Origin of the sequence: Streptomyces sp. NPDC090499, from assembly GCF_044769305.1 — a bacterium.
In the GTDB taxonomy this organism is placed as follows: Bacteria; Actinomycetota; Actinomycetes; order Streptomycetales; family Streptomycetaceae; genus Streptomyces.
Genome location: NZ_JBIVXP010000030.1, coordinates 1 through 90,002, shown reverse-complemented (window position 1 = coordinate 90,002; position 90,002 = coordinate 1). Strand labels below are relative to the sequence as shown.

Sequence of the window (90,002 nt, the reverse complement as noted above, 5' to 3'; positions counted from 1 at the left end):
GGGGGGTGTGGGCTTCGTCGAGGATGACGCGGACCCAGGGGCGGGTGGGGGTGGCGATGAAGTTCTTCATTTTGAGGCGGGCGGATTCTTCGATCCGCCACTGCATGAGGGCGTAGGCGACGCGGAGGGCGCCCATGCAGCCGTCTTCGCCGAGGCCTGAGTAGCAGGCCATGGTTTCGACGTCGGGGTTGGAGGAGCCCTTGGGGTCGGAGTAGATGATGGCGTGGCCGTTGACGTGGTCGGCGAGGGCGACGATCTGGACGGTTCCGCCTTTGCCGCTGCCGGTGACGCCGGCGATGAAGAGGTGCTTGGCGCCGAGCTTGGGGTCGGTGAACTGGATGCGTGCGGGGAATCCGGAGACGTGCTGGCCGATCTGGACGTACCCGCCTTCGCTGATCTTGAGGACGTGGGTGCCGGGGAAGGGGACGCCTTCTTCGAGGGGGTTGTGGGTCATGAGGCGGACGGTGCCGCGGCGGGGGTCGCCGGGGACGGGGGCGTAGGAGCAGAGGAGGGTGGTGGTGCGCATGGCGCCGGCGAGTTGGGCGCGGTCGGGGACGGGGAGTTTGTCGAGGGTGTCGCCGGCGACGACGTAGGCGACTTCGCCGCCTGTGTTGGGGTCGGTCTGGACGTCTTCGAGGTGGGTGCCGGCCATGACGCCGCCGGTGCGGGCGGCCCATTTGGCCCAGGCGCCTTGGAGGGTGCTGGTGTCGAGTTCGGTGGGCGGGGTGAGGTTGACGGTGAGGTGTTTTTCGCCGGCGTGGGCGCCGGGCTTGAGGGTGATCCATTCGGCGGGGATGCCGTAGACGCTGGAGATGGTGTCGCGGGTGACGGTGACGGAGGAGCCGGTGGCGGCGGTGATGGTGCCTTGCCAGCGGTGGTCGTTGTAGGTGCGGACGGTGAGTTCCTGCTGCTTGTTGGTTCCGTTGACGGTGTTGGAGATGTAGGTGTGCCAGCGGGCGGCGACGTGCTGTGCGCGGGTGACGGGGGCGGCCGGGCCCGTGGCCTGTGCGGGCTGCTGGGCCGGTCCGGGGCTGGTTTTGGGGGCGCGGACGGTGCCGAGGACCCGGCGGAGTTTGAGGGGGACGAGGGCGACGGCGGCCCACCAGCCGAGGGAGACGATGCCGGGGATCGGGTTGTCGGCGATACCGAGGACGCCGGCCATGAGGGCGTCGGAGCCGTTGGCGCCTTGGAGGGCGCCGAGGGCGAGGGCGATGCCGGTGGTGAGGGTGGAGATCGCGAGGGGGGTGCGGTGGGCGCGGAGGATGTCGGTGCCGGGGAGGTGGTGTTCGAGGCCGGGTGGGAGCCGGTTCATGTAGTTGGCGGTGGTGAGGGCGGCGGTGGCGCCGTAGGCGATGGTGGTGAGGAAGGCGGCGCTGCCGTCGAGCATGGGGATGGTCATGCCGGTGATGACGGGGGCGGCGGAGGTGGCGAGTGCGATGCCGCGTTCGATGCTGGTGGCGGCCGGCTGGGTGGTGGTGTTGCTGCTCATGGCGGGTCTCCTCGAGGGATGGTTATTCCTGGGTGAACCAGTCGTTGTGGACGTCGTGGATGCCTTCGACGGGGGAGGCGTTGACGTGTTCGTGGATGCCCTGGTGGCTGTCGACGGCCTGCTGGCGGCTGTTGTGGGCTATCCGTGAGGTGGTGTTGGCGCGGGCCGCGTACTGGATGGCGTCTTCGGAGACGTCGCGCATGATCCGGGAGAGCTGGTGGGTTTCTGCGGTGGTGTCGCGGTCGACGTTCTTGGCGCCGATGAGGTCGGCGATGTGGGCGGTGTCGGTGGATTCGCGGTCGATGAACTCGGCCCACCGGTTGATGGCGTCGGCGTTGACGACGACTTGCTGGGCGAAGGCGTTGACCGAGTTCAGGAACTGCTCGTAGGTGAGTTCGGCAGACATGAGGCAGGGTCCTACTTCCGGTACCAGGCGAGTTCGGCGGGCTTGGTGAGGTCGCTGTCGCAGACGGCCTGGTAGATGGAGCCGTAGCGGGTTTCCACGTTGGCGAGGAGGACCTGGGTGCTTTCGGCGGCGCGGACGACCTTCTTGTGGAGTTCCTCGGCGGCCCCGGCCTGGACGGTCGCGGAGTCGTGGAGGCGGGTGAGGATCGCGGTGAGTTTGTCGCCGCCTTCGATGGTCTTGGACATCTCGAGGAACCTCAGGGCCTGTTCGGCCTGGGCGGTGGCCTGGTTCTGGAGCTGGCGGGTGCCGTCGGCGGCGGTGGCCATGGTTTGCGCTTTGTCGTTCATGCGGCGTTCGTACTGCTTGAGGGTGCGGATCTCGCCGCGGGTGAAGGACTGGCCGCCGTCGAGGACGACGTGGCTGTCGGTGACTTCCTTGACCTGGACGGGCTGGGGGTACTGGGGCCGGTAGTCGGTGCTGGAGGCGGTCACCTGCTGGTCCTCTCCTCGTGCTGTCTTGCGGTCGGCGTGCGCTTGGTCGAGGCGCGTTTTCTCGAGCTGCGCGGCTTCGGTGGTGTCGCGGTGGCCGTCCTTGAAGCCGTCGCGGTAGGCCAGTACGTGCGCGGTGAGGGTGGCGGTGCGGGCGCCGTCGCGGTAGCCGGCTTCCCGGGAGGGCTGGGTGTTGGGGCGTGGCCCGGTCGCTGGCGCGGTGGATGCGGGGGTTCGGGTGTGGTCCTTGCCGGTCTTGGTGGGGGTGCTGGTGGTGTCCGGGCCGTTCTTGGTTTGGTCGGTCGTCCTGGTGGTGCTGGTGGGGGTCTTCTTCAGGCTGACCTTGCTGGTGCTGCTGCCGTCGGTGCCCGCCGGGTTGACCTGGCCTGTGCTGGAGGGGCTGTTCTTGCGGTCCTTGCGTGACGGCTTCTTGTCCAGGGCGAGGCCTTCGGGGGAACAGTGGGACGCGCTGGTGCCGGCCGGCGTCTTGCCGCTGTTGCTGGGAGAACCGGCGGATCCGTTCTTGCCGGGTGCGCCGTCCTTGCCTGCGGAGCCGGTGCTGCCGTTGCCGCCGGATGCACCGTTGTGCTTGCTGCCGGCCGACCCGCCGCCGCGGGCGCTGTCCTGCTTGGCGCGGTTGTTCCCGCCGGTGTCGCGTGACCTGCGTGAGCTGTTCTTGTGGCTGTCCTTCTGATCGGATGCCTTGTGACTGCCGCCGCTGCTCGATCCGGATCCGCCCGGCGCCGAGCCTCCGCCGCCGCTTCGTCCCGCACCCGATCCGCCGGACCTGTTACGGGATCCGTTACTGCGAGTGCTTCCGGTGTTTCCGCTTTTACTGGATTTGCTGTTGGTGTGCTTGCCCGATCCGAGTCCGGAACTCCCGGAGCCGTTCGCCATGTTCTCGGTTCGGTTTACTGTGCGTGATTCCTTGACGCGGTGCGCGAGAGCGTTCGCTTTCTTGATGTCGAGGGCTTTGTTTCGTGCGTCGGCGCCTTTCTTCCAGCGTTCTATCGCGGCGAACGCGAAAGCCCTGAGGACGCTGGTGTTCTGCGTTTTGGTGCTGGAATTCGTGGTGTCGTCGGTGCGGTAGGAGGCGCTGCTGGCGCCCTCCTGGGGGATGGCGGTGCCGGCCTGCGGGCCGGTGTCGGGCAGGACGGTGTCGGGGTCGATGTTGAATGCTGCGGAGGTGGGTCGGGCGGGCTCGACGGGGGCGAGCAGGCTGGTGAGCGGCCCGGTCAGCGGGCCGCTCGCGGGGGTGGGGTTGGCCGGGTCGGGTACGGCGGCCGGTGCGGTGTCGCTGGCCATCACTCTCCTCACTGTGCGTAGTTCCTCCCGGGTTCCTCCCGGCGGGAGACCCGGATCTTGCGGCCTGTCAGCGGATCATGGGCGCGGATTTTTTGGCTTGGGAAACCCCGGGAGTAACTACGCTGCGTTACCTCGGGTGCCCTTGCGGACAGCGACCACGAACCCGATCGCGAGGACACTCCCACCGATCAGGAGACCGTTGTTGATGCCGCCGCCACTGCTGGTGGACGACGCGGCGGTCTGCAGGTCCGGGCTCGCGCCGGCGGACGTGTACTGGGCCTGGCAGGCCTCCACGATGTCCCGGTAGGTCGAGTTCATCGACTTCCCCACCAGGTCCTTGTTGTCCTTCACGCAGGCGTCGATCTGCTTCTGCCGGGCCTGGTCCGTGCTGTTCTGGGCCTTGTTGGTCTCGTTGAGGACTTTCAGCTTTTCCAGCTCGAGCTGGTCCTGCTTGTAGGAGATTTCCGCTGCCTTTGCCTGGCTGGCGGCCTGGTCGGCGGAGTAGACCTGGTATCCGACGAGTCCGCTGGTGGCGATCGCTGCGGCCCCGACGGCCAGGGCAATCTTTCCGCGCGGGGTGAGACCCGGCTTTACGGGGATGGAATTCGCGGGAATTCCGTACGGGTTGGGGTCGACGGTGTAGGCGGTCTGCTGGAATCCGCCGTTGATGACTTCGTCGAAGCCGTCGTTGTGCTGCTGGGACATGATCACTCTCCGTTGGTTCGGGCGAGGTAGGCGGCCCTGTTCAGGCGTTTCTCGATGTCGGGGAAGGTGCGTTCGGGCAGGTCGTTCCAGGCGAAGAACGGCATCTGGACGCCGATCTCGTTGAGGGACAGCTGCAGGTAGGCGACCGCGCGGGCCCGGCCGGCGGGGGTGACGTGGCCGGTGTGCGCAAGGAACGTCTGGGCGCCGCGGATGCACATCCGGCCGGTCGGGGAGAAGTCCACGCTGCGGCCCCAGCCGTACCGGTCGAGTACGGCGAGGGTCTGGGCGAGGTGGTCGGAGGGGATGAGCGGGGTGGGGTTCTGCCACAGGCCGAGGACTTCCATCTGGTTGCGGAAGCCGGCGGGGATGAGCAGGTGCCAGCGCGACGGCCAGTCCGGGGCGGCGGGGGGCGCCTGGGCGGGCTTGCTCCGCGGGCCGAGGGGGGCGCGGCCGGGGGCCGCGGGCGGGGGTGCCGTCCGCGGCCTGGCGGTGGGGCGGGTCTGCTGCACGGAGGCTCCTCAGGCGCTCTGCTCGGACTTCGGGTTCTGGGCTGCCTCGTACAGTCGCTGGGCGGTGACGAGGCGGTCGTACGCGGTTGTCTGGCTCAACCCGAAGTCCGCGATCACTTCGGAAAGCGGGTAGGCCTTCGGGTCGTTCGCTTCGACGAGGCGGGCGAGGACGGCTTCGACTTCGGCTTGCTTCTTCGCGCCGCGGCCGCCGATGGCGGAGACCGAACCCGAAGTCGAACCGGAAGTGCCGGCGGTCTTGGGGGCAGAACCGGAAGTGCTTCCCGAAGCCGAAGCGGAAGTGGTGGTGGCCTGGGCGGCGATGCGCTGGGCGCGCTCACGGATCTCCTGCTGGCGTCGCTGCTCGTTCTCCTCGGCCTGCTGCTCCCGGCTGCGACGTGCTGTTTCGGCCTGGAGGCGGGCCTGCTCAGCGGCGCGGCGCTGCCGGTTCAGTTCGGCTTCGGCTTCGGCGTCTCGCTGTGCTCGGGCGATCTCGGCGAGCTTCGCTTCGGTTTCGGCTACGAGGAGTCGGGCTGCTTCAGCTTCGGCTACGCGCTTCGCTTCGACTTCGAGTCGGGCTGCTTCGACTGCCGCTTCGGCTTCGGCTCGGGCACGGGCTTCGGCTGCTTCGGCTTCGGCTACTTCGGCCCGGCGCTTCGCTTCGGCTTCGGCCTGGCGCAGTTCGGTTTGGTGCTTCGCTTCGGCTTCGGCTTCGGACTTCGCCTGGGCTTCGGCTGCTCGCTTCGCTTCGGCTTCGGCCTGCTTCGCGGCTTCCCGCTTGGGGAGGTCGATGGCTTCCTGGATGCTCATGCCGTCCTTAGCGAGGGAGAGGACGAGCATCTGCTCGGCGGTCGCCTTGCGGCGCCATCCCCAGCGGCCGTAGTCCTTACGGAGCTGCGCCACGTAGATGCGCCGCTCCCGCTCGAGGCCGAGGACGGTGTCCCAGGTGCGGATCTGCCACAGACGCTGACGGCGCCACAGGACGAAGGTGCCGACCGGGTTGAGGAACCAGCGGGAGGGGTTGGGGCCCTCGAGGTGCTTGTCGGCGACGATCTCGGCGATGCGGCCGATGGCGTGGCGGGCGGCTTCGACGGCGATGACGAACAGGATCGGGATGGTCGCGTGCATGCCGACGCCGAGCGGGTCGGGCCAGGAGACGGCGGCGTTGAAGGCGATGGTGGCCAGGGTGAGGCCCCAGGCACCGTATCGGATGAGGGGGAAGGCGATGCGGAGCCATGTGAGGAGAAGGTCGAGGGCGAGGAAGGCGACGATGCCGGCGTCGACTCCGATAGGGAAGAGGCGGGCGAAGGCGCCGAAGCCTTTCAGCTCGGCCAGATGTGCGACGGCCCGGTAGGAGCCGGCGAAGCCGATGCCGGAGATGATGAGGACCGCGGTGACGACGATGGCGATGAGGAGTTTGTGTGTGCGGGTGAGGGGCTGCCGGTCGTTCCCCGGCGCGGTGGGCGCGAGGGGTCCGCTGGTGCGGTTCGGCTCGTTGCCGGGGGCCGGGGTGGTGGTCACGGGGATCGGTGTCCTTCCGGGAGTGGCGGTGCGGTGGTCAGGCGGTGACGGCTGCGGGCTGCTGCTCACGGGTGTCGAAGCCGAGGACGGCTGCGACGACGTCGAACGGGCGCTTCGGGAGGAGCCCCTCGCGCCAGGCGTCGGCGTACAGGTCGTGCAGGACGCGGTAGGCGATGGCAGCCCGGGTGGTCTCGCCAGTCTCGGTGTCGGCGGCGGCGTCGCGCAGTCGTGTGAAGTCCTCGCGGAGCTCGGCAAGCTGCCGGTCGGTCTCCTTCTTGTCCTGCTGTCGGTCGAGGCGGGCCTGGCGGGCGTCGCGTTCGGCCTGGATGCGGTCGGCGAGGGCCTGGCCGAGCTGCTTGAGGAGGTCCTCGACGGTGGTCTCGGCGCGGATCGCGGAGTCCGTTGCGGCGGCGGCCTCGGTCTTCGCCTGGGCGAGTTCCTGGCTAGCGCGCGCCAGTTCGGCCCGGTCGGCGTGGAGGGCATCCAGGGTGGTCTTGCGGACGACACGCAGCATGGTGGTTCCTCTCTGGTGGTCAGGCGGCGGGGTGAGTGCTGTGTGCTGCGCGGATGCGGCCGGCGGCGGCGTCAAGGCTGTTGGCCATGGCCATCCACGCCTTCACGGGTTCGGGCAGGGCGTCGGCCTCGGCGAGGTTCATCTCGGTTTCGAAGTCGGCCGAGCTCCAGGTGCTGGAGTCGTTGCCGTGGTTGGCGGCGAACTCGGGTCCGGTCATGTCGGTGTCCTTTCGGCTGGTCGCGGTCGGTTGAGCTGGTCTGGCTTGGGGCCGCCCCACCGTTCGGGGGCGTTCGGGTGGGGCGGCCTCGAGCCGGGCCAGAGGCCCGGTGAGGTGGTCAGACCTCGTCGATGGGGATGGAGAACGGCTTCTCCTCTTCGTCGTTCTCGTTCTCGTCGTTGCGGAGGATGGTGGGGTTCAGCACGGTTGGTGTCCTTTCAGTGGTTGGTTGGTGTGCGAGGTGGTGGTCAGGTGGCGCCCTGCTGGCGGCGGTCGGTATCGGTCATCGCCTGGATGGTGTCCTCCCAGGTGAGGCCGCTTTCGGCGGTGGTCTCGGTGAGGATCTGGGCGACGCGGGTGGCGTTGTCGGAGCGGACGGCGTCCCGGAGTTCGCGGGTCTTGTCGGCGATGAAGTCCATCGGCTGGGTTTCCTTCGGGGTCGGCGGTCAGGTGGCGTTGGGGAGGTTCTTACAGGCGTCGCAGGTGCCGCCGTTCCAGTCGGGGAAGATGCCGCCGCAGCGGTTGCACTGGCCGGAGGCGGAGCACTGGCCGGCGTGGGCGATGTAGGCCCGTAGCCGGGCCAGTGAACGCTTCATGGTCGAGGGGCCTTTCAGTGGTCGAGGGCGGCGTTGGCGGTGGCGGCGCTGTTCCTGAGCTCGGAGTCTCCGAGGTGGAAGCTGGTCAGGAAGCCCTGGTGGGCTGCGTCCTTCTGTACGTCGAGGGGGAGGTGACGGAGGGCGGGGTTGGTGTCCGCGTTGGTGAGGCGTGCGACCAGTTGTCCGATGGCGGCGAGGACGTCGGTGCCGTCCGCGGAGCCGGCCAGGGCGGCGATCAGAACCTGCGTGGTGTTGACGTCGAGGCGGTCGTGGGCGAGGAGCCGGACGCCGTCGCGGATCAGGTCGATGCCAGGGTGGATGCCGTCCAGGTCGGTCAGGGTGTCGCCGAGGTCGGTGCCGTCGACGGACGGGACGGCGTTGCCTTCGGTGCTGGGGAATGGACCCGACATCACAGCTCTCCGTCCCACTGGCTCGTGATCTCGTCGAACGCAGCGACGGCACTGTTCGGGTCCTGCCCGGCCAGGTCCATCAGGAACTCCGGGTCCAGGCCGATGCAGTGCTCTTCCAGCTCGTTCTCCAGGGCCGGGTCCAGCGGGACGTCGCCGGGGACCTGCAGGTCGCGGGTGACGTCGGTGAGGGCCTTGGCCGCGGCCAGTGCCTTGATGGCGATCTGCATGTCGCGGGTGGACAGGGATGCGTCGCCGACGAACGCGCCGGTCGGGCCGAGGAGCATGAGCCGGCAGTCGTTGGCGGTGTCCTCGGACAAGCCGAGGAACGCGTTCAGGAGGTCGAGGATGAGGGGCTTCTGCTCATTGGCGGGTCGGTCCTCGCCCGGCATCGGGTTCTGCATTACGCCACCGCCTTGAGGACGCGGTCGGATCCGGTCCAGACGGCGCCGGTGTAGTGCTCGGTGCCGGCGTGGAGGTCGCGGACGAGGACGGCGAAGCGGGCGGCGTTGCGGCGGAGGATGCGGCGGGCCTCGGACGGGTCGGTGACGACCTCGAGCACCCGGAACATCCCGGACGCGTTGTCGTACACCGTGCCCGGCGTGCGCGGGCCGAGTTGGTCGGCAGTAGGCACCTGGGTGACGTTGTCCACGGGGTGGGATGTGCGGGTAGCCATATGGCGGATACGATCCATAGCGGATCGGCCTCCCTGAATGCGCAGGTGGGCGGGTTCATGTCCGTGGCGGTGTAGGAGCCGCTTCGGGACACGCGGCCCTGGTCCGGCATTTGCTGGTCCGGGGCCGTTGTGCTGTGCCAGGAAAGACACTACGCCGTGGGTTGCGTTATGGCAACCCAGTGAGACAGACTGGAGGACATCGCCATCGACGAGACCGAAGGAGGACCAGACTTGGTGACCTTCCGAGAGGCCGCGCTGCGCGTTGTCGAGGAAGGCATCTTGCCGACGATGAGCCACCAGCGAATCTCGCAACTGCACCTGAAGGACCCGGAGAACTTTCCGGAGGTCCGGACGATCGGCCGCGCCAAGGTCATCGACTGGGTGAAGGCGAGACCGTACTTCGTGGCTCACGCCCAGAAGGCAGCCGCGCGTGACCGCCGGCGCCGAGTGGAGGGTGAGTCGAAGTGATGCCACGGCAGTTTCCCCTGCGGTCGTCGTTCAGTGCTGACTCCATGCCAGCACCGGGCAGGACCTGCGGAGTTGAAGCTGCTGTTGGCAATCAGCCAGATCACGAATTGCCAACAGACAAAGGCGGCGAAGAGGGCGGGAAGCCCTCCCTGCGAGGTGTGAGAGGAGGAAGACTCCAGGCATGACGACCTTCCCGGAACTGCTCCGCGAGTGGCGCCTGGCTGCCCACATGTCGCTGGCCGACCTCGCCCAGCGAGCCCGCTACGACCGGACATCTCTCCACAACTTCGAGACAGGCCGCCGGCCGACTCCGCTGTGCGTTGCCGAGGCCGCCGACGAGGCGACGGGCGCGAACGGGGCCCTCGTAGAGCAGTGGCATCGGGATGACCGGGTCCGGCAGGAGGCTGCGGCCACGCACCGCGTACGGGCGGCTGCGTTGGCGATGTCCCGGGACCTGACCGCCCTGGCGGATCTGGACATCTCCGAGTTGCAGGACGGGGTGTTGGTGACTGCGGTCGACTATCTGGCGTCGCCGCCGGGACCGATGATGGACCGGGCGCACACGCTGCGCGGGGAGGCCTTCGAGCGGCTTCGCTCTGGGCATCACCGGCTGCAGGACCGGTCCGATCTGTACGTGGCGGCCGGCCGATTGTCTGGGGTGCTGTCGTACGCATTGCTGGACATGGGCGACGCTGATGAGGCGCTGGAGCACGCCACCGCGGCGGGCCGGTGCGCCGAGTTCGCGGGTGACGCCGAGCTGGCCGCGTGGGCGGCTGGCACGAAGTCGCTGATCGCCCGGTTCCAGGGCGACTACGGGCGCGCCCTGGAGTATGTCCGGGACGGCTACCAGTGGGTGGGGCACGGGCAGGGCACCGGGGAGGCGCGGCTGCGCTGCGGCGAAGCGCAGTGTCTGGCGAACCTCGGCGACTCGAGGGCGGCGAACAGCGCTCTGGACGCGGCCGAGCAGGCGAGGGAGCGGATCCGGCGTCCGGACTCCGTCTCTGGGCTGTTCGGGTTCTCAAGGGCGAAGCAGTCGTACTACGCCGGATCGTCACTGATCTGGCTACAGGGCGGCCATGACGCCGAGCGCGCGGCGCGGGAGGCGGTCACAGCGATCCAGCTGTGGCAGGCCGGCCCGGCCGATGAGAGGTCACTGGACGATGAGCGCCTGGCGCACATCTACCTGGCCACGGCCCGGGTCCAACTCGATGACGTGGAGGGTGCGGCTGATGCCATCCAGCCGGTGCTGTCGTTGCCTCTGGAGGAACAGATTTCGTGGATCGTGAAGCGCGCTGACCGGCTCGCGGGGATGCTCAGTGCCCCTCGGTACGCCGGGAACCGGACGGCGGAGGAGACCGTCGAGGCGATCAACGCCTTGGCGGCGTGAGAGAGGTGTGGAGCGTGATGATGAACCCGCCGTAACCGGCGGGAGGCCGACCGGGCACCATCCCGACCGACCTCCCTTTTGGCCGCTGTCCTGCGAAGACGTGCGGCCTTGACCGTCCAACCCGTGCAAGGAAGGCAGTCACCGACGATGCTACTTGTTGGCGATACTCTCGCGCTGCCCCCGGCTTTGATCATCGGCCGGGGTGACAGTTGAAACAGACCGATCCAAGAACCATTGAGGCGATCCCGCCCGCCGTCACCTTTGCCACTGGAGCCGACCTCCTGGTCCGCCTCGGACTGGCAAAGAACATGACCCGCGAGGGCGTACGCCGGCTCTCCAAGCATCCCGAATGGCCGTTCGGCCCTGACCGCCCGTACCCGTACTGGCCCATGGCGAACGCCGACCTGATGGAGACCGGCCCCTTCCTGTCGTTCTTCCGGGAGCACCCGATCGTGGGACGCGGCCCGGACAAGGAACCGGGAAGCCGGCGGCCCTCGAGCAAGCAGTAACGGTCGCGTCTCCGACCGCCGTGATCGCAGCCACGGCCCCGGAAACGCAAGACGGCCCAGCAGAGAGAGTTCGCAGCTCACTCAAGTGCCAGGCCGTCCAAGCAGCACCAGCGGATGCGATCCGCTGGCGATCGAAGCACCATTCAGATGGATCGAGGCTTCATGCCCATGCTAGCCGGACTTCGAACCGTGCGAAGTACTCCCCCGGCCAATTCGGCGCGCGTCCAGGAGCGTGGCTGGTGAGCGAGCAGGACTTCGGCGACGAGATCGTCCCTGAGGACTGGCCCACAGTCTTCACGCAGATCCCGGTCTGGCTGCTCCTATCCGGCAGCACCGCGCAGGCTTATCGCATGTACGCCTTCCTGGCCGAGCACATCAACAGCCGGCGCACTGGCAGGGACCGGATCGCGTTCCCGTCCATGAAGGCCATCGCCCGAGCGCTCGGGTTGAAGGACCACCGGGATGTGAAGAGGTACCGGGAGGAGTTGGAGCAGCTGGGTGCGGTCCGTGCCGAGCTGGCCACATATGCGGGCGGTCTCAGGCGCCGCTACAGGTACTGGGTCCGTTTCAACCCGCCTCCCGGGTATGCAGGCCCAACGTCCCTGTCCGAGTTCTACGAGATCAACGATGACGTGCGGTCGACGAAGAGCACCGCAGGTCAGTCCCAGGGTGGGAAAAAACCCACCCTGCAAGGTGGGGAATCTCCCACCACGCGAAAGCGGGAAAATCCCACCCTCAAGAAACGAGACCAAGAGCAACAAGACCAAGATGAACGAGACGACGCGCCTGCGGCGCGTAGCGCCTCGGACGGCCGTAGGCCTACTACCGGTAGTAGTGGTTCGCGTGGTGGCGGCTCCGCCGCGTCCGGCAAGACGAAGCCCCCATCTCTTACCCAAGAACAACGCCAGCAGGTTGACGCCTTCGTCCAGGCGCTGCCCAAGCAGCTGGCCGACCTCCTGCCGGTAAGGATGCCGAGCAACCTGAGCACGGCCGTCCTTGAGGCGCTGGCTGCTGGCCAGCCGCACGAACGGACCCCGCAGCAGCTGATCGAGTACAGGCTGGTGCCGAAGTGGGATGGGCACTACGCGTCTCGGGACGCGGCCGGCCCGCTGGAGCGTCCGGTGGGCGTGCTGATCGCGATGCTTCGAAGGGATCGCGAGTGCGGTGACGCTCGGTGCGATGAGCGGACGAACGTGGATACCGGGAACCCCTGCGTCTCCTGCGGTCAACGCCGCGTGGACGAGCGCGCAGACCGGGCCTCAGCAGCCCCTCCAGCCGCCTCTGGGCCGATGGCGCCGTCGGGCGTACGTAGGGCACCTGCTGGACGTCCTGGCGGTCCGGTACCGCCACCGCGAGAGGCACCGATGACGGAAGTATCCGATCAGCAAAGGCAGTTGGCGAGAGATCTGCTCCGGAACAGGGTCCGCGTACCCAAGTAGCCTTATGGCATTGCGCGACAATGCTTTGACGGATACGGTGTGATGCATCGGGGGCACCGCCCGAACTACCAGGAACGACCGGTGCCCCCAGGCAGCCTCACCCCTCCCGGGTGCGGGGATCGGCGTCCGAAGTCTGCACCACCACCCGAAGCCGACCTTCCCAACGGGGGACCCCATGGCCGAATTGGCCAGCAACAACGACTGGAACCCGATCGACCCACGCACCCTGATCCTCACAGTGCTCACCTGCCTGACCATCGCGGCCACCATGCCGCCCGACCGACTGCAGTCCTTCACAGGACTGCTCGGCCTCGTCTTACAGATCGCAGGAAGGAGGTGAACAGCACCGCCGGCCCGGCTGCGCCCCCATGGCAGCCGGGCTCTCACGTACGGGGGGACCGTTGTCAGTGCTGTCCCCCACCATGGATCCCAGACCGCCCAACACCGGCTTGGAGGCCAGTAGTGGACGCACCCGACCTGCTCAACCTCACCGACGCCCAGTACGAGGAGCTCCTGTCCGCGAACATCAACCCCAAGATGCGCGACACACGCGTGTGGGAGTTGCTCACCGGGCCCGAGCACCTTCCCCGCACCCGCGAACTGCTCGCCCGCATCCACCAGCGGACCGCGAACAGCATGCGTCGTAAGAAGGCCGAGCGGGAGGAATTCCATCAGCAGTGCCACGCCCGCGGCATCGAAGGCAAGGCCGAGTGGTTCGCGACGCTTCCCGAGTACGAGGCGTGGCGCCGGCGGGCCGCCTACTTCCACCAGACCGCCCAGGCCGCCCTGTCCGAGCTCGGCAAGATCCAGCGGTCACAGAACCGGGCAGTCACCAGCCAGAGCAGTCAGCAGGCCCGGGAAACCCTGCGCAAGCTGGCCATCGCCGTACAACGGCACCAGGCCCTGCATGCCAAGGCGGGCTCGATCGCCGGGCAGGAGGACTACGAGCTGTGGCAGTTGCTGGACCGGCTGACCGTTCCGTGTGGGCCCGGTCAGGAACAGACGACGTTGCGGACGATGCTGGACTTCTACTGGACCGACGTTGATGTGGTGGACGATCGGGAAGAGGCGCGGGCGGCGGCAGAGAAGGCGATGCGGCGCGCTCCTGGCGGCCGGTCGAACGAGTTCACGGGAATGCCGCGGGCCCGCCACGTGGGCAGCGACAAGCCCCTCGCTGGGTAAGGAGCGGCCTGTGAGCGAGCAGACCACCGAAACCAGCATCGTGGCGTGGACCGAACAGGCCATCAACCGGCGCGAAGCACTCGCCCTGGCCACGCTGGACATCAACGTGAAGGCCGACCTTCGCGCGGGCGGCCAGGCGCCCGCGTGGTCGTTCCGGGATGACGGATCGATCTGGGACGCCAACAACGTCCTGCGCGTCAGGTTCACGTGGCAGGGCGAGGCGCAGCACATCGTCGCGAACGATCCGCAGGACGTCCTGCGGAGTTGCGCCCGGAACCGGAAGTTGCTCGATCTGCACGGTGGCCGCGGGCATTCCTGCCCGGCCTACGACTACGACGGCGACCTGGACGAGAACGCCCGCTTCTACAACCACGAGATCTGCCCCGTCGTGCAGAACCTGGCCGAGGCGTACGGATGGACGGGAGAATCCACCACGTGAACATCACCGAGAAGCAGGCCGCCGACCACGCCGCGCTGGCCGGCATGTGGAAGGCCGACCGGGGGAAGGCCCCGCACTACACGGCGAAGGGCTTCCTCAGCGCCGGGTGGACGTGTATCGCGTGCCCGCTGGACGACTGCGACTGGCACCACGACGACCCAACCGGCCGGCCGGCCGCGCCCGAGGCCCTGGAGGCGAAGGTTCGGGAGCATCTCGCCGGCCACGACCTGGTCGACTTCCTCCGCTCCCTCCAGGCCGCCCGGGACAGCATTGTGGCCGTACGCGAGTCGAACAACCGGGCCTGGGACATCGTCAACCTCCACCGCCTCCAGGCCGTCCACCGCGGCGAGCACCCCGCCAGCGACCCGTTCGCGCAAATGCTGTCCGCGGCCCTCGTGGGCACCGCGGAGCACGAAGACGTCCGCCGGCAGGTGACGGAGCTCAGCGAGGACGTGGTCGGCGCGCATAACATCGCCTCCGTACCGGCAGCAGAGCGACAAGGGAAGTAGCTATGGGCCAGCAGATCATCAAGCAGCCCGACGGCAAACTGGCTGTGTTCTCCACCGTCGTGGACGCGTTCATCGTCATCGACGCCACCCCCGAGGAGATCCTCGACTGGAGGGCCGAGGAAGCAGCGAACGAAGCCCGCCGGACCGCGCAGCGGCATCTGGACCACGTCCTGGCCGACGAGCCCGAGCGGTCGTACTTCCAGTTCACGATGACGTGGGAAGAGGCCTCCCAGAAGGACCGGGAGAACGGGTACCAGCACTCCGAGCAGCCAAGCGAGCAGTCGTGACGGACATGCTGCCCGAGCTCCCTGAGGGCCATCCGCTGCCGTGGGATGAGCTCGTCCCGTACGAGAAGGACCAGGGCGGCTACTGGCTGTACCCGAAGGGCGGGGACGTCTACGGCAACGACAAGATCTGGGTCCGCGTCCCCAACCCCGAACGGGCTGTCGAGCAGCCGAGTGAACTGGACCGTTACCGGAATCAGGTGCGGTCTCTCGCCCAGCAGATCAGCAGCCGGGCCCAGGAAACCGGCAGCGAGAACATGGCCGCGCTGGCACGTGAGGTGGAACGAGCGGCCGGCAACGCGAGGGCCAGCTAGTCAGCCGGCTCCATCGGCGGGAGTTCGCGGTGCCCCTGCGACCAGTGGTTCACCCAACCGCACGGGCACGCGTACCGGCCGTTGATTCCGTGGACCTCGGCCCCGCATCCGCCGCAGTCCGCGCGGGTGATCTCCTGCCCGGCCAGGAACTCGGCCGCGGCCGCCGCCCGCTCCGGGTCCAGCGGCTGCTGCACGGGCGTGCTGGCGGTCTTCGGTTTCCTGCTCACGCCGTCGACCTTATCCGCGTGCACGCTCCGCCCGCTGGGCTCGGGCTGGTCCTGGAGATCGGCCCGCAGTTCGCGCAAGCCCACGATCCGTCAGAGCCCTGCTGCGCGGTGGCTCCGCACGTCGGACAGTTCATCCACGCCACCCCTTCCATGCCATCCCGGGTACAGCATGAGGCGCCGGCGGAACCGGCGGTAGAGGACCTGCCAGGCTGAAAGACTGCCGAGGTCGATGCCCCCGCCCCTCCTGGAGTACATCCGTATGGACCTGGACCGCACCCCGTCCCAGATCGCCAACGCAGCCGCCGAGGAGATCCGCGCCCTCAACCACCGAACACTTAAGACCGACGCTTTCCCCTTCCCCGCCGACGTGTCCGATACAACCACCGCAGTCACGTCACTGGTACAGCGTCTTCCCCAGACGCTGAAGCAACTGGAGGCCGGCCTCCAGGCCCTCCACGACGACAACCGGATCCGGCTCGCCGACAGGCACCCGAGCGAGGTATCTCAGGCCGACATCGTGCGCGCCGTCTCTGACGCGCTGTTCGGCCTTCGGGAGGCCCGGCAGGAGTTGGGCAGGGTGGAGGAGCATCTCCGGTCCGCGGCGGGCGTGCTGGGGAGTCTGGGGGCTCCCTGGGAGGACGGGGACTGACCCTCGGGTGGTGTGGTGAAAGGACAGCTGGTTGATCGCCCCGGACCGTCATGGTCCGGGGTGACTTTCATGCCCTCAGGCGGTCCGGTTCGGATCCAGCACGGCCACATGCGCCAGCCATGCCGTCAAAGCGGCCTTGTCCACGGCCTCCAACGCGGCGAGAAGCCCGGCCAGGGACTGCCGGTACGTGGCGTGCAGCGCGGTCGTCCCAGGTGGCGTCACCGTCATGTCCAGGCTCTCGGCGATCTCCCTGGCGGTCGGTGGCTTCACACCGTTGGCGCGGTCGACCCACGCCTGCCCGTTCGTCGCACCCCAGTAGCCGCGGGCCAGGCCCGTGCCCATGTGGCCGGCCTCGGCACGGATCCGGGACAGGTACTCCAGGAACTCGCTGGGGCTGCGGATCTCTTGGCCGGTCTCGGTCCAGTCGTCGCTCATGGTGGGGACGGTAGCGGCTTGCTGTGACAGTCCGGGCGGAAACGCGGGCGTGGGCCCATCCACCAGCTTCACCCTCACCACATCTAGCATTGCTTGACAATGCCTAGAGCGATACAATGGGCGGGCCCAGTCCACCCTCCCCAACCGGGGGAACGCCCCGCGGCAACAGCGGGACGCTGGACCACCACACCCCGAACCCCGGGAGCCCGCCCCATGCGCCGCGAAGACCGGTTCCTCATCAGCCGCAAGCAGTTCGCCATCGACCTCACCACCATCACCGGCAAGCAGCACCCCCGCGGCGACCTGCACGCCTACAGCGGTCGCGCCAACGCCGTCTGGTACCGGCGCAAGGACGGGACCACCCGAGCCTGCATCGGAACGCTCATGCTGTTTAGCCACTACCTGCCCAAGCCCCTCGACCTGAACGACCCGCACGCGGTCCTGACGGCCAACCTGGACGGACGGTACGGCGGTGACTGCGACGGCCGGTGGGACGGCGAACGCTACTGGGGCGCCCAGGAGCCGGCCGTGATGGAGCAGCACCTGGCGATCCTCCGCCCGATGCTCGACAACTACCCGACCGTCCCGGCCTCGTACGACGGCTGGTGGACCTTCCAGGAGGCACGATGACCGTCACCGTGCAGGCCCTCGTCACCGAAGCCGAACTCGCCAACTGGCTGGCCGAGACCGTCGGCCCGAAGGTTGTTGACGACTACGGCGCCACCACCACCCAGCTGCTCGCCGTGTTCGACCTCGCGGAGAAGGACGGGTGCAGCCTCAACAACCCGTCCAAGATCGGCTCCGTCATCAGCCCCACCCCGGCCCTCACCAGCGAACCCTTCGCCCCCTACGTGCCGCTGACCGCGCAGGCTGCCGCCCGGCACCTGACCTCAGCGTTCTACATCACGCGGAAGCCGGCCGACTACGAACGCCTCCTGGTCGACCTGCCGATGCCGGTCATCGTGTCCAGGCACCAGTGCCCGTTCTGCCGCCGCTACACCCGCGCCAGCCTCACTCAGGTCCAAGACCACATGACCCGCTGCTGGCAAAACCCCGCCCTGCGCTGCTGCAAGACCTGCACCCACCACCAGACCGCCTCCGGCACCCCCGGCAGCCCCGACGAATGGCTGGAGGCCTGCACCAGCCAGGACGGCCCCGAGTACGAGGACTACCAGTTCCCCGTCCTCCACTGCCCGCTCTGGCAGCCCAAGGAGACCTGAGTGCCGCTGTCGACGACACCCGGGCTCCTCGCCATGGCCGGCCTGCTCTGCGCCGCCGTGGCAGGCGTGTGCTTCGTCGGCTTTGCCATCACCGCCGTCCACACCCTCACCCGACACCGGAACACGGAGCAGCCATGACCGAACCCGACACCCACGAAGGCAACGACCAGGCCGGCGCCCTCACCACACACCGCGGGCTCCTCGAGGACTGTCCCGCGCCCGAGTGCCAGGACCGCAACGCCGAGCAGCAGGACACCACCTGCCACTGTCCTAACGCGGACGACCAGTACGTCCTGGAGATCGACGCCAGCAGCATCTACCTCACCCACGCGGCCTGCGGTAAGCCGGTCGGCGACTGGGCTACCGACGCCCTCCAGCTTCCTAAGACCCCGGTCACCCTGAAGTGGACCGAGGACAAGGACAACTGGACCGGGGAGGTCGAAGACGCTTGGGCCGACCTCACCGTCAATGGCGTCCAGCAGCCCGCAGACCAGACCGCGCTCCGCGACCGCATCGCCGACACCCTCGCCACCGCCGACGGCTGGAAGTGGGCTCCTGGCTTCAAGGAGTTCAGCCCGACCTGGCGCGGCTACCAGGAGCGCGCCGACGCGGTCCTGGCCGTGATGCCCGCGACCGGCCGGGCCACCACACTGAACGAAGCCGCCGACAAGGCCGAGGACGTGGCGATCCGGCTGCGTGACGAGCACGACATCGGCGCGGCCACGGGCGCCTACGAGGTGATGACCGAGCTGCGTCGTCTGGCTGGCGAGGCTCAGGATCAGAGCGGTCCGGAACCGTGCTCGGCGTGCCGGTACGTGCCGTGCGAGACGTGCCCGCACAAGGCGCGGCAGGATCCGACACTGGCCAGCGATGACCCCGCGCGCATCGACCGGATACGACCCGAGTTCACCGAGCACGCCAGCATCGAATCCATCGATGCCCAACTGAAGCGGGCCCGCGCGCAGGAACGCCGGTGGCATCTGCGGACCGAGTGGCTGGTCAGCCTGCGAGACAACCGGATCGCGCAGAAGGAGCGCGGCGAGTGGCCCGCCGCCGTCGAGTCTGCTGCCGGGACGCAGCCGGAGGAGGCCGACGATGACCGCGTCGTCGCCTACCGATCTGCCCTTCCCGGCGCCCTCTCCGTGTACTGCACCCGCCACACCGACGAACTCGGCGCTTTCACGCCGCTCCGCTCGGACGACCTGCCCGACGGCGGCATGTGCGCCCAGTGCGGCGCCGACGTCCTGATCCCGCAGCAGCCGAAGGAGGCCTGACCGATGCCCACCACGACCGGCGGAGGCTTCACCGGGATCAGCCTCGCAGGCCGCTGGGAATGCGGGAACTGCGGCGCGACCGGCGACGGCTGGTACGACGAGGACAACGGCCTCACCCTGCACGACGAGAACGGTCAGCCGATGCACCCCGACGACCACGTCTGCGGGGAGGACTGACCGTGTCCGACCTCCTGCCCGAGGCCCTCGCCGACTACCTGATCAAGCGGGACAACCAGCGCGCCCAACGCGTCCAGGAGTTCCTTACCAAACTCACCCCACGCGAACGTGGCCTGGTCCACGACGCCGCCGTCATGGGCTTCTTCCAAGGCCTGCAACGCGATCGAGACGACAGCATGCCGAAGGACGCGCAGACCGTGGCCCTGGTCATCGACGCCTGCTTCGCGTACGAGGACCTGTACCCGCACGTCAACGCCGACCTCGCACCCCACCCCGCGACCAGCACCTACACCGTCGAAACCCCACGCCACGAAGACTGGGGACGGTGGAGCCCCGTCATGGACGACACCGACTGGGCCCGCGAACGCTGGCAGACGGCGATCGAGCACTCGCCCGGACGCCGGTTCCGGATGGTCCGCGCGGACACCGTGTACACCGTCACCGCCGAACACAACCCCAACGAGGAGACGTGATGCCGAAGCGAATCCAGCGCAAGCGCACCCGGGGATGGCGCAAGCCCGAAGGGACCGTCTCCGTTGCCCGACCCACCCGCTTCGGCAACCCGTTCATGCTGGCCCCGGCAGCATCCCGACGCGGCGGCGACCTGGACATGTGGGCCGTCGAATACAAGGGCCGCAAACTCAGCCGCTTCGACGACATCGCCCGCGCGCGCTGACGCCGTCGACCGGTACGCCCGGTGGATTCGCGAGCCCGAGCAGGCCGACACCCTGCGCCTGTTCCGGGCGCTGCTCGCTGGCCGCGACCTCATGTGCTGGTGCCCGCTCGATCAGGCCTGCCACGCGGACGTGCTTCTGGAGCTGGTCAACACCCCCGAGGCCACCGAGTGACCGGCCCCGACGACCCGGCCTGGCGGTGGGAGTTCCGGTGCGAGGACTTCGTGTACGCCCGCCTCGCCGACGCCCAGACCGCAGCCGAACACCTCCCGCCCGGACCCGCCCGCGACACCGAACTCAACCGCGTCGACACCCTCTACCTGATCGCCAACGAGCACAACATCTGGATCGACGCCCGCGGCCGCTCCCACGCCGTCTGCATCACCTGCCCCGGCGCCGCCGGCGTCCCCTGCACCACCATGCGCGGCCTCGCCCGCCTCTGGCGCACCCACCCCCGCTACCAGCCAGCGTGGAACGAGACCATCGACAACCCGCGAGCCCGGGTCAACACGTACGAGGACTACAAGCGGCGCACCACCATCTACCAGGAACGCAAGGCCGAACTGGACGCCTTCTACGCCCGGTTCGACCTCGAGGAAGCCGACGGCGGCGAACGCTGGCGGTGCAAGGCCTGTGGCGCCCACGGAGAGACGTGGAAGCGGATCCTCGGCGCCTACGACTACCCGCACGCCATCGGCACCGCCAACCTCCGACACCCCACCTGCACACCTGTTCCCGAAAGGACGACTACGTGAGGGCCCTGACCGTCAAGCAGCCGTGGGCCGCGGCCATCGCCCACGGGCCGAAGCGGATCGAGAACCGCAGCAAGCCCATCCCGCCCGCGCACCTCGGCAGCACGATCCTCATCCACGCCGGCGCCGCCGAAGACGAGAACGCGCTCCCCGCCGACATGGTCCACGCCTGGCCACGGCACTTCTCAGCGATCATCGCCGTCGCCACCCTTGCGTCCTGCCATGAGGCGACCAAGCCGCGCTGCTGCGCGCCGTGGGGATTCCCCGCGACGTGGCACTGGGTCCTTGAGGACGTCCACGCCCTGCCTCATCCGCCGCGGCCGGTACGCGGCCAGCTCGAGCTGTGGACCGTCGACGACGACGTCCTGGCCGCCGTGGAGCGGAACTGCCACGACCTGCCCTACGAGCACGCCCGCCGCATCATCGCCGCCCTCGACACCCAGGAGCCCACCCGGTGACCGTCACCCACCACCCCGAGCCGATCGTCGACGAGCACTGGCAAGGTGAAGAACTCGCCCGCGACGACACCCACCGCTACGTGTGGATCTGGCAAGGCTTCAACATCCGTCTCATCGCCATCCCCCACGGCGAAGCCGGCCAGTGGGGCTACGACTGGGCCTGGTGCTACCCCCGCGACCCGGAGGCCGTGCGGGAAGCGGTCGACGAGTGGGATCCGGACATCGAGGACGAGCCGTCCGGCTGGCACAAGCGGCCCACCTACGACAAGGTCCGCCGCGCGCCGCGCCGTGACGAGGCCCCCAGCTACAACCGGCCGCGCTGCCTGCATGGCTGCTACCTGCACGACGGCTGCCGCACCATCAACTGCCCGGACCTGGAGAGGACCAGCGCATGACCGACAAGATCATCACAGGGAATGAACTCATCGGCAGCGACTTCACCGTCAGCGCAGCCCAGGTCGAGGCCCACACGATCAGCATCTCGTTCAACGGGCGCCCGATGATCACCATCCACAACAACGGAACCCTGGAGTTCGGCCCCGACTACACGCCGGACGAGGCAGCACGCCAGTTCTGGGAGGCCGTGCAGCGCCTCCGGCCGGATCCGATGACCCGCGAGTTCGGTGCCCCGCTGAAGGCCCGTATCAACGCCGAACTGGCCGCCGGCGAGCGCGCGCAGAAGCAGGTCAAGCGCCTGGATCAGATGGCGGCCGCCTGGGCTGAGCGGCTCCCGGAGACCATCAACCGTGACACGGTGGTCAAGGCTGTGCATCAGGTGACGCGGACTGGGGAGGCCTGAGTGGGGGCGTTGAATCTCGTCACCGACCAGGGGCCGCGCCCTTACCCGGCGTGGAAGACCAAGGGCGGCGGAGGTGGAGGCGAGTCCTTCGCCGAGCTAGCCCACCAGATCTACCAGGACGACCGAGCCGACGCCGACTCCCGCCGCCTCCTCCTCGCGTTCGCCTACGTCATCACCACTAGGGACTTCGATACCCCGAAGGAGATGTGGCGGCAGATCCGCAAGGCTCTCGGCAGAGACGACCGACACCGCTACACCGATCCGGTGCGCACCCTGATCGAGCACGACCGCCCCCGCTACGTTCCCCCGGACGAACGCCCCGGCGGCTACGACCCGTCCACACGGCGCTGCGACGGTCCACGGCTCCGCCCGTACAAGGAACGCCCCTACAAGGCGGAGCAGATGAGCCTGCTCGCCCGGGTTGAGCAGAACAAGCGAGACGCCGAGGACTTCCGTAACACCGACAACGTGTGCGGCGCCCCTGGCAAGCACCGCGTCCTGGAAAAGCAGCCCAGCACCGGCTGGTACCGCTACCACTGGTTCTGCCCCCGCCACCGCGACCATGCCGTACGCGTACAGGAACAGGTGAAGGCGCAGAACGCGGGCGCCCCGGAGCCGATACCCAACGCTGGCGGTCTGCTGCCCTGCTACTTCGAGGCGGACTGGGTGCGCCTGTACCGGCACTACACCTGGGACAGTTGGGAGCCGCCCGTGTACGGCGTCCGGGCCGACGACTGGCCCATCCCGGGTAAGCAGCCCGTCCCGCAGCGGGCCCGGCTCAGCCTGGTCATCGGCGGCGCGGAGACGGAGCAGGAGTGACCGATCCGGCGGTGTACGCGCGCCTGGACGGGTTACAGGCGGCCCTGTCCCGGCCCACCCCAGCCCCGTTGGACGGGCAGGAGGTCATCGACCTGGACGACCCGGAGGATGCAGCTGAGGAGGCTACTCAGCCGCCTCTGTGGTGACCGCGCTGGTCACTGGCAGGGTGTCGCTGTCGTCGACGAGCCGGTCCGGGGACAACGCATACTGGTAGATCAACTCGTTCAACGTCCGCACCCCCCACAGGGCTTTCAGGGAGGCGATCGTCTCCTCCAGTTTCCGCTTCGACACCCCCACCTTCTTCGCCGTCGACGACTGCGGGACACCGGCGCACAGCATCCGCATCACCTCCCGCTCCTCCCGGCTCGTCCGCACCCCGTCCGGGCGTACCGTTCCAGCGCTACGGGCCTGGCTGCGGCGGGACGGCCGCACCTCACCCGTCCACGGCTGAGCACGCCGCCACGTCGCGTCGAACACCGCGGCAAGCACGGACACGGCCGCAGGATCAGTGATCAGCCACGCCGAGTGCGGCGGGGAGTCGTCGACGATGTGGTCGGAGGTGAACGCCACCTCCCGATCCACAATGATCATCCGTTCGAAGTCGCCGACCAGCGTCCGGTACTGGGCAGGCCGGCCACCAGCCCGCGTAGACATCGTCCGCGCGTACTCGGCGGTCACCGGATGGTCCCGGACCGTGTCCCGGTAGATGGTCCGCAACACCACCCCGCGGTCCAACGCTGCACGGTCCCGGGTGACAGCGTCCTCGAGGACCTCCCGTTTCCGGGGGCCGCCGGGCTGCGCGGCGAGGATCTCCCGGCGGGCATCACCCACCACATCCCGCAGCCGTGCGTTCACCTCGGCCTGATCGGCCAGGTACACGCTCGCCTCGGAAGCCCTCAGCTGGACCTGCCGGTACTCGCGGATCAGGTCCCGGGACAGGTCCGGCATGGTCGCGACCAGCTCTATGTGGCGGAGTGCCGCGGCGAGTTCCTGGGTGACCAGTGTCCGGATGGCCTGCTGGGGGTCGCGGGCTATCGGGGTTTCCTCGTCGCTGATCAGCCCCCAGGCCTGCAATTCCTGACGGGCATTCGGATCCGCGGCTTGGAGTGTGTCGACAAGTTCCCATTCTTGTCCGGCGATTGCCCCATACAACCGGGTTGCTTGTTCGGACAAATGCCCGGCACGTCTGTCACCCTCACCAAAAACCATGGCCAACGCTTTCCCCCGAGATCGCACCCTAGATCATCTGCGGGTTTCCGCACCGCGACCACCCGCACACCCAAACGATTGATACCGCAACGAGCCTACGGCACATTCATTCCCGGGCGTCCCCCGACGCTCGTACACCAGGTCCTCCCCCACGCCACACACGTCTAACTGCCAGGAACACGGTTTGGCACAGGGGAAATCGCAGCGGACCCAGTACACGAGAATCGGGCCAGACGCCCCATTTTCATGCCCGAACACAAACGGAAGAAAGGACCCACCCTGTGAAGAAACGAATCACACGCACCCTGATCGCCCTCACCATCGCCGCTCTCGCCACCACCGGCACCTTCCTCGCCACCGACCTGACACCCGTCACCTACGCCGACACCGGCTGGGGCGCCCCCGCCACCACCGTCCCGGCCGACACCGGCTGGGGCACGACGCCCACCGACACCACCCCTGTCGTACAGGGCGACACCGGCTGGGGCTGACCCCCACCATGTGAGCAGCCCGGCAGCCGTGCCCCCAGCACGCTGCCGGGCCCAAGCCTGCCCAGTCTGAGCGCTGGGAACACGGCGGGGAAACGTGTCCAGACTGAATGGCATGCCCGCACACAAACCCGCACGAATCCGCCGCACCCTCGCAGCCGTCATCGCAGGCCTGCTCACCGTCGCCGCGCTGCTCCTCGCCTCCAGCACCGACGCCCACGGCGCCACCACCACACCCGTCTACTCGGGCACCGGGTGGAAGGCGGAGACCGGCGCCGGCATCTACAGCCTGTCCCCCGACCCGTACGTCGTGGTCTTCGCCAACGCGACCGCCCGCACCAAGCTACGCAGCTACTTCACCGGGCCCGCCGCCCAGGTCACCACCACCGTCGGCGTGCCCATCACCGTGTCCACCACCCTCGACACCACACCCATCACCACCTGCCCCACCCGGCACCGCATCATCGTCCACTACACCTACCGGCCCATGGGCACCAAGGGCATGTCCCAGACCAGACCCTGCCACAGCACCGCCGACGGCTCCGCATGGAGCGCGCACATCTCCCTCGACACCGAATACTGGACCACCAGCGCATGGTTCTCGACGAACCCGACCGTCAACGACGGCTACCGCAAGGACACCGCCACTCACGAACTCGGGCACGCCCTCGGCCTGGACCACCCGAACACCGACCTGAACAAGAACGGCATCGTGGCGTCCGGGGAGTGCGTCAAGTCGACGGCGGGCCGGGAACCGGTCATGTGCTCAACGAACCGCGGCCCGGCTGCTACGGCGGACGCGGGCCGGTTCACCACCGAGTACGACCTGCCGGGCCTGCGGCAGCTGCACACCAACTACTACCTCCGCCAGACCTGACCGTCGGCGCCGGGAGCGCTGTCAGTGGGACGTGCCATGCTGGACCCCAGGCCCGTTTTCCTCGCGTGAGCGAGTCCGACGGCACGTGACTGCCATGGCTGACACTGGGATCGGACATATCACCGAGGCGGGGCCCCTGCTCGCCGACGGCGTCACGGCCAACGGAGGACAGTCCCGCCACCTACGGGTGCAGACGGGCCAGGGGCCCACAGACTGCCGCCCGCCTCGCATCCCCCGTCGAGGCGGGCGGTTTTAGCTGTGGGCACAACGAAAGCGGCCCACCGGTCCGTCAAGGACCAGCGGGCCGCTACGGGTGCCCCCCAGGGACGCTCACCGTACGCCTCACCCCCGATACGGCGGCAAGACCCCAGCCACCCTGCGCCGCAACACCGCCGCACGCCGCACACTCCACCCAGACGGCGCCGCCACCAGCGCAGCCACCAACCGGTCCGCCCCCAACACCCACACCGGCCCATCCCAGCCGGCCACCCGCGCGTCCAGCACACCACCAGCAACCGGTGAGCCGTGGACGACCAGCATCGGCCACACCGCACCCGCATGCAGTCCCAGCAGCCGGCCTACCGTGCCCGTGTACCGGGCCACCTTCTCCACCTCGCCGTGCCGGTCCTCGCTGCCGCAGTGCACCCTCCCGGCCAGCAGATCCGTCGACCACGACCTGTGCCACGCCTTCGTGTCCAGGACTACTACCGCCGTCCCGCACGGGGAGACGAGGACGTGATCGATGTTGGCGCGGCCGTGGCCCGGTAAGCGTCGGTCGTGAAGGATCCGCCATCCCCGCCATCGCAGCCCGTGCAGCAGCCGGGCGGTGGCTCGTTCCGCGTCTGCGCCGCGCTGCCAGCGGGCCGCTACAGCGTCCGCGCGGGCCGCCTCCGGGCTGGTGCCGGTCAGGGCTGTGATACGTCGCCACACGCCCCGCCGTGCCCGCGCGCGTATGGCGCGGGCCTCCGCGGCCGCCGACCGGCCTGCCGCGCTCACCGGCGCCCCTCCGTCTGCTCCAGCCAGGCGCCCATCGCCTCGTACATGCCACGCACTTGCTCCCGGGCCAGGACGACGTCCTCCCGGCCCAGTGACAGCCGCATCCACGGCCACGGCGCCCCGTCCTCCGGCCGGTCATCCCGCCCGTCCCGGGTGATGTGCGACGGCACCTCCGCCAACTGCACTACACACCCCGTATCCCGCGGGTCGTCCTCGTGCGGCAGGACGTGCGAGCCCTCGTACCGGTAGGGCGGGTTGTCCTCGAGGTCGAAGATGGTTGCCCAGATACTCACTGATCCTCACCGTCCTCCGGGAGATACCCGTCGGTGTCCAGGCCCAACTCGGCGCGGATACGGCCCATGCGCTCCCGGTTGTCCAGGCAGCATTCGCACAGCATCCGCACCTCGGTACGGATCCGATCCAGCTTCGCCCGCAGCGCGCCCGGGTCGTCGTCCTCCGGCCGGTAGCCGGGGGCCAGCATCCGCTCGTACTTCGGCTGATACTCCAGACACGACGAGCACGTCACCTCCGTGCCCTCCGGAAGCGGGCCCTGCATCATGGACTCCCCACAGATCCCCGGCCCGGTCGCCCACTCGTCGAACGCGGACAACCACTCGTACACGGCCAGGTGCACGCCGTCCGGGTTGTCGGAGATAACCGTGGCCCGCACGGGCCTGAGGTAGCGCCGGGTCTTGTCCAGTTCGGTCATGCTGCCTTCCTGGTCTTGGAGGTTCGGGGTCGTGCGTGGGCGCGTCGTAGCCGGCCGCGGCGGGCCCGGGCCACGAGTGCTTCGATGAGCAGTGCGGTGAGGACGAAGATGGCCACGCACGAGAACAGGCCGGCCACGGTGAACGTGCGCGTACCCGTGGCACGCAGCCACACGTACGCGGTGACGAGCGCGATACCGGCGACAAGGGCGCACTGCGCGAGGACAACCCTGCTCACGATGCCGCCCACAGAGGCGAGTCATCGGCTGCGGCACGCCACGACGCCCGAGACGACAAATGCCACACCCGGTCGTCGGTCGGGCACCGGTAGGCACGCGCCTCGTGCCGTCTCTGTTCGCCGCGCAAGGACCGTGCGATGCGTGTGCCCAGGAGACCGTCCTCGGCGTGCTTCCTGGTCGTGTACCGGACCTTCCGACCGCCGCCCCCGGATCGGCACTGGCACTTCGTGGGCACGTACCGGCCCGCCTGCAGAGTGTGGGTACGTGCGAACGCGGCGAGGGTGGTCTTGTTCAGGGCCCGCCATCCCGCAGGGGTTACGCCCGGCGGGTTGAGGGCGTACAGCTGGACGCGTCCAGAGGTACAGCGGGCTGCCGTCCCCGACGTGATCATGATGGTGGCGCCGGACGGGTGGAAGGCTTCCAGGCGGGCCCGGTCGGGGGCGTGGGTGATGGTGACCTGCCATCCGAGTGCGCTGAGGGTGGGTTCCCAGTGGGCTATCCGTTCGGCCGGGTTGGGTGTCGTGGTGGCTGGTTGGGTGACGGTTTCAGGCATGGGTGTCCCAAGGGGGTGGGTGGGTTTTCGGGGAAGGTGGCAGGCTGATCGTTCTTGCCCGCCCGTACAGATGTCTAAGATGTCCGTTTCCGGGAGTGGTGTGGGGCGTTCGGTACCCCGCGGCTGTGCACTGCCGGCTCCGCGGTACCGGCCAGCAGGTCGTCCGCGGCACGTAGCAGCACCGACCTCAACGGACCCGCCGTCTCAGGAAGCCGGCCCACCAGGTCACGCAACCGGTCCCCCACCATGGAGTTCGCGCGCACAGCACGGTCGCGTTGCGTCCGCGCCTCCGACAGAGCGTTCTGCAGACCACCAGCAGACCGACGCGCCTGATCCAGCGACGCCACCAGAGCACGCAACTCCAGCGCCTCATCCACCGACAGACTCTGGGACTCGGCAACCGTCAGGAGTTCACCGATCCGGCCAGACGTCGACTTCACCGTTACCGCGCGCGGACGCAGCGACGGCGACAGCGCGATGAGCCGCATGTCGATGGCTATCGCTACCGCATGCGTACGGTCCTCCGCCCCCAGCTTCGGCTTCAACGCCTTCCAGTAGCCCAGCACCGTGTTCCGGCTGAGGCCCATCTGCTCGGCGATCGCCTGATCGGTGTTGCCGTGTGCTGCCAACTGGAGGACGCGCACGTGTACGTCCGTCAGAGATGCGACGGGCCCGCCATCGACAGACGACGGGCCCACCTGAACAGGAGCAGTCACGCTCCACCCCCATACGGCTGCAGGACGGCGCTGCCGGGCACGTACAGCGGATGCCGGGGCTGCCCGGTCGACGTCGTCCCCAGGCACGCCACCGGGACGCCCTGGGCGCCCAGGGACGCCGCCACGGCGGTCCCGCGCCCGTGCTCGGCACCGCCGGCACCCCACGCCGCGACGACACGGCCACCGGTACGGACGGCCTGCCGTATGAACGCGTCGTTGTACCGGCCCACCGGATCCGCGTGATGCCGCAGGGCCCGCGGGTCGGTGGAGCGCAACGCGAACAGGTTGACGACGACGATCCCGCCAGCGCCCTCACGCTGCGCGAAGGACAGGCAGCGGCGGATCGTCGGGTCCTCCACGAACGCGTCCGCCGTGCTGGGGTTGAGCATCACCCACACCAGCGGAGCCTTGGCCGGGTCCCAGATGCGGGTGAGCAGGTACCGGTAGGTGCGACCAGCGTCGAACACGGCGGCCGCGGTCCCGCCTGCGAGGTCTTCCCGCTGGTCGACGGTGACGTCCAGGTCCATGTCGGCGGGCATCATCTCGAGAACGGTCACTGCGTCCTCCCGGGGTCGACTTCCGGGTGGGTGAAACGGACCGGCTTGCCCAGGGCACGCGCGTATCGGATCTCCGCTGTGGTGGAGGACCCGATGTAGTCGCCGACGACCAGAACCTCGTCGGCGAGCCTGATCTTCGCCCGGTGCAACTGGTCCAGACTCCCCTTCAGCCGCTCGGCCTCCAGCGGGTCGTCCCAGCGCGGGTGCGGCTCCTTCATGTTGCAGCCGGGCGCCAGCACGATCTTCCCGTCCGCGGTCTCCAGCAGGTTGGCCTCCGCCATCTCCTGCATGAACCGGGTGGATCCGCAGATCACCACGATGGTGGGAATCCACTCCGGGGATTGCGCGGCAAGGCTGGTGGTCTCGGGTGTGGCGGTCATGCGGTGGTACCTCCCCATGCGGCAGAGTCCTGCTGCGGGACGGGTGCGGCGGCCGGGGCCGGGTCGGGTGCCTCCTCGTGGAGGATCGTGTTGACGCGCGTGGCCGCGCGCTTCAGCCGGTGCACGGCGAAGGCGACGGCCAGCAGGACGGCGGCGGCGATCAGGAAGACGGTCATGCTGTGGTGCCTCCTCAGGCGGCAGGCAGGTAGTAGATGTGCACGGCCTGGTCCTCGTCCGGGCTGACGTCCTCGCGGAAGATCCATGGGTACTCAGCGTCCTCCGGCATCCACTCGAACACCGCCCACTGGGCCTCAAAGCGGTCCAGGCCCAGGTAGTCGACATCGAGGTCGGTCTCCTCAGCCCAGGCGACAGCGGCAGCCCGGGCCTTCGCCAGGTCGTCCGTGATGACGATGAGTGCCTCGCCGTCCTCCCCGATCGCGGCCAGGAGCACTCCGGCCTTCAGGTAGAAGCCGTTGCTGTCCGACTCGGCCGGGATAAACCGACCCATCGGGAGCTCCGGGACAGGCCCGATCTCGTTCAGGTAGTGCAGGCCTTCGTAGTTCGGTCGCATGTGCAGGTTGCAGCGAGTGCCGTCCAGCCGGATCAGCAGGACCGCACTGGGCTGGTCGGTGTCGATGCCAGTGATGACGCCGGGGTAGCTGGGCGTCTTGGGCAGGTCCCGGTATCGGGTGTAGAGGATGCGCCGTCCGACCTGGGCCTTCGGGTACGCGGCGGGCGTGGTGGTCATGAGCGGGTGGTCTCCTTGCTGCGTCGGGTGAACGGGAGTCGGTCGGAGGCGCGGCTGAGCAGGTTCCGGCGGCGCACAGCCCGCGTGTCGGCCGACACCGTCTCAGGGCTGTCGGGGTGCCACAGTTCGATCCACACCCCGTACTTCCGCCACACGCACGCCGTCCGCCCCGGGACGCTGTAGTCGAACTGCGGACGCTGGTCCCCGGGCTGCCCGAGCATCACGTAGGAGTCCGCGGTGAACAGGCGCAACGCGTGCGCGACATCGGGGCCGGTGATCTGGGCGCTGAGGGTGGGGCTGCCGTCCGGGCTGATACCGGTCTGCCAGCCCGTGGTCCTCTCGGTGAGGTTCCGGTCCTGGGTGAACGTGGCCCACGCCTTCTGCGCGTGCTCCTGCGCGTAGCCGAGGGCCTTGGACGGGTTGATGCTGGTCGTGGTCATACGCGGGTTCTCCTGGGGCAGGGGCGGTCAGGTGGCCTTGTAGAGGGACTTGCTGTACTGCTCGGAGCCGGCCGCGACGAAGCCCTTGCCGGAGGGGACTGGGCCAGAGGGAGGGGGCAGAGGCTGCAACGCCTGACGCTTCAACATGGCGTTGTAAGAAGCCGTGTATGCGCGCTGGCACGCCTTGCACAGGCGCTTGCCGCTACGCCGGATGATCGTGTTCTCCGCGTCGAACGCGTGCCCTCGCTTGCAATGGGTCGCCCGAGCCGCCTTCGCCGATACCCCCTCACCTCTGATGACGTTCACCCGGTGCGTTACCGGTTCAAGGTGCTCAGGGTTCACACAGGCCCGGTTTCTGCACAGGTGATCGATTACCAACCCGTCCGGTATTGCGCTCACCAGCAGCTCGTAGGCAACTCGATGGGCCCGCACGTTCCGACCACCAACGCGTCCGCCACTCCGAAACTGGCCGTACCCGTCAGCCCTCAGGGAAGCGGTCCACACCCAGCACCTACCAGGCGCTTCGCGTCGAAGAGAGATAGGACCGCTGCGATTCACCTTGGTCCAGAACCGGTCTTCCGCGGATGCTGTCAGCATGCGTTCTCCGTCTCGATTCGAACGGTGTATTGCGACGGCAGATACCTGGCGTACGAGTGTTCTTCGGCATGCCGAGCAGCTACCTCGGTCCTCAGCCGGGCAACCTCCTGGGCTACCTGATCCGGTGACACCTCGATTCGATAACCCTCGGTGACGGCGTCATAGCCATTGGGGTCGACGAGGCGGAGAGTCAGCACGGCAGCACCTGGGTCCCGAACACCACGTAGGCGATACCGCCGAGCAGCAGGTCACCGGTCATACGGGCCGCGTCGGCGATCCAGTCGAGCCGCTGGTCCTGGATTTCGGCCTCCCACTCCAGGATCGGGACCTGGCTGAGGAGGGTGCCGAGCTTGCCGTGGGTGTTGGTGCGGTGTTCCAGGCTGTAGAACCGGTCGGCCTTGATCTGCTCGGTCAGGTCGGCGATGTCGGCGTTGAGGGCGGCGAGTTCGGCCTGGTAGTCACGGTCGACCGCGGTGGTGGTGATGATCGGCATGGGTGTCCCCCGTGTATGGATTGGTGGGGTTCAACACTCCACACCATATCGCCCTAAGCATTGTCACGCAATGCTCGTGCGCGGGCATGAGAAAGGGGCCCAGTCCGAAGACCAGACCCCTGAACCGCCCGCACCGGGTCAGAACGGTGGCGGCTCCTCCCCCCACCCACCAGCCTGCTGACCGGACGCCGGCGACGCACCCCACGGATCGTCCAACCCCTCCCGCGACGACGCCTGACGAGCCTGCGCGAACTCCTGCCGGCCCTGCCCCGTGCCGCTCGTCTTCGACACCTTCGCCGTCGCCGACCGCAGCGACACCCCAACCTCTTCGGCTTCCATCTCGTACACGGTGCGCTTCACACCCTGCTTGTCCTCGTAGGACCGCTGCGACAGCCGACCCTGCACAATCACCCGCATCCCGCGGGTCAGGGTCTCCCCGCAGTTCTCTCCCTGCTGCCGCCACACCGACACCGGCAGGTACAGCGTCTGGCCGTCCTCCCACGCCTGCTTCTCTCTGCTGTACACGCGGGGCGTGGACGCCACGGTGAACTTGCAGACGCCAGCTCCGGAAGGCGTGAACCGCAGGGAGACCTGCTCGTCCACCACATTGCCCACCACAGTGATCACGGTCTCGCCGCTCATGCCGCTTCCTCCATCTCGTTCTGTTTCAGGGTTCGTTCACGCGGCACGTACACCCGCCGCCACAGCCGCCGGCCCTCAAGCTGGGCCTGCTCCTTCATCCGCTCCCACTGCCGGGCTGCCGCCGCCGGGGTCATCTCCAACTTGTCCGCGATTTCTGCCGCAGTGTCGTTGGTCCACTCGAACAGGTAGGCCAGGACTTCCTTCCGGTCCTTCGCTCCGAGGATCACCGACTCGCCCATCAGCCAGCGGTCCGCGACGTTCCCGCCTTCCGTCGCCGCCGGCGCCACAGCGTCCGTCAACGGCTGAGCTGTCGGGTCATCGATCGTCTCGTCATCCCAGGCGAGCGGGCCATGCCAGCCGTACCCGGTAGCCCTGGCGCGTCCGTACGACGACGTACCTACGGTCATAGACAGACGCGCGTAGGCCCGCCGGACAGCCTGCTCCAGCGCCATCGTGACCGTCGCCCGCTGCCCGTGCGTCAGCATGCTGATGTACGTGAACGAACACCCCACCTCATCCGAGATGGTCTTCTGACTGTGCCCCATCACCACCAGGGCCTGCAGCCTGCGCACGGTACCGGTGGAGTCCACCAGCGCGGCAGGGTCGGGGACATCACGCAGCGCCAGGAGCTTGTCGGCGGTGCTCTGCCAGATCTCGGGCAGTCGATGGCGCAGAATACGGCGGACCGTGGTCTGGGCCACACCCGCTTCGACGGCTATTCCGGTGATGCTGCGCCCTGCCGCAATCAGTCGCTTCAGGTGGGCGGCCACCGGCCCGGTCGAGGCCATCCCGGAGATTCCACGGCTGCGACGTACATCGTCCTTCTTCCGGCGGAGGCGTGCACCTTCGATGCACACGTCACACAGGCACGCGGGACGGGATTTGCAGCCCAGGCGGCGCGCCATCGTCCCATGTGGGGGAACCGGCCGGCTCATGCCGCCTTCACCCCCTGCGTGGCCCGCTCGGCCTGGAACTGGGTGACGGCCCGCGACAGCGTCGCCCGGGTCACCCGCAGTTTCGGGGCGATGTCCCGCTGCGACATGCCCGCGGCGAGTTGCCGTTCGATCCACGCCTGCCGGTCCAGGCAGCGCTCCATCTGCGACTCCGACGAGCCGCGCAGCGCACGCCGTTCCCGCTCGGACATGCCGCCCCACACTCCGGCCGGCTGCCCCGTGTCGAGCGCCCACTCCAGGCAGGCGTCACGGACCGGGCAGCGCGCGCAGACGGCTTTGGCGGCCTTGGTCTGCTTCTTCCAGCCGTTGGTGTGCGCGGTCGGGAAGAACCGTTCGGCGTCGACGCTGGTGCAGGCGCCTTGGGCGCGCCAGTCGGGGTTCGCGGCGTTCGTTGTGCCGAGGCGGGTGGTGGCGGTCATCGGGTGGCTCCGGTGGGCGGGTTGAGGAGGGCGAGGTGGTCGGGGTGGATCTGGTCGAGGTCGGTGAGGATCAGGACCAGTTGGGAGCCCTTGACGGGCGTGCCGAGTCGGGGGTCTCCGCCGAGGCATCGAGTTGAGTCGTCGTCGGGGAGGACTCCGGCGTCTACGAGGCCGTCGATGGCTGCTTTGGCGGATTGGGCCCAGTTGGCGGGGTCGCGTCGGGTGACGCGGGGGCCGGGGTGGATGACGTAGAAGATGTGGGCGCGTTGCATGGTGGGCATGCCGTCTCGGAGGGCTTGGCGGGCGCTGTAGGCGGCGGCGGCTCGGATGGCGGCTGCGAGGTCGCTTTTGGCGTGCCAGTGCATGCGGCGGGTCTGGTTCTCGTTGAGGAGCTTCATGCCTTCGGGGAGGGCGACCCGCCAGGAAGGCGGCCGCGTGATGCTGCTGTGCTGCGTCTCGCAGGCGGTGATGGTCACGCGTTCACCGCCGGGAACTCGTCGTGCGTGCGGCCGTCCAGCTCGCGGCCGGCGGCCTTCTTGCCGAGGCGGTACATGCCGGTGAGGTGGGCGCGGTCGTGGCCGGCTCGGATGGCTTCGCCGTAGCGGGGGCCGTCGGGGTAGGAGAGGTCGCCGGGCTGGTAGACGGTGCCGTCGTTGGCGACGGTGATGCCGAGGCCGCGGCGGGTGTTGATGAGGCGCCCCTGGTCGTTGAGTGGAGCGTCGACACCCCAGGTGCCCCACTGCTTGAACAGGAACGGGATGTTGGCGGCGGCACACTGGTTGCGGAGGGTTCGGGCCCAGTCGGGGTGCATGGGGCGGGCCTTGGGGCCGGACTCGCCGCCTGCGACGACCCAGTCGAGTCGGGCGCTGGTGGTGGCCTGCCAGCGGCCGGGGACGCCGTAGCGCTGCTTGAGGGCGTCATAGACCATGTCTGGCTGCTGCTTGCTGCCGGCCGCGATGCGGGTGAGGTCGACGGGGCCGAGGAGCGGTTCGGCACTGATCCATCGGACGGCGGCCGGGGTGTCGAGGAGAGCGGGGATGCGCAGGTCGGCCCACTGCTGGTTCTCGACACTCACGCCCAGCCACAGATTCGGCAGCGGCCACACCTCGTCCTGGCGAAGCGTCGCGTCTCGGTCGCGGACGTACATCTCGGTGCGTACGGCGACGACGAAGTTCCGATCGTTCAGGAGGGCTCGCATCCGCGCGTGCCGTTTGGTGAGCAACTGGTACGAGTGCTGCGGGGTGAGCGCCATGACGGCGAACACCTTGGCGATGAACTCGGTCGGGACGTTCTTGTGGAACAGGTCGGACAGGGAGTTCACGAAGACCTTGATGGGCGTCTTCCAGCTCAAGGGCTCGGCGAGACGCTCGTCCAGGAGGTTCACGGTTCCGGACCAGTCGACGCCGGCGTCGGTGCGCTGGGTGGTGCCGGCGAACGCGGCGGCGATCCTCGGGTGCGGGTTGGACTCGCGGATACGGGCGGTTCCGATGGCGTAGCAGGCGTCGCAGCCGGGGCTGACGCGGTCGCAGCCGATGATGGGTGACCAGGTCTTGTCGGCCCATTCGATGCTGGTGTTGGTGGCCATTACTTCTCCGGTGTGGGCAGGTGGAGTTCTTGGGCGAGGTTCTGGCGGATGTCGAGGGCGATGGCGGGGTTGTGGATGAAGCGGGCCACGGTGGCCTTGAGCCCGCGGAGTTCCTGGAGCTCGTTCTCGGCGAGGCGCAGGAGATCGGGGCGATCGCGGAGTTGGGTGGCGAGGTGGTCGACGTAGCCGGGCGTGTGGTCAGCCATCGGCGTGCTCGTATCCGCGGACAGGATGGCCGACTCGCTGGAGGGCTCGGGTGAGTTCGTCGACGTGGACGTCGTCGCCGTCCTTGACCTGGTCGACCCAGTGCTCGATGACGTGCATGACGGCGGCCAGGTTCTCCTCGGCGCGCAGCCGGAACTCGTGGGGGGTGGGCTTGGTGCGTCGCTGCAGGGTGAGGGTGTAGTTGTCGGTCGGGTTGTCGCCGTCGCGGAGGTCCAGGGAGACCTTGGGGGCGGTCTCGTAGGAGATTTCGACGTAGTTGTCGGCGCCGGTGTCGTCGAGGACGGCGCGCATGGAGGCGACGTACAGCTTCAGGTACCAGTGGGCTTCGGCGAGTTCGAGGGTGGCGACGCCGTCCTTGATGGTGAGGGCCTTCATCATGGTGCCGTCGGCGAGGATTTCGGCGGCGAGGTCGCCGAGGCCGTCCATGGCGTGGTTGGCGGCCTTGGTGAAGTCAGGCTTGTGGTTCCACGCGCCGGTGCGGCGCCATTCGGTCCAGGAGGCGGCGAGGGCGTTCTGGATCGCGGTGTGGGCCTGCTTCCAGCGGCGGTCTCGCTGTTCCTGGGTGAGTTCGGTGGTCACGGCTGGGGGTGCTCCTTGGCTGTCTCGTTGTGGGCGGCGCGGGCGGCGAGGCTGGCGGCGATGTCGTGCGCGGACATGGGCTGGGTGTCGGCGGCGGTGGTCCGCGGGGTCTGACTCAGTCGGTCGGCGAGGACGCGGGGGGTGGCGGGGAGTTCGAGGACGGTGGTGCTGACGGTGTCCGGTTCGTCGGGGAGCGGGCGGGCCCAGCTGGGGGTGGTGGTGGTCTTGATGCTGGTTGTGGTGGTGACCTGGATGCCGAGTTCGGCCCATTCGGTGTCGGTGAGGCGGGGCAGGTGGTTGAACTGGGCGTGGGTTTCGGTGCAGCGGTCGGTGTGGAGGCGGGCGGCCATCGCGGTGGAGGGTCGGTCGAGGGTGTAGGTGTGGGTGGCGCCCATGGGGCAGATGGCTTGCCAGGTGAGGGTGCGGGTGGCGAGGACGTAGTGGAGGTGGCTGCCGTCGTGGAGGGGGCGGGTGGCGGTGCCGTTGCGGTGGTCGTGCCAGTCGCGGATGCGTTCGGTGGTGATGCCGGCGAGGCGGGAGGCGATGGTGGCGTGGGCTTGGATGTCGGTCATGAACGGCTTGTCGCGCTGCGGGAGCGGGGCGGCTGCGGTCTTCTTGGCGGCGGGGCGGCGGGTGGCCGGCTTCTTGGCCGGGGCCCTGCGTGCCGGGGTGGTCTTCTTCGCGGCGTCTCGCTGGGCGGGTGTGGTCTTCTTCGCGGTGCGCTGGTTGGTGGCCATGGCGGGCCTCCGTCCTGGTTGGGGCTTGGTGGTGCTCCGTAGTGGGTGTGGGGGGGGTGGGAAGGGCTGGCTGTCAGGTCCTGGCGGGCTGGTCCGTCCAGGCGAGTTCGGTTTCGGCGCCCGCGACGGCGTCCTGCTCCAGGCGGAGTTCGATGACGCGGTCCATGAATCCGAGGGCGTAGGGCAGCGTGGCGTGGTCGGCGGCCATGCCGGCGAGGACGGTCATCTGGTCGTTGGTGCGGGTGCGTGAGGCGTCGTAGGCGTCGGCTCGGCCGCGGCTGTAGTCGGGGTCGTGGGCGAATCCGTTGGTGGCCAGGTCGATGGTCTGGGTGGTCATGGCGTGGGGGCTCCAAACAGGCTGGGTGTGTGGTGCATTTCGGAGAGCCAGCCCAGGACGTTCGGGAGGTTCTGGTCTGGTCCGAATGCGAGGTAGGTGCCGTCAACGGACTCGCAGCCGTAGACCTCGGCGATGCGGAGGCGTTGACGGGAGTTGACGCGGCCCATGTGGACCGTGAGTCCGCGATCGTGGGCTTCTTCGGCGATGCGTTGGGCGGTGGGGCCGATCTTCCATTCGGTGGATCCGGCCAGGAACAGAACGTCGAACTCGTCCCAGGGGATGAGGCCGTTCTCGCATCCGTCCTGTGCGGCGAACGCTGCTGGGATCCCGAGTTGGCGGATCTTGGCGAGCCAGGGCAGGGATTCGGCGAGGGTGCCTTCGGCGTCGAAGGGGACGTCGGGGGCGACTGCCCACAGGCACCGGTCCGGTCCGTAGCGCTGGACGGTGTCGGTAAGCCACTGGTACCAGCGGTCGGCGCCGGGCCAGCCCTTGCCGAACTTGCCGTTGTCGCAGGCGTACAGGGCGCCGTCGGGGATCCGGTTGCCTTGGGCGGGGGTCGTCATGCAGCCGAGAAGTCCGGCGGACATGGCGGCCCTCACCTCAGGCCCGGACGGTGTTCCGAGATACAGCACGGCGGGCCTGCCGAACAGTGAGGACGGCGGCCACGGGCAGCAGGGTCGCCCACGCGAGCTTCCCGACCAACTGGCCGCCGACAGCCGCCGTGGTGATGGGGAACCCGGCCAGCCCCAGGAACAGCAGCGTGTCGACGATCGCGCCGACGGTGTTGGAGGCGAGGACGGCCTTGGCCCAGCCGCGGGTGCGGAGCGGGGTGTAGATGGCCATGTCGGCCAGTTCGGCGATGAGGAACGCGGTGGCGGAGGCGATGGCCAGGGCCGGGCTGGTGGCCCAGGTGAGTAGGGCTCCGGTGGCTATGCCGGCGAGTACCCAGGTGCGGCCGAGGAGGTCCTGGACGACGTCGCGGAGGAGGAGAGCGGCGCCGGCGGCGTAGGTGCCTGCGGTGGTGACGAGGCCGGGGCCGACGTGAACGAGACCGTACCTGCTGGTGAGGTAGTTCGCTCCGGTGATGGCGGCGGCGTACGCGGCTACGGCGGCGAGGCCAGGGCGTCGGCGGGAAGCGGTGGTCATGAAGGTCCCTTTCAGGCGGTAGTGACGGCGTCGGCGTAGTCGGGGTCGATCTGGTCGGTGTCGAGGGCGAGCGCGTACACCGCGATCGGCGCGCCGTGGCCGTGGTCGGTGTCGGTTCGCAGCGTCCACAGGGCGGCCTTGCGCCCGGCGGGTTCGCGGGTGATGTGGCCGCCGAGGGCCATGAACCACAGCTCCAGCTCGGGCAGGCCTGCGGTGAACACCTGGGCTTCGCCGTCGCGGTCGGTGATGCGGCCGTGGGGGAGGCCGTTGTAGTCGGCGGCGACTTCGGCTTTGACGGCTGCGTTGAGTGGCCGGGTGGGGCTCATGCGGGCCTCCGGGTGGGTTGGCGTCCCGGCCGCCGCAGAGGCGGTGTCGTGCTGGGCCGGGAAGTCTGGTGTGTCAGGCGGTTTCGTAGTGCTCGTCGGCGCAGCCCGGGCATTGATGGCGGCCGAGGTTGTAGCTGGGTTCGTCTTCGATGACGTGGGCGTCGGGGTGCTCGGGGTCGAAGATGGCCGGGCAGGTGCAGGAGCAGGCGCACTTGCGGATGTGGGCGCCGTAGGGGATGCGGAGGCCGGCGATGGCGGCGGCGGCGAGCATGAGGGCGAGGTATTCGCCGTTGTCGCGGTTGCCGTCGGCGAGTTCCATGACGTGGTCGAAGCGCTGCTGGTCGGCCGGGTCGAGACGGTTGTAGTCGGCTTCCGAGCGTGCGAAGGCGTGCGTCATCACGGCCACGGTGGCTCCAGGGTGTGCGGGGTGGGTCAACAGGCCCTGGTGAGGGGGCTGTTCCCTATCAACACCACCACAGTAACCTCATGGGCATTGTCGCGCAATGCTTTGATGGTGGTGGGTGTGAGAAAGCCCCGCTCCCCCGGGCAGGGGGGCGGGGCTGTTGCGTGAGGCGGGTTACTGGCCGGGCTCCGGGTGCCGGCGGGCGTGGGCTTCCAGGAGGTCGCTGTAGGAGACCACGCACGGGCGGCCGCGGCGCTGCGTGGGGAGGCGGTCCTGGTCGGCCCAGCGCTGGAGTTTGCGGACGACCGCCTTCAGGGGCATGCCTGTGAACTCGGGCAGCTGGGTTTCCATGAAGAGGAGCGCGGCCTCGTCGAAGGTGACGGGGTCGGGGATCCCCCGGGCGCCGGTGTCGGGGGTGAGTACTGCTGTGGCCATGCGGGCCTCCCAGGATCGACGGCCGCCATCGTTCGCAGCTCCGGTGACGCCGATACGGGGTGTGGAGAACGTGTTCTCCACTTGTGGTGATGGTGTGTGCGGTGGTGGCTGTTGCTGGGTACGACTCGGTTACCCCGGGTCAGGTTGCACACTCGCGGAGACTTTTTTCGCGGGCCACGTGTTCGAGGGCGAGCCGGCCGAGTGTCCAGGAGCGGCTGATGCCGTTGTTGCCCTTGGCGCAGTGCAGGTTGACGCAGACGGCGCGTTGCCGGTCGGTCTGCCAGTGGAGGCCGACGGTGCGGCAGGCGGGGCACCGGTGGGGGCGTACGACGGAGGCGTCTCCGGCCTGTACGGCGTGTTCGAGGCGGTGCCGGTATTCGAGGACGTCGCGGCGGAACTGGACGTCTTCGGGGGCGTGCTGGGTGTGTTCGCGGGCCCAGTCGTAGACGTCGGCGATGCGCTCCGGGAGGCCGGCGTCGGGGTTCGCGGTCCGGGTGTGCGTCACGATCTCGGTGACGGAGGTCCGGATGTGGTCGGCGACGCGCTCGTTGTAGGGCAGTCCGGGCGATGCTGAGGTCGCGTGGCCGCCGAGGCGGGTGTAGGAGTGGCCTTCGGGCCCGTTGACAGGGTGCCCGCGGAAGTAGGCGTGGAGTTCGGCGAGGCGCCTGGTGGCGCTGTCGGTGGCCGTTTCGCCGGTGTCCGTGTTCCCGTGGCCCATACGTGTCCCCGTCCCCTGACCGGTTTCCGGGGCGCGGGGCATCCGTACAGAGTGTGCAGGGGCGCGCGCCGGAGACCGGATGCTGTTACTCCGGGTGATTCCGGACGCCCCATCATGGCACGAGTGTGGCGTTTGGTGAACGGTTCGTAAGAGATGATCAACAGAGTGTTGCGGAATTTGCCTGTCGGGCAACACCCCAACACGCATGATTGCGTGGCATATTCAGACAAGCCCCGGGGTGTCACGCAGGTGCGCGACCGTCGCCTTCAGGTCATCCAGCTGCTCGGCCGAGATGATGCCCCGCGCCCGGGTCGCCTCCAGCACCCGCTCCATGATGGCCAAAGACACCAGGAACACGGCGGCGGTGTCGTCGTCGGACAGGGTCCGCGGCGGCCGCATGGCGTTGAACGCGGTCTCGACATCGTTGGCGAACAGTTCGAGCGCGGTCTGCCTGCTGCTGTCGCCCGACGGTGTGGAGGGTTCGGGGGGTGTCGTCATCGTCCACCTCCCCTGGGCCGCCTGCAGTGCACCGCCCCTTCGGCGGTGCTTGGTGATATCGATTACGGCCCCGGCGGCCCCGGTGTTCAGGTAGGCGCGTTCGGGGTTGGCCGGCTCTGCTGCGGACATGCAGGGCTCCGCTCTCCGGCAGTGGGAAGGGTCCTCGTACAGCCGCCGTGTCGGCGTCGGCGGCCCAGTCCCGGGTACGGCTGCCAGTCCATGCTCCGGGACCCCTCACTTTGACAGCAATCGGTGTGAGTGGGGATGGCCGGGGTGAGTTTTAATGCGCGCGTGACCTGATTCATCACGCAGATGGCTTGTTCTGCTACCGCAAGTAAGCCTGTGGTGTGGGCGGGGTGAGATGTTCACAGTTTCGGCCGGTGGGCGCGCCCGTCAGGATGACGCGAGTCTAGTCGCGGATCTCGTCACGGGGGAGGGTCGTTCCCTGATTCGGTGCGGGCGGCGGGGTGGTGGCGGGAGGATGCCGGGGGTGGCCGGGCCGCCATGCGGGTCGGGCCGGAGGCCTGGCGGGCTGCGAACCACCCAGTCCCGGTCCGACCCTGGCGGCCGGCCACCCATCCCGTGGGGGGCAGGCGATCCCCAGCCAAGTGGGCGTTGGCGGTTGTGGCCAGGGTGTTCACAGGTGTCTCACACGATCGGGCGATCAAAAACCCGGGCAACCCGACGCGTTATCGACTTTTAGTCAACAACTTTCGGACGTGAAAAATGCCCCGCCCCAGCGCCGCGGTGGGCATGAGGGCGGGGCCAAGAGCAGCCAGGGCTACACCGGTTACCCGGCCGACTGCTTCGTCGCGTGGTAGTCCATGAGGTACTTCATCATCTGACGGAACTGGTCCGCCGGCATCCGCTCGATGAGGAACCCGGCGGCGGCCCGGCCGTCGTCGTACGGGAACTTCCTGCCCACGATGGTCTCCGCCTGGTCTGCACTCTCCTCGGGTGCTGCGGGTTCTCGCGGTTCAGGCACGGGCGCGGCCGGTGTTGCCGGGGCGGTCGCGGTCGCTGGGGGAGCCGCCGTCTGGTTTACCGCGGTAAACCGCTCCGGGACAGGATCCTGTACCGGCACCGACGAAGCCGGGGCCGGGTCCGGCTGGTTTACCGCGGTAAACCGCTCCACCGGCACCGCGGCCGGCCGGGACACCAGAGCAGGCTGAGGCGCCGACTCCTGGGTTCCTGCGGTCTTCCACCGCTCCGCGGCCTCCTTCGCCGCTTTCCGCTTGGCCAGTTCCTCGTCCCACGCCGCCGACTGCACCTCCGCGGGCAGACCGGCGATGTCCCTGGCCACCCGCACGGGCATGTCGCCGCTGCTGACGAGGTCCTGCAGCTCTGCGGTCAGCTTGAGGAGCTTGCGCTGCTGGCTGACCCAGCCCTTCGTCTTGTCGTAGTAGACGGCGACCTGGTCGGCTCCGCCGAGCTCGGTGACCATCGTCTCGATGGCGATGGCCCGCTCGATCGGGTCGAGGTTCTGCCGGTCGTTGTTCTCGGACTGCACCGCGTCCAGGAACGACGCCCGGGACGCGGCGACGTCTTCACGGTGTACGACCTCGAGGACACCGCGGTCGACGAGCTGGGAGGCCCGGTAGCGGCGTTCCCCGTTGACGATGACGTACGGGCAGGCGCCCACGTTGTCGGCCTCGGCCGGCCACAGCTTCAGATAGGCGGCCCGGGACACGACGACCGCGGGCTGCAGCTGTTCCTTCTTCAGCTTCTCCCCGAACTCGCGGAGTTCGTCGTCGGTGCCGAAGTTCCGCCGCGGGTTGAAGCGGGTGCAGTGCAGTCTGTCCAGCGGCAGATTCAGAAGGAGTGGCTCGCCGATACCTGGCACGGTTTCAACGCTGTTCCCGGCAAGGGACGCAAGGCTGGTTCGGCGGCCCATCAGTTGCGGCCTCCGTAGCCGAGCTCGAGGGCGAGGCGGTAGAAGTCCTCGCGGGCCTCCATGGCGACCCTGTTCTTGGGGTACTGGGTGACGACCATGCCTTCGGCGGAGGCGCGGGTGTGGAGTTTGTAGCGGCGGATCACGGTGCGGGTGCGGGGCCATCCCTGGGCGTCGATGTAGGCGTTGGTGTCGTCGAGGTCGGCGCGGCCGTCGCGGGGGTCCCAGTTGTTGACGACGACGTGGTAGGTGAGGTTGCGGGGCTTGAGGACCGTCTCGACGGTTCGGGCGGTGGCGTCGAAAACGAGGGGTTCGGGCGGCATGGGAACGACTGCTTCGTGGGCGACGTCCAGTGCTGCGGACAGGAGCGCTTCGTCTTCGATGTTGCCGGGGGTGTCGATGAAGACGTACCGGTAGCCGTCGAGGCCCTCGATGCCGTCGCGGCCCAGGGTGTAGTCGACGACGGCGCCGAGGTTGACGGTGGCGGTGGTCTTGCCGACGCCGCCCTTCTGGTTGCAGACGACGATGACCCGGGTGTCCTTGCCGAGGTTGCGCAGGTTGCCGAGGCTGCTGGGGTCGTCGTGGGCTTGGGCGAAGTCGAAGGGCAGGCCGTCTCCGACGCGGTTGGCCCACCAGACGGCGGATCCTTGTGGGTCGGTTGAGACGACGAGGATGCGTGATTGCATGGATGCTCCGTGTGCTTCCCGAGGGTTCCGGTACTTCGGACGGAGTGCATCCTTCCAGACGGCGCAGGGGACCTTGGTGAGGCGTGCAGGATGTGGTTCTGGTTTACCGCGGTAAACCAGGATCGGTCAGCTGTCGTCTTCGTCGTCCTCCTGGGCGTACGGCTCGCCGTCGGCGTAGGCCGGCTCTCGGAAGAGGACGCCGTGCTGGTACGGGACCGGGCGCGGCCGAGGTGCCTGCTCAACGTGCTGCCGGATGTGGCGGATGGCCCGGTCTACTTGGTCGGGGGTGTGCGTGGGGGGCCCGATGGTGGTGCTGAGGGTGCTGGTGGTCATCGGGTTCCTCCGGCGGGGACGCGGACCGGGTCGGGTTCCGCGGTGACGGTGATGAGGTTGATGCGGATCCACTGGTCGAGCAGGGCGCGTTCCTCGGCCTCTTGGTCGGCGTGCCAGGAGGCCCGGTCCTGGAGTAGGACGTGCTTGTCGGTCTGGTTGCAGCAGACGGTGAAGCCGCTATGGCGTGGGCATTCGCTGTCACCACTGCTGGGGCAGTGGTAGACGTCTGGACAGCAGGTGGCCATGGGCGGCTCCGTTCGTGCGTGGTGATCGCGACTACGGTGCACCAGATCCGGCGGGCTGTTCCCTCCGCTCAGGCGGTGAGGGTGAGGGTGGGGATGCCAGCCGCTTCGGCCCGGCGGCGGCAGTCAGTGACGCCGTGGGAGGCGTGGGGCGGCTTGGCCGCGCACTTTGGTGCGGTGCACGGCATGGCGGCCGCGACAAACAGGAGAGGCTTCTCATCGACCATCTGCTGGTTGCGTCGGTGGCCAGCCTGGGGGCAGAACTCGGTGCCGCGCCGGTTGCGCCGTCGGTGTCCGGGCTGGCATTCGGTGCCGCAGGGCCCGTCCCAATCGGCGGGCCGGCGGCGTCGAGGGATTCCGTTGGTGACCGCCCAGTTGTCGCCGATGGTGTCGGCGCCGTCGGCGCAGCCGTGCATCAACTCGATGCCGGTGTGACCGATCTGGAGGGCGTCGTGCCAGACGAGGAGGAGAGTGCCCTCGAGGAGCCGAACGTCGGTCCATAAGCGGCTGCCGGTCAACCCGATGAGGGCCAGGCCGTTCATGCCACGTCTGGGGTGCGGCGTGGGGCGGGCCCGGTGGCGCGTTCGTGGCGTGCGCGGGCGATGGCGGCCCGCCTGGTCACTTCGGCTGAGTTGGCCTGCTGGGCGGCGAGGCGGCCGGCTTCCCAGACAGCGTCGCGGTGTTCGTCCTCGGGCTGCCGGTTGGCGCGGAGTGCAGCCTCCTGCCGGCGTATTGCCGCGGCCAGGTAGGGGTCGGCGGTTGCGGGTTCCGGGCGGTGGGTGAGCGCGGCCTCGAGGGTGGCCCGGTAGCCGGGTGCTGCGGTCTCCCGGGTCTTCACCGGGGCGTCCTCGGCATCCCGCCCGGACGGCGCCGCTGGGGTCGGATCGGCTGGTCGGGCGGTAGTGCCGGCGGCCAGGATCTTCAGCGCGCGAACCGACCGGCCCGCAGCGGTCTGCTGGATCCTGCCGAGGATCTGCTGATGGTGGAGGCGGAGTTGGGTGGCGTACGCCGGGGAGGCGGGCCGCAGGTGCAGGATGCCGGTGTCGTGTTCGAAGCGGACGACGGCGACCTTGTCGGCGAGCTCGGGGGCGATCGTGGGCCACTGGTCGAGAATGCTGCCGCCTTGCTCGGGTGGCTGCCAGCCGTGTTCGGTCATCATCCGGCCGATGGCTGTTCCGAGGCCCATGGGGTCGCCGAGCCGGTGACGGCTGCTGGTGCGTGGAGTGGTGGTGCGCTGTTTCTGCTGGGGCTGTGCGGGCCGGTTCTTGGCGGCGGCGCGGGCTGCGGCGAGGGCGGCGCGGGCGAGATCGACACCGGAGGTGGGCTGGGTCATGGTCAGTCCCTCCACCAACGCAGGTCGGTGATCTCCTCGAGGTCGGGGTCTTCGGCGTTGAGGTGGGCGCTGTAGCGGTTGACGGCGTCGGCTGCGTGTTCCCGCTCGGGCGTGGTCATGTTCTTCGTGAGCCACCGCCAGTTGCCGTGGAGCCAGACGGAGTGCCAGGCGGCGTCTCCGGGGAGCGGTTGTCCGCCGGTGATGGCGTCGATGACGGTGAGGGTGTCGCGGGCCTGCTCGATGGCCTGGACGCGGCTGGAGCCGGCGATGGTCATGTCGCAGAGGCGGCGTACTTCGGCGACCGCGGCTTGTGCGGTGACTGCTTCCGCGTGGGCGCGGGCTGCCTGGGCTCGCGCGGCTGCCGTGTCTGCCTTCTGCCGGTGCAGCAGGGCTTCCATCTCTGCGCGTTCGGCGTCGGTGCGGTGGGCGTGCTGGCGGGCCAGCCGGAGGTGGGCTTTCGTCTGGGCGAGTTCGTCGCGGGGCATCGGGGTCTCCTCAGAAGGCGGGGGCGAGGTGGTTGCGGCGGGCGTGGATGGCCTCGAGGGCGAGGGTCTGGTCGACGAGCCGGTTGGTGTACAGGCGGCGGGTGAATTCCTCGCCGGCCAGCTCCAGCGAGGAGAAAATCAGGCCCGGGTCGGCCATGGCGTCCAGGCGCATCTGCACGATCTCGTCGCGGGTGAGGTCCTCGAGGGACAGTGCGGTATCGGTGTCGGCCGCGGTCTCGGTGGGCGGGGCGAGACGCTGCCGGATGATCGCGAACGCTTCGTCGATGGCCTTGCGGGCGGTGATGCTGCGCGGGCCCTGGCCGAGGTCGGTGAAGTCGGTTTCGTTGTGGCGGTCCTGGGCGGCGCGCCGGGAGTCCTGCCAGTCCTCCACGAGCACGCGGCGGCGGGCGGGGGTGGTGTACAGCAGGTGGCAGGAGGCGAGGCGGGAGGCGAGGAGCCCGGACGGCCGGAACGCGCCCCGGGCGGGGACGGGGAGGCGTTCGGCGGCGGCCTGGACCTCGAGGACCGTCCAGCCTGCGTCAGCGACGTGCCGGATGATCCAGGCGATGCGGGGGACGGACGCTCCGTGCAGCCAGGGCACGGTCTGGGTGAGTTCACGGGCCAGCTGGTAGCGGCGCCCGACCTTGTTGAGCTTCCTGGCTCTCTTGTGGGGCTGGTTGGGGATCTGGGGCTCGTTGTTGAGGAACTGCCCGCTGTTGTTGAACTTCTCGGCGGTGGACTCACTCTCCCCGCTTGCGAGCTTGCTCTCAGAGGGAAGGTGAGTGAGAGCGGTAGAAGAAGAACTTGAGGTACCACCCTGCATTGGGGTGCAACGCCCTCGTCCCGAAACAGAGGTGCGACGGGGCCGGCGGCGGGGCTTCCGGGCGGCCTTCTTCGCGAGCTTCCCGAGCAGCGTCCGGGACTCCGGGGCGGCGCCGACGGGGCGGCGTGTTGCACCCTCGCCGATGGTGCGGATTCCGAGGGCCTCGTCGAACGCGGCGGGGATCGTCCGCTCGAACTCGGAGGCGCGGCCGCCGACACCGGAGAGGCGGGTGCCCTTGCTGCGGTACACGAGCAGCCCGGTCTCCCGGAGCATCGCCAGGTGGTACTTCACCGTCCGCACCGACACGCGCAGCTTGCGGGCGAGGTAGTCGATGCCGGGCCGGCACTCCTGCAGCGCGGAGATCTCCTGCGCGATGGCGACGGTGGTGGGCCCCCACTTCGGGCCGTGGCTGCTGCTGGGGGTGTACAGGCCGCGCCGGGCGCAGTCGGTGACCCAGTGGACGGCGGTCATCCAGGAGTGGGGGCAGGTGGTGATGCGGCCGGTCGTGGCGTGGAGCCACTGGCTAGCTGCGGTCACCAGAAGGTGCACGCCACGACCGGAACCGTTACTGTAATCGGTCGCGTGTTCGAAGCCGTGGGGAGGGGTGTGGGTGTCGGGGGTGGGCTGGGGGCACTGGGTGTCGCCCGTGCGGGGGGAGATAAGCCGCGAATCGCCCGGCGTGGGGACGGCAAGCTGACAAGAGGTGTGCGCGTACGGCACTATGTACTCGCCTTCACTGAGTTGGTTGGGGGCACGAAAAGGCCCCGCTTCGGCGGTGCTGCGGTTCGTGAGGAACCTGTAGGTCGCTCGACTTCTCGGGCCCGGTCGCCAAACCGGATCCCAGAGTTCGGGCCTTAGCTCGGATGCCACTCCGAGCGGTGGTACGAGGCCGCGCACGGTGCGCCAACACCAGCGGCCAGGCGGTAGAGGCGAATGGACCTCCCGCCGGGAAGCGCTACGTCATCTGATCTCCTTCATCGGGTGAGGTCTGCTCGCCGTCCGGAAGCTCCGGATTCAGCACGTGCAGCCCCTGCTCTTTCCACTGCCGCTCGTACTTCCAGACCGCGTTCGAGCACTCCTCACGGGAGCGCCGAGCGTGGAATACGGCAGAGTCTGTGCCCCAGTCGGGCCGCCACAGGTTCGGCCCCGGGAACCGTATGGCCTTCATTCGTGAGGTGATCGCCTCTCCGCAGCCCAAGCAGGCCCCGCGCGGGATGGCCATCAGCCTCTCGGCATCCGCCATCGCACGGTTAACGGTGGCCTCGGTCTCCGTGTGACGGCACGGGGGCAGTTCGTTGCACAGACGGCACACCGTGAAGTGCTCCGGCAGCGTCTGCCACTCGAAGCAGGGCCCCGTGACGACGTGCCGGGGCTTCGACTTCGGCTTGTCGACGAGTTGGAGGACGACGTTCACCGGGCGGTACAGCCATTCAGACCGGACCGGTTCGGGCTGCGCGGTCAGAGGAGCGCCCCAAGCCGTGAGTTCTCCAGCGGCACGGGATGCCTCATGGGCAATCCACCGGGAGACGACTCCTTGCCACGCCTGCTCGAAGTTGGCGGGCCACAGATCCTCGGGCTTCTCCCGGATCTCCAGCACGCGCCACGCCTGGCGTTGGAGAACGACGATGTTGCCGACCTCCACGCCAGGAACACCCTCGCGGTAGCCGTTGTGCGGGACGGAAAGGCGTCGGAAGTCCCTGGACTGACTGGTCTGCCACTCGCCGTTGCGACTCATCAGTCCTCCCACAAACTGCGGCAGAGGGAGGCGTCGTGCGGGCCGCTGATGACGACGCACCCGTTCTCGTGGCGACCGGTGGGCACCGTGTACCGATGCCACGGCGCGCCAGGCGCAGCAGGGCGGTCGGTGTGGTAGTCCTTCGGGCGTCCGCACACGCAGCGAGGCTCCTGCACGTCTTCAGCGCGGGAGATGAGGCGGAGGGATGCCAGGCTGGTCTCGTCGTCCCACACGACACGGCCGCCGTCGACTCGCTGCCAGAGGTGCACACCGTCCTCGCGAGCGACACGGACCAGGAGGCCGTGTCCGTCGTCCACGATGTCTCCCGGCTGCCAGCCAGTCTCCAGCACGGTGAGACCCACCTGGGCCAGGTCCCGGTAGCGGATGTCGGTGTAGCCGGTGAGTCGGATCTCGCCGTCGTTAACGGCCTCGACGGTGGTCTCAATGACGATCCGTACGCGCGCACCGGCGGTCAAGGCGAGCTTCTGCCCGCCCTGGGCGGTCATGCGATGGAGGGAATCGAAGGGACAGGAACTGCATCCATCGGCGGTGTGATCTTCACGCCGGAAATGCGGGTCACCCTGTCTACGGGGTTCAGACCCCGGGTACTCTTGGCCACGTCGGCACCTTCATATCGTCGCAAGCGGTGTGGTGTCGTCAGCCCTCGCGTCCTGGCTTCGCAAACCGGGACCGCCACCACGGTGGCAGCGAGGGCTTCCGACTTTGTCGGAGAGCATCCGACCACCAGCCTCGCAACTGACCAGTCGTCTGACGCTGCGCTAAGCCTACCGTTTCGACTGGTCATCTGTCCCAGCTCCTTCCCCTCGTGTCGTTCGTACGACTCGTCACACAATCGGTGACGGCCCGTCAGTGCTCCCTGGCTATCTGACCGTCCGCCGGATGCACCCCATCCTCCGGAACCACCAACCGCACCGACCGGCCAACCGACCCGGCCATCGCATGAAACCCCGCCTCCGTCAACCGGCCTTGCAGAGCCTGCAAACGATCCCGATACAGCCACGGCGCCCCAGCGAACTGCGCCACCCGCGTCGCCACCGCCGCCCCGTGGTTGAAGATGGCCTGCACCACCGCCGGATCCAGATCCGCCCACATCACCGTCGGCAGCTTCGTCGGCGACCCCACGACATCCAGCTCCGCAGCCACCATCAGCCCCGCCAGATACTCCCCCGACGACATCGCCCTGCCGGTCAGCACCGCGTCCGTACGCATCGCCTCGAACCCGGCATCGTCGACGCCGGCCCCTTCGCCGGACGGGACCGGGGCGGTGTCGGGGAGTTCGGTGGTCATGCGGCAGCCTCCAGGGCGCGATCGGCGGGGAACAGAGCGTGCACTTCAGCCGGACGCTCCACCGGTACGGCAACAGCCAGATCCACCTGGCCCTCAACCCGAGCGAACCGCCTCCGCAGCGACCTCGCCCGCACACCACGACCAGGCCTACGCCGAGCCTGCCCAGACGCCTTCACCTCGGCCGGCCTGGACGGCCACAGCAGAACCTGCCCCTGGAACTCCATAAGCAGGTTCTCCGTCGCCGGCGGCACGGCAGGAACTGTCCCGTCATCCGGGACCACCTCCACGCCATCCAGCAAGCCACGGTCCCGAGCCGCCTCCAGGACATTCATTCGCGACGCGTCCTTCGACAGACCCAGCTGCCTCACCAGAGCACTTCGCTGCCAGTTCGCCGTCCGTACATCCGGCAACTCGGCAGCCAAGGCCACCTCACACGGATCCCAGCACCGTGCCAAAGCCCGCAGAACGGCCTGCTTCTGCACCGTCTGAAACACCCGGTCCGGGGCAGCCTTCGTCTCCAGGCGCGACTCGATCAGCAGCCGATGCCGTTCCAGAGCGGTCCGCCCGCCCCAAATCCCCTCGGGCTCAGCAAGCCGGGGAGCCCCGTTCACCCACTTCACCGACCGCGCATACGCATCGCACTGCACCATCACGGCGCAGCCGAAACACGCGTCGATCGCGGCCTCCTGGCGGGCCTCCCGCTGCTTCTGCGGCTCCCCGCCATCCCGGTCAGCACCCGACCACGCGTCCAGCGTCAGATCCAGGTTTCCTGCCGCACGACGCGGATCATCCAGATCAGGCGCACACGCGCGGTACCGGTAGCGAGGATGCTCCTCCCACGCCTTCCGTAGAGCGACTGAATCCGTCATCTCGGGCCTCCTTCCACCGGCACCTGCTCGAAACGATCAATCTGGTCATCAGAGGCCACCAGCGGGCTCAGCCGCTGCTCAAACGCATCCACCTGCGCCGACAGCGCCACGTTGTCCCGGTGCGCACACCCGGCCATCAACCGCTCCGACACCGCAGACCTCCGCAACCGGCGATCCCGGCGCACCAGCACACACACCACAGCCGCCGCGGCAAGAACCGCGACGGCCGACAAAGCTCGAACCGCCAACGCGGTCTCACCTCCAACAGCAAGGGAAGGGAACGGACAGGGATTCAGGGACGGAACAGAACGTTGATGGCGGCCGCCCGCTCAGCGGCCTGCCGGGCCTTCTCCGCGGCCAGCCGCTCGGCGGACTCACCGGCATCCAGGGCCGCCAGGTCGTGGGCCTCCTGCTCCTCGGCCGGCAGCAGACCCCACCACGCCAGATCACCACCACGGGTGAACGACGACGGCCGGCGCCGCTCCCACCACACCGCCGCGGCCCCCGCCAACGCGGACACGACCAGGACGGCGACGAGCACCCAGACGGCTACAGGCATGACGAAACCTCGATCCGGCCCTCCGGCCGTAGACGGGATGATGCGGTGCCCCAGTAAGGGCACTTGGGAGGGCAGTGCCCTCAAGGGGCCCGCGCGTGCGGGCCCAAATGGTTCATCGGCGGCCGGCGCTCCAGCAGTCGGGGCAGATGTCGCGTCCGTCGCGGGTGCGATGCCAGCCCGCGCTCCTCAGTCGCTGGCGGGCAGCAGTCGCCGACTCGGGAAGCCGGGGCCGCAGTCCTCGGACATGCACGGCCCGATCGGGGTGTCCTCAACGTCGCAGGTGATCGAGACGTAGTGACTCACCGCTCCTCAAGCCTCTCCCTGCCGGCAGCGGTGACCGTCACGCGATTACCACCGATGCTGCTCACACGGTCTATACGGATCAACGAGGCCTTCGCCAACGCCATCCAGGTATCGATGGATGCCCGGTGACCATCGTGCGAGGCGACACGCCAGACCCGGCGCAGACCGTCGTCATAGACCAGCGACTTGTCGTGCTTGGCGATCTCCCGCAACAGGCGCCTGGCAGCCGGTCCGTCCGCAGACGGCTTCGGTCGAGCCTTCTTCGCGGCCTCGCGCGCCTTCGCCTGCTCGTTCAGCTCTGCGGCGAGCTTCCGGCCGGCCTCAGTGACGCGCACGGGGGCCGAGTCGTTGCCTCCGTCGTCGACGAGTCCTTCGCGGTAGAGCGGGCGGAACGTCGCTGCGTTGTAGCAGGCGAGGGTGTTGGGGTGGGAGTGTCGGCCGCGGCCGGCGTAGCGGAACTGGACGCCGTTCCCCTTGTCGTACTTAGCGATCTCTCGAAGCAGCTTCTGCGAGCCGGGGCTCAGGTCCATCAGGCAGCGCTCCCTTCGGCGTTGCCGCCCTGCGCGGCCTTCCGCATCTGCTTGCCACGCTCCTGGATCCGCTCCCCCAAAGTGGTCGGCGCCCCGTCAGGGGACAGCATCGGTGCACCCTCCAGCCGGCGGGCGCGGACCTTCTTCATCAGCGCACCCAGGTCCTCGAACGTGGCGTCCTCCCGGTTAGCCTCCGTGATGAGGTCCTCCACCGGCTCCACCGCCGTACCATCCTCCAGCCACTCCCTGATCTGCTGGCCGAACTCGATACCCGGCTGCCGCACCACCGCACCCGTCAACGGCTTCGCCCGCGACTTCGTGACGACCAGCGTGTTCTCCCAGTCCATCGAGCCGACGATGTCGAACTCGTACTCCAGACCCTCACGCTGCTCCGGCTTCATCCCGACCTTCTTCGGGACCTGCTTACCGCGGTCGTTGGTCTCCAGCACGTAGTCGGTCTTCGCCCGCATCGTCACGATGACGTGCCCGGGGTACGCCACCAGAGCCTCGATCATGCGACGCTCCATCGGCCGGGCCTCCTTCCACCCACCGAAGCTGTTCCCGCCGAACCCCTTCTTCGCCGCGTTGTCGACCTGCTCCAGCATGCCGCCGGACCCGGACCAGAAGTGCGACAGCGAGTCCACGATGACGACCTCGTACCCGGCAGCGCCGGCCGCGGCCAGAGCCTCCACCAGGTCGTCCGGGGAGAAGTACGCCAACTCCAGCACGTCGAACGCGAACTCGTTGGCGTACTTACGAGCTGACCCGCGCTCGGTGTCGATGACCGCGATCCGGGAACCGAGCGCGGTGGCGATCGTCAGAGCGGTGTACGTCTTCCCCGATCCGGACGGCCCGTCCAAAGCCACACGGGCCTTGGACTGCTCCTTGGTGGCCGGGGCGAACTGAAAACGGGTGTGCGAGGTCCGGCCGCCCGCGCCCTGCGCGGCAGCCTGCGTGGCTTGCGCCATGAGGTCTCCTATGAAACTTGTCTCTCAGTGAAGGGCGGCCGTCGGCCTTGTAGGCGCGGCCGCCCTGTAGCCCTACACGGCCGGCGGCTCACCCAGCCGGTCCGTCAAAATCGCGCGGACAATCGTCCCCGGATACACCCGCACCCCCAGCCGCTCCGACAACGCCGGCGCCATCTCATGCAGCGCATCCCGCGTCTCGTGGTCGACCCGCACCGACAGCTTCGCCAGCGCAACATCCTCCAACGAGCCCTTCGGAGCCCGCGACGGCCGCGGCAGCATCCACTCCCCACCGATCAGCTGACCGACCCGCTCAACGACGACGCCCTCCAGATCCGTACCCGCATCCCGGGCCGCCTGGAAGTGATCCGCCAACGGCTTCGGCAGGACCAGCGTCATCGCCGACCCCAGCCCCTGGTCAACCCCGAGCTCCTCACACATCCAGGAGACGGCGATGCTCGACTCGCTGATCCGGTAACCGGCCTCCTCCGTCAGCCGCGGCAACTGCTGCTGCACGCGGTGACGCAGGTCGGCACTGATGTCGAAGTTGATGGTGGTGCGCTTGCCCCGGTTCGGAGTCGCCCGCCGCCCGATCGACGGCGGCCGCCAGCCTGTCTCCAGCACAGCCCGATACCCGGCCTCGGCCACCGCCGGAAGCGGCCACCCGAACTCCTTCGACGCCTCCTGCAACGCCAACTTCAGCTGCTCAGGCACCGTGTACGAGATGTGGCTCAGACCGGCACGCTCCTCCGTGTCCCGCAGATGCACCCAGCCGCCACGCGCCAGGAACGCCTCGATGGCCGAGGCCTCGTCGTGGTCGCCGTACTGCTTCAGCTTGGCGACACCACGGGCAGCACGTTCACGCTGCGAGTCAGACACAGTGCGGATCCTTCCGGCGGGGCGCCGGTCGGACCGGGGGTGGCCAGGCGGGCGCGTAGTGGGGGCATGTCGCACGCCAGTTTCCTCCAATCAGCATTGGAACGCCACGCCCGATAGACGTGACGGCCGGGGCAGCACCCCAACAACCACAAGACTATCGGCATGAGCATTGCTTGGCAATGCTCAATCCCTTATGGTGGAACCACCGCACCACACCAAGGGGGACCCCGGGATGAAGCTGACCGCACGCCAGAGCAGCACCAAGACCCTCACCGACCTCTACCGGGCCATCGACCGCCAGCACGCAGTCACCATCACCTACCTCAAGCCCGGCGAGACCGAGCCCACCGTCAGGACAATTGAGGCCTACGAGCTGCGAACCAGCGCCCCGAAGATCAAGCGTGGTGTCATCACCGGCGGCGGCATCATGCTCCTCGCCATGTGCCGACTCCGCGGCGAGGCAAGGGAATTCCACCTCTCCGGCATCCTGGCCTACACCATCCACCGCATCGGCTACATCCTCCCCCGACCCGCCAACACCACCTACGAGCCCACCCCGCCCGCACCGGCCGACACCGAGACCGCGCTCATCATGTTCGAGCTGGAACGCGACCCCGACGACGCCGACTACCGCCCCCGCGTACGCCTCGCCGCCTGACGAAAGGACCACCGTGGTCGCCAGCACCACCATCTGCACCGTCGACACCCACTCCGTGCGCCTCCGCATCGACGACGCAGCCGCCACCATCGACTTCGGCCACAACCCCGCCTACCCCGATCTGGCCCTCGTCACGGAGATCGCGGTCATCTACGAGACCCGCACCGGCGAGGACGACCAGGAGCGGACCACCAAGGTCGCCAGCATCGCCTACGTCGTCAGCCACGACGAGCACCAGACGGCTTTCGTGCACCCCAACTTCCTGGACCAGCCCGCCGAGTGGCCGGTCTGGGTACGGGAGCTCGTCGACCACCACCGGCCGGCTTCCTGAACCCCAGAACGACAAAGGCCACCGCCCGCACGGGGTAGTGGCCTTGATACCGATCACGTGCGTGAAGAGTATCCCGTGAACTCGTCACGCGTACAGCCCATCCAGTGAACTGGGAGAATCCAGTGACCTACATGCTGCCCCTCTCCGACCTGCTGGAGATGGACGCCTGCGACGCCATCGGCGGCAACTACTACCTGCCCGACGACCCGGAGATGCCCGACTTCCGAGCCGCCGCCGTCCTCCCGGACAAGCGCAAGGACACCTGGTACCCCCAACTGGTAGAGGACATCCGCGCCCACGGCCTGCGCACACCCATCTGGATCCACAACGGCGAGATCAACGACGGACTCCACCGGATCGCAGCCGCCCAGGACCTCAGCATCCAGTACCTTCCCTGCACCGACGAAGCACCCGACGACCCCGAAGCCAGCGCCCGCATCTACGACTTCACCACCAAGACCTGGACCCACCGCGGGTGGAACAAGGCCGCCCGCACGGGCTGACACTGGCGCCATGGCCGAACAGCAGCAGGAGACCCTGACCGGACCCGTCCCGGGCCTGCGCCGGCGCGTCTGGTGCCGGGGAGTCGGCTGCCACCACGAACTCACCGACCCGGAAAGCAGACGCCGAGGCTTCGGCAGGATCTGCGATCCGGACTACCGCACCACCACACCCGACCACCACGTCGACCAGGACGCCATACCCGGTTTGTAGAGAGGACAGCACGTGCCCAATTTCATGGCGGTCGTGAAGACGCTTACGCAGGACGTCGTCGGACGGCAGGTCTGGAACGGTGCCCGCGGCGAGTGCGAGACCATGCCGACCGAGCAGTACGACGCCACGGAGGAGGCGATGGCCGCCGTCCTGGAGCGCGTCGTCGTTGCCGTCGACTGGCCCCGGCTGCTGATGGAGGCGTCCTGGCGGCACGCGCAACTGCACCCGGACCGCAAGGAGTCCGACCGGTACTGGAGTGAGGCTGCAGGCGTGTGCGGCGAGTGCCTTGCGGAAGCCCTGCTCGCGACCAGGACGGGATCTCCCGACTGGGACCGGCAGCCGACAGCAGATCTGACGCGGCAGGCAGTCGACTGGCCTTCGGTCGTGACGGCTTCGCTGCCGTACCGTCGGCACCCAGTCATCCACGAGTACACGACCGCGCACCGACAGCGCTGACACGCCGGGAACGGATCGGGGGGAACGGTCCGCGGTTTCGGTCGTAGCGTGTTCTCACGATCCCGGACGGGGCCCGCGCAGCCCCCGTCCCACCCTGTACGTGATCTTTCCGTAAAACCTCGGGAGCCCCCACCTCCCGGCCAGCTCGTTGTGGTGCACGGCCCGAGCCCACCCGGCCCTCGCCCACGCGACATCCCTTAGTGGGTGGTGGTGCCGAGGTTTTACCGAAACTATTGATCTTGTGTGGGGTGCGGGCACAATACCCCCATGGACCCCTCCGTGCTCCTGACCGACTGGCTCGACACCGCGCCCCTGCGCTCCTCCAGCCGCATCGAGTACGAACGTGAGATCACCCGCTGGCTCACCTGGTGCGCCGCCCAAAACCCGCCGGTCAACCCCTTCGACACCGGCATCGAGGACATTGCCGCATGGTGCGCCGGCTACCTCACCGACCAGCTCGGCGGCCGCCCCTTCGACGGACCCGACGCCCTCGCCCACGTCGCCGAGCACCACCCCGCGGCAGCGCTCACCCACGACAGGCGCATCACCGCCCTCACCCAGTACTACGAAGCCGCCAAACAGCACGGTGCGATCCGTCTCGTCCCCGACCTGACGATGCTGCGCTCCGGAGTCGACCGCGACGCCAACCCGCCCCGCCGCCTCACCCCGCAAGAACGCAACCTCCTCATCTACTGCATCGGCATGTGGGGGCCCGACAACGCCCGCCACTACCTCCGTGACCGGCTCGTTGCCTTCCTCCTCCTCGAAGGCCTCCGCCCCGCTGAGGTCACCCGCGTCGACATCCGCCACCTCTACGACCTCCAGGACGGCACCTGGGAGGTCCGCGCCCCGGACTACGAGTACGAGGCCGTCGGCAAGAAACACGTCCTCGAGCCGCTGACCGTCGCCGCGTTGAAGACGTACCTGCCGCACCGCATCCGCCCCGCCGAGGGCGTCCACACCCTCATCCTGGGCCAGGGGGGCCGCCCCATCACCGCCGAGTACCCCAACAAACTGGTGCAGCAGATCTGCTCCACTCAGCCCACGCTCGCCCAGCGGAACCCCCCGGTGACCGCCGATGCCATCGCCCACACCGGGTTCTGGGACACCCCCGACAAGTAACCCGCCAGTACCGGCGGCGCGGACGTACTCGGGTGGGCAGGATCGTCAGTATGACCTGCGAAGACAGCCCAGTGCGTTTGACCTGGGAAATCGAGTTACTGGAGCCGTTCAGCTGGGTGTGGATGTCCCGAGGCTACGGCCGGGCCACCACCAGCGCGGCGCCTGCCGACATTGCCCGGGCGGTGCTGGCCGGCCACCTGGCGCACAGTCCGGCCCGCAGCGGGGAAACGTTCCGGGCGACCGTGCGTACGGACACGGGGACCACGGTGACGGTGGCCGCCGACGAACTTGCGGCCGCCGGCTGGGAGGCGGGACCGGACGTCCGCCAGGCCCTGCCCCTCTACCTGCGGGACGCGCTCCCGGCCCCCGACGGGCCGTCATAGACCGATACCGATCAGGGCGTTGTCGTCGGGGTCCCACTGGTCGACGATCTGCATGTAGCCGTCGAGGACCTTGGAGCCGTCGGCGTGGCCGGTGACGGCGGCGATGGCCTTGCGGTCCTTTCCGGCGCGGCGTGCTTCGGTGGCCATGCCTGAGCGCACGGAGTGGCCGGTGAAGAGTTCCTCGAACCCGGCGCGGAGGCCGGCGGCGGTGATGAGGTCGCCGGCGCGCTGTGGGGTGAGGCCTTGGGGTTGTACGGCGCCGGTGTGGTGGATGCGGCGGAAGGCGTGCCGGTCGGGGTCGGTGATGCCTGCGGCGGTGCGCCAGGCGTTCCATGCCTTCACGGGGCATGTCTCCGGGTTCTTGCCGTGGGGCACGGCGACGGTGCGGGGTTCGGTCTTGGAGACGCGGACGTCGACCAGGAGCCCGTTGGCGTCGTCTCGGATGTTGCGGAGGCGCAGGCCTGCGAGCTCGGCGCGGCGGGCGGCGATGGAGAAGCCGAGCAGGATCATGGCGCGGTCGCGGAGGCCGAAGATGTCGGTGTCGCACTTGGAGACGATGAGCCGGAGGTCGACCAGGCGCATGGCGGGTGCCTTGCCGCGGCCGCGGGCGGGTTCCTCGGCGGCTTCGGCCTTCTTGCGGTAGTCCTTGAGGAGTTCGCGGGCGGCGCGGGTGGCGTCGGGGTCGACGAGGACGTTGTACGGCGGCCGCCGTAGGGTAACGACGACTCCGGCGAGCTTGCGGTCGATGGTGGAGTAGGCGCGCTGTTCGCGGTTCCACAGGTAGTCGACGAACGCCCGGAGGGTGCCGCGGGTGGCGGCGGTGGGTGGGATCTGGAGCTGGGTGCAGAAAGCTTCCCAGGTCTTCCAGTCGCTGGCGTAGGAACGGGTGGTGTTGTCGGGGCGTTGGTCGGCGGCGTGGTCGTCGCTGGCGGCGTCGAGGGCAGTGAGGCGGGCGCGGAGCTGATCGTCGAACTGCTCGGGCAGCAGCGACGCGGCGGCGGGTCTCGCGGGCAGGCTGTCACTCATGAGCGCCACTCGGGCAGGAAGTCGGGGTGGTCGCGCCACTGGCGGGCCGCTGTCACCAACTGGAAGTGCTCCATCGACGGATCGTCGCCTCGCGCGATCTGTGACTTGGCGCTGCCTCTCAGCATGGCCAGTAGGTCAAGGAGTGCCTGGAAGGCGCGTTCCTGGTCAGATTTCAGCGGGACTGTGTTGGGCAGCGGCCAGACGCGGGCTTTGATGAAGTCGGCGACCTTGTCGATGTCGTCCATGGTCTTGGCGGGCGGCGGGGTGTAGGCGTCGGCCTGAGTCATGGTCACATTCTACCGATCTTCCCTGGCGATATGTGAGCTTATCGTGGGCCAGCGCAGCCCGTTCGAATCGTTCGATTCTTCGCCAGAAACGATCCTAAGAGTGGGTCCTACTTCCGTCCGGCCCGCCACGCTTCCAGGTCTGCGGTGCACAGCACGCACAGCGGGTGCCCGCCCGGCCCGTACCGGTGGCACGGCTGCTGACAGCTGCGGCACGGGCCCACCAGGTTCGGCGGGCACTCGGGTGCGGGCGGCTTCGGTCTGGCAGGAGAGCTCATGCCGTCATCGTACGTACGGGCGGTCAGTCACCCACCGCCACTCACGGCCGGGCAGTCATCTACCTGTCGTTGATCGTCAGGAACATCGACCGCTCATCAACCAGCCCACCGGCCGTGGTGATCTGGCAGACCATCCTGTAGGACTGGTCGGTGGCCCCGCCCGACACGCGCTGGGTGACCGTGGTAGCGGAAACGGTCGGCGCCCCGACGGCTGTCAGCCCGGCGGGCACGGTGACCGTCGCAGTGCTGATCGTGTCGCCGACATCAGCAAGCCACCCCGACCAGTCCCAGCTGTAATCCAACAGCGCTGCGGGATCTTTGGTGTAACTGTTGGCCACGGCGGGCTACCTCCGGACGATGACGGTGCGGTCTTCGGCGGCCACGACGAGGCGGCGGCCTTCGGCAGGGATCTTGTAGGTGCGTTCCGGACTGGGTACGACCGTCGACGGCGCGGTCAGTGGATGCGCGGTATCGACCTCCAGCGCAGGGCCCAGCGCACCGGTCTTGACTCCGACCAGGGGCATCGCCACGTCGACAGCACCTGCGGGCTCCAGGGTCTGGCCCAGCCCGGACGTCAGGGGCTGAGCTGTGTCCGTCTCGGACGCGGCCAGCAGCGGTGCAGTCTTCGCTCCGGCCAGCGGTTGCGCGTCCGCGGTCTCCACCGCGGTTCCCAGTACGGAGGACTTGGCGCCGGTGAGAGGCTGCGCGGCCTCCGACACGTCTGCCGTCCCCAGGACGGCGGTCTTCGACCCTACGAGCGGCTGGGCGGCTTCGACGCCTGCCGCGGCGGTGAGTGATGCCGTCTTCGTGCCGGTCAGTGGCTGTGCGTCCTCGGACGCGCCGACCGCCCCCAAGGTGGTGGTCTTCGATCCGCTGAGGGCCTGTGCGGTCTCGGTGGCGGCAGCAGCGTTGAGGGTGGACGTCTTCGCGCCGGCCAGGGGCTGGGCGGTCTCGGATGCGGCTGCGCCGGTGAGGGCGGTGGTTTTGCTGCCGGTGAGGGCCTGTGCTGTCTCGGTCGCGGAGGCGATGCCGATGGTCGAGCCGGAGGTGATGTCTGCGGCGGAGAAGTCGTCATAGCGGACTCCGCTTGTCGAGTCGGAGCGGATGCCGACGGACGTGCCCGTTGTGACGGCGGTGTTGACGACCGAGATCCTCTCGACCCCGTTGATGATGCCCTTGATGGTGCTACCGACCGCCTGGACCTTCATGACGTCACCGGCAGCGGCGGCAACGGCATACGTGCCGATCACGGTGAAGCTTCCGCCGACGACGCTGAAGAGATCCCAACTGCTGCCGTTGTTGCGGAGCAGGTAGCCCTGGCTGATGTTGCTGTTGCCCCTGGCCCACACGCCCTGACTGGCCACCGCGGTGGCGGCGATGGTGACCTGCGCATAGTGGTCGGACGTGGTCATCGCCGTAGCGGCACGCAGAATGATCGTGCCGCCGGCCGCGCCCGGGGAGAGCTGGTTGGAGGCGATCGACCAGTCTCCGGACACCTCAACCCAGCCGGTGCCCAGATCGGTGCTGTTGGCCCGGTTGAAGTCGTCGCTGAAGCTGGTCACGGTACTAGGCGGCGGAGCTAGTCCGGGCGAAGTCGGTGACCTTCAGGGTGTAGTCGGTGCCGTCCGGGGTCATGGCCACGTCGTGCTTGGTCATCGGAATGACCGCACTGTCCGCGCTGGCAGTGTCCGGCTTGTAGCAGATGACGACCGCGCCGATCGCCGCCCCAGAGGTTGCGGTCCAGACGATGTCGTCGCAGTCGATCGCGACGCGGTCGTTGGTGTTGTCGACGGTGACGGTGACGTTCGCCAGGGTCTTCCGGCCGAGCGTGGTCTGCTCTGTCGCGCCGCCCTTGACTGCGGCGAGCGTCGCATAGTCCCGCATCGTCGCGTCGGTCGGAAGGCCAGCGGCGGCGAACGGGACAGCGATCAGCGAGTCGGCTGCGGCGGAGAGGTCGCCGTACTGAGCGAGTCTTCCGAGGGCGACGTTGAAAACGATGTTGGCCATCTGTTCTCACTCCTTTACACGTCGGTGTGACTGGGTTGGGGGCGCGCGGAGCGCATGTACGAGGTACGCCGGCCGAGCAGGTTGAGTTGGAGCAGTCCGGACGAGGCGTTATCAGTTGGGCTGGGTTCCTGAGACGAGGTGGCCGAAGGTTGTGGGCTGGCCGTGGACGTCTGCGTGCACGTGTACTCGGGGTCGTCGGGGTCGAAGTCGTCGACCGGCACGCACCGGTAGGTGTTGCCGTATTCGTCGGTGTACGTCCACGACGAGGGCGGCGACCCGTTCTTGCCGTCGCTGCCGTCCTTGCCTGCTGCCCCGTCCGATCCCGCCTGCCCGGCGGCCCCGGTTGGGCCCGGCACGGTGGAATCAGCTCCGGGCGCCCCGGACGGGCCCGGCGAACCCGCTGGGCCGGGGCTGCCGTCACTGCCGTCCTTGCCCGGCTTACCAGGCGCACCGGATGACCCGGACGGTCCGGTGGACCCGGCAGGCCCGGTCGGGCCAACCAGACCCGCCGCACCCGCCGCACCACGCGGGCCGGCCACCGGTGTGCCGCCCAGCGACTTCACCTGCGCAGCTAGGCGGTCGATGTCGCGGTCCTTCTGCTGGGACTGCTCGGAGAGGATCAGGAAAGTGGTGACGACCAGTGCCAGAACGCCGGCCATCAGCGCGATTGCCACTGCGGCGATCAGATTGCCCCGGCGGTGCCGGTTGCGTGTTTCCACCCGGCTGCCAGGCCTCGGGGGAGTCAATTCTTCCCTCCAACCAGGAAGATGATCACTGGGAGGACTAGGCCCAGCAGCGGAATGAGGACCGTGCCGACCATCCACCGGCGGGTCTGCGTGACCCGGTCGGCGTCCTTGTCGCGCTGGTCCCGGACGTTCTTGATGTCCTGGTCGTGCTTGACAGACAACTGGTCTACGACCTTGGTGAGGTCGGCGATGTCCTTCGACATCGCCGCCTTCTCCACGTTGTAGACGTCCAGCGAGACGAGCCGGTCCAGCCTTCGCTGGATCTCGGTCATGTCGTCGCGGACATCCGATCGCAGACCCTGGATGATCCGCCCCAACTCGCCCAAGGACAGATCATCGCTCACGGCTTACTCCGATGTGGGGGTAGAGAGGGAAGGGGGGCCGATCAGGCGGCCAGGCGCAGGCCTTCGCGCGTGATCGGGGCAGTGACCTGCGTACGGTCGTAGGCGCCGAGCAGCAGAGAGACCGCGGACAGCACCAGGGCCTGGGTGTTGACGTCCCAGTGCACGCCGAGCCCGACGGCGAGCGCGATGCCGGCCTGGACGAAGCCGAGGATCGCGGCGACGAGACCGTCCTTGGTGATCAGGGCGATGACGATGCCCATGGCGGCTGCGGCGACAGCGTTGACCCAGGCCTGGGTGTCGGTGTCGACGTTCATGACGAACGCCGAGAACAGCTTCACGGCGACGGCGAACAGGGCCAGCCAAGCGGCCGGCTCCCGCCCGAAGATCTTGATGGTGGACACGGTGGTCTCCTTGGTGGGAGGGGTGGGTTGGGTGTTCAGACCTTCGGAACGCGGAGCGCGGCCCAGGTCTTGGGGCCGGGGATGCCGTCCGGGTCGCCCTTGAGGTCAGCCCGGGACAGCTGGAAGTCGCGAACGTTGGCCTTGTCGGCGTTCGTCCAGTTCGGGCCGGGGCCCGACGTGTAGTGGCGGCCGAAGCCGAGGGCGACCAGGCGTCTGCCCATCGCGGTGATGATCGGGCTGTGGCGGCCAGCGTGGAAGAAGCCCTCACCGGGGAACGGCTCGTATTGCGCGACCGGCTTCGGCTTCGGCTTGGCAGCCGGGGCGGGCAGCTTGCCCAGCAGCTTCACCAGCGACGTGGCCCCGGGTACGCCGTCGGCGTCCTGGCCGGGCTTCGTGCCCTTGTAGCCGAGGGACTTCTGGAAGTCGGAGAAGTTCTCGGTGTCGGCGTCCGACCACGAGGCCTCCGTGGTGGCGTTCTTGCCGAACCCGTCCTTCGTCAGCGCGTTCCGGACCGCGGTGATGTGGCCGCCCTTGGCGCCGTACCCGTAGACCAGCTTGTTGATGGTGACCTGGTAGCGGGCCGGCGTGGTCGCGGTGACACCGGTGGGCGTCTGGTACTTGGGGCGGCCGTAGCCGGCGATGTCGTGGACGACGCGGACACGGCGGGCGCACACGTTCGCCGTGTTGCCCTCGATCGTGTACACGTACTGGCCGTCGGTGGAGACGCTGGTGACGACACCGACGTGGTCGATCGCTCCGATGCTGGAGCTGCCGTCCCAGTCGAAGAAGATGATGTCGCCGCGGCGGATCCCGGACTTGAGGATGCCGTTGGTCATCGGCGTCCACTGCTTCGCTGCGTCGAAGCGGGCGGCGTGGGCGACGGTGTAGGCGTAGTCGGTGCCGAAGCAGACGGCGTCGTAGTTGTCGCTGGTGAAAGCAGCGTTCGTGACCGTGGCGTCGCACCAAGGCCAGTTGCCGGTGTAGGCGCTGCCGTTGCGCTCGCGGTACCAGGCCTGGATCGCGTTGGGCTCACCGGTGCCCAGCCACGCCTCCATCGCCTGGATCATCTTCTCCAGGCCGCCGGTGTTCTTGCCGAGTTGCCGCGGCTCGTCGCCGTCCTCGGCGGTGTCGGCGCCGGGATCCGCAGGGGCACCGTAGACCCCGTCGGCGTCCGCCGGCCCGAACTCGGCGGCGAGGAGTTCCTCCTCGTTGCCGACGGTCGGACCGTTGCCGGTGGAGGTGAGCAGTTGGGCCTGCCGGTCCTGGCTGATGTCCTCTTCGATCGGGCGGGGCTCGCCCATGACGTTCTCCTCGGGTTGGGGCGGGGGAAGGTGGGGGGTGGGTCAGTGGCGGGAGGCGTCCACACGCGGCTGCAACAGGTCGACCTGCTTGCGGATCTTCTGGTAGACGGCGAGCGACATGCGGAACGAGCCGTTGTCACCGAATGAGCGGGTCCAGTGGTTCCGCAGGCGAATGATCGTGCGCTTGTAGTCGATGCGGCCGGTGGCGGTCTGGCGGACCTGCTCAAGGGCGCTGATGTACAGCTCGTGGCCGCCGGCGATCGGGGACTTCTCCCAGTTCGGGATGTCGTCCAAGAGCGCGGAGGCGCCGACCGGCTCGAACCAAGCCTTGAACCAGGGCATGCCGGCGAGGAGTCCGCCGTTCTGCAGGTCGCGGCAGAGCTCGAGGGCGGTGGTGGCAGTCCCGTACTGGTCGATCAGGCCGCGGGATCGCAGGGCCTTGGCGACGCCGAGGCCGGAGGAGCCGCAGTCGGTGGTGGGCCAGTTCTGGTCCATCCACTGGTCGCGGTGGGAGGCGTCCGAGTAGAGGCCGATGGCCCACTTCTCCGCGGCGACCGGGTCGGTGACGTCCAGGCCGGCGTCCTTCAGGGTCTTCGCATCGTGCAGGGTGGAGATCAGTTCGGTGCCCGCGTTGCCGGTGCAGGATCCAAGTGCGTCGACGTCTTCGACGCCCTGGAACATCTGGCTGGTGCGGATGCCCTGCGCGAGGAGGTCTTCCTGGTCGAGGACCGGGACGGTGGGTTCCCACTCGGCGGGCTTCAGGGGCTCGCCGCTGTAGGGGCGCCGGTAGGCGAGGGTGCGCCGATCGAGAACGAGATGCCGGCCCAGCTTGGGGTGCATCTCGTACTGCTTGATTTTGAGGTCGGGCACGTGCCCGTACTCCTGGATCTCCCCGCGCCCAGGTGAATGTGGTGGCGGACCGCTGCGTGCGGTCGTCCCTCGGGGATCCAGCGAGTGGGTGGAGGGTCACCCGTGATCAGAGTAGAGGCGGCCGGAGCGTATGTTCCCTCGGGCTATTACGCGCCAGAGTCCGGTGCGGCCGGCGGGGTGTACACGGTTTCGAGGGGTTCGGTGTTGGTGCCGGTCCATGACTTGGACACCGTGACGATGTAGTCGGGGTGGACGGCGTTGATGCGGTTCACGATGACCTGCACTATGGCGTCGATGTCTTGGTCTTCGAGGGAGTCCAGGGAGAAGGAGTCGAAGGTCAGGGGGACCGGGAAGAGGTCCATGGAGTCGTCGGGGTTGGTGCCCGCGTTGACTTTGACGGTGAGCCGGTTGAAGGTGCCTTCGGTGGGCCTGGTCAGCATACGGGTGGCCTTTCTAGTCCTGGATGAAGGTGATGTGCAGGCGGATATTGCGTCCGTTTCCGGCGGAGGTGGCGTCGCCGACGATGTCGCTGGATGCGGTGCGCAGGGTGCAGATGCCGTCGGTGCCGATGACCCAGCCACCGCTGCTGGTGCCGTCATCCCATGATCCGTTGATGACGGAGTGTGTGGGCCGCCATCCGGAGGGGACTGTGGCGATCGGGGTGTCGGAGATGTTGCCGGTGGTGGCGGTGATGGTGGTGCCGGAGCGATGCATGTACAGGTCGAGTGCGACGACCTTGCCGAACCGGTAGGCGTAGAAGTTGCTGATGGTGAATCCGCTGGCTGCGCTGAGGCCGCTGGTGGTGCTGGTTGAGGCGGCCATGATGGTGCCGGTGGCGGTGGTGTTGCCGTCCTTGTCGACGGTGAGTTTGTCGGTTCCGTTCAGGCCGGCCCTGAGAAGGTTCCCGGTGTGTCCGGTGAACGCGTTGATGTAGAGGGCGTCGCTGCTGCTGGCTGCCTGGGGGGTGACGGTGTGGCGGCCCTTGGTGGTGACGGCCCCGGGCTCGTGGTAGAGGTAGCCGGCGTTGCCGCTGTTCGCGGCGTCCATGTAGCCGATCTCGGCGTAGTCGGCGTGGAGGTTGAGGCGGCCGCCTCGGTTGGCGGTGGAGCTGCTGCGGCGGATGCGTTCGATGGTGGCGAAGTCGTTGCCCATGTACTGGCGCCAGCACCGGTCGGTGAACGTGTCGGCGGTGAACGTTCCGGTGACCATCTGGATGTTGGCGTCGCTGCCGGTGGGGTCGGCCATCTGGATGTACGCCGAGTTGGAGCCGTTGGCGTTCTGGAGGAGGAACTGTGGGAGCGTCGCGTTGGGGTTGACCCAGATGACGGCTCCGGTGGTTCCCGCAACGAGGAGGCCTCGGGAGGACAGTTCACCGATGGCGACGCCGCTGGAGTTGTAGACGAGGACCTTGTTCGCGGCCGCCTCGTTGAGGGTGATGCGTTCGCCGCTGGTGCCGGTCTGCAGTGTGCCGCCGGTGATGGTGGTACCGGTGATGGTGCCGCCGGTGATGGTCTTGCCGGTGATGGCGTCGGCGGCGAGCGCGGTGGCGTCGACGGATCCTGCCTGGATCTTTCCGACGGTGATGGCGTTCGCTGCGATCTCGGCGGCGGTGATGGTGAGTGCCGCGATCTCCCGTGCGGTGACCGCATCAGCGGCGATCTTCCCTGCGGCGACAGCGTCGGCGGCGATCTGTGCAGCGGTGATGGCGAGCGCGGCCACCTTCGCGGTGGTGATGGCGCCGTCCTGGATCTGGGTGCTGGCCGAGACCGGGCGGACGGCGGCGTTGTCCCACCACACCGCTCCCGCGGATGCTGCGTTGCTTTCGGCCCAGATCGTCGCCTGCACCGTGCTGGCGGGCGCGGTCGCGGTGGTGGTGGCCCTAGTCCAGGTGCTGCCGCCGAGGACTGGCGGGTTGCCCTGGGCGACTCCGTAGCCGAGGACGGCACCGGTGCTGTCCTCCCAGCGGGCGTACAGCTTGACGATGGCGGTGCTGGTGTAGTCGCTGGTGGTCAGGTAGTCGAACGCCAGGTACAGCTGGTCGCCGGCCAGGATTGGGAGGGTGGTGATTTTCAGGGACCGGGTGGTGGCCGATCCGGCGACCGAGTTGACCTTCAGGGAGTGTGCGGATCCGTTGCCGGTGGCGTCGATGGAGAAGCTACTGCTGCCGGACACCAGGCTGGCGCTGTAGGCGCCCTCGAAGCTGGGGTCGGAGAGGATGTTCGCGCCGCCGGTGACGGTCAGCTTGTCGGTGGTGATGGCGCCCGCGGCGATGGCGGCCGCCGTGACCGCGTTCGCGGCGATCTCGGACGCGGTGACGGAGGAGGCGGCCAATTCGCGGGCGGTGACTGCGTCGGCGGCGATCTTCCCTGCGGCGACCGAGTCCGCGGCCAGTGCCGCAGTCTGTACGGATCCGGCGGCGATCGTGGTGGCGGTGACCGCGTTCGCGGCGATCTTCCCTGCGACGACCGCGCCGTCCTGGATGGCAGGCGCGGTGATGGCTGCGACCGCGACCTTGGCGGCGGTGACGGCGGCGGCGGCGAGTTTGGTGTCGGTGATGACAAGGTCGGCGAGTTTGCCGGTGGTGACCGCGTTCGCGGCGAGTTTCTCCTCGAGGACCGCACCGGCCTGGAGCTCGGTGGATCCGACCGCCGCGGCCGCGATTTTCGCCTCGGTGACCGCGTCGTCGGCGAGTTTCACGGTGGTGACGATGCCGTCCAGGACGTCGTCGGCGACGACCGGTGCGGGCCCGTAGGGGCCGACGATCGCCGAGGCCGTGCCGGCAGTCCCGGAGGTGTTGCGGGCCACCAGCAGGACGTACACGGGCGTGCTGCAGGGGATGACGACGGTGCCGCCCTGTGCGGTCTCGATCGTGGACTGCAGCGTGGACGGCGTCGGCTCGTACACGGCGGTGGTGGAGGCGTGGACCTCGGTGCGGGCCCAGTCCAGGGGCAGCGTGGATCCGTCGGCGAAGCCCCCGTCCCAGGATGCGGTGACCCCGCCCAGGACCGAGGCCACGATCGGCGGTGACGGCTGCGCCGGCGGGGGACCGTTGACGATGGTGACGCCGGTGGTGCCATCCCCCTGCAGGCCGACGATCGCCCGCAGGCTCCCTGCTCCGTCGTACACCGTCAGTGCGGTGTTCTCGAGCGATGCGTGCGTCAGGCGAGGAGAACGCTGGAGGGTGGCGATGTCCCGCTCCAACTGGGCGATCTTCTTCCCGATGTCCACGTCACACGCCCCCGTACTGGTAGGAGTCGGCCGGCTTGAGAGAGACGACGGTCTGAGGGCCGCCCTGTGCCTGCGGCTTGCGAGTCCACCCGGTGATCCGGCACCAGCCTGTGTAGGAGGTCCACGGGTTGTGCACGCGGGTGTAGACGTCGTCGCCGATCTGGTAGGACCCGAACGGGGCGGCCGCGGTGTCGCGGATGGTGACCTCGTCGACGGAGCCGCGGACGGTGGTCTGCCGCCATGTGCGTTCCTGGTCGGCGCGGGCTTTCAGGATGTCGTTGCCGTTGACGTCCGGGAGGTCGAGGACGTGCTCCAGGCGCAGCCGGCCGTTGCGTACGGCGGAGATCTGCTGCAGCCGGGCGCGCCCTTCCCCGGAGCCGGCGGCGGCGACGACCTGGGCGTACTCGTCGCCGGAGAGGGCGTCTTCAGGCTCGTCGATGATGTTCACACCGGAGGAGAACTCGACGTCCGTGCGGCGGGCCCCGAGGCGTGGCCAGCCCAGCCGGATCCGCTTGACCACGTCGGTCTTGCTGGTGTTCCACGAGGTGGCGCACGTGTACTCCGGTGTCGCATCACCAGAGACCATGTCGTCGACCTGGTCGCCCAGGCAGGGCATCTCCCACCGGTTGGAGTGGTAGACGTCGCTGGGGGTGCCGACCGTGGAAGTGGAGGTGGTGGCGTCAACGGCGACGCCGATACTGCCGTCCGCGGCGGACTGGGCATAGGTCCAGATGTTGCGGATGACCTGGCAGCGGTCCGCGTACGTGTAGGGGCCGCGGCCGCCGTGCTCCCCGTCCAGGTCGTAGCGTTTTTGCAGGTAGGACGACCATGATGCGGCTTCGATGGTGTAGTCGGAGCCCTGGGCGCGGACGTCCCAGACGATGCCGCCCCACTGCAACTGGCCGGCCGACTCGACGAAGATGAACGTGTTCCCGGGATCGACGACCAGCGGATCGGATCCCAGGAGACGCGGGGACAGCTTCCCGTTCAGGGAGCCGGGTCCGGACAGTTCGTCACCGTACTCGAGGTCGAGGACCGGCAGAGCGGTGGACAGCCACGCCCCGGTGAGCGCGTTCTGTGTCAGGACCCGGTCGGGGAAGGTCATCGGGGCGCCTCGAAGAACTCAACGTCCGCGATGAGCGTGGAGGACGAGTCGACGCTGACGGTGCCCGCGTTCCCGGAAAAACCGGCGAACTGCGCGCGCAGCAGCTGGCTGGTGCTGCGGTACGCGGAGGGGATGGTGAGGGTGTCGGCGGCGATCCCGACGATGCGGCGGGTGCCTGTCCCCTGGTTGTCGTCGATGACGACGGGCTGCATGGACAGCGACGCCCCGAACGTGGCCCGCAGGTCCCCGAAGATGGCGCCGGCGGTCAGGCGGAAACCGGCGATGTCGAGGCGGATCTTCGCGGTGGTGGCCCAGTCGGGGACGGCGATGGTCCATCCGGCGGCGGTGGAGAAGTACGAGTAGCTGCCGCTGGTGCCGCCGATCTGGCTGGACATAGAGGCCGGGGACTGGGTGTAGAGGGTGCGGTCGCGGCGCGGGTTGGCGACCTTCCGCAGATCGGTGATCATCGCGTTGGTGATGGTCGACGTCGACGAGGGGATGTCGATGCGCGCGAGGGGGATGCCGGTACGCCCGTCGGGGATGGCGGTCGCGCTGGAGGAGACACCGGAGATGACCTGGAAGTAGGCGATGGCGTCGGTGGCCGGGTTCAGGACGCCCTCGTACTCGGGGTCTTCGACTCGCAGGATGACCATGTCGGAACGGCCCGTGCCAGAGGTGGCCGCGATGTTCACGGAGTTGTCGACGCCGATGTTGCACACCGCGTAGGAGCCCTGGAAAGTGTTCGCGCGGCCGCGGACCACCCCGGACCCGTCGCTGATGGACACGCCGCCGCCCGGAGTGGTCCGCTGGGTCACTTTCAGGTCGTCGCCCTGGGTGATGCCTTCGTTGCCTCGGGCCAGGTCACGCACCAGCATGCGGAAGGTCTGAGCGCTGTGCGTGGCCCCGTTCACCATGATGGGCTGGGGAATCAAGGTCATGACGTGGCGCTCCTCTACAGGGCGGTGTAGGCGTCGCGCCAGGTCAGGCGCATGCGGGCGGTGTTGGTGTTGTCGAACGCGGTCCAGCGCATCTCCGACTGGCCGGGCGGCAGGGAGAACAAGTCGATGCGGGAGGACGGGGACAGGTAGGAGGAGGCGTTTCCGCCGTTGTCCCAGGTGACGGTGCGGTAGCCGGGCCTGGTGTCGATCTCTACCCAGCGGCTTGCGGGCACCGTGAGGGTGGGCAGTGCGAGGACCCGTCCGGTGGGGACGTGGATGACGGACACGTTGGAGCACGGCCCGGTGATCCGGATGACCGGCCAGGTGTCGGCGTCACCGCTGTTGGTGACCCAGCCGGGCCGGTCTGCGGCGACGGTGCCGTCCTGCACGTAGATCGGGGCGGTGACGGGGGCGGCGAATCCGCCGCCGGTCAGCCAGCCGAGGGGGATCTCCGTGGTGGAGTCGGCGTCGGCGTAGAACGTGGGGTCGTGCGCGAGGAACTCCAGATCCAGGGGCACGTAGCCGTGGATGACCTGCTTGTACTCCGGGTCCAGCTTGCGGGCCCGCACGGTCAGGGACTTCACCGGCCTGCCCGGGCGTTTGATCCGCATTGTCAGGCCCTGCCCGCCGACCAGGCGGACAGCGGTGGGGTCGGTGGCGGCCTGCAGTTGGGCGATCATGTCGTGGCAGGCGGCCGCATCGCCGGGGATCCGGACGGCGGCGTCGAACTGGATCTGCCGGCCCGTCCAGTAGTCGGGGCCCGCGAACTGTCCGTCCATGGACGGCTGGTCGACGTCGTTGTCCCGGACCGGCGGCCTTCCCAACCCGGTGGTCTCGATGACCTGCACGCTGGTGCCGGCGCCGATGACGACGCCCCCGATGTCGTACTGCCAGTCGGCGAGGTCAAGCGGCACGTGAGTTCACCCCTCCCCTGCGGGCGCGGCGGACGGACCGGCCGACCTGGGCGCCGATGTCGGATGCGGTCGCGCCGGTCCGGACCGGGGTGACGGGCACGGTGATGGTGTCGCCGCCCTTGACGACGATGACCGGCCGGCCGGCGGCCGCGTCGGTGAGGCCGTATCCGAAGCGGTTCGCGACGTCCTGGAGGACCGGGAGGGCGGAGCGCCGCTTGGACGGGCTGAGGGGGAGGTAGGCCTCCCCGTGGGTTTCGGGCTCGGCGAAGCGGACGATCCCGGCGCTCGTGGCGTACATGCCGGGCCGGATCCCGCCGTCGGCGTACGACAGGTGCTTGTTGGCCCGGCTGAGGTCGGCGATGAACTTCGAGGCACGCTGCCCGAGGGACTTCGAGATCTGCGCCTTGGCCTTCGTTCCGACCGTGATGATCTCGTCTTCGCCGAGGCTGGTGGTGGCGGCCACGTCGTGGATTCCGGTCTTGCTGGTCTTGATCGCTGCGATGATCTGCACGAGTTCGGACACCTGGTCCGCGGTGAGCGCGTTGTTCGCGGTCTTGGCCTGCGCGTTCGCCTTCGACGCTTTCGACTTGTCCTTGACCGCGGCGGAGGCGAGCTGCTGCGCGGACTCGTCGTTCTGCGCGGCCAACTGGGCAGCGAGATCGCCGTATCCCTCGGCGGCCAGTTTGGCCAGGTTGTCGCTGAACTCCTTGTTCAGCTTGTTCGCGCTGGTCAACTGCCGGGTGTAGTCCGTGAGGGATGCCTTGGCCGTCTGCTGCAGGGCGCGGAGGGCCTTGGACATCTCGTTGACGTACTTCGTGGACCCGGTGGCCATCTTGTGGGCGATCTTCATGCCGTCTTCGCCCATCGAAGCGAGGGCGTCAGCGACGTCGCCGCCGGCACGGTCGGCGACCTTCTCCAGGTCCTTGTTCCATGCCTGGGTCGCGCGGGCCGCGGACTTCAGCTTGGCCTCGACCGCGCCGATGTCGAAGTAGTCGACTTCCTTGGTCTTCCCCTTGACCTTGATCTTCTTGGTCTTGTGTCCGGCCTGCCCGGCATCGGACGCGGAGTACAGGGAGCCGGTCTGGGGGTCGTAGCGCCAGTCGGTGATGCTGCCGTCGGCGTTCCACTGGATGCCGGCCGGGTCGCCGCCGAGACGGCGCACGATCTCCTCGGTGATCCTGCGGGAACGGGGCCGCTTCGAGCGGGCGAAGGGTACGTAGCCCTCGCCCTGGGTCTCGGGCTCGGCCCACATCCGCCAGTCACCGGCTCGGGCGATCTGCGCGATGTGGTTCTCGCCGCCGGCGGCGAACTTCTGGACGCGGGGGGCGCGTACGCCGCCTTCGGCGTAGTAGTCCCAGACGCCACCGTTGGCGTTCTTGTGGGGGCCCTGCGAGTAGTACTTCGACGGGTCCACACCGGTCTTCACGCCGTTGATCCGCACGGTGACAGTAGTCCCGTGCAGACCGTTCACCCAGCCCTGAATGGCGGAGACAGCCGCGCTTGCAGGGCCAGTCGGGATGGAAACGGACACCTTCCCGTTCTTCATGTGCGTGACCTTGAAACCGAGACTCTTGAGAGCAGATTCGGCAGTCCCAGTCAGGGCGCTGATCGTGACGCTGCGGCCCTTGGTGTTCCGGATTTTCTGTTGGACCGCTTCCAGTTCGCCGATCGCAACTGCTGTCTTGGCGTTGACCTTGACGTCTTTGTTGCCGTGGACCTTCGACATCTCCGCGATCAGGAGGTCCAGCTGGGCGCGGGCGTCCTTCGTCGGCGCTGTGATCTTGTATTCGCGGGTGCCGGGAATCAGCTCGATCTTGTAGCCGATGTCCTCGAGTTCCTTCTTGGCGTCCGCGCCGAGCGCATCGACCTTGATGGTCTTCGACTTCGGGACCTTCTGGAACTCGGCCTGGACCGCGACGAGCTCGGCGAGGGTGGAGTCGACGCCCTTCGTTTCCAGCAGGATCGACACCTGGCCCGGGATGAGCCCGAGGGAGTCGGCGACCTTGCCAGCCTGGGTGGCCGTCAGCCCGTAGCCGCCCATCAGGTCGATCGCCGACTTGCGGGCCTTCTCCATCTCGGCACTGGCGGCCTTCAGCGAGTCCGGGAGGCTCTTGCCCTGGGACTGGGCGAAGTCGTAGGCGGCGATGGCCGCGTTCGCTGCACCGTCGGAGACCGTATTCAGGGTGTTGAAGAGGGCCTGGCCGTTCTTGGTGGTGGTGTTCAGGCTGCCGTTGGTCTGCAGGAGCGCCTTGCCGTAGCCCGCGGTCTTGTCGATGCCGTCGGCCATGGCCTCGTTGGCGTTGGTGATGGCCTCGTTCACGCGGGCCTGCGCGGCCTGCAGACTGATGCTGCCGCCGGACAGCAGGTCGAGGGCGTCACGGAGGGCGCGGGTTCGGGAGTCGGCGTCCGCGGTCTTGTCGGCGAGCGCGGCCACCGCGGTCTTCAGCCGGTCGTAGGCGCTCGTACCGTCCCCGGCGCCCTTGGTGGCGTCGGTGAGGTCCTTCGCGTTCTTGGCAGCTTCCTTGGCGTCCCCGGACATCGACTTCAAAGCCGTGCTGGCGGCCGCGTACGCGTTGGCCTGGTCCTTCAGTTCCTTGTCGGGGTTGTGGGCATTGCCCTTGTCGATGGCGGCCTTCATCTTGGCCTTGGCCAGGTCCATCATCTTGCCGGACAGTTTGTCGATGCTGTCGCCCTGGCCCAGGTAGGAGTCGGTCAGGTCGGACAGGCTGTAGCCCATCTTGCCCATGACCCCGACCAGGGACTGGCTGCTGCCCTCCAGCTTGGTGTTCTGGATGGTCTGGGCGGCCTGCTGGCGGACCGATTCGTCGATGACCCCGTTGGACTGGCGCATGGCCTGGGTCAAGCCGTCAATGGTCGCCTTGTGCTCGGCGGCCTTCGCGGCCGCGGCCTGCTGGGAGGAGGCCAGCAGGCCGAGGCCGACGGTCAGGCCGGTGATGGCGACACCCCACGGGCCGCCCATGGCACCCATGAGCCCGGACATGGCGCCGCGCAGGCCCACGCCGGCGGCCGCGGTGACGCCGCGGACCGCGCCCGCGAACCCGGCGCTGTCGGCGGCCGCGGTACGGAACGCGGTACCCATCCGGCCGATCACCGGGACCCGGGACTCCAGGACGGCGAACGCGGCCCCGTACCGGGACAGGGACACCCCGGCGCTGGCGGCAAGGGACTGCTGGACGCGCATCTGGTCGCCCAGGCCGCGGAACGCGCCGGTGACGCGGCCGCTGACGGTGGTGGCGAGTCCGGCCATGGCGGGCTGGATCCGGCGGACCAATAGGGCAGCAAGGACGAACTGCTGGATCGGTGCGGGCAGGCCACCGAACGCAGAGACGAGCGCGCCGACGACGTGCCCGATCGGCACGAGGACCGCGGAGAGGGCACCGACAGCGGTTGCAGCCAGGTCGGCTGCGGTGACGATGGTGTCGAGGGTGGAGGAGACGGTGCTGCCTTCACCGGACAGGCCGGCGAACGCGGACACGACGGGTTCGACACCATGCGCGAGGTTGGTAAGGACCTGCACGGCGAGCTGTCCGACGGTCAGAAGCAGGTGCAGAAGGTCGGCGAGGCCCTGCTCGCCGAGGTCCTTGAAGCCGCCAGCCATGCCCGCCGCAGCGTTCTTGATCCGGTCGAACTCGCTGCTGATCGCGGCGGACACGTCGGGGCCGAACAGAGCAGCGGAGTCGTTGAGGTAGGAGAAGAAGTGCTCGATCGCCGGGGTGGCCTTGTTCAGTCCGGTGGTAGCCGCCCGGGTGAGGCGCTCCAGTCCGGGGGCTGCGCCCTGGTAGATGGCCAGGCCGGTCTGCTTGGCCTGCGTCTTGAGCTGCAGCAGGGCGCCCGCGAGGCCCTTGCCCTTGGCAGCGGCGATCTCGGACGCGGCCCCGGTCTGGGACACGGCCTGCATCAGGTTGTCGTAGGAGGCGACGCCCTGGTGGGCGAGAGCGATGGCACCGGACATGGCCGGCTTGCCGAACGCCTTCTTCACGGCGGCCGCGAAGTCCTGCTGGGTCATGTGGTGCTGGGCCTGGGACAGTTCGTCGATGACGTACCGGAGGCCCTTGAAGTTTCCCTGTGCGTCGAACGCGCTGATCCCGAGGGAGTCCAGGCCCTCGGTCATCTGCTTCGTCGGGGACGCCAGGTTGGCGAGCATGCCGCGCAGGGTGGTGCCCGCGGTCTGGCCGAGGATGCCGGCCTTGCCCAACATGCCGACGCCGGCTGCGGCTTCCTGCATGCTGACGCCCATGCCGTGCGCGACCGGCCCGGCGTACTTCATGGCGTAGTAGATGTCGACAATGTCGCCGGATGCGGCGTTGGCGGTGGCGGCGAGGGTGTCGGCGGCCTTGCCGGCCTGGTCGGCTCCGAGACCGAACTGGTCCATCATGTCGCCGAGGTACTTCGCCGAGTCGGCGGCGTTGACCTGCGCGGCGGAGGCGAGGACGACGCTGGCCCGGGTCGCGGAGATCGCCTGGTCGGTGCGGAAACCGGCCTTGGCGAGCTCCACCATCGCCTCGGCGGCATCGGCGGCGGTTGCGCCCGGCAGCTGGAGGTCGTTGCCGAGCTGGTTCGCGGTCGCGCCGGCCCGCTTCATCTGCATCTGGGTGGCGTTCGTGGTGGCCCCGAACGCGTTCATGGCCTGCTGGTACTGGCCGCCCTCTTCGACGACTTCGTGCAGGCCGAGGGTGAGGCCGACCGCTGCTCCGAGTCCGGCCAGACTCTTCAGGGACTGTCCGAGACGGCTGGTCTCTTCCCGGTAGCGGCGGACACCGGTGACACGGTCCCCGACACGGTTCAGGCGGGTATCCGCGGCGCTGGCGGCGCGGGCCAGGCGGGTCAGGTCCCGGACCGCGGTGTTGATCTGCCCGGACATGCGGGCCAGGTCCCGGCCGGCGGTCCGGGAGTGGTCGCCGAGGCTGTTCAGGTGGCGGTCGGCGGTGCGGGCGGCGTCACCGTACCGGTTCAGGCGGCGGGCCGCGTTCTGTGCCCCGTCCCCGAGGGAGTTGACGTACCGTGCGGCGGTCCGGGACTCCCTGCCCAGGGTCCGGACTTTCCGGCTGGCCGCCTCCGACGCGGTGCCGAGTTCCTTGACTTCGGTCTTCGCGGTGCGGGCGGCGGTGCCGAGGGCGCGGGCATCGCGGGCGGACGCCTTCAGGTCCCGGGACAGGCTGTTGCCCGTACCGCGGATGTCCACGCTGAGGTTCCAGTTCGCCACCGGCGTTGCCCCTCCCTTCCCGCTCCCGGCCCGCCTATCGGGCTGCTGCTGTCAGTTCCTCGAGGAGCTGTTGCGCGGCGTGCACGGACGCCGGCAGCAGCAGCACCTTCATCCCGGCCCCCGGCTTTCCCTCGGGGATCTCGGACTGCTTGGCTGCGATCTCCTCGCAGCCGAAGCACTTGTGGCTGATCGCGACGTACGCCTCCTGGTAGTCGCCCTGCTCGTCGACCCACTCGGACTCGCGGGTGCCGCACTGCGGGCACACCCCGCGGAGCCACTCCTCGTAGCCGAGGGCCTTTTCGCGGTCGCGGGCCGTCCAGGTGCCGTCTCCGACGCCGAGGAACTGGCTGTGCGGGATGCGGTACTCCCGGCACAGCGCGAGTTCGTTACGGAGTCGGTCATCGGAGATCAGCCTTTTCCCACGTCCATGCGGATCCCGGACTGGACGTTCCAGGCGACGTTGAAGAGGGCGTTGACCTCGCCGTCGGACCACTCGGTGAGGAAGTACTTGGCGTCGTCGACGGTGATCCCGTCCATCGAGCTGGCCGCGACCATCTCCGGGCCGAGGGTCTCGACGTTGACGGCCAGGTTGTCCTCGGCCTGTTCCTCGGTCGGCGGGTGCTCCCGCTTCAGGTCCTCCCAGTCCGGGCGGCGCAGCGCCTGGAAGCGGAGCACGATCGCGACCTCGTCGAACGCCTCCTGCGCCTTGCCGAGGGCCACCTGCGCGGTCAGCAGATCCTTCTTCAGGTCCTGGTCGTCCGGGGACGCCTCGGCCTGAGCGGTGAGGCTGCGGACGGTGAACTTGGCCTCTTCCAAGGCCTTCTTCACGTCCGGGTCGTCACAGATGACCAGGCTCGCGGTCGGCCGCTGCCGGTTGCGGAGCCGTTCCCGGGTGGCCGTCCAGTGCGGGTCGGCGGCGACCGCGGCGGCCGGCGGTTCCGGCTTGCTGGTCTGGGGGGTGTTGGTCATGGTGGTGGTCCTCCGTCAGGGGAAGGGGACCCGGCCGGACGCCACGCGGGCGCCCCTTCCCGAACGCTGGCGGCATCCGGCCGGGAGCTGGCAGGGAGCGGGTCGGATCAGCCGCCGGGCGTGGTCGTGGTGACCGTGACCGTCGGGGTGGTGCCGCCGGTCAGGGAGGCGCTGTTGGCGGTCATCAGCGGGACATCGGTGCCGTCGTAGGCGCCGCCCGCGAACGACACCGACACCGCAGAGCCGGGGAGCGGGCCACCGGTGCAGGTGACGTCACCCGGGGCGACGTTGGAGAGCGCCTCCAGAGCGGACTGCACGGCGGACGCGGCCGCGTTGTAGGCGATCCCGGCGGTGGTCTGGCCGGAGAACGTCAGCGTGAACGTTCCCCCGGTCGGCGTGCCGGTGATGGCCACCGACTGGACCTCGTCGGCGCCGGCCGCCGGGACTGCCGCACCCTGCAGCGGCCTGCTCGTGATGGAGCAGGTCACCATGAACTTGGCGGCCTCGTTGTCCGCGGTGTACTGCGGGGAGATGCTCGCGACACGGATCGGGAAGACGTCCATGGACTGGTTGGCGGGGACGTCGCCCTTGCGGAGGATGACCACGTAGCCGGTGGTGCCCTTGGCGAAGGTCTCCTCGAGGTCGGCGTCGACTTCGTCCTCGTAGAACGTGAACGAGGAGCTGTCGGCCTTGTCGCTGCCGGGGATGGTGGAGTCGTAGGTGTCCGCCATGTCCGGGGTGTCGATCTCCTGGTTGGCGACCGTCCACCCGTCCATCGCAGCGATGTGATCGGTGAACTTTGTACCCGCGGACAGTTCGCCGCGGGTCGGGATCATCGTGGTGGCGGCGATCGTCGGCACGAAGATGAACTTGCTCGTGCCGCGCCGCATGTACTTCTTGACCGGCATTCAGGGCCCCTTGATTCCCGGGGCCAGCCGTCCTTCCGGCGGTACAGACCCCTACACGTGGGTGTGTGGCGGCCACCTGCCTGGTGGCGTCCGCGTGGGGTCCCGCCGCGGTGCGGTCAAGCTGTCCGTCTGCCCTGGTGGGGGTCAGGCGGGGGTCCAGTCGAGTCTGAACCTCTGCACATAGCTGATGATGGCATCGCTGGGATCACTCGTTCCCCCGGGTTCCGTCTCGAGCTCCCGGCAGATGACCTTGTATCCGGGGACGGTGAGGGAGTTGACCCACAGACCGGTGACGGGGCTGCGTTCGAGGATGGCGGCCCGGGCCAGGTCGGCCATCAGCTCCGCCTGGTCGAGGTAGCCGGTGGAACTGATGACACTCGTGCTGGGTCCGGATACGGAGGTGACCTGCCAGACCAGGGAGGCGTCTTCGTTGAGGTCGGTGAAGGGCGCGCCGTCCACGCTGGCGTCGACGCTGTAGAGGATGTAGTACGGCGGCTCACCCTGCGGCTTCTGACCGCGGCCCACCGGCAGCTCGGTGACCGTACCGAGCATCTCGGCGACCGCAAGGGTGGCCAGGCGTCTGCTGATCACAGGAGGACCTCCGACACGGCGAGTCGCATCTGACCCATCAGGGTCTGCTCGATGTACGGCAGCGCCGGCTGGACGTGGGGTAGGGGTTTCTGGTCGTAGTACCTGCCCAGGCTGTCGGTGCCTGTGAAACCGAACTCCAGGCGCCGCCCATACGGGAGTTCGGTGCCGATCGTGCACGACGCCCCGTAGGGGAACCTCCGGATCGGAGCAGGCTGCCACGAGTCCCGGTAGTCGCCGCTGATGACGTTCGGCCCGGGCCGCCCAGACGCGTACCCGCGGATACGAGCAGCGCCAAGTTCGGCGGTGTGCTCGACGCCCTTCTGGATCGCGGGCCCGATCTTCATGGCGGCGTGTTCGAACCGGGCGGCGAGTTCGTCGGGAGTCACGTCAGCCTCGATCCGGCGGTCTGGTTCTGATCCAGCGCGGTGATCCGGACGACCTCGGTGGTGGCGGCGATCCCTGGGTCCTGGCAGATCCAGGACCGTCCGATCAGGTCGGTGCGGGCAGGGTTGTGGACCTGGACGACGGTGACGATGGCGTCCTTGGGCGGGATCGGCGCGGCCAGTGGGGTCATGAGCCGGTACCGGGAGTGGGTCTCCTGCGCCCACGGCTGCCCCGCGGTCGGTATGGACGACACCTCGGACTGGGCGATGCCGCCCTGCACCGCTCCGAGGCCCTCGTAGAGGACCTCACCCGGCGGGTACTCGAGCTGCTTGGTGTCCACGTTCAGGACGGGGTCCCCGGTCGGCGGGAGGGTGATTCGGATGGTGTCGACGAGGAGATTCGTTTCGATCCAGGTGACGACGCCGGAGAGGATCTGGTCGAGGCCGGCCATCAGGCTCCCCTCCCCCGCGCCCAGTCCGCGATGGTCCGCAGGATCGCCTCGGTGACCGAGTTCTTCTCGTTGCCCAGGTCATCGCGTTCCAGGGCCGCACCCTGTACGGCGGCCGGGTTCAGCTTGCTGATAAACCCGGCGATCTGCTCCCCGAGGTCCTGCTGCGGGTCGGCGACCGCGACCCGGGCGAGGCCCTCCCATACAGCGCCGGCCGGCTGCCGGGTGTGCAGGACCAGCATCGGGAGCGTGTTGGCGATGTCGTGCTGCAGCTCGTAGCCGACGACCTGCCCAGCCGGCAGGGGTACGCCGTCGATGGTGATGGTGGCGGTGCCGGGCTGGGCGTCGATCCGGACACCGTGGGCTGTCGGCTCGGTGGGAGCGGTCATGCTGGGTCTCCGGAGACGAGGCCGCGGCGGCCGTTTAGGTCAGGGCGTGGGATCCACTGGCGTATACAGCCGTGATGCGAGACGGGGTACGCCGTTGCGTCTTCAGCTGATCGGATGGTGCCGTCGGCGTGGTCGGTATCGGAATGTGCGACGAAGCCGCACTCAGGCCCGTCTACGCACTGGAACCAGGAGGCGTCCAGGTCGAGCCTGCCGGTGTTGATCCCGCCGTGGTTGGCGGTGAACGCGCCCTGGTAGGTGAGTGCGGACCGGGCCCAGTCCTTGACTGGGTGCCTGCTGCTGTCGCGGTAGATGACCGTGGACAGCGGGTGTTCGGCGGCCAGGCGCGCGGAGTCGATACCGGCGTGCTGGCGCCCGAGGGTGACCTCCCGGGTGGCGTCCTGCGCGGCCCGGGCGAACTGCTGGGCGCGGCGGACCGCTTCCTGGATGCGGCCGACGAGGTCGGTGTAGAAGGTCGCGGTCAGTGCGGTGATGGCAGCCTGGTGGTCGGCGGTCCACCGGAACAGCGTGATGTCCGCGTCCGCTGCGCGGAGGGCGCGGAGGGCTCCGTCGCGGTAGGCGGTGGGCAGGTCCTGGGCGGCCCACCGTTCGGCGAGGGCGGTGGTGGCACGGGAGAACTCGCCGACCTGCTGGTTGAACAGGGTGACGTAGCTGTTGATGCGGGTGGTGGCGCCACGGCCGGGGCGGAGGCGTTCGAGGGTGCGCAGGAGGGTGTCCTGGGCGGTGATGAGGCGCTGCCACTGGCGTACGAGCTCAGCGGTCGCGGTGGTGATGAGGGTGGTGAGTTCGTTGCGGTCGTCGGTGTGCTGCCGTACCGGGGTGCTCATCGGCGGGGCCGTTCACGGAGATAGAGCACGCCCAGCGCATCAGGGCCGTCGCCGCTGGTCTCGTCGGGTGCGGGCGGGTCGCCGGCCTCGAGGGCGGCGATCTGCCGTTCGTAGGCGGCCAGGTTGGCGGTGGTGTTGATGGCGACGACGTTGGTGACGGTGACACCGGTGGGCTGGTCGCGGAGTTCGGCGTAGCGCTCGCGGAGAACCTCGAGGGCGACGGCGCGGGCGGTGCGGAGGCGGGTGTAGCGGGTGTCGAGGTCGACGACGTCGGTGGCCGTGCCGAGTTGGGCGAGCAGCCAGTGCTGTACGGCTGAGTCCACGTCGGTCTCCAATCAGGGGCGGGAGTGGGGGAAGGGTTCGCGGGTACGGGCCCGCCCGGTTGGCGCCCCCACCAGGTGGGGCGGGCCCGTACGCCGCTACTCGCCGCTGTCGCCCTCAGCAGCGTCCCGGCCCCGAGACCGGCTGGTCGCCGCGGTCTTCTTCGCGGCGGTCTTCTTGGCCGCAGGAGCGGCCGTGTCAGCGTCCCCGTCGGAGGCCGAGCCGGTGCCAGAGCCGTCGTCCTGGCCGTCTCCGGTAGGGTCCGCGGTTCCGGACTGGTCGGCCTTGGTCTTCGGCAGGCGGGGAAGCTTGCCGTCGACCCAGGCGGCCGGGTTCGTCACCATGGCTGCCAGCCGGGGTTCCGGGCTGGTGCCATCGGCCAGTGTCACCGTCTGGTGGGTGTCCGGGTCCCGCACGTAGACCGTGCTCGCGAGCTGGGCCATGGCTCACCACACCGTCGCAGCGATGTGGATGTCCGGGACGTACATGACCGGCATGGCGGCCGCGTTCGCCTTGGTGTAGACCTGCACCGGGTCGTCCTGGTAGCCGCGGGTCACGACGATGCCGGGGGCCTCGGACCGTTCGATGGCCGGGTTGGATCCCTGCGAGAGGACCAGGCCCTCGGCGGTGAGACCGTACTGGGTCTCCGCCCACGTGGACGGGTTCGGGGGGAGCAGGAAGAACATGTTCTCCGGCAGCACCCGGACGTCCGTGCCGTTGTCGAGGGGGATGGTGACGTCGTAGATGGTGATGGGCGGCAGGTTGTAGCGGGCCCGGACGACGTTGACCTCGTTGGGGGCGAGGACGGCGGTCGGGGTGGTGCCGCTGGACACGCTGCCGTAGTACGCGGCCCGGTAGGAGTCGTTGCCCTGCATGAGGGCCTGCGTCTTGTACGAGGTCAGGCCGCGGGCGGGCAGGGGCGCTCCGGTGGAGCGCAGGACCTCGATCCAGCGCATCTCGTCGCCGAGGATGTCCGCGGTGTGGTCGGTCCACGCGGTGGAGGCGGTCGGCATGTTCGCCGACGGCACGTTGTGGTTGGCCTCGACGGACAGGCCGTTCTCGTTGGACAGGGTGAACTTGCCATCGACGAGGAGGTCGCCGGCGGCGAGCTCGAGACGGTTCTTGATGGACAGGACGTGCGCGGCCAGGTCGTCGTAGACGGCGTCGATGAGCTGCTGTCCGTCGCGGCCGTGAGAGACGGCCTCCAGGATCGTCTCGAGTTCGCCGACGATGTACTTCTGGCTGAGCGGCAGGAGCCTGCCCTCGCGCTCGATCTGGGTGATCTCGCGGGAGGCGACCTTGGCTTGCGCGTCCCACGCCCGGTAGGAGGCGGCCGCGACTCGCCGGTTGGTGGACCGGATCTTCCACTTCACGGAGTCGATGGTGCGTTCGGCGATGACGGAGCGGGTGAGCTCGTAGTCCGCCGGGGTCTGGATGGCCCGCACGAAGGCGTTGATCTCCGTGGGGTTGATGTCCCGGAGGAGGACCTCAAGCATGTCGTTCGGCATGGGTGGTCCCCTCTCAGACCTTGTAGACGAACTGGGTGTTGGACCCGGCCGCGATGTCGGCAGGGTCGAAAGCGACCGGCAGCTTGGCCACGTCGATCTGACCGTGGACCATGAGCGGCGCGCCGACCTTGGTGGAGCCCGGGAAGAACGACACCTCGGTGAAGAGGAACCCGCGGAACAGCTGGGTTCCGTCGGAGGCGGTCGCGGTGCCGCCGGCCGTGGTCGTGGCCATGGTGACGCCGGGGGTGGTGCCGCCGGTCAGGGAGGCGGTGGCGGTGATGGAGGCGACGTTGTCGCCGAGGTACTGGCCGCCGAAGGTGAGCGTGTACGGGCCGCCCGCGTTGCCGGTCACGACGATGTCGCCCGGGTTCACGTTCGAGAGGGCCTCGAGCGCGGACTGGACCGCGGCCGCGGTGGCGTTGTACGCGATGGCGGCGGTGGTCTGGCCGGAGAACGTGAGCGTGAACGTTCCGCCGGTGGGTGCGCCGGTGATGGTGGCGGTCTGGACCTCGTTGGTGACCGCCGCGTACGGCTCGTACAGACCGGTGGAGGTGTTCTTGCCCAGGGGGATGCCGGACTTCAGCTTCCGCTCGGGCTGGTACTTGGAGGCCTCGGTCCAGTGCAGGGTCTCGCTGAACTGGGTGAGGTCGAGGGTGACGGTCTGGTTGGCTTCGATCCCGAGCATGCTCATGAGCCACGGGCGGCCGACAGCGAGCGTCTCGGTGCTGGTGTACGGCTGGATGTCGTTCACGCCGTAGCCCCTTTCGCGATGTACGCGGGTTTCTCGTGTGAGGCGCCTGCCTGGCGCCGTCCACGGGGGTTAGGGCGTGGTCCCTCTGGTGGTGCTGGTCTGTGGTCAGGCTGCGTCGTCGGTGCGCAGTCCCATGGCCCGGGCGCGGGCGCGTGCGGCTTCGTTGACGGCGTCCTTGCCGGGGACCGGGGGCCGCGGGGGGCCGCCGGCTGCCGGTCCGCCGGACGGGGCGGCCGGGAGGGCCTGGGGGACCGTTCCGGTGCCGAACAGTTCGGGGCGGCGCTTCTTCAGATTCTCGGCTGCCGTGGTGATGGCGGCCGTGTCGGCGTCGGGGGTGTCGCGCAGGTCCCGGTCGAGCATCGCGAGGGCGTCCTGCAGGTTCGGTGTGGTGACCGTGCCCTTGTCGTCGGTGATGTCGAGGGCACCGAGCCGGGTCAGGGACTGCTCCCGTGCCAGCGTGCGGCGTTCCGCAGCGAGCTGTGCCTGCTGCTGAGCGAAACTGTCGCGCTGGGTCTGGAACTCCTGCTCGCGGCGGGCGAGGTCTTCGGTCCTGCGCTGGTCGTCGCTGAGCTGTGCCTGGCGGGCCTGCTCAGCGTCCTTGAACATCTGCCCGAATGCGGCGACGTCGAAGTTCTCGTGGGTGAAGGGCACGCCGGCGGCTTCGGCGAGTTCCTTCAGCGCGGCCATGCGTCCCTTGCCGTGCTCCCGCGTCATGATCTTGGAGAAGCGGTCCTGGGTCATGGCCAGGCCGGTCTCCTTGTCCAGGAGCGGCTGCGGGCCGGCCGGCTGCACAGGCTGCTGTCCGGCGATCGCGGCGACGGTGGCCGGGCTGGGCGCCGGCGGGGCGGCAGGCGGCTGGTTGCCGTCGTTGTAGAAGACGGCGAGACCGGTCAGGCCGGTGTACGGGTGGGCCCAGCCGGGGGCAGGCGTGGGTCCGAGTCGGCGGTGCGCGGGGCGACGCATGAGCGACAGTCCTCCCATGGACAGTTCAGGCCCCGCGCCTGAGATCAAGGACACCACAGATGTCACGACGCGTTCCCCCCGCTTCCCTGTGCGGCCGGGTCCTGTCCTGTGCTGGCGGCAGCCGGGTCGCCTGGCGTGGGGGGGAGTTGCGGTGCCGGGGCCGGAGTCGGCGCGGTGATGTCGATGCCAAGGTAGTCGGCGACGGCCTGGGTGTCTCCGGTGGCGTCGGCAAGTTGGACGGCCTGGTCGAAGGAGCGGGCCTGGATCTGCTCGATCTCCTGCTGGGCGTCGTCGATGGGCCAGCCTGCGTCCTGCAGCATGCGGATGGCAGTTTCCAGGCTGATGACGTGCGCGTTGTAGGCGGTGGTGACCTGGTCGAGGACTGCGGTCTTGTCGGTGGGGGTGTAGGGGCCGCGGGTGAGGGTGGCGGGAAGGACGGGGAGGCCGGCCCAGTCGGGGTGCTGGCCGGACTGGAACAGTCGCTGCACGAACTTGGGGATGAGCCGGTCGGCGTGGTCGCGGGCGAGCCTCATCGCGGAGATGTTCGAGTCGAGGGGTCCCAGGGACAGTTCGAGGGCGTACCCGGAGGGGACCTTGGAGGGGTCCATGGTGCCCAGGGACACGGCGGGCAGGCGTACGACGTTCGCGGCCCGGTCGGCGAGGTCGTGGCCGTGTTCGCGGAGTTCCCGCAGGGCGGGGCTGGTATCGATGGAGGTGAGCCGGCCGTTCTCCCCGAGGGTGAACATGGCTCCGGGTCCGACGGCGTACTGCATGCGCGGGTCGGTGACGCCGGAGATCGCCACCATGGGCAGGCCGGTGGTAGCCGACGCCCGGGCGGAGTCGGTGTCCGAGGCTGCGAGTTCGTCGAACACCTGCAGGGCTTTCGCCAGGGACGACTGCCCCCAGTGCTCGCCGGCCGCAGGCACAGTGTTCGGGATGTGGATCAGGGAGATGAAGTCCTGGTACAGGTCCAGATGGTCAAGGACTTCGCCCTGCCCGTTGCTGTTGAAGTGGGCCTTGCCCATCGGGAGGGAGTCGATATCGACGTCGCCGGTGAGGTCCTCGAGGAGCCAGATCGCGTCGGTGAGGTAGCAGGTCTTGAACGACGGGACCTCAGACCACGGGTACATGCGGGAGATCGCCCCGTTGATGTCGATCTGGTCGCCGCGCCCGAGGACCGGGGTGGCGGCGGCTTCGTCGGTGGGGTCGGTCATGACGGGGGCCCGGACGGGCCGGCCGGACCGGTCGACGCCGGAGGCGGTCTGGGGGCGAATCCAGTCCAGCTCGAACGTGATGCGGCGCAGCCGGGCGGGCAGGCCGCGCTTCTTGTCCTCGGGCAGGTCCCAGCCGAGGTGGATCCGAGTGGGGTAGTCGGTGCCGTCGGCATCCTCGCCGATGACCGGGTAATAGAAGCCCGGGTCGTAGGTGGTGATCCTGGGGCGCTGCTTCTCAGCATCCCACCACAGGTGGAGAACGCCGTCGCCGAGGCTGACGGCCTTGCGTTCGGCCTGCATGAGCCGCATCGTCAGGTGCTCTTCGTCTGCCCACTCGCGGAGGAGCTCCTGAACGCGGGCGGCCTGCTGGTCCTCGACGTCGGCGTTCTCGTCGTCGGCGTGTTCGGCACCGGGCACGGTGATGTGCTGCTCCCGTCCAAGGACGTGGGCGACGAGGGTGTCGACGAACATGGACGGATCGCCGTACTCGCGGCGTTCGCGTGCCTCGGCTCCGTCTCGGATCTCGGCGAGCTCACCGGCCTGGTTGTGGTCGTAGGCGGCGTACAGCTTGTAGGCGGCAAGGCGGCGCTCGTCTTCGGCTGGTACCCAGGTCGCGGCGGCTTCGGGGAAGGCGCGGCGTTCGGGCATGCCGGTGGTGGGGCTGTTGAACAGCGGCTTGTAGTTGAGCGTCGACCAGTTGTCGATGCGCAGTGCGTGCCGCAGCCCGGACATGAGGCCCACCACTACTCCCTCTGTTCAGGCCCCGCGCCTGATCATCAGGGTACGGGCGCGGGCCCTGCTGCTTCCCCCGGCTATCGGCGGCCGCGGAGGCGCTGGTCGCTGTAGTGCTCGGTGCCCAGGCCCTGACGGGCAGGGTCGGCGAGTTCGGTCAGAGCGTGCACTGCGGCGTCCATGCGGTCTGGGGAGTCCATGCCGGGCAGCCAGGTCACCATCTGCCCTTCGAGTTCGGTGAACTCGCCGACGTGGTGGATCAGGCCGCGGGAGTACAGCTGCGCGATCGGCTCTGCGCGCAGGCGTTTGCCCTGCTTGGCGTGGACTTCGATGATCGACGGCATGAGCAGGCCCTTGGTCTGGCCGTCCTGGGCGAGGGCGCGCCAGGCCTGGGTGACGATCTGGCGGGCCATGTCGCCGCCGAAGTTGTTCTCGACAACGATGGCGTCGGCCTGCCGGTCGATGGCCAGCTTGCAGACCTCGGTGCCCCAGGTGTCGGCGCCCATGGTGCGGGAGCGGTCGTCCAGGAGGTACATGTCGCCTTCGCTGTCGCGGGCGGCGCAGATGAGGCCGACTTCGTCGTTGCGGAGGGAGTCGCCGCCGGCGTGGTCGACGGCGACGACGATCCGTGTCGGGGTGATGGCCGGCCAGGCCTTGACGTCGGTGCGGTTCCCGGTGATCCACGCCCATTTCCACACGCCGCCTTCGAGCGGACGTGGTTTTTGCTGGTAGAGGGCGTACCAGACGCGTTCACCGACGGATTCGCGGATGTCGGCGAGTTCGGCGGCGTCGTACTGATCGGGCCACAGGGGGGCGCCGATGTCGCGGTGCAGTGGGTCGTGGGGGCTGTCGGCGAGGGCGGGCAGGTCGATCTGGAGCCAGCGGTGGGGTTCGTGGGCGAGGAGCCGTCCGGACAGGTCGTCCTCGTGCCAGCGTGTGTTGATCAAGATCAGGGATGCGCCGGGGGCTCGGCGGGTGAAGAACACGGACCGGTACCACTCCCAGACGCGTTCGCGTTGGGCGGGGCTGGCGGCGTCGTCGTGTCCCTTGAAGGGGTCGTCGATGATGCCGAGGTTGAAGCCCTTGCCGGTGAGGCCGCCTCCGACGCCGGCGGTGACCATGCCGCCGCGGACGCTGGAGCCGCGTTTCTGCTCGAGGTCGAAGCGGTTTGCGGCGTGGGAGGCCGGGTGGAGTTTGATGCCGAGGACGCCGGAGTATTCGCGGAGTTGGTCGCGGACCCAGCGGCCGTGGTCGTCGGCGAGGTCGGCGCCGTAGGAGGCGATCATCACGCGGTGCTCGGGGTGCCGGCGCAGGTACCAGAGCGGGCCCCACCGGGAGGCACGCTGAGATTTCCCGTGCCGTGGTGGGCAGGTCAGCATGACCTGGAGACGCTCGCCGGCCGCGATCCGCCGGAAAGCACTGTCAATCATGTCCAGGTGGGGTGCCTGCTTCTCCCTGCGTTCGGTGAGGACCGCGGCCAGGGCGCCCGGGGAGCGGTCCATGGCGATCTGCCGCTCGACCCGGGCGAGTTTGATGCGGGTCTCGGGCCGGGCGCGGGCGATGACCCGGCGGCGTTGGTCGGCGGGCAGCTTGCGGTAGTTGGCCTCGATCTCGGCCTGGCGGTCAGTCGCCGTCGCCACCGTCGTCCTCGTCGTCCAGATCGGCAGTGTCGTCGTCTTCGTCGTCGAGGTCGGCGTCCTCGTCGATGGTGGGGATCTCAGCGTTCTCGCGGTCGGAGATGTCGATGAGGGCCATGATTTCGGCTGCTTCGCCGCTGGAGAACGGGATGGCGCCGCCGTCGGGGCCGCTGATCTCGGTGCGGACGGGGATGCGGAGGCCGAACAGGTCGGTGATGTCGGCGATGATCTTCCGTGCTTGTTCGCTGGCCTTGAGATCGACCGGGACGACGCCGGCCTGCTGCTCGTGGACGTCGGTGTCGTCGCCGAGCAGGGCGATACCGAGGGCGGCGGGCATCACGGCCCGCAGGAGGCTTTCCAGGCGTGCGCCTTGCACGTGCCGGTACAGCTCGGCGTCCTGGACCTCGAGCTCGCGGGCCTTCTTGATGGCGCGGGCGAGGTCGGATCGGGCGGTCGCGGGTGAGATCCCGAAGTGGTCGGCGATCTGTGCCGCGGTACGGCCTTGGATCTTCATGATGAGCATCTCGCTGCGCCGTTTGGCGACGAGCGCGCTCTTGGCCTTGGAAGGTGGCATGGCGGTGGGGCTCCCGCTGTGTGGTTGTCAGGCCCCGCGCCTTGTCTCGGATGATCGCCGATTTCCGCCGGTGTGTTCCCCCGGCCCGGAGTGTGGGGGGACGATGCGCGGCATGAGAGAAGCGTGTACGGGGTTGGTGGCGGGCCTGGCGGCGGTGGCGGTTCTGGTTCTGGCCGGGTGCAGTGACAGCGGCAGCGGATCGGACGACGGCGCCGGGAAGGCGTCGGCGAGCGCGTCGTCGACGGCGGCCGCCGTGTCGCCGCAGGCTGCGCTGGACGCGTATGAGGCGGCGACGGCGTCGGGCTGTACGACGGCGGACGACTGCCAGGAGTTCATGACGCGGAAGCTGGCGGCCGCGGTGCAGGTGCGGGATGCGATGCAGGTGAAGGACCCGACCGTGTATGCGGAGCCGATCGGGGACGTGAACGAGGCAGAGGCCCAGGCCGACCACTACGGGCGGGACAGTCTGGGGGCGAAGGGCAACATGCTGGCGGTGTCGCTCCCGCTGCAGCGGATGGTCGCCTGGTTCCGGGAGCATCCGGAGGGCTGAACGGAGCCGGCCCCACTCCGCGGGGGATACGGAGTGGGGCCGGTGTGGGCTCGGGTGGGCCTGGGGGAAGGGCGCCCGAGCAGTTTGTGTGCACGGCCCAGGTTCATGGACAACAGGGCGCGGGGACACCGGTGTAACCCAAGGAGACTCCGGGCCGTGCAGTTCTGATCGTGGCGTACGGGCGGGGGTTTGTCAGAGGCGCTTCCCCCTGGCCCGTTCTGGTCAGTCGGTGGGGGCCGGTCCGGGGCCGTACTTGCCGCGGACGGCCTGGCCGCTGCCCGGCATGCGGTGGATACGGCCGTCCTTGACGAGCTGGGTGAGCCGGTTCTCAAGCGTGGACGCCGGCAGGCCGGTCGCCCGGGCGAGTTCGTCCTTGTGGAGGTAGTTGGTCTCTTCGCCCAGCGGGTCGGCAGCGTCGTGGAGGGCGTCGAGGATCTTCTCGTCGGAGGTGGGTTCCTTCGGCGGCCCGGCGAGGGTGGCGGTGCCCGGGAGGGTTTCCATGGCGGCCTGGTCTTCGTCGTCGCCGAGGATCGAGGTGAGGGCGATGTCGTCGCGGTCGTCCCAGCCGGGCCAGTCGGCGGGGTAGGCGATGTTGTTGTGGTCGATGTAGGGGGCGGCGGATTCGAGGATGAAGGTGCGCATCATCTCGGCGGCGCCGCCGGGGCCGAGGGTGTAGCCGAGGCCGAATGTGGATTCGGGGTCCTGGACGCCGGTGGTCTCGTCGTAGACGAGGGGTCGTTCGACGGTCCAGGCGTCGGGGATCTGGCCGGGGTCGACGCCTTCGAAGCCGGTGGTGACGAGGTTTTGCTGGTCGGAGTCGGTGCGGAGCATGACGAGGCTGCCGCCCTGGATGACGTTGGTGCGCAGGGGGACGGAGCCGCCGAGTTTGTCGGCGTTGACGGCCTGGTTGACGATCGTGAGGAGGATGCCCATGGAGCGGGCCTTGGCGGCGAGGGCTTCGACGATGATCCGGGCTTCCTTGCGGTAGTAGACGAGTTCGGACAGGGGGGTGTGGGCTTCGTCGAGGATGACGCGGACCCAGGGGCGGGTGGGGGTGGCGATGAAGTTCTTCATTTTGAGGCGGGCGGATTCTTCGATC

125 protein-coding genes and 3 pseudogenes are annotated in these 90,002 nt (G+C 68.8%); 34 read left to right on the top strand and 94 right to left on the bottom strand.

The features are described from left to right. From ACIQVL_RS48940 to ACIQVL_RS48880, 13 genes and pseudogenes are all read right to left on the bottom strand, one after another. Positions 1–1,489: pseudogene (locus tag ACIQVL_RS48940) on the bottom strand (hypothetical protein); the annotation flags it as partial. Positions 1,490–1,511: 22 nt separating this feature from the next. Continuing rightward, positions 1,512–1,895, bottom strand: coding sequence for a hypothetical protein (locus tag ACIQVL_RS48935; RefSeq protein WP_403478941.1), 384 nt, complete (start codon positions 1,893–1,895; stop codon positions 1,512–1,514). 11 nt (positions 1,896–1,906) lie between these two features. After that, positions 1,907–3,688, bottom strand: coding sequence for a hypothetical protein (locus ACIQVL_RS48930; protein ID WP_403478940.1), 1,782 nt, complete (start codon positions 3,686–3,688; stop codon positions 1,907–1,909). A 117-nt stretch (positions 3,689–3,805) separates the two neighbouring features. Beyond that, positions 3,806–4,393: a hypothetical protein gene (locus ACIQVL_RS48925; protein WP_403478939.1), complete on the bottom strand. Its 588-nt coding sequence runs from the start codon at positions 4,391–4,393 to the stop codon at positions 3,806–3,808. Between the two features lie 2 nt (positions 4,394–4,395). Further along, positions 4,396–4,902: a hypothetical protein gene (locus ACIQVL_RS48920; RefSeq protein ID WP_403478938.1), complete on the bottom strand. Its 507-nt coding sequence runs from the start codon at positions 4,900–4,902 to the stop codon at positions 4,396–4,398. A 9-nt stretch (positions 4,903–4,911) separates the two neighbouring features. Further along, positions 4,912–6,420: a DUF2637 domain-containing protein gene (locus ACIQVL_RS48915; RefSeq protein WP_403478937.1), complete on the bottom strand. Its 1,509-nt coding sequence runs from the start codon at positions 6,418–6,420 to the stop codon at positions 4,912–4,914. A gap of 37 nt (positions 6,421–6,457) precedes the next feature. Next, positions 6,458–6,934, bottom strand: a complete 477-nt coding sequence (locus tag ACIQVL_RS48910; RefSeq protein ID WP_403478936.1) for a hypothetical protein — start codon at positions 6,932–6,934, stop codon at positions 6,458–6,460. A 19-nt stretch (positions 6,935–6,953) separates the two neighbouring features. Beyond that, complete coding sequence (locus ACIQVL_RS48905) at positions 6,954–7,151, bottom strand: hypothetical protein (protein WP_403478935.1); 198 nt, start codon at positions 7,149–7,151, stop codon at positions 6,954–6,956. 248 nt (positions 7,152–7,399) lie between these two features. After that, positions 7,400–7,570, bottom strand: coding sequence for a hypothetical protein (locus ACIQVL_RS48900; protein ID WP_403478934.1), 171 nt, complete (start codon positions 7,568–7,570; stop codon positions 7,400–7,402). A 27-nt stretch (positions 7,571–7,597) separates the two neighbouring features. Continuing rightward, entirely contained in the window at positions 7,598–7,747 is a 150-nt protein-coding gene (locus ACIQVL_RS48895) for a hypothetical protein (protein WP_403478933.1), read from the bottom strand. Between the two features lie 14 nt (positions 7,748–7,761). Further along, complete coding sequence (locus tag ACIQVL_RS48890; RefSeq protein WP_403478932.1) at positions 7,762–8,157, bottom strand: hypothetical protein; 396 nt, start codon at positions 8,155–8,157, stop codon at positions 7,762–7,764. Continuing rightward, complete coding sequence (locus ACIQVL_RS48885) at positions 8,157–8,558, bottom strand: hypothetical protein (protein WP_403478931.1); 402 nt, start codon at positions 8,556–8,558, stop codon at positions 8,157–8,159. The genes ACIQVL_RS48890 and ACIQVL_RS48885 overlap by 1 nt, the downstream gene beginning before the upstream one ends. Then, entirely contained in the window at positions 8,558–8,830 is a 273-nt protein-coding gene (locus tag ACIQVL_RS48880) for a hypothetical protein (protein ID WP_403478930.1), read from the bottom strand. Before ACIQVL_RS48880 ends, ACIQVL_RS48885 begins: the two co-directional genes overlap by 1 nt. A gap of 234 nt (positions 8,831–9,064) precedes the next feature. On the opposite strand from ACIQVL_RS48880, the gene ACIQVL_RS48875 reads away from it, so the two are divergent. From ACIQVL_RS48875 to ACIQVL_RS48830, 10 genes are all read left to right on the top strand, one after another. Beyond that, on the top strand, positions 9,065–9,298 hold the full coding sequence (locus ACIQVL_RS48875) for a hypothetical protein (protein ID WP_403478929.1): 234 nt from the start codon (positions 9,065–9,067) through the stop codon (positions 9,296–9,298). Positions 9,299–9,479: 181 nt separating this feature from the next. Next, positions 9,480–10,685 (top strand): helix-turn-helix domain-containing protein, encoded by a 1,206-nt coding sequence (locus tag ACIQVL_RS48870; protein WP_403478928.1) that lies wholly within the window; start codon positions 9,480–9,482, stop codon positions 10,683–10,685. 308 nt (positions 10,686–10,993) lie between these two features. Beyond that, positions 10,994–11,194 carry a hypothetical protein gene (locus ACIQVL_RS48865; RefSeq protein ID WP_403478927.1) on the top strand — a complete coding sequence of 67 codons (201 nt, stop codon included), beginning with the start codon at positions 10,994–10,996 and terminating at the stop codon, positions 11,192–11,194. A gap of 239 nt (positions 11,195–11,433) precedes the next feature. Next, positions 11,434–12,633, top strand: coding sequence for a hypothetical protein (locus ACIQVL_RS48860; protein ID WP_403478926.1), 1,200 nt, complete (start codon positions 11,434–11,436; stop codon positions 12,631–12,633). Positions 12,634–12,808: 175 nt separating this feature from the next. After that, positions 12,809–12,973, top strand: coding sequence for a hypothetical protein (locus ACIQVL_RS48855; protein ID WP_403478925.1), 165 nt, complete (start codon positions 12,809–12,811; stop codon positions 12,971–12,973). Between the two features lie 122 nt (positions 12,974–13,095). Continuing rightward, a complete protein-coding gene (locus ACIQVL_RS48850; RefSeq protein ID WP_403478924.1) occupies positions 13,096–13,815 on the top strand; it encodes a hypothetical protein in 720 nt (239 codons plus the stop codon). A 10-nt stretch (positions 13,816–13,825) separates the two neighbouring features. After that, entirely contained in the window at positions 13,826–14,254 is a 429-nt protein-coding gene (locus ACIQVL_RS48845; RefSeq protein WP_403478923.1) for a DUF6221 family protein, read from the top strand. Beyond that, on the top strand, positions 14,251–14,763 hold the full coding sequence (locus ACIQVL_RS48840) for a hypothetical protein (protein ID WP_403478922.1): 513 nt from the start codon (positions 14,251–14,253) through the stop codon (positions 14,761–14,763). The genes ACIQVL_RS48845 and ACIQVL_RS48840 overlap by 4 nt, the downstream gene beginning before the upstream one ends. 2 nt (positions 14,764–14,765) lie before the next feature. Further along, positions 14,766–15,050, top strand: a complete 285-nt coding sequence (locus tag ACIQVL_RS48835; protein WP_403478921.1) for a hypothetical protein — start codon at positions 14,766–14,768, stop codon at positions 15,048–15,050. Beyond that, positions 15,047–15,361, top strand: coding sequence for a hypothetical protein (locus ACIQVL_RS48830; RefSeq protein WP_403478920.1), 315 nt, complete (start codon positions 15,047–15,049; stop codon positions 15,359–15,361). Before ACIQVL_RS48835 ends, ACIQVL_RS48830 begins: the two co-directional genes overlap by 4 nt. Here the strand turns inward: ACIQVL_RS48830 and ACIQVL_RS48825 are convergent. After that, positions 15,358–15,588 (bottom strand): hypothetical protein, encoded by a 231-nt coding sequence (locus ACIQVL_RS48825; protein WP_403478919.1) that lies wholly within the window; start codon positions 15,586–15,588, stop codon positions 15,358–15,360. The two genes, ACIQVL_RS48830 and ACIQVL_RS48825, sit on opposite strands and share 4 nt — an antisense overlap. 259 nt (positions 15,589–15,847) lie before the next feature. Between ACIQVL_RS48825 and ACIQVL_RS48820 the strand changes: the two genes are divergently transcribed. Continuing rightward, positions 15,848–16,237: a hypothetical protein gene (locus tag ACIQVL_RS48820; RefSeq protein ID WP_403478918.1), complete on the top strand. Its 390-nt coding sequence runs from the start codon at positions 15,848–15,850 to the stop codon at positions 16,235–16,237. Between the two features lie 75 nt (positions 16,238–16,312). Here the strand turns inward: ACIQVL_RS48820 and ACIQVL_RS48815 are convergent, their stop codons facing one another. Next, positions 16,313–16,672: a hypothetical protein gene (locus tag ACIQVL_RS48815; RefSeq protein WP_403478917.1), complete on the bottom strand. Its 360-nt coding sequence runs from the start codon at positions 16,670–16,672 to the stop codon at positions 16,313–16,315. Positions 16,673–16,885: 213 nt separating this feature from the next. On the opposite strand from ACIQVL_RS48815, the gene ACIQVL_RS48810 reads away from it, so the two are divergent. From ACIQVL_RS48810 to ACIQVL_RS48750, 13 genes are read left to right on the top strand one after another with little or no spacing between them, the layout of a single operon-like run. Further along, positions 16,886–17,302, top strand: a complete 417-nt coding sequence (locus ACIQVL_RS48810) for a hypothetical protein (protein ID WP_403478916.1) — start codon at positions 16,886–16,888, stop codon at positions 17,300–17,302. Further along, positions 17,299–17,892, top strand: coding sequence for a hypothetical protein (locus tag ACIQVL_RS48805; RefSeq protein WP_403478915.1), 594 nt, complete (start codon positions 17,299–17,301; stop codon positions 17,890–17,892). Before ACIQVL_RS48810 ends, ACIQVL_RS48805 begins: the two co-directional genes overlap by 4 nt. Beyond that, a complete protein-coding gene (locus ACIQVL_RS48800) occupies positions 17,893–18,030 on the top strand; it encodes a hypothetical protein (protein ID WP_403478914.1) in 138 nt (45 codons plus the stop codon). It abuts the gene before it with no gap. Next, complete coding sequence (locus ACIQVL_RS48795) at positions 18,027–19,166, top strand: hypothetical protein (protein WP_403478913.1); 1,140 nt, start codon at positions 18,027–18,029, stop codon at positions 19,164–19,166. Before ACIQVL_RS48800 ends, ACIQVL_RS48795 begins: the two co-directional genes overlap by 4 nt. 3 nt (positions 19,167–19,169) lie before the next feature. Further along, positions 19,170–19,343, top strand: a complete 174-nt coding sequence (locus ACIQVL_RS48790) for a hypothetical protein (RefSeq protein ID WP_403478912.1) — start codon at positions 19,170–19,172, stop codon at positions 19,341–19,343. Between the two features lie 2 nt (positions 19,344–19,345). Further along, positions 19,346–19,816, top strand: coding sequence for a hypothetical protein (locus ACIQVL_RS48785; RefSeq protein WP_403478911.1), 471 nt, complete (start codon positions 19,346–19,348; stop codon positions 19,814–19,816). Then, the gene (locus ACIQVL_RS48780) at positions 19,816–20,019 is read left to right on the top strand and encodes a DUF4326 domain-containing protein (protein WP_403478945.1); all 204 of its coding nucleotides are present in this window, start codon (positions 19,816–19,818) and stop codon (positions 20,017–20,019) included. Before ACIQVL_RS48785 ends, ACIQVL_RS48780 begins: the two co-directional genes overlap by 1 nt. A 25-nt stretch (positions 20,020–20,044) precedes the next feature. Then, a complete protein-coding gene (locus ACIQVL_RS48775) occupies positions 20,045–20,191 on the top strand; it encodes a DUF4326 domain-containing protein (protein ID WP_403478944.1) in 147 nt (48 codons plus the stop codon). Next, complete coding sequence (locus tag ACIQVL_RS48770; protein WP_403478910.1) at positions 20,188–20,772, top strand: hypothetical protein; 585 nt, start codon at positions 20,188–20,190, stop codon at positions 20,770–20,772. The genes ACIQVL_RS48775 and ACIQVL_RS48770 overlap by 4 nt, the downstream gene beginning before the upstream one ends. After that, the gene (locus ACIQVL_RS48765) at positions 20,769–21,227 is read left to right on the top strand and encodes a hypothetical protein (RefSeq protein WP_403478909.1); all 459 of its coding nucleotides are present in this window, start codon (positions 20,769–20,771) and stop codon (positions 21,225–21,227) included. Before ACIQVL_RS48770 ends, ACIQVL_RS48765 begins: the two co-directional genes overlap by 4 nt. Further along, positions 21,224–21,622, top strand: a complete 399-nt coding sequence (locus ACIQVL_RS48760; protein WP_403478908.1) for a hypothetical protein — start codon at positions 21,224–21,226, stop codon at positions 21,620–21,622. Before ACIQVL_RS48765 ends, ACIQVL_RS48760 begins: the two co-directional genes overlap by 4 nt. Then, positions 21,619–22,026 (top strand): hypothetical protein, encoded by a 408-nt coding sequence (locus ACIQVL_RS48755; RefSeq protein WP_403478907.1) that lies wholly within the window; start codon positions 21,619–21,621, stop codon positions 22,024–22,026. The genes ACIQVL_RS48760 and ACIQVL_RS48755 overlap by 4 nt, the downstream gene beginning before the upstream one ends. Further along, complete coding sequence (locus ACIQVL_RS48750; RefSeq protein WP_403478906.1) at positions 22,027–22,845, top strand: hypothetical protein; 819 nt, start codon at positions 22,027–22,029, stop codon at positions 22,843–22,845. 123 nt (positions 22,846–22,968) lie between these two features. Here ACIQVL_RS48750 and ACIQVL_RS48745 read toward each other — a convergent pair whose 3' ends face one another. Further along, positions 22,969–24,060 carry a hypothetical protein gene (locus ACIQVL_RS48745; RefSeq protein ID WP_403478905.1) on the bottom strand — a complete coding sequence of 364 codons (1,092 nt, stop codon included), beginning with the start codon at positions 24,058–24,060 and terminating at the stop codon, positions 22,969–22,971. A gap of 275 nt (positions 24,061–24,335) precedes the next feature. On the opposite strand from ACIQVL_RS48745, the gene ACIQVL_RS48740 reads away from it, so the two are divergent. Both ACIQVL_RS48740 and ACIQVL_RS48735 read left to right on the top strand, forming a co-directional pair. Further along, positions 24,336–24,545: a hypothetical protein gene (locus ACIQVL_RS48740; protein WP_403478904.1), complete on the top strand. Its 210-nt coding sequence runs from the start codon at positions 24,336–24,338 to the stop codon at positions 24,543–24,545. Between the two features lie 112 nt (positions 24,546–24,657). Continuing rightward, a complete protein-coding gene (locus ACIQVL_RS48735) occupies positions 24,658–25,419 on the top strand; it encodes a hypothetical protein (protein WP_403478903.1) in 762 nt (253 codons plus the stop codon). A gap of 342 nt (positions 25,420–25,761) precedes the next feature. On the opposite strand, the gene ACIQVL_RS48730 is transcribed toward ACIQVL_RS48735, so the two are convergent. The 45 genes and pseudogenes from ACIQVL_RS48730 to ACIQVL_RS48510 form a co-directional block, all read right to left on the bottom strand. Then, positions 25,762–26,415, bottom strand: a complete 654-nt coding sequence (locus tag ACIQVL_RS48730; protein ID WP_403478902.1) for a nuclease-related domain-containing protein — start codon at positions 26,413–26,415, stop codon at positions 25,762–25,764. Then, complete coding sequence (locus ACIQVL_RS48725; protein WP_403478901.1) at positions 26,412–26,708, bottom strand: hypothetical protein; 297 nt, start codon at positions 26,706–26,708, stop codon at positions 26,412–26,414. The genes ACIQVL_RS48730 and ACIQVL_RS48725 overlap by 4 nt, the downstream gene beginning before the upstream one ends. Further along, positions 26,705–27,124 carry a hypothetical protein gene (locus ACIQVL_RS48720; RefSeq protein ID WP_403478900.1) on the bottom strand — a complete coding sequence of 140 codons (420 nt, stop codon included), beginning with the start codon at positions 27,122–27,124 and terminating at the stop codon, positions 26,705–26,707. Before ACIQVL_RS48720 ends, ACIQVL_RS48725 begins: the two co-directional genes overlap by 4 nt. After that, positions 27,121–27,360 (bottom strand): hypothetical protein, encoded by a 240-nt coding sequence (locus ACIQVL_RS48715; RefSeq protein WP_403478899.1) that lies wholly within the window; start codon positions 27,358–27,360, stop codon positions 27,121–27,123. Before ACIQVL_RS48715 ends, ACIQVL_RS48720 begins: the two co-directional genes overlap by 4 nt. A gap of 628 nt (positions 27,361–27,988) precedes the next feature. Beyond that, entirely contained in the window at positions 27,989–28,612 is a 624-nt protein-coding gene (locus ACIQVL_RS48710; RefSeq protein WP_403478943.1) for a response regulator transcription factor, read from the bottom strand. 14 nt (positions 28,613–28,626) lie between these two features. Then, positions 28,627–29,187, bottom strand: a complete 561-nt coding sequence (locus tag ACIQVL_RS48705) for a DUF1643 domain-containing protein (protein WP_403478898.1) — start codon at positions 29,185–29,187, stop codon at positions 28,627–28,629. Then, positions 29,184–29,567, bottom strand: a complete 384-nt coding sequence (locus ACIQVL_RS48700; RefSeq protein ID WP_403478897.1) for a hypothetical protein — start codon at positions 29,565–29,567, stop codon at positions 29,184–29,186. Before ACIQVL_RS48700 ends, ACIQVL_RS48705 begins: the two co-directional genes overlap by 4 nt. Beyond that, the gene (locus tag ACIQVL_RS48695) at positions 29,564–29,743 is read right to left on the bottom strand and encodes a hypothetical protein (RefSeq protein ID WP_403478896.1); all 180 of its coding nucleotides are present in this window, start codon (positions 29,741–29,743) and stop codon (positions 29,564–29,566) included. The genes ACIQVL_RS48700 and ACIQVL_RS48695 overlap by 4 nt, the downstream gene beginning before the upstream one ends. Positions 29,744–29,757: 14 nt before the next feature. Beyond that, on the bottom strand, positions 29,758–30,315 hold the full coding sequence (locus ACIQVL_RS48690; protein ID WP_403478895.1) for a hypothetical protein: 558 nt from the start codon (positions 30,313–30,315) through the stop codon (positions 29,758–29,760). Beyond that, positions 30,312–30,755: a hypothetical protein gene (locus ACIQVL_RS48685; protein ID WP_403478894.1), complete on the bottom strand. Its 444-nt coding sequence runs from the start codon at positions 30,753–30,755 to the stop codon at positions 30,312–30,314. Before ACIQVL_RS48685 ends, ACIQVL_RS48690 begins: the two co-directional genes overlap by 4 nt. Before the next feature lie 27 nt (positions 30,756–30,782). Further along, positions 30,783–31,352, bottom strand: a complete 570-nt coding sequence (locus tag ACIQVL_RS48680) for an HNH endonuclease signature motif containing protein (protein WP_403478893.1) — start codon at positions 31,350–31,352, stop codon at positions 30,783–30,785. A 190-nt stretch (positions 31,353–31,542) separates the two neighbouring features. Further along, on the bottom strand, positions 31,543–31,845 hold the full coding sequence (locus tag ACIQVL_RS48675; protein WP_403478892.1) for a hypothetical protein: 303 nt from the start codon (positions 31,843–31,845) through the stop codon (positions 31,543–31,545). Positions 31,846–31,983: 138 nt separating this feature from the next. Then, a complete protein-coding gene (gene ssb / locus ACIQVL_RS48670) occupies positions 31,984–32,487 on the bottom strand; it encodes a single-stranded DNA-binding protein (protein WP_403478891.1) in 504 nt (167 codons plus the stop codon). After that, positions 32,484–33,275 carry a hypothetical protein gene (locus ACIQVL_RS48665; RefSeq protein ID WP_403478890.1) on the bottom strand — a complete coding sequence of 264 codons (792 nt, stop codon included), beginning with the start codon at positions 33,273–33,275 and terminating at the stop codon, positions 32,484–32,486. Before ACIQVL_RS48665 ends, ssb begins: the two co-directional genes overlap by 4 nt. 326 nt (positions 33,276–33,601) lie before the next feature. Then, positions 33,602–33,859, bottom strand: a pseudogene (locus tag ACIQVL_RS48660) (WhiB family transcriptional regulator); the annotation flags it as partial. Then, a complete protein-coding gene (locus ACIQVL_RS48655) occupies positions 33,856–34,335 on the bottom strand; it encodes a hypothetical protein (protein WP_403478889.1) in 480 nt (159 codons plus the stop codon). The pseudogene ACIQVL_RS48660 and the gene ACIQVL_RS48655, both read right to left, overlap by 4 nt. Beyond that, complete coding sequence (locus tag ACIQVL_RS48650; protein ID WP_403478888.1) at positions 34,332–35,444, bottom strand: phage Gp37/Gp68 family protein; 1,113 nt, start codon at positions 35,442–35,444, stop codon at positions 34,332–34,334. Before ACIQVL_RS48650 ends, ACIQVL_RS48655 begins: the two co-directional genes overlap by 4 nt. Further along, positions 35,444–35,650, bottom strand: coding sequence for a hypothetical protein (locus ACIQVL_RS48645; protein ID WP_403478887.1), 207 nt, complete (start codon positions 35,648–35,650; stop codon positions 35,444–35,446). Before ACIQVL_RS48645 ends, ACIQVL_RS48650 begins: the two co-directional genes overlap by 1 nt. Then, positions 35,643–36,248 (bottom strand): hypothetical protein, encoded by a 606-nt coding sequence (locus ACIQVL_RS48640; protein ID WP_403478886.1) that lies wholly within the window; start codon positions 36,246–36,248, stop codon positions 35,643–35,645. Before ACIQVL_RS48640 ends, ACIQVL_RS48645 begins: the two co-directional genes overlap by 8 nt. After that, the gene (locus ACIQVL_RS48635; RefSeq protein WP_403478885.1) at positions 36,245–36,985 is read right to left on the bottom strand and encodes a hypothetical protein; all 741 of its coding nucleotides are present in this window, start codon (positions 36,983–36,985) and stop codon (positions 36,245–36,247) included. The genes ACIQVL_RS48640 and ACIQVL_RS48635 overlap by 4 nt, the downstream gene beginning before the upstream one ends. 73 nt (positions 36,986–37,058) lie before the next feature. After that, positions 37,059–37,322 carry a hypothetical protein gene (locus tag ACIQVL_RS48630; RefSeq protein ID WP_403478884.1) on the bottom strand — a complete coding sequence of 88 codons (264 nt, stop codon included), beginning with the start codon at positions 37,320–37,322 and terminating at the stop codon, positions 37,059–37,061. Continuing rightward, positions 37,319–37,909, bottom strand: coding sequence for a hypothetical protein (locus ACIQVL_RS48625; protein ID WP_403478883.1), 591 nt, complete (start codon positions 37,907–37,909; stop codon positions 37,319–37,321). Before ACIQVL_RS48625 ends, ACIQVL_RS48630 begins: the two co-directional genes overlap by 4 nt. 13 nt (positions 37,910–37,922) lie before the next feature. Then, entirely contained in the window at positions 37,923–38,468 is a 546-nt protein-coding gene (locus ACIQVL_RS48620) for a VUT family protein (RefSeq protein ID WP_403478882.1), read from the bottom strand. A gap of 11 nt (positions 38,469–38,479) precedes the next feature. Beyond that, positions 38,480–38,794 (bottom strand): hypothetical protein, encoded by a 315-nt coding sequence (locus ACIQVL_RS48615; protein WP_403478881.1) that lies wholly within the window; start codon positions 38,792–38,794, stop codon positions 38,480–38,482. 73 nt (positions 38,795–38,867) lie between these two features. Beyond that, positions 38,868–39,191 carry a hypothetical protein gene (locus tag ACIQVL_RS48610; RefSeq protein ID WP_403478880.1) on the bottom strand — a complete coding sequence of 108 codons (324 nt, stop codon included), beginning with the start codon at positions 39,189–39,191 and terminating at the stop codon, positions 38,868–38,870. A 180-nt stretch (positions 39,192–39,371) separates the two neighbouring features. Further along, positions 39,372–39,632, bottom strand: coding sequence for a hypothetical protein (locus ACIQVL_RS48605; protein WP_403478879.1), 261 nt, complete (start codon positions 39,630–39,632; stop codon positions 39,372–39,374). 139 nt (positions 39,633–39,771) lie between these two features. Further along, positions 39,772–40,350, bottom strand: coding sequence for a hypothetical protein (locus tag ACIQVL_RS48600; protein WP_403478878.1), 579 nt, complete (start codon positions 40,348–40,350; stop codon positions 39,772–39,774). Positions 40,351–40,572: 222 nt separating this feature from the next. Then, a complete protein-coding gene (locus tag ACIQVL_RS48595; protein WP_403478877.1) occupies positions 40,573–40,977 on the bottom strand; it encodes a hypothetical protein in 405 nt (134 codons plus the stop codon). Between the two features lie 661 nt (positions 40,978–41,638). Further along, complete coding sequence (locus tag ACIQVL_RS48590) at positions 41,639–42,691, bottom strand: ParB/RepB/Spo0J family partition protein (RefSeq protein WP_403478876.1); 1,053 nt, start codon at positions 42,689–42,691, stop codon at positions 41,639–41,641. Positions 42,692–42,741: 50 nt separating this feature from the next. After that, positions 42,742–43,425 carry a ParA family protein gene (locus ACIQVL_RS48585; protein WP_403478875.1) on the bottom strand — a complete coding sequence of 228 codons (684 nt, stop codon included), beginning with the start codon at positions 43,423–43,425 and terminating at the stop codon, positions 42,742–42,744. Positions 43,426–43,551: 126 nt separating this feature from the next. Beyond that, the gene (locus tag ACIQVL_RS48580; RefSeq protein ID WP_403478874.1) at positions 43,552–43,758 is read right to left on the bottom strand and encodes a hypothetical protein; all 207 of its coding nucleotides are present in this window, start codon (positions 43,756–43,758) and stop codon (positions 43,552–43,554) included. Next, positions 43,755–44,003, bottom strand: a complete 249-nt coding sequence (locus ACIQVL_RS48575) for a hypothetical protein (protein ID WP_403478873.1) — start codon at positions 44,001–44,003, stop codon at positions 43,755–43,757. The genes ACIQVL_RS48580 and ACIQVL_RS48575 overlap by 4 nt, the downstream gene beginning before the upstream one ends. Positions 44,004–44,071: 68 nt before the next feature. After that, positions 44,072–44,542, bottom strand: a complete 471-nt coding sequence (locus tag ACIQVL_RS48570; RefSeq protein WP_403478872.1) for an SLOG family protein — start codon at positions 44,540–44,542, stop codon at positions 44,072–44,074. After that, the gene (locus ACIQVL_RS48565; protein ID WP_403478871.1) at positions 44,539–45,333 is read right to left on the bottom strand and encodes a DciA family protein; all 795 of its coding nucleotides are present in this window, start codon (positions 45,331–45,333) and stop codon (positions 44,539–44,541) included. Before ACIQVL_RS48565 ends, ACIQVL_RS48570 begins: the two co-directional genes overlap by 4 nt. A 2-nt stretch (positions 45,334–45,335) precedes the next feature. Next, positions 45,336–45,818, bottom strand: coding sequence for a hypothetical protein (locus ACIQVL_RS48560; protein ID WP_403478870.1), 483 nt, complete (start codon positions 45,816–45,818; stop codon positions 45,336–45,338). A 10-nt stretch (positions 45,819–45,828) separates the two neighbouring features. After that, a complete protein-coding gene (locus ACIQVL_RS48555) occupies positions 45,829–47,178 on the bottom strand; it encodes a transcriptional regulator (RefSeq protein ID WP_403478869.1) in 1,350 nt (449 codons plus the stop codon). A gap of 418 nt (positions 47,179–47,596) precedes the next feature. Then, positions 47,597–48,376, bottom strand: a complete 780-nt coding sequence (locus ACIQVL_RS48550; RefSeq protein ID WP_403478868.1) for a hypothetical protein — start codon at positions 48,374–48,376, stop codon at positions 47,597–47,599. Further along, a complete protein-coding gene (locus ACIQVL_RS48545) occupies positions 48,376–48,882 on the bottom strand; it encodes a hypothetical protein (RefSeq protein WP_403478867.1) in 507 nt (168 codons plus the stop codon). The genes ACIQVL_RS48550 and ACIQVL_RS48545 overlap by 1 nt, the downstream gene beginning before the upstream one ends. A 361-nt stretch (positions 48,883–49,243) precedes the next feature. Beyond that, on the bottom strand, positions 49,244–49,684 hold the full coding sequence (locus tag ACIQVL_RS48540; protein ID WP_403478866.1) for a hypothetical protein: 441 nt from the start codon (positions 49,682–49,684) through the stop codon (positions 49,244–49,246). Then, a complete protein-coding gene (locus ACIQVL_RS48535; protein WP_403478865.1) occupies positions 49,681–50,553 on the bottom strand; it encodes a hypothetical protein in 873 nt (290 codons plus the stop codon). Before ACIQVL_RS48535 ends, ACIQVL_RS48540 begins: the two co-directional genes overlap by 4 nt. Beyond that, positions 50,550–50,801 (bottom strand): hypothetical protein, encoded by a 252-nt coding sequence (locus ACIQVL_RS48530; RefSeq protein WP_403478864.1) that lies wholly within the window; start codon positions 50,799–50,801, stop codon positions 50,550–50,552. Before ACIQVL_RS48530 ends, ACIQVL_RS48535 begins: the two co-directional genes overlap by 4 nt. Positions 50,802–50,845: 44 nt before the next feature. Next, on the bottom strand, positions 50,846–51,112 hold the full coding sequence (locus ACIQVL_RS48525; RefSeq protein ID WP_403478863.1) for a hypothetical protein: 267 nt from the start codon (positions 51,110–51,112) through the stop codon (positions 50,846–50,848). 299 nt (positions 51,113–51,411) lie between these two features. After that, positions 51,412–51,945: a hypothetical protein gene (locus ACIQVL_RS48520; RefSeq protein ID WP_403478862.1), complete on the bottom strand. Its 534-nt coding sequence runs from the start codon at positions 51,943–51,945 to the stop codon at positions 51,412–51,414. Then, the gene (locus tag ACIQVL_RS48515) at positions 51,945–52,913 is read right to left on the bottom strand and encodes an ATP-binding protein (protein ID WP_403478861.1); all 969 of its coding nucleotides are present in this window, start codon (positions 52,911–52,913) and stop codon (positions 51,945–51,947) included. Before ACIQVL_RS48515 ends, ACIQVL_RS48520 begins: the two co-directional genes overlap by 1 nt. Positions 52,914–52,985: 72 nt before the next feature. After that, positions 52,986–53,789 (bottom strand): hypothetical protein, encoded by an 804-nt coding sequence (locus tag ACIQVL_RS48510; RefSeq protein WP_403478860.1) that lies wholly within the window; start codon positions 53,787–53,789, stop codon positions 52,986–52,988. Between the two features lie 232 nt (positions 53,790–54,021). Here ACIQVL_RS48510 and ACIQVL_RS48505 point away from each other — a divergent pair, with 232 nt between their 5' ends. The 7 genes from ACIQVL_RS48505 (at position 54,022) to ACIQVL_RS48475 (ending at position 57,453) form a co-directional block, all read left to right on the top strand. Next, complete coding sequence (locus ACIQVL_RS48505; RefSeq protein ID WP_403478859.1) at positions 54,022–54,447, top strand: WYL domain-containing protein; 426 nt, start codon at positions 54,022–54,024, stop codon at positions 54,445–54,447. A 13-nt stretch (positions 54,448–54,460) separates the two neighbouring features. Continuing rightward, positions 54,461–54,778: a hypothetical protein gene (locus tag ACIQVL_RS48500; RefSeq protein WP_403478858.1), complete on the top strand. Its 318-nt coding sequence runs from the start codon at positions 54,461–54,463 to the stop codon at positions 54,776–54,778. A gap of 131 nt (positions 54,779–54,909) precedes the next feature. Continuing rightward, positions 54,910–55,281, top strand: a complete 372-nt coding sequence (locus tag ACIQVL_RS48495) for a ParB N-terminal domain-containing protein (RefSeq protein WP_403478942.1) — start codon at positions 54,910–54,912, stop codon at positions 55,279–55,281. 10 nt (positions 55,282–55,291) lie between these two features. Further along, positions 55,292–55,492 carry a DUF6011 domain-containing protein gene (locus tag ACIQVL_RS48490; RefSeq protein ID WP_403478857.1) on the top strand — a complete coding sequence of 67 codons (201 nt, stop codon included), beginning with the start codon at positions 55,292–55,294 and terminating at the stop codon, positions 55,490–55,492. A gap of 12 nt (positions 55,493–55,504) precedes the next feature. Then, entirely contained in the window at positions 55,505–55,948 is a 444-nt protein-coding gene (locus tag ACIQVL_RS48485) for a hypothetical protein (RefSeq protein ID WP_403478856.1), read from the top strand. A 267-nt stretch (positions 55,949–56,215) separates the two neighbouring features. After that, positions 56,216–57,070 (top strand): hypothetical protein, encoded by an 855-nt coding sequence (locus tag ACIQVL_RS48480; protein ID WP_403478855.1) that lies wholly within the window; start codon positions 56,216–56,218, stop codon positions 57,068–57,070. A 77-nt stretch (positions 57,071–57,147) separates the two neighbouring features. Beyond that, the gene (locus tag ACIQVL_RS48475; protein ID WP_403478854.1) at positions 57,148–57,453 is read left to right on the top strand and encodes a hypothetical protein; all 306 of its coding nucleotides are present in this window, start codon (positions 57,148–57,150) and stop codon (positions 57,451–57,453) included. On the opposite strand, the gene ACIQVL_RS48470 is transcribed toward ACIQVL_RS48475, so the two are convergent. The 32 genes from ACIQVL_RS48470 to ACIQVL_RS48315 all read right to left on the bottom strand — a co-directional run bounded on the left by ACIQVL_RS48470 (position 57,448) and on the right by ACIQVL_RS48315 (position 88,353). Continuing rightward, entirely contained in the window at positions 57,448–58,479 is a 1,032-nt protein-coding gene (locus tag ACIQVL_RS48470; RefSeq protein ID WP_403478853.1) for a site-specific integrase, read from the bottom strand. The two genes, ACIQVL_RS48475 and ACIQVL_RS48470, sit on opposite strands and share 6 nt — an antisense overlap. Then, positions 58,476–58,766 (bottom strand): hypothetical protein, encoded by a 291-nt coding sequence (locus ACIQVL_RS48465; RefSeq protein ID WP_403478852.1) that lies wholly within the window; start codon positions 58,764–58,766, stop codon positions 58,476–58,478. Before ACIQVL_RS48465 ends, ACIQVL_RS48470 begins: the two co-directional genes overlap by 4 nt. A 334-nt stretch (positions 58,767–59,100) precedes the next feature. Further along, positions 59,101–59,379: a hypothetical protein gene (locus tag ACIQVL_RS48460; protein ID WP_403478851.1), complete on the bottom strand. Its 279-nt coding sequence runs from the start codon at positions 59,377–59,379 to the stop codon at positions 59,101–59,103. Positions 59,380–59,385: 6 nt separating this feature from the next. After that, a complete protein-coding gene (locus ACIQVL_RS48455) occupies positions 59,386–60,603 on the bottom strand; it encodes a hypothetical protein (RefSeq protein ID WP_403478850.1) in 1,218 nt (405 codons plus the stop codon). A 4-nt stretch (positions 60,604–60,607) separates the two neighbouring features. After that, complete coding sequence (locus ACIQVL_RS48450) at positions 60,608–61,048, bottom strand: hypothetical protein (RefSeq protein WP_403478849.1); 441 nt, start codon at positions 61,046–61,048, stop codon at positions 60,608–60,610. A gap of 14 nt (positions 61,049–61,062) precedes the next feature. Then, positions 61,063–61,722 carry a hypothetical protein gene (locus ACIQVL_RS48445; RefSeq protein WP_403478848.1) on the bottom strand — a complete coding sequence of 220 codons (660 nt, stop codon included), beginning with the start codon at positions 61,720–61,722 and terminating at the stop codon, positions 61,063–61,065. 68 nt (positions 61,723–61,790) lie between these two features. Further along, on the bottom strand, positions 61,791–62,138 hold the full coding sequence (locus ACIQVL_RS48440; protein ID WP_403478847.1) for a hypothetical protein: 348 nt from the start codon (positions 62,136–62,138) through the stop codon (positions 61,791–61,793). Positions 62,139–62,179: 41 nt separating this feature from the next. Then, positions 62,180–62,539: a hypothetical protein gene (locus ACIQVL_RS48435; protein WP_403478846.1), complete on the bottom strand. Its 360-nt coding sequence runs from the start codon at positions 62,537–62,539 to the stop codon at positions 62,180–62,182. A gap of 35 nt (positions 62,540–62,574) precedes the next feature. Further along, a complete protein-coding gene (locus tag ACIQVL_RS48430; protein ID WP_403478845.1) occupies positions 62,575–63,840 on the bottom strand; it encodes a peptidoglycan-binding protein in 1,266 nt (421 codons plus the stop codon). 42 nt (positions 63,841–63,882) lie between these two features. Beyond that, positions 63,883–64,710, bottom strand: a complete 828-nt coding sequence (locus ACIQVL_RS48425; RefSeq protein WP_403478844.1) for a hypothetical protein — start codon at positions 64,708–64,710, stop codon at positions 63,883–63,885. 146 nt (positions 64,711–64,856) lie between these two features. Next, positions 64,857–65,150 (bottom strand): hypothetical protein, encoded by a 294-nt coding sequence (locus ACIQVL_RS48420; protein WP_403478843.1) that lies wholly within the window; start codon positions 65,148–65,150, stop codon positions 64,857–64,859. Between the two features lie 13 nt (positions 65,151–65,163). Continuing rightward, positions 65,164–67,938: a hypothetical protein gene (locus tag ACIQVL_RS48415; protein ID WP_403478842.1), complete on the bottom strand. Its 2,775-nt coding sequence runs from the start codon at positions 67,936–67,938 to the stop codon at positions 65,164–65,166. A gap of 1 nt (position 67,939) precedes the next feature. After that, positions 67,940–69,043, bottom strand: a complete 1,104-nt coding sequence (locus ACIQVL_RS48410) for a hypothetical protein (protein ID WP_403478841.1) — start codon at positions 69,041–69,043, stop codon at positions 67,940–67,942. Further along, positions 69,040–69,981: a hypothetical protein gene (locus ACIQVL_RS48405; protein WP_403478840.1), complete on the bottom strand. Its 942-nt coding sequence runs from the start codon at positions 69,979–69,981 to the stop codon at positions 69,040–69,042. Before ACIQVL_RS48405 ends, ACIQVL_RS48410 begins: the two co-directional genes overlap by 4 nt. Positions 69,982–69,995: 14 nt before the next feature. Further along, a complete protein-coding gene (locus ACIQVL_RS48400) occupies positions 69,996–70,895 on the bottom strand; it encodes a phage distal tail protein (RefSeq protein ID WP_403478839.1) in 900 nt (299 codons plus the stop codon). Beyond that, complete coding sequence (locus ACIQVL_RS48395; protein ID WP_403478838.1) at positions 70,885–76,119, bottom strand: phage tail tape measure protein; 5,235 nt, start codon at positions 76,117–76,119, stop codon at positions 70,885–70,887. The genes ACIQVL_RS48400 and ACIQVL_RS48395 overlap by 11 nt, the downstream gene beginning before the upstream one ends. Positions 76,120–76,153: 34 nt before the next feature. Next, positions 76,154–76,384: a hypothetical protein gene (locus ACIQVL_RS48390; protein ID WP_403478837.1), complete on the bottom strand. Its 231-nt coding sequence runs from the start codon at positions 76,382–76,384 to the stop codon at positions 76,154–76,156. Positions 76,385–76,527: 143 nt separating this feature from the next. Then, complete coding sequence (locus tag ACIQVL_RS48385) at positions 76,528–77,088, bottom strand: hypothetical protein (RefSeq protein ID WP_403478836.1); 561 nt, start codon at positions 77,086–77,088, stop codon at positions 76,528–76,530. 107 nt (positions 77,089–77,195) lie between these two features. Then, positions 77,196–77,996 (bottom strand): hypothetical protein, encoded by an 801-nt coding sequence (locus ACIQVL_RS48380; protein WP_403478835.1) that lies wholly within the window; start codon positions 77,994–77,996, stop codon positions 77,196–77,198. A gap of 144 nt (positions 77,997–78,140) precedes the next feature. Next, positions 78,141–78,587 carry a hypothetical protein gene (locus ACIQVL_RS48375; protein WP_403478834.1) on the bottom strand — a complete coding sequence of 149 codons (447 nt, stop codon included), beginning with the start codon at positions 78,585–78,587 and terminating at the stop codon, positions 78,141–78,143. After that, complete coding sequence (locus ACIQVL_RS48370; RefSeq protein ID WP_403478833.1) at positions 78,584–78,973, bottom strand: HK97 gp10 family phage protein; 390 nt, start codon at positions 78,971–78,973, stop codon at positions 78,584–78,586. Before ACIQVL_RS48370 ends, ACIQVL_RS48375 begins: the two co-directional genes overlap by 4 nt. Beyond that, a complete protein-coding gene (locus ACIQVL_RS48365) occupies positions 78,970–79,422 on the bottom strand; it encodes a DUF6093 family protein (RefSeq protein WP_403478832.1) in 453 nt (150 codons plus the stop codon). Before ACIQVL_RS48365 ends, ACIQVL_RS48370 begins: the two co-directional genes overlap by 4 nt. Further along, positions 79,422–79,808 (bottom strand): hypothetical protein, encoded by a 387-nt coding sequence (locus ACIQVL_RS48360; protein ID WP_403478831.1) that lies wholly within the window; start codon positions 79,806–79,808, stop codon positions 79,422–79,424. Before ACIQVL_RS48360 ends, ACIQVL_RS48365 begins: the two co-directional genes overlap by 1 nt. Next, positions 79,805–80,653, bottom strand: coding sequence for a hypothetical protein (locus ACIQVL_RS48355; protein WP_403478830.1), 849 nt, complete (start codon positions 80,651–80,653; stop codon positions 79,805–79,807). The genes ACIQVL_RS48360 and ACIQVL_RS48355 overlap by 4 nt, the downstream gene beginning before the upstream one ends. After that, complete coding sequence (locus ACIQVL_RS48350; protein WP_403478829.1) at positions 80,650–80,976, bottom strand: hypothetical protein; 327 nt, start codon at positions 80,974–80,976, stop codon at positions 80,650–80,652. Before ACIQVL_RS48350 ends, ACIQVL_RS48355 begins: the two co-directional genes overlap by 4 nt. 96 nt (positions 80,977–81,072) lie before the next feature. Beyond that, complete coding sequence (locus tag ACIQVL_RS48345; protein WP_403478828.1) at positions 81,073–81,417, bottom strand: hypothetical protein; 345 nt, start codon at positions 81,415–81,417, stop codon at positions 81,073–81,075. A 3-nt stretch (positions 81,418–81,420) separates the two neighbouring features. Continuing rightward, positions 81,421–82,482 carry a major capsid protein gene (locus ACIQVL_RS48340; protein WP_403478827.1) on the bottom strand — a complete coding sequence of 354 codons (1,062 nt, stop codon included), beginning with the start codon at positions 82,480–82,482 and terminating at the stop codon, positions 81,421–81,423. A 13-nt stretch (positions 82,483–82,495) separates the two neighbouring features. After that, on the bottom strand, positions 82,496–83,233 hold the full coding sequence (locus ACIQVL_RS48335) for a hypothetical protein (protein WP_403478826.1): 738 nt from the start codon (positions 83,231–83,233) through the stop codon (positions 82,496–82,498). A gap of 105 nt (positions 83,234–83,338) precedes the next feature. Beyond that, positions 83,339–84,196, bottom strand: coding sequence for a hypothetical protein (locus tag ACIQVL_RS48330; protein ID WP_403478825.1), 858 nt, complete (start codon positions 84,194–84,196; stop codon positions 83,339–83,341). A 62-nt stretch (positions 84,197–84,258) separates the two neighbouring features. Next, positions 84,259–86,151, bottom strand: a complete 1,893-nt coding sequence (locus tag ACIQVL_RS48325) for a hypothetical protein (RefSeq protein ID WP_403478824.1) — start codon at positions 86,149–86,151, stop codon at positions 84,259–84,261. A 71-nt stretch (positions 86,152–86,222) separates the two neighbouring features. Next, positions 86,223–87,782 carry a terminase large subunit domain-containing protein gene (locus ACIQVL_RS48320; protein WP_403478823.1) on the bottom strand — a complete coding sequence of 520 codons (1,560 nt, stop codon included), beginning with the start codon at positions 87,780–87,782 and terminating at the stop codon, positions 86,223–86,225. After that, a complete protein-coding gene (locus tag ACIQVL_RS48315; protein WP_403478822.1) occupies positions 87,766–88,353 on the bottom strand; it encodes a sigma factor-like helix-turn-helix DNA-binding protein in 588 nt (195 codons plus the stop codon). The genes ACIQVL_RS48320 and ACIQVL_RS48315 overlap by 17 nt, the downstream gene beginning before the upstream one ends. A 112-nt stretch (positions 88,354–88,465) precedes the next feature. Between ACIQVL_RS48315 and ACIQVL_RS48310 the strand changes: the two genes are divergently transcribed. Continuing rightward, positions 88,466–88,903 (top strand): hypothetical protein, encoded by a 438-nt coding sequence (locus ACIQVL_RS48310; RefSeq protein WP_403478821.1) that lies wholly within the window; start codon positions 88,466–88,468, stop codon positions 88,901–88,903. 222 nt (positions 88,904–89,125) lie between these two features. Here ACIQVL_RS48310 and ACIQVL_RS48305 read toward each other — a convergent pair. After that, positions 89,126–90,002, bottom strand: a pseudogene (locus ACIQVL_RS48305) (hypothetical protein); the annotation flags it as partial.

What these genes read in the sequence shown, in the direction of transcription:
- ACIQVL_RS48650 (WP_403478888.1), bottom strand. Translation starts at nt 35,444, where the DNA reads ATGGCCACCAACACCAGCATCGAATGGGCCGACAAGACCTGGTCACCC.
- ACIQVL_RS48505 (WP_403478859.1), top strand. Translation starts at nt 54,022, where the DNA reads ATGAAGCTGACCGCACGCCAGAGCAGCACCAAGACCCTCACCGACCTC.
- ACIQVL_RS48680 (WP_403478893.1), bottom strand. Translation starts at nt 31,352, where the DNA reads ATGCTGACAGCATCCGCGGAAGACCGGTTCTGGACCAAGGTGAATCGC.
- ACIQVL_RS48645 (WP_403478887.1), bottom strand. Translation starts at nt 35,650, where the DNA reads ATGGCTGACCACACGCCCGGCTACGTCGACCACCTCGCCACCCAACTC.
- ACIQVL_RS48820 (WP_403478918.1), top strand. Translation starts at nt 15,848, where the DNA reads ATGGACCTGGACCGCACCCCGTCCCAGATCGCCAACGCAGCCGCCGAG.
- ACIQVL_RS48595 (WP_403478877.1), bottom strand. Translation starts at nt 40,977, where the DNA reads ATGTCCGCAGCAGAGCCGGCCAACCCCGAACGCGCCTACCTGAACACC.
- ACIQVL_RS48570 (WP_403478872.1), bottom strand. Translation starts at nt 44,542, where the DNA reads ATGAACGGCCTGGCCCTCATCGGGTTGACCGGCAGCCGCTTATGGACC.
- ACIQVL_RS48330 (WP_403478825.1), bottom strand. Translation starts at nt 84,196, where the DNA reads ATGCGTCGCCCCGCGCACCGCCGACTCGGACCCACGCCTGCCCCCGGC.
- ACIQVL_RS48565 (WP_403478871.1), bottom strand. Translation starts at nt 45,333, where the DNA reads ATGACCCAGCCCACCTCCGGTGTCGATCTCGCCCGCGCCGCCCTCGCC.
- ACIQVL_RS48755 (WP_403478907.1), top strand. Translation starts at nt 21,619, where the DNA reads ATGACCGACAAGATCATCACAGGGAATGAACTCATCGGCAGCGACTTC.
- ACIQVL_RS48815 (WP_403478917.1), bottom strand. Translation starts at nt 16,672, where the DNA reads ATGAGCGACGACTGGACCGAGACCGGCCAAGAGATCCGCAGCCCCAGC.
- ACIQVL_RS48880 (WP_403478930.1), bottom strand. Translation starts at nt 8,830, where the DNA reads ATGGCTACCCGCACATCCCACCCCGTGGACAACGTCACCCAGGTGCCT.
- ACIQVL_RS48520 (WP_403478862.1), bottom strand. Translation starts at nt 51,945, where the DNA reads ATGGACCTGAGCCCCGGCTCGCAGAAGCTGCTTCGAGAGATCGCTAAG.
- ACIQVL_RS48685 (WP_403478894.1), bottom strand. Translation starts at nt 30,755, where the DNA reads ATGACCACGACCAGCATCAACCCGTCCAAGGCCCTCGGCTACGCGCAG.
- ACIQVL_RS48405 (WP_403478840.1), bottom strand. Translation starts at nt 69,981, where the DNA reads ATGACCTTGATTCCCCAGCCCATCATGGTGAACGGGGCCACGCACAGC.
- ACIQVL_RS48720 (WP_403478900.1), bottom strand. Translation starts at nt 27,124, where the DNA reads ATGACCGAACTGGACAAGACCCGGCGCTACCTCAGGCCCGTGCGGGCC.
- ACIQVL_RS48865 (WP_403478927.1), top strand. Translation starts at nt 10,994, where the DNA reads ATGACCCGCGAGGGCGTACGCCGGCTCTCCAAGCATCCCGAATGGCCG.
- ACIQVL_RS48900 (WP_403478934.1), bottom strand. Translation starts at nt 7,570, where the DNA reads ATGGACTTCATCGCCGACAAGACCCGCGAACTCCGGGACGCCGTCCGC.
- ACIQVL_RS48470 (WP_403478853.1), bottom strand. Translation starts at nt 58,479, where the DNA reads ATGAGTGACAGCCTGCCCGCGAGACCCGCCGCCGCGTCGCTGCTGCCC.
- ACIQVL_RS48690 (WP_403478895.1), bottom strand. Translation starts at nt 30,315, where the DNA reads ATGACCACCACGCCCGCCGCGTACCCGAAGGCCCAGGTCGGACGGCGC.
- ACIQVL_RS48545 (WP_403478867.1), bottom strand. Translation starts at nt 48,882, where the DNA reads ATGACCGCCCAGGGCGGGCAGAAGCTCGCCTTGACCGCCGGTGCGCGC.
- ACIQVL_RS48450 (WP_403478849.1), bottom strand. Translation starts at nt 61,048, where the DNA reads ATGGCCAACATCGTTTTCAACGTCGCCCTCGGAAGACTCGCTCAGTAC.
- ACIQVL_RS48310 (WP_403478821.1), top strand. Translation starts at nt 88,466, where the DNA reads ATGAGAGAAGCGTGTACGGGGTTGGTGGCGGGCCTGGCGGCGGTGGCG.
- ACIQVL_RS48635 (WP_403478885.1), bottom strand. Translation starts at nt 36,985, where the DNA reads ATGGCCACCAACCAGCGCACCGCGAAGAAGACCACACCCGCCCAGCGA.
- ACIQVL_RS48855 (WP_403478925.1), top strand. Translation starts at nt 12,809, where the DNA reads ATGGCCGAATTGGCCAGCAACAACGACTGGAACCCGATCGACCCACGC.
- ACIQVL_RS48910 (WP_403478936.1), bottom strand. Translation starts at nt 6,934, where the DNA reads ATGCTGCGTGTCGTCCGCAAGACCACCCTGGATGCCCTCCACGCCGAC.
- ACIQVL_RS48695 (WP_403478896.1), bottom strand. Translation starts at nt 29,743, where the DNA reads ATGACCGTCTTCCTGATCGCCGCCGCCGTCCTGCTGGCCGTCGCCTTC.
- ACIQVL_RS48385 (WP_403478836.1), bottom strand. Translation starts at nt 77,088, where the DNA reads ATGACCAACACCCCCCAGACCAGCAAGCCGGAACCGCCGGCCGCCGCG.
- ACIQVL_RS48575 (WP_403478873.1), bottom strand. Translation starts at nt 44,003, where the DNA reads ATGGCCACCTGCTGTCCAGACGTCTACCACTGCCCCAGCAGTGGTGAC.
- ACIQVL_RS48630 (WP_403478884.1), bottom strand. Translation starts at nt 37,322, where the DNA reads ATGACCACCCAGACCATCGACCTGGCCACCAACGGATTCGCCCACGAC.
- ACIQVL_RS48790 (WP_403478912.1), top strand. Translation starts at nt 19,170, where the DNA reads ATGCCCACCACGACCGGCGGAGGCTTCACCGGGATCAGCCTCGCAGGC.
- ACIQVL_RS48345 (WP_403478828.1), bottom strand. Translation starts at nt 81,417, where the DNA reads ATGGCCCAGCTCGCGAGCACGGTCTACGTGCGGGACCCGGACACCCAC.
- ACIQVL_RS48430 (WP_403478845.1), bottom strand. Translation starts at nt 63,840, where the DNA reads ATGGGCGAGCCCCGCCCGATCGAAGAGGACATCAGCCAGGACCGGCAG.
- ACIQVL_RS48675 (WP_403478892.1), bottom strand. Translation starts at nt 31,845, where the DNA reads ATGCCGATCATCACCACCACCGCGGTCGACCGTGACTACCAGGCCGAA.
- ACIQVL_RS48355 (WP_403478830.1), bottom strand. Translation starts at nt 80,653, where the DNA reads ATGAGCACCCCGGTACGGCAGCACACCGACGACCGCAACGAACTCACC.
- ACIQVL_RS48620 (WP_403478882.1), bottom strand. Translation starts at nt 38,468, where the DNA reads ATGACCACCGCTTCCCGCCGACGCCCTGGCCTCGCCGCCGTAGCCGCG.
- ACIQVL_RS48490 (WP_403478857.1), top strand. Translation starts at nt 55,292, where the DNA reads ATGGCCGAACAGCAGCAGGAGACCCTGACCGGACCCGTCCCGGGCCTG.
- ACIQVL_RS48525 (WP_403478863.1), bottom strand. Translation starts at nt 51,112, where the DNA reads ATGCCTGTAGCCGTCTGGGTGCTCGTCGCCGTCCTGGTCGTGTCCGCG.
- ACIQVL_RS48580 (WP_403478874.1), bottom strand. Translation starts at nt 43,758, where the DNA reads ATGACCACCAGCACCCTCAGCACCACCATCGGGCCCCCCACGCACACC.
- ACIQVL_RS48615 (WP_403478881.1), bottom strand. Translation starts at nt 38,794, where the DNA reads ATGAGCCCCACCCGGCCACTCAACGCAGCCGTCAAAGCCGAAGTCGCC.
- ACIQVL_RS48610 (WP_403478880.1), bottom strand. Translation starts at nt 39,191, where the DNA reads ATGACGCACGCCTTCGCACGCTCGGAAGCCGACTACAACCGTCTCGAC.
- ACIQVL_RS48810 (WP_403478916.1), top strand. Translation starts at nt 16,886, where the DNA reads ATGCGCCGCGAAGACCGGTTCCTCATCAGCCGCAAGCAGTTCGCCATC.
- ACIQVL_RS48535 (WP_403478865.1), bottom strand. Translation starts at nt 50,553, where the DNA reads ATGACGGATTCAGTCGCTCTACGGAAGGCGTGGGAGGAGCATCCTCGC.
- ACIQVL_RS48735 (WP_403478903.1), top strand. Translation starts at nt 24,658, where the DNA reads ATGCCCGCACACAAACCCGCACGAATCCGCCGCACCCTCGCAGCCGTC.
- ACIQVL_RS48625 (WP_403478883.1), bottom strand. Translation starts at nt 37,909, where the DNA reads ATGTCCGCCGGACTTCTCGGCTGCATGACGACCCCCGCCCAAGGCAAC.
- ACIQVL_RS48365 (WP_403478832.1), bottom strand. Translation starts at nt 79,422, where the DNA reads ATGGCCGGCCTCGACCAGATCCTCTCCGGCGTCGTCACCTGGATCGAA.
- ACIQVL_RS48870 (WP_403478928.1), top strand. Translation starts at nt 9,480, where the DNA reads ATGACGACCTTCCCGGAACTGCTCCGCGAGTGGCGCCTGGCTGCCCAC.
- ACIQVL_RS48340 (WP_403478827.1), bottom strand. Translation starts at nt 82,482, where the DNA reads ATGCCGAACGACATGCTTGAGGTCCTCCTCCGGGACATCAACCCCACG.
- ACIQVL_RS48380 (WP_403478835.1), bottom strand. Translation starts at nt 77,996, where the DNA reads ATGCCGGTCAAGAAGTACATGCGGCGCGGCACGAGCAAGTTCATCTTC.
- ACIQVL_RS48700 (WP_403478897.1), bottom strand. Translation starts at nt 29,567, where the DNA reads ATGACCGCCACACCCGAGACCACCAGCCTTGCCGCGCAATCCCCGGAG.
- ACIQVL_RS48925 (WP_403478939.1), bottom strand. Translation starts at nt 4,393, where the DNA reads ATGTCCCAGCAGCACAACGACGGCTTCGACGAAGTCATCAACGGCGGA.
- ACIQVL_RS48495 (WP_403478942.1), top strand. Translation starts at nt 54,910, where the DNA reads ATGCTGCCCCTCTCCGACCTGCTGGAGATGGACGCCTGCGACGCCATC.
- ACIQVL_RS48420 (WP_403478843.1), bottom strand. Translation starts at nt 65,150, where the DNA reads ATGCTGACCAGGCCCACCGAAGGCACCTTCAACCGGCTCACCGTCAAA.
- ACIQVL_RS48795 (WP_403478913.1), top strand. Translation starts at nt 18,027, where the DNA reads ATGACCGAACCCGACACCCACGAAGGCAACGACCAGGCCGGCGCCCTC.
- ACIQVL_RS48600 (WP_403478878.1), bottom strand. Translation starts at nt 40,350, where the DNA reads ATGGGCCACGGGAACACGGACACCGGCGAAACGGCCACCGACAGCGCC.
- ACIQVL_RS48780 (WP_403478945.1), top strand. Translation starts at nt 19,816, where the DNA reads ATGCCGAAGCGAATCCAGCGCAAGCGCACCCGGGGATGGCGCAAGCCC.
- ACIQVL_RS48410 (WP_403478841.1), bottom strand. Translation starts at nt 69,043, where the DNA reads ATGACCTTCCCCGACCGGGTCCTGACACAGAACGCGCTCACCGGGGCG.
- ACIQVL_RS48890 (WP_403478932.1), bottom strand. Translation starts at nt 8,157, where the DNA reads ATGTCGGGTCCATTCCCCAGCACCGAAGGCAACGCCGTCCCGTCCGTC.
- ACIQVL_RS48560 (WP_403478870.1), bottom strand. Translation starts at nt 45,818, where the DNA reads ATGCCCCGCGACGAACTCGCCCAGACGAAAGCCCACCTCCGGCTGGCC.
- ACIQVL_RS48540 (WP_403478866.1), bottom strand. Translation starts at nt 49,684, where the DNA reads ATGACCACCGAACTCCCCGACACCGCCCCGGTCCCGTCCGGCGAAGGG.
- ACIQVL_RS48665 (WP_403478890.1), bottom strand. Translation starts at nt 33,275, where the DNA reads ATGGCCTCGACCGGGCCGGTGGCCGCCCACCTGAAGCGACTGATTGCG.
- ssb (WP_403478891.1), bottom strand. Translation starts at nt 32,487, where the DNA reads ATGAGCGGCGAGACCGTGATCACTGTGGTGGGCAATGTGGTGGACGAG.
- ACIQVL_RS48935 (WP_403478941.1), bottom strand. Translation starts at nt 1,895, where the DNA reads ATGTCTGCCGAACTCACCTACGAGCAGTTCCTGAACTCGGTCAACGCC.
- ACIQVL_RS48480 (WP_403478855.1), top strand. Translation starts at nt 56,216, where the DNA reads ATGGACCCCTCCGTGCTCCTGACCGACTGGCTCGACACCGCGCCCCTG.
- ACIQVL_RS48585 (WP_403478875.1), bottom strand. Translation starts at nt 43,425, where the DNA reads ATGCAATCACGCATCCTCGTCGTCTCAACCGACCCACAAGGATCCGCC.
- ACIQVL_RS48550 (WP_403478868.1), bottom strand. Translation starts at nt 48,376, where the DNA reads ATGAGTCGCAACGGCGAGTGGCAGACCAGTCAGTCCAGGGACTTCCGA.
- ACIQVL_RS48885 (WP_403478931.1), bottom strand. Translation starts at nt 8,558, where the DNA reads ATGCAGAACCCGATGCCGGGCGAGGACCGACCCGCCAATGAGCAGAAG.
- ACIQVL_RS48905 (WP_403478935.1), bottom strand. Translation starts at nt 7,151, where the DNA reads ATGACCGGACCCGAGTTCGCCGCCAACCACGGCAACGACTCCAGCACC.
- ACIQVL_RS48805 (WP_403478915.1), top strand. Translation starts at nt 17,299, where the DNA reads ATGACCGTCACCGTGCAGGCCCTCGTCACCGAAGCCGAACTCGCCAAC.
- ACIQVL_RS48930 (WP_403478940.1), bottom strand. Translation starts at nt 3,688, where the DNA reads ATGGCCAGCGACACCGCACCGGCCGCCGTACCCGACCCGGCCAACCCC.
- ACIQVL_RS48465 (WP_403478852.1), bottom strand. Translation starts at nt 58,766, where the DNA reads ATGACTCAGGCCGACGCCTACACCCCGCCGCCCGCCAAGACCATGGAC.
- ACIQVL_RS48360 (WP_403478831.1), bottom strand. Translation starts at nt 79,808, where the DNA reads ATGACCGCTCCCACCGAGCCGACAGCCCACGGTGTCCGGATCGACGCC.
- ACIQVL_RS48605 (WP_403478879.1), bottom strand. Translation starts at nt 39,632, where the DNA reads ATGGCCACAGCAGTACTCACCCCCGACACCGGCGCCCGGGGGATCCCC.
- ACIQVL_RS48895 (WP_403478933.1), bottom strand. Translation starts at nt 7,747, where the DNA reads ATGAAGCGTTCACTGGCCCGGCTACGGGCCTACATCGCCCACGCCGGC.
- ACIQVL_RS48315 (WP_403478822.1), bottom strand. Translation starts at nt 88,353, where the DNA reads ATGCCACCTTCCAAGGCCAAGAGCGCGCTCGTCGCCAAACGGCGCAGC.
- ACIQVL_RS48515 (WP_403478861.1), bottom strand. Translation starts at nt 52,913, where the DNA reads ATGGCGCAAGCCACGCAGGCTGCCGCGCAGGGCGCGGGCGGCCGGACC.
- ACIQVL_RS48835 (WP_403478921.1), top strand. Translation starts at nt 14,766, where the DNA reads ATGGGCCAGCAGATCATCAAGCAGCCCGACGGCAAACTGGCTGTGTTC.